104 protein-coding genes, 1 pseudogene and 1 riboswitch (1 of these 106 running past the window's edge) are annotated in these 115343 nt (G+C 67.4%); of the genes and pseudogenes, 48 read left to right on the forward strand and 57 right to left on the reverse strand.

From position 1 onward, the window contains the following. Positions 1-137: 137 nt before the first annotated feature. Positions 138-773 carry a glutathione S-transferase N-terminal domain-containing protein gene (locus AO398_RS02215; protein ID WP_058190358.1) on the forward strand — a complete coding sequence of 212 codons (636 nt, stop codon included), beginning with the start codon at positions 138-140 and terminating at the stop codon, positions 771-773. 3 nt (positions 774-776) lie between these two features. On the opposite strand, the gene AO398_RS02220 is transcribed toward AO398_RS02215, so the two are convergent. Next, positions 777-1241 carry a DUF2147 domain-containing protein gene (locus AO398_RS02220; RefSeq protein ID WP_058190359.1) on the reverse strand — a complete coding sequence of 155 codons (465 nt, stop codon included), beginning with the start codon at positions 1239-1241 and terminating at the stop codon, positions 777-779. Between the two features lie 270 nt (positions 1242-1511). Here AO398_RS02220 and ndk point away from each other — a divergent pair, with 270 nt between their 5' ends. Both ndk and AO398_RS02230 read left to right on the forward strand, forming a co-directional pair. Further along, positions 1512-1934 carry a nucleoside-diphosphate kinase gene (gene ndk / locus AO398_RS02225; protein WP_058190360.1) on the forward strand — a complete coding sequence of 141 codons (423 nt, stop codon included), beginning with the start codon at positions 1512-1514 and terminating at the stop codon, positions 1932-1934. A 169-nt stretch (positions 1935-2103) separates the two neighbouring features. Then, the gene (locus AO398_RS02230) at positions 2104-2469 is read left to right on the forward strand and encodes a hypothetical protein (protein WP_058190361.1); all 366 of its coding nucleotides are present in this window, start codon (positions 2104-2106) and stop codon (positions 2467-2469) included. Between the two features lie 59 nt (positions 2470-2528). On the opposite strand, the gene purN is transcribed toward AO398_RS02230, so the two are convergent. Both purN and purM read right to left on the reverse strand, forming a co-directional pair. Beyond that, a complete protein-coding gene (purN, locus tag AO398_RS02235) occupies positions 2529-3179 on the reverse strand; it encodes a phosphoribosylglycinamide formyltransferase (RefSeq protein ID WP_058190362.1) in 651 nt (216 codons plus the stop codon). Continuing rightward, positions 3179-4246, reverse strand: a complete 1068-nt coding sequence (gene purM / locus AO398_RS02240) for a phosphoribosylformylglycinamidine cyclo-ligase (RefSeq protein ID WP_058190363.1) — start codon at positions 4244-4246, stop codon at positions 3179-3181. The genes purN and purM overlap by 1 nt, the downstream gene beginning before the upstream one ends. A 147-nt stretch (positions 4247-4393) precedes the next feature. Between purM and AO398_RS02245 the strand changes: the two genes are divergently transcribed. The 4 genes from AO398_RS02245 (at position 4394) to ppx (ending at position 10786) form a co-directional block, all read left to right on the forward strand. Beyond that, on the forward strand, positions 4394-5524 hold the full coding sequence (locus tag AO398_RS02245) for an AI-2E family transporter (protein WP_058190364.1): 1131 nt from the start codon (positions 4394-4396) through the stop codon (positions 5522-5524). Positions 5525-5544: 20 nt separating this feature from the next. Next, complete coding sequence (locus tag AO398_RS02250; RefSeq protein ID WP_058190365.1) at positions 5545-6255, forward strand: hypothetical protein; 711 nt, start codon at positions 5545-5547, stop codon at positions 6253-6255. Between the two features lie 91 nt (positions 6256-6346). After that, positions 6347-8953, forward strand: coding sequence for an RNA degradosome polyphosphate kinase (locus AO398_RS02255; protein WP_244498637.1), 2607 nt, complete (start codon positions 6347-6349; stop codon positions 8951-8953). Positions 8954-9238: 285 nt separating this feature from the next. Beyond that, positions 9239-10786 (forward strand): exopolyphosphatase, encoded by a 1548-nt coding sequence (gene ppx, locus AO398_RS02260; protein WP_058190366.1) that lies wholly within the window; start codon positions 9239-9241, stop codon positions 10784-10786. A 98-nt stretch (positions 10787-10884) separates the two neighbouring features. Here ppx and AO398_RS02265 read toward each other — a convergent pair whose 3' ends face one another. Continuing rightward, positions 10885-13212 carry an NADP-dependent malic enzyme gene (locus tag AO398_RS02265; RefSeq protein WP_058190367.1) on the reverse strand — a complete coding sequence of 776 codons (2328 nt, stop codon included), beginning with the start codon at positions 13210-13212 and terminating at the stop codon, positions 10885-10887. Between the two features lie 78 nt (positions 13213-13290). Between AO398_RS02265 and AO398_RS02270 the strand changes: the two genes are divergently transcribed. Then, the gene (locus AO398_RS02270) at positions 13291-13908 is read left to right on the forward strand and encodes a CatB-related O-acetyltransferase (RefSeq protein ID WP_058190368.1); all 618 of its coding nucleotides are present in this window, start codon (positions 13291-13293) and stop codon (positions 13906-13908) included. A gap of 38 nt (positions 13909-13946) precedes the next feature. After that, the gene (locus tag AO398_RS02275; protein ID WP_058190369.1) at positions 13947-14201 is read left to right on the forward strand and encodes a DUF3297 family protein; all 255 of its coding nucleotides are present in this window, start codon (positions 13947-13949) and stop codon (positions 14199-14201) included. Positions 14202-14214: 13 nt separating this feature from the next. Here the strand turns inward: AO398_RS02275 and AO398_RS28030 are convergent, their stop codons facing one another. The 6 genes from AO398_RS28030 to aspS all read right to left on the reverse strand — a co-directional run bounded on the left by AO398_RS28030 (position 14215) and on the right by aspS (position 20141). Further along, positions 14215-14898 (reverse strand): hypothetical protein, encoded by a 684-nt coding sequence (locus tag AO398_RS28030; protein WP_152997371.1) that lies wholly within the window; start codon positions 14896-14898, stop codon positions 14215-14217. Next, positions 14895-15836, reverse strand: coding sequence for a hypothetical protein (locus AO398_RS27235; RefSeq protein ID WP_152997372.1), 942 nt, complete (start codon positions 15834-15836; stop codon positions 14895-14897). The genes AO398_RS28030 and AO398_RS27235 overlap by 4 nt, the downstream gene beginning before the upstream one ends. A gap of 169 nt (positions 15837-16005) precedes the next feature. Beyond that, positions 16006-16335 carry a hypothetical protein gene (locus AO398_RS02285; RefSeq protein WP_058190371.1) on the reverse strand — a complete coding sequence of 110 codons (330 nt, stop codon included), beginning with the start codon at positions 16333-16335 and terminating at the stop codon, positions 16006-16008. Then, a complete protein-coding gene (locus tag AO398_RS02290; RefSeq protein ID WP_058190372.1) occupies positions 16332-17408 on the reverse strand; it encodes an acyltransferase in 1077 nt (358 codons plus the stop codon). The genes AO398_RS02285 and AO398_RS02290 overlap by 4 nt, the downstream gene beginning before the upstream one ends. Then, positions 17408-18277, reverse strand: a complete 870-nt coding sequence (locus tag AO398_RS02295) for a glycosyltransferase family 2 protein (protein ID WP_058190373.1) — start codon at positions 18275-18277, stop codon at positions 17408-17410. The genes AO398_RS02290 and AO398_RS02295 overlap by 1 nt, the downstream gene beginning before the upstream one ends. Before the next feature lie 19 nt (positions 18278-18296). Continuing rightward, positions 18297-20141, reverse strand: a complete 1845-nt coding sequence (aspS, locus tag AO398_RS02300) for an aspartate--tRNA ligase (RefSeq protein WP_058190597.1) — start codon at positions 20139-20141, stop codon at positions 18297-18299. 133 nt (positions 20142-20274) lie between these two features. On the opposite strand from aspS, the pseudogene AO398_RS29275 reads away from it, so the two are divergent. The 6 genes and pseudogenes from AO398_RS29275 to xoxJ all read left to right on the forward strand — a co-directional run bounded on the left by AO398_RS29275 (position 20275) and on the right by xoxJ (position 27294). Beyond that, a pseudogene (locus tag AO398_RS29275) lies at positions 20275-20672 on the forward strand (hypothetical protein). Between the two features lie 100 nt (positions 20673-20772). Then, positions 20773-21960: a ribonuclease D gene (gene rnd, locus AO398_RS02305; RefSeq protein ID WP_058190374.1), complete on the forward strand. Its 1188-nt coding sequence runs from the start codon at positions 20773-20775 to the stop codon at positions 21958-21960. Positions 21961-22739: 779 nt separating this feature from the next. Beyond that, on the forward strand, positions 22740-23027 hold the full coding sequence (locus tag AO398_RS02310) for a hypothetical protein (protein WP_058190375.1): 288 nt from the start codon (positions 22740-22742) through the stop codon (positions 23025-23027). Positions 23028-23899: 872 nt separating this feature from the next. After that, entirely contained in the window at positions 23900-25705 is a 1806-nt protein-coding gene (xoxF1, locus tag AO398_RS02315) for a lanthanide-dependent methanol dehydrogenase XoxF1 (protein WP_058190376.1), read from the forward strand. A gap of 132 nt (positions 25706-25837) precedes the next feature. Beyond that, complete coding sequence (locus AO398_RS02320) at positions 25838-26449, forward strand: c-type cytochrome, methanol metabolism-related (protein WP_058190377.1); 612 nt, start codon at positions 25838-25840, stop codon at positions 26447-26449. Next, positions 26449-27294: a rare earth element methanol dehydrogenase accessory protein XoxJ gene (gene xoxJ / locus AO398_RS02325; protein WP_058190378.1), complete on the forward strand. Its 846-nt coding sequence runs from the start codon at positions 26449-26451 to the stop codon at positions 27292-27294. The genes AO398_RS02320 and xoxJ overlap by 1 nt, the downstream gene beginning before the upstream one ends. Before the next feature lie 121 nt (positions 27295-27415). Here xoxJ and folK read toward each other — a convergent pair whose 3' ends face one another. The 16 genes from folK to AO398_RS02405 all read right to left on the reverse strand — a co-directional run bounded on the left by folK (position 27416) and on the right by AO398_RS02405 (position 41042). After that, positions 27416-27886, reverse strand: a complete 471-nt coding sequence (gene folK / locus AO398_RS02330; protein WP_058190379.1) for a 2-amino-4-hydroxy-6-hydroxymethyldihydropteridine diphosphokinase — start codon at positions 27884-27886, stop codon at positions 27416-27418. Further along, positions 27883-28266, reverse strand: a complete 384-nt coding sequence (folB, locus tag AO398_RS02335) for a dihydroneopterin aldolase (RefSeq protein ID WP_058190380.1) — start codon at positions 28264-28266, stop codon at positions 27883-27885. Before folB ends, folK begins: the two co-directional genes overlap by 4 nt. Continuing rightward, positions 28263-29099: a dihydropteroate synthase gene (folP, locus tag AO398_RS02340; protein WP_058190381.1), complete on the reverse strand. Its 837-nt coding sequence runs from the start codon at positions 29097-29099 to the stop codon at positions 28263-28265. The genes folB and folP overlap by 4 nt, the downstream gene beginning before the upstream one ends. Before the next feature lie 88 nt (positions 29100-29187). Then, positions 29188-29550, reverse strand: a complete 363-nt coding sequence (locus tag AO398_RS02345; RefSeq protein WP_058190382.1) for a hypothetical protein — start codon at positions 29548-29550, stop codon at positions 29188-29190. Beyond that, positions 29531-30241 carry a hypothetical protein gene (locus AO398_RS02350; protein ID WP_082643093.1) on the reverse strand — a complete coding sequence of 237 codons (711 nt, stop codon included), beginning with the start codon at positions 30239-30241 and terminating at the stop codon, positions 29531-29533. Before AO398_RS02350 ends, AO398_RS02345 begins: the two co-directional genes overlap by 20 nt. After that, the gene (gene pqqE, locus AO398_RS02355) at positions 30238-31383 is read right to left on the reverse strand and encodes a pyrroloquinoline quinone biosynthesis protein PqqE (protein WP_058190383.1); all 1146 of its coding nucleotides are present in this window, start codon (positions 31381-31383) and stop codon (positions 30238-30240) included. Before pqqE ends, AO398_RS02350 begins: the two co-directional genes overlap by 4 nt. Next, positions 31380-32465 (reverse strand): pyrroloquinoline-quinone synthase PqqC, encoded by a 1086-nt coding sequence (gene pqqC / locus AO398_RS02360; protein ID WP_058190384.1) that lies wholly within the window; start codon positions 32463-32465, stop codon positions 31380-31382. Before pqqC ends, pqqE begins: the two co-directional genes overlap by 4 nt. Before the next feature lie 180 nt (positions 32466-32645). Further along, a complete protein-coding gene (gene pqqB / locus AO398_RS02365; protein ID WP_058190385.1) occupies positions 32646-33545 on the reverse strand; it encodes a pyrroloquinoline quinone biosynthesis protein PqqB in 900 nt (299 codons plus the stop codon). 34 nt (positions 33546-33579) lie between these two features. After that, the gene (gene pqqA, locus AO398_RS02370) at positions 33580-33669 is read right to left on the reverse strand and encodes a pyrroloquinoline quinone precursor peptide PqqA (RefSeq protein ID WP_007564431.1); all 90 of its coding nucleotides are present in this window, start codon (positions 33667-33669) and stop codon (positions 33580-33582) included. A gap of 222 nt (positions 33670-33891) precedes the next feature. Then, entirely contained in the window at positions 33892-34596 is a 705-nt protein-coding gene (locus AO398_RS02375) for a response regulator transcription factor (protein WP_058190386.1), read from the reverse strand. Further along, the gene (locus AO398_RS02380) at positions 34593-36227 is read right to left on the reverse strand and encodes an ATP-binding protein (protein ID WP_058190387.1); all 1635 of its coding nucleotides are present in this window, start codon (positions 36225-36227) and stop codon (positions 34593-34595) included. Before AO398_RS02380 ends, AO398_RS02375 begins: the two co-directional genes overlap by 4 nt. A gap of 46 nt (positions 36228-36273) precedes the next feature. After that, positions 36274-36480, reverse strand: coding sequence for a hypothetical protein (locus AO398_RS02385; RefSeq protein ID WP_058190388.1), 207 nt, complete (start codon positions 36478-36480; stop codon positions 36274-36276). 84 nt (positions 36481-36564) lie between these two features. After that, a complete protein-coding gene (locus AO398_RS02390; RefSeq protein WP_058190389.1) occupies positions 36565-37359 on the reverse strand; it encodes a formylmethanofuran dehydrogenase subunit C in 795 nt (264 codons plus the stop codon). Between the two features lie 3 nt (positions 37360-37362). Then, entirely contained in the window at positions 37363-38310 is a 948-nt protein-coding gene (gene fhcD, locus AO398_RS02395) for a formylmethanofuran--tetrahydromethanopterin N-formyltransferase (protein ID WP_058190390.1), read from the reverse strand. Positions 38311-38337: 27 nt separating this feature from the next. Next, the gene (locus tag AO398_RS02400) at positions 38338-39969 is read right to left on the reverse strand and encodes a formylmethanofuran dehydrogenase subunit A (RefSeq protein ID WP_058190391.1); all 1632 of its coding nucleotides are present in this window, start codon (positions 39967-39969) and stop codon (positions 38338-38340) included. Further along, complete coding sequence (locus tag AO398_RS02405) at positions 39963-41042, reverse strand: hypothetical protein (RefSeq protein ID WP_058190392.1); 1080 nt, start codon at positions 41040-41042, stop codon at positions 39963-39965. The genes AO398_RS02400 and AO398_RS02405 overlap by 7 nt, the downstream gene beginning before the upstream one ends. Before the next feature lie 292 nt (positions 41043-41334). On the opposite strand from AO398_RS02405, the gene AO398_RS02410 reads away from it, so the two are divergent. The 7 genes from AO398_RS02410 (at position 41335) to fae (ending at position 47996) form a co-directional block, all read left to right on the forward strand. After that, positions 41335-42321 (forward strand): beta-ribofuranosylaminobenzene 5'-phosphate synthase family protein, encoded by a 987-nt coding sequence (locus AO398_RS02410; RefSeq protein WP_058190393.1) that lies wholly within the window; start codon positions 41335-41337, stop codon positions 42319-42321. 92 nt (positions 42322-42413) lie between these two features. Continuing rightward, positions 42414-43307 carry an NAD(P)-dependent methylenetetrahydromethanopterin dehydrogenase gene (locus AO398_RS02415; protein ID WP_058190394.1) on the forward strand — a complete coding sequence of 298 codons (894 nt, stop codon included), beginning with the start codon at positions 42414-42416 and terminating at the stop codon, positions 43305-43307. A gap of 22 nt (positions 43308-43329) precedes the next feature. Beyond that, on the forward strand, positions 43330-44478 hold the full coding sequence (locus AO398_RS02420) for an ATP-grasp domain-containing protein (RefSeq protein ID WP_058190395.1): 1149 nt from the start codon (positions 43330-43332) through the stop codon (positions 44476-44478). Next, the gene (gene mch, locus AO398_RS02425) at positions 44478-45452 is read left to right on the forward strand and encodes a methenyltetrahydromethanopterin cyclohydrolase (RefSeq protein ID WP_058190396.1); all 975 of its coding nucleotides are present in this window, start codon (positions 44478-44480) and stop codon (positions 45450-45452) included. Before AO398_RS02420 ends, mch begins: the two co-directional genes overlap by 1 nt. Before the next feature lie 56 nt (positions 45453-45508). Continuing rightward, a complete protein-coding gene (locus tag AO398_RS02430; RefSeq protein ID WP_058190397.1) occupies positions 45509-46417 on the forward strand; it encodes a RimK family alpha-L-glutamate ligase in 909 nt (302 codons plus the stop codon). Further along, entirely contained in the window at positions 46414-47247 is an 834-nt protein-coding gene (locus tag AO398_RS02435) for a triphosphoribosyl-dephospho-CoA synthase (RefSeq protein WP_058190398.1), read from the forward strand. The genes AO398_RS02430 and AO398_RS02435 overlap by 4 nt, the downstream gene beginning before the upstream one ends. A gap of 239 nt (positions 47248-47486) precedes the next feature. Continuing rightward, entirely contained in the window at positions 47487-47996 is a 510-nt protein-coding gene (gene fae, locus AO398_RS02440; RefSeq protein WP_058190399.1) for a 5,6,7,8-tetrahydromethanopterin hydro-lyase, read from the forward strand. A 1029-nt stretch (positions 47997-49025) separates the two neighbouring features. Here fae and groL read toward each other — a convergent pair. Together groL and groES are read right to left on the reverse strand one after the other, a co-directional pair. Then, the gene (gene groL, locus AO398_RS02445) at positions 49026-50669 is read right to left on the reverse strand and encodes a chaperonin GroEL (RefSeq protein WP_058190400.1); all 1644 of its coding nucleotides are present in this window, start codon (positions 50667-50669) and stop codon (positions 49026-49028) included. 72 nt (positions 50670-50741) lie between these two features. Beyond that, positions 50742-51032 carry a co-chaperone GroES gene (gene groES / locus AO398_RS02450; protein ID WP_007567860.1) on the reverse strand — a complete coding sequence of 97 codons (291 nt, stop codon included), beginning with the start codon at positions 51030-51032 and terminating at the stop codon, positions 50742-50744. A gap of 209 nt (positions 51033-51241) precedes the next feature. Between groES and AO398_RS02455 the strand changes: the two genes are divergently transcribed. The 3 genes from AO398_RS02455 to AO398_RS02465 all read left to right on the forward strand — a co-directional run bounded on the left by AO398_RS02455 (position 51242) and on the right by AO398_RS02465 (position 54474). After that, the gene (locus tag AO398_RS02455; RefSeq protein ID WP_058190401.1) at positions 51242-52228 is read left to right on the forward strand and encodes a CorA family divalent cation transporter; all 987 of its coding nucleotides are present in this window, start codon (positions 51242-51244) and stop codon (positions 52226-52228) included. A gap of 197 nt (positions 52229-52425) precedes the next feature. Continuing rightward, positions 52426-53886: a PAS domain-containing methyl-accepting chemotaxis protein gene (locus AO398_RS02460; protein WP_058190402.1), complete on the forward strand. Its 1461-nt coding sequence runs from the start codon at positions 52426-52428 to the stop codon at positions 53884-53886. 207 nt (positions 53887-54093) lie between these two features. Then, positions 54094-54474 carry a DUF3455 domain-containing protein gene (locus tag AO398_RS02465; RefSeq protein ID WP_160329300.1) on the forward strand — a complete coding sequence of 127 codons (381 nt, stop codon included), beginning with the start codon at positions 54094-54096 and terminating at the stop codon, positions 54472-54474. Between the two features lie 74 nt (positions 54475-54548). Here AO398_RS02465 and pdeM read toward each other — a convergent pair whose 3' ends face one another. From pdeM to AO398_RS02480, 3 genes are read right to left on the reverse strand one after another with little or no spacing between them, the layout of a single operon-like run. After that, positions 54549-55262 (reverse strand): ligase-associated DNA damage response endonuclease PdeM, encoded by a 714-nt coding sequence (gene pdeM, locus AO398_RS02470; protein ID WP_058190404.1) that lies wholly within the window; start codon positions 55260-55262, stop codon positions 54549-54551. A 41-nt stretch (positions 55263-55303) separates the two neighbouring features. Then, positions 55304-57820 carry a ligase-associated DNA damage response DEXH box helicase gene (locus AO398_RS02475; RefSeq protein ID WP_058190405.1) on the reverse strand — a complete coding sequence of 839 codons (2517 nt, stop codon included), beginning with the start codon at positions 57818-57820 and terminating at the stop codon, positions 55304-55306. Continuing rightward, entirely contained in the window at positions 57817-58773 is a 957-nt protein-coding gene (locus tag AO398_RS02480; protein ID WP_058190406.1) for an alpha/beta hydrolase, read from the reverse strand. Before AO398_RS02480 ends, AO398_RS02475 begins: the two co-directional genes overlap by 4 nt. 202 nt (positions 58774-58975) lie before the next feature. On the opposite strand from AO398_RS02480, the gene AO398_RS02485 reads away from it, so the two are divergent. Beyond that, entirely contained in the window at positions 58976-59320 is a 345-nt protein-coding gene (locus tag AO398_RS02485) for a DUF6460 domain-containing protein (protein WP_058190599.1), read from the forward strand. Between the two features lie 17 nt (positions 59321-59337). Continuing rightward, positions 59338-60717: an MATE family efflux transporter gene (locus tag AO398_RS02490; RefSeq protein ID WP_058190407.1), complete on the forward strand. Its 1380-nt coding sequence runs from the start codon at positions 59338-59340 to the stop codon at positions 60715-60717. Positions 60718-60802: 85 nt separating this feature from the next. Here AO398_RS02490 and AO398_RS02495 read toward each other — a convergent pair whose 3' ends face one another. Continuing rightward, a complete protein-coding gene (locus AO398_RS02495; RefSeq protein ID WP_058190600.1) occupies positions 60803-61141 on the reverse strand; it encodes a hypothetical protein in 339 nt (112 codons plus the stop codon). 215 nt (positions 61142-61356) lie between these two features. Between AO398_RS02495 and AO398_RS02500 the strand changes: the two genes are divergently transcribed. Beyond that, complete coding sequence (locus AO398_RS02500; RefSeq protein ID WP_058190408.1) at positions 61357-62250, forward strand: CoA ester lyase; 894 nt, start codon at positions 61357-61359, stop codon at positions 62248-62250. 232 nt (positions 62251-62482) lie between these two features. Here the strand turns inward: AO398_RS02500 and AO398_RS02505 are convergent, their stop codons facing one another. Then, a complete protein-coding gene (locus AO398_RS02505) occupies positions 62483-62896 on the reverse strand; it encodes a VOC family protein (RefSeq protein WP_058190409.1) in 414 nt (137 codons plus the stop codon). 86 nt (positions 62897-62982) lie between these two features. Between AO398_RS02505 and AO398_RS02510 the strand changes: the two genes are divergently transcribed. Both AO398_RS02510 and AO398_RS02515 read left to right on the forward strand, forming a co-directional pair. Beyond that, positions 62983-63696: a YafY family protein gene (locus tag AO398_RS02510; RefSeq protein ID WP_058190410.1), complete on the forward strand. Its 714-nt coding sequence runs from the start codon at positions 62983-62985 to the stop codon at positions 63694-63696. Between the two features lie 1458 nt (positions 63697-65154). Beyond that, complete coding sequence (locus AO398_RS02515; protein ID WP_244498638.1) at positions 65155-65553, forward strand: glyoxalase/bleomycin resistance/extradiol dioxygenase family protein; 399 nt, start codon at positions 65155-65157, stop codon at positions 65551-65553. An 88-nt stretch (positions 65554-65641) separates the two neighbouring features. On the opposite strand, the gene AO398_RS02520 is transcribed toward AO398_RS02515, so the two are convergent. From AO398_RS02520 to AO398_RS02535, 4 genes are all read right to left on the reverse strand, one after another. Continuing rightward, the gene (locus AO398_RS02520; RefSeq protein WP_058190412.1) at positions 65642-65911 is read right to left on the reverse strand and encodes a hypothetical protein; all 270 of its coding nucleotides are present in this window, start codon (positions 65909-65911) and stop codon (positions 65642-65644) included. 5 nt (positions 65912-65916) lie between these two features. Continuing rightward, entirely contained in the window at positions 65917-68214 is a 2298-nt protein-coding gene (locus AO398_RS02525) for an FdhF/YdeP family oxidoreductase (RefSeq protein WP_058190413.1), read from the reverse strand. A gap of 266 nt (positions 68215-68480) precedes the next feature. Further along, positions 68481-69557 (reverse strand): quinone-dependent dihydroorotate dehydrogenase, encoded by a 1077-nt coding sequence (locus tag AO398_RS02530; RefSeq protein WP_058190414.1) that lies wholly within the window; start codon positions 69555-69557, stop codon positions 68481-68483. Next, on the reverse strand, positions 69554-69904 hold the full coding sequence (locus AO398_RS02535; RefSeq protein WP_058190415.1) for a DUF952 domain-containing protein: 351 nt from the start codon (positions 69902-69904) through the stop codon (positions 69554-69556). Before AO398_RS02535 ends, AO398_RS02530 begins: the two co-directional genes overlap by 4 nt. A gap of 569 nt (positions 69905-70473) precedes the next feature. On the opposite strand from AO398_RS02535, the gene AO398_RS02540 reads away from it, so the two are divergent. From AO398_RS02540 to AO398_RS02550, 3 genes are all read left to right on the forward strand, one after another. Continuing rightward, positions 70474-71106: a helix-turn-helix transcriptional regulator gene (locus AO398_RS02540; protein WP_007567824.1), complete on the forward strand. Its 633-nt coding sequence runs from the start codon at positions 70474-70476 to the stop codon at positions 71104-71106. Positions 71107-71237: 131 nt separating this feature from the next. Continuing rightward, the gene (locus AO398_RS02545) at positions 71238-72332 is read left to right on the forward strand and encodes an ATP-binding protein (RefSeq protein WP_058190416.1); all 1095 of its coding nucleotides are present in this window, start codon (positions 71238-71240) and stop codon (positions 72330-72332) included. 124 nt (positions 72333-72456) lie between these two features. After that, positions 72457-73425: a TIM44-like domain-containing protein gene (locus AO398_RS02550; protein WP_058190417.1), complete on the forward strand. Its 969-nt coding sequence runs from the start codon at positions 72457-72459 to the stop codon at positions 73423-73425. 42 nt (positions 73426-73467) lie between these two features. On the opposite strand, the gene rsmA is transcribed toward AO398_RS02550, so the two are convergent. The 5 genes from rsmA to lptF form a co-directional block, all read right to left on the reverse strand. Further along, positions 73468-74346, reverse strand: coding sequence for a 16S rRNA (adenine(1518)-N(6)/adenine(1519)-N(6))-dimethyltransferase RsmA (gene rsmA, locus AO398_RS02555; RefSeq protein ID WP_058190418.1), 879 nt, complete (start codon positions 74344-74346; stop codon positions 73468-73470). Next, entirely contained in the window at positions 74343-75461 is a 1119-nt protein-coding gene (gene pdxA / locus AO398_RS02560) for a 4-hydroxythreonine-4-phosphate dehydrogenase PdxA (protein ID WP_058190419.1), read from the reverse strand. Before pdxA ends, rsmA begins: the two co-directional genes overlap by 4 nt. A 77-nt stretch (positions 75462-75538) precedes the next feature. Further along, positions 75539-78118 (reverse strand): LPS-assembly protein LptD, encoded by a 2580-nt coding sequence (locus AO398_RS02565; protein WP_058190420.1) that lies wholly within the window; start codon positions 78116-78118, stop codon positions 75539-75541. A 78-nt stretch (positions 78119-78196) separates the two neighbouring features. Continuing rightward, the gene (gene lptG / locus AO398_RS02570; protein ID WP_058190421.1) at positions 78197-79285 is read right to left on the reverse strand and encodes an LPS export ABC transporter permease LptG; all 1089 of its coding nucleotides are present in this window, start codon (positions 79283-79285) and stop codon (positions 78197-78199) included. Positions 79286-79292: 7 nt separating this feature from the next. Continuing rightward, complete coding sequence (gene lptF, locus AO398_RS02575) at positions 79293-80453, reverse strand: LPS export ABC transporter permease LptF (RefSeq protein ID WP_058190422.1); 1161 nt, start codon at positions 80451-80453, stop codon at positions 79293-79295. Positions 80454-80636: 183 nt separating this feature from the next. Between lptF and AO398_RS02580 the strand changes: the two genes are divergently transcribed. The 4 genes from AO398_RS02580 (at position 80637) to msrP (ending at position 85821) form a co-directional block, all read left to right on the forward strand. Continuing rightward, positions 80637-82148 carry a leucyl aminopeptidase gene (locus AO398_RS02580; protein ID WP_058190423.1) on the forward strand — a complete coding sequence of 504 codons (1512 nt, stop codon included), beginning with the start codon at positions 80637-80639 and terminating at the stop codon, positions 82146-82148. Between the two features lie 6 nt (positions 82149-82154). Continuing rightward, positions 82155-82862, forward strand: coding sequence for a hypothetical protein (locus AO398_RS02585; RefSeq protein ID WP_058190424.1), 708 nt, complete (start codon positions 82155-82157; stop codon positions 82860-82862). Between the two features lie 102 nt (positions 82863-82964). Further along, positions 82965-84719, forward strand: coding sequence for an AMP-binding protein (locus AO398_RS02590; RefSeq protein ID WP_201025698.1), 1755 nt, complete (start codon positions 82965-82967; stop codon positions 84717-84719). Positions 84720-84867: 148 nt separating this feature from the next. After that, a complete protein-coding gene (msrP, locus tag AO398_RS02595) occupies positions 84868-85821 on the forward strand; it encodes a protein-methionine-sulfoxide reductase catalytic subunit MsrP (RefSeq protein WP_058190602.1) in 954 nt (317 codons plus the stop codon). Positions 85822-85977: 156 nt separating this feature from the next. Here msrP and AO398_RS02600 read toward each other — a convergent pair whose 3' ends face one another. From AO398_RS02600 to carB, 6 genes are all read right to left on the reverse strand, one after another. Next, positions 85978-86868: a LysR family transcriptional regulator gene (locus AO398_RS02600; RefSeq protein WP_058190603.1), complete on the reverse strand. Its 891-nt coding sequence runs from the start codon at positions 86866-86868 to the stop codon at positions 85978-85980. Positions 86869-87131: 263 nt separating this feature from the next. Further along, the gene (trxB, locus tag AO398_RS02605; protein ID WP_058190425.1) at positions 87132-88112 is read right to left on the reverse strand and encodes a thioredoxin-disulfide reductase; all 981 of its coding nucleotides are present in this window, start codon (positions 88110-88112) and stop codon (positions 87132-87134) included. A 21-nt stretch (positions 88113-88133) separates the two neighbouring features. After that, positions 88134-89174, reverse strand: a complete 1041-nt coding sequence (locus tag AO398_RS02610; RefSeq protein WP_058190426.1) for a mitochondrial fission ELM1 family protein — start codon at positions 89172-89174, stop codon at positions 88134-88136. Between the two features lie 33 nt (positions 89175-89207). Beyond that, positions 89208-89711, reverse strand: coding sequence for a hypothetical protein (locus AO398_RS02615; protein ID WP_058190427.1), 504 nt, complete (start codon positions 89709-89711; stop codon positions 89208-89210). A gap of 5 nt (positions 89712-89716) precedes the next feature. Next, entirely contained in the window at positions 89717-90193 is a 477-nt protein-coding gene (gene greA, locus AO398_RS02620; protein ID WP_201025701.1) for a transcription elongation factor GreA, read from the reverse strand. 90 nt (positions 90194-90283) lie between these two features. Further along, on the reverse strand, positions 90284-93757 hold the full coding sequence (gene carB, locus AO398_RS02625; protein WP_058190429.1) for a carbamoyl-phosphate synthase large subunit: 3474 nt from the start codon (positions 93755-93757) through the stop codon (positions 90284-90286). 332 nt (positions 93758-94089) lie between these two features. Between carB and AO398_RS02630 the strand changes: the two genes are divergently transcribed. Next, entirely contained in the window at positions 94090-94497 is a 408-nt protein-coding gene (locus AO398_RS02630) for a pseudoazurin (RefSeq protein ID WP_243959832.1), read from the forward strand. 29 nt (positions 94498-94526) lie between these two features. On the opposite strand, the gene AO398_RS02635 is transcribed toward AO398_RS02630, so the two are convergent. Together AO398_RS02635 and carA are read right to left on the reverse strand one after the other, a co-directional pair. Further along, on the reverse strand, positions 94527-94904 hold the full coding sequence (locus AO398_RS02635; RefSeq protein ID WP_058190431.1) for a hypothetical protein: 378 nt from the start codon (positions 94902-94904) through the stop codon (positions 94527-94529). Positions 94905-95026: 122 nt separating this feature from the next. After that, positions 95027-96259, reverse strand: a complete 1233-nt coding sequence (carA, locus tag AO398_RS02640; protein WP_058190432.1) for a glutamine-hydrolyzing carbamoyl-phosphate synthase small subunit — start codon at positions 96257-96259, stop codon at positions 95027-95029. 192 nt (positions 96260-96451) lie between these two features. On the opposite strand from carA, the gene AO398_RS02645 reads away from it, so the two are divergent. From AO398_RS02645 to AO398_RS02660, 4 genes are all read left to right on the forward strand, one after another. Beyond that, a complete protein-coding gene (locus tag AO398_RS02645; protein ID WP_058190433.1) occupies positions 96452-96913 on the forward strand; it encodes a GatB/YqeY domain-containing protein in 462 nt (153 codons plus the stop codon). Positions 96914-97033: 120 nt separating this feature from the next. Then, positions 97034-98938 (forward strand): DNA primase, encoded by a 1905-nt coding sequence (dnaG, locus tag AO398_RS02650; protein WP_058190434.1) that lies wholly within the window; start codon positions 97034-97036, stop codon positions 98936-98938. A gap of 200 nt (positions 98939-99138) precedes the next feature. Next, positions 99139-101139 carry an RNA polymerase sigma factor RpoD gene (rpoD, locus tag AO398_RS02655; RefSeq protein WP_058190435.1) on the forward strand — a complete coding sequence of 667 codons (2001 nt, stop codon included), beginning with the start codon at positions 99139-99141 and terminating at the stop codon, positions 101137-101139. A 76-nt stretch (positions 101140-101215) separates the two neighbouring features. Beyond that, positions 101216-102475, forward strand: a complete 1260-nt coding sequence (locus AO398_RS02660; RefSeq protein ID WP_058190604.1) for an adenylate/guanylate cyclase domain-containing protein — start codon at positions 101216-101218, stop codon at positions 102473-102475. A 181-nt stretch (positions 102476-102656) separates the two neighbouring features. On the opposite strand, the gene AO398_RS27245 is transcribed toward AO398_RS02660, so the two are convergent. Continuing rightward, positions 102657-103763 carry a glycosyltransferase gene (locus AO398_RS27245; protein WP_082643095.1) on the reverse strand — a complete coding sequence of 369 codons (1107 nt, stop codon included), beginning with the start codon at positions 103761-103763 and terminating at the stop codon, positions 102657-102659. Between the two features lie 452 nt (positions 103764-104215). Further along, positions 104216-104344, forward strand: a riboswitch (TPP riboswitch). 64 nt (positions 104345-104408) lie between these two features. On the opposite strand from AO398_RS27245, the gene thiO reads away from it, so the two are divergent. The 5 genes from thiO (at position 104409) to AO398_RS02685 (ending at position 109167) form a co-directional block, all read left to right on the forward strand. After that, a complete protein-coding gene (gene thiO / locus AO398_RS02665) occupies positions 104409-105632 on the forward strand; it encodes a glycine oxidase ThiO (RefSeq protein ID WP_058190436.1) in 1224 nt (407 codons plus the stop codon). Continuing rightward, positions 105629-105841: a sulfur carrier protein ThiS gene (gene thiS / locus AO398_RS02670; RefSeq protein WP_058190437.1), complete on the forward strand. Its 213-nt coding sequence runs from the start codon at positions 105629-105631 to the stop codon at positions 105839-105841. The genes thiO and thiS overlap by 4 nt, the downstream gene beginning before the upstream one ends. Before the next feature lie 2 nt (positions 105842-105843). Then, positions 105844-106647: a thiazole synthase gene (locus AO398_RS02675; RefSeq protein ID WP_058190438.1), complete on the forward strand. Its 804-nt coding sequence runs from the start codon at positions 105844-105846 to the stop codon at positions 106645-106647. Then, the gene (locus tag AO398_RS02680; protein WP_058190439.1) at positions 106644-107270 is read left to right on the forward strand and encodes a thiamine phosphate synthase; all 627 of its coding nucleotides are present in this window, start codon (positions 106644-106646) and stop codon (positions 107268-107270) included. Before AO398_RS02675 ends, AO398_RS02680 begins: the two co-directional genes overlap by 4 nt. Before the next feature lie 124 nt (positions 107271-107394). Next, complete coding sequence (locus tag AO398_RS02685) at positions 107395-109167, forward strand: ATP-binding cassette domain-containing protein (RefSeq protein WP_058190440.1); 1773 nt, start codon at positions 107395-107397, stop codon at positions 109165-109167. Here the strand turns inward: AO398_RS02685 and AO398_RS02690 are convergent. The 6 genes from AO398_RS02690 to map form a co-directional block, all read right to left on the reverse strand. Then, positions 109164-109919 (reverse strand): hypothetical protein, encoded by a 756-nt coding sequence (locus tag AO398_RS02690; RefSeq protein ID WP_058190441.1) that lies wholly within the window; start codon positions 109917-109919, stop codon positions 109164-109166. The two genes, AO398_RS02685 and AO398_RS02690, sit on opposite strands and share 4 nt — an antisense overlap. Before the next feature lie 63 nt (positions 109920-109982). After that, positions 109983-110810, reverse strand: coding sequence for a transglutaminase family protein (locus tag AO398_RS02695; RefSeq protein ID WP_058190442.1), 828 nt, complete (start codon positions 110808-110810; stop codon positions 109983-109985). A 22-nt stretch (positions 110811-110832) separates the two neighbouring features. Beyond that, positions 110833-111780 (reverse strand): alpha-E domain-containing protein, encoded by a 948-nt coding sequence (locus AO398_RS02700; protein ID WP_058190443.1) that lies wholly within the window; start codon positions 111778-111780, stop codon positions 110833-110835. A gap of 64 nt (positions 111781-111844) precedes the next feature. After that, positions 111845-113284, reverse strand: a complete 1440-nt coding sequence (locus tag AO398_RS02705; RefSeq protein ID WP_058190444.1) for a circularly permuted type 2 ATP-grasp protein — start codon at positions 113282-113284, stop codon at positions 111845-111847. Positions 113285-113379: 95 nt separating this feature from the next. Next, positions 113380-114066, reverse strand: coding sequence for a DNA repair protein RadC (gene radC, locus AO398_RS02710; RefSeq protein WP_058190445.1), 687 nt, complete (start codon positions 114064-114066; stop codon positions 113380-113382). Positions 114067-114117: 51 nt separating this feature from the next. After that, the gene (gene map, locus AO398_RS02715; protein WP_058190446.1) at positions 114118-114945 is read right to left on the reverse strand and encodes a type I methionyl aminopeptidase; all 828 of its coding nucleotides are present in this window, start codon (positions 114943-114945) and stop codon (positions 114118-114120) included. Between the two features lie 215 nt (positions 114946-115160). Here map and AO398_RS02720 point away from each other — a divergent pair, with 215 nt between their 5' ends. Then, positions 115161-115343, forward strand: partial view of a zinc-finger domain-containing protein gene (locus tag AO398_RS02720; RefSeq protein WP_058190447.1) — the 5' portion only. Its footprint extends 75 nt past the window's final position; the window shows 183 of its 258 coding nt (coding positions 1-183); the start codon lies at positions 115161-115163; the stop codon falls past the right edge of the window.

Below are 115343 nucleotides of genomic sequence, written 5' to 3' on the forward strand. Positions count from 1 at the left end.
TGCGATCTCGTAAACGTGAGCCACGCGTCAGCGATGCTCTTGAGCGCAGCCGGGAAATCGTCTTCATTGCCGCGAGTGTCCGAGATCGGCGGGGGAACGCCGCGCCGCCGTGCGATCGGTCGTGGAGCAGATCAATCATGGCAGCGGTGTCGGGACGGCCGATCGACCTCCATACCTGGAGCACGCCGAACGGCTGGAAGATTCCGATCATGCTCGAGGAATGCGGGCTCCCCTATCGTGTGATCCCGGTCAACATCGCGAAGAATGAGCAATTCGCTCCCGACTTCCTCGCGATCTCGCCCAACAACAAAATACCGGCAATCGTCGATCCGGACGGGCCAGGTGGGCAACCGATCACAGTGTTCGAGTCCGGCGCGATCCTTCAATATCTCGGCCGCAAGACGGGCCAGTTCTATCCGACGGACGAGCGGGCCCGGGTGGCCGTGGATGAGTGGTTGTTCTGGCAGGTGGCGGGGTTTGGACCCATGCTCGGCCAGACGCATCACTTCAAGATCTACGCATCCGAGAAAGTGCCCTACGCCATCGACCGGTTCACCGCGGAGGCAAACCGCCTCTACGGCGTCCTGGAGCGGCGGCTGACGGGCCGGGACTATCTGGCGGGCGATTATTCGATCGCCGACATCGCGACGGTGACTTGGGCCAAACTGAATTTCAAGCAAGGTGTCGAGATTGCCGGCCTGCCGAATGTCGCGCGCTGGCTCGAGACCGTTCTGGCGAGGCCGGCCGTACAGCGCGGCCTCGCGGCGATCTGAGCGTCAGTTCTTGTTGGCGGCCTGCTGGTTCACGTCCGGCACCCGGGTCCAGGTCTGCGAGCCGCACAGCACCTTGAGCATGCAGCCCGAGACACTGAGCTCGGCCTCGCTCTCGCGCTCGAGGCTGACGGTGTAAACCTTGCCCTCTTCGATGTTGTAGAGTTCGCCGGTGAACTTCTCGTCGTCCGGCTTCAGTCCGTCGATGAGCTGCAGCCCGATCACCGGACGGCTACGCTTCTTCGGATCGGGGTTCTTCGCATCGGTCCTTGCAGCGCCGTTCTCGGCGGTCGGCACCTTGAGCCAGACAACCTTGCCGCAGACGAGTTTCTGGCCGGGGCCGCATCGGTCGATCCGGATCTTCGCGCGGCCATCCCCGGTGAGCCAGGTGCCGGACGGATCCTTCCCGGTGTCAGCGGCGGCGGCGGAGAGGCCGCCGAGGAGGAGAGCAGTGCTGAGGGCGAGGCGCATGGTTCGTCTCCGAATATTGGGCACCGAAGGCGCCTTAGGGGGTGGACGAAATCGGCTTGGGTCGACAGAGCCGTCGCAATCAGGCGATTTTTCGGCGGTGTTGCGGCAGAGCCACGGCCACGCTTGTCCCATACCGCCGTCTAGGGCGGGTTGAGGCCGGGTATGGCGCCCGCTATAAGCCTGCCGCGGAAGCGAAATTTTCGCGCCTGCGATGCGCGCGTCAGCCCGGCGCGCACCCGCCGCCTTTTCCACAGACAGACCGGACAGACCATGGCCACCGAGCGCACCTTCTCGATCCTCAAGCCCGACGCCACCCGGCGCAACCTGACCGGCGCCGTGAATGCGGTGATCGAGGAGGCGGGCCTGCGCATCGTCGCTCAGCGCCGCATTCGCATGACCAAGGAGCAGGCGGAAAAGTTCTACGAGGTCCACAAGGAGCGGCCGTTCTTCGGGGAGCTCGTGAGCTTCATGACCTCCGGCCCTGTGGTGGTGCAGGTGCTCGAGGGCGAGAACGCCGTGGCGAAGTATCGCGAAGTCATGGGCGCCACGAACCCGGCCCAGGCCGCCGAGGGCACCATCCGCAAGCGGTTCGCCGAGTCGGTCGGCGAAAACACCGTGCACGGCTCGGACAGCGCCGAGAACGCCAACCTCGAAATCGCGCAGTTCTTCCAGGATTCCGATATCGCCGCCTGAGGCGGAAACCAGGGTGGCGGGTCGGGCACACCGGCGCGCCATCCGAGCGCGGCCCACCCGGCGGCGCGGCAAATGCCCCCCGGTGTGTCCGGACCGTCATTGACGGATCGAGGGTAGAAGGCGACCAACGGTCAAGGTTACCCAACCTCAGCTCTGGACCGCCAAGACCATGACGATGCGCCGCCTGCACTTGCTGATCGCGACCGGCCTGATCGCGATCGGCGCGACCGCCGCTTTCGCGGGCGGATCCCCGGCCCCGTTCCAACAGTACGAGCCGGATCCCGCGCTCAAGACCGCCACCAAGGCGAATCTCGAGGGCCGCGTACGCCACGCCTGCACAATCGTTCAGGCCCGGCTGACCAGCGCCCCTGAGGCCTCCCTAGAGCGTCCTTGCGGCTGCTACGCCAAGCAGACGCTGCGCAGCCTCGATGAGTCCGAGATCGAAGCCTACCGGGCCACCGGCTATTTCAACGACTCCGCCCGCGCCAAGGCTCTGTCGGCACTCGACAGCTGCAAGCTGCAGCGGCCGGTCTGATCATTCCCGGGGCGCTGCCCCGGACCCTGCCGAAGGGACTCGTCCCTTCGGGATCCCCATTACACGCTGAACAAGACGCCTTCAGGCGCAGTGTCGGCGATGACGACGCGATCACCTTCGAGGCGAGCGCGTCCGCCTGCTACCATAGCCAGAACCGCCGGGTAGAGCCGGCGCTCCTGAACGATCACCCGGTCGGCGAGGCTATCCGGATCGTCGCCCTCGCGCACCGGGATGGCAGCCTGCGCCACGATCGGCCCGGCATCGAGCTCCGGCACCACAAAGTGCACCGTGCAGCCGTGGAGCCGCACGCCGGCTTCGAGAGCTTGCGCGTGCGTATGCGTGCCCTTGAACAGGGGCAGCAGCGAGGGATGGATGTTGAGCATCCGCCCCGCCCAACCGGCCACGAAAGCCGGCGTGAAGATCCGCATAAAGCCTGCGAGGCACACGAGATCGACGTCGGCGGCGCGCAATTCGGCGTCGAGGGCAGCATCGAAGCTGGCGCGATCCGGAAAGGCCCTGTGGTCGACCGCCCGGGCCGGGATCCCGGCTTCGGCCGCCCGGCCCAGGCCGGCAGCGTCCGGCCGATTCGACAGCACCAGTACGATCTCGGCCGGGTAGGCCGGATCCTTCGCCGCCTCGATCAACGCGACCATGTTCGACCCGCGCCCCGAAATCAGGACCGCGACGCGGATCTTGCGGGGACTCGCCATCAAAGCGCGAGGCGTCCGCTGAAGGTCACGGGCTCGGGCCCGCGCGCGGTGATCCGGCCGAGGCGTACGGGCGCCTCGCCGGCTCGGGTGAGGGCCTCGTCGACATCGTCGACCGCCTCGGCGGCGGCAATCACCACCATGCCGATCCCGCAATTGAACGTCCGCAGCATCTCCGCCTCGGCGACACCGCCCTCGCGGGCGAGCCAGCCGAACACCGCCGGCGGGGTGATCGCATCAAGGTCGATGGCGATGCCGACGTCGTCCGGCAGCACCCGGGGCAGGTTGTCGGGGAAGCCGCCGCCGGTGATGTGGGCCAGCGCGCGGATGCCGTCTGTCGCCGCAAGCGCAGCGAGCAGCGGCTTCACGTAGATCCGGGTCGGCTCCAGCAGGGCATCGCCGAGGCTGCGCGACGGATCGAACGGCGCCGGAGCGTCCCAACCGAGGCCGGTCTTGGCGACGATCCGCCGGACGAGCGAGAAGCCGTTGGAATGGATCCCGGAGGAGGGCAGGCCGAGCACCACGTCGCCCGGCTTGATGCCCGCCTTCGGCAGGAGCGTGCCGCGCTCGGCCGCGCCGACCGAGAAGCCCGCGAGATCGTAATCCGAGCCGTCATAGAGTCCGGGCATCTCGGCGGTCTCGCCGCCGATCAGCGCGCAGCCTGCCTGCCGGCAGCCTTCGGCGATGCCGCGCACGATGTCGGCGCCGACACCTGGTACCAGCTTGCCCGTCGCGTAATAATCTAGAAAGAAGAGCGGCTCGGCGCCCTGGACCACGAGGTCGTTCACGCACATTGCCACGAGGTCGATGCCGATCGTGTCGTGCCGGCCGGTCTCGATGGCGATCTTGACCTTGGTGCCGACGCCGTCGTTGGCCGCCACCAGGATCGGATCGCGAAATCCCGCGGCCTTCAGATCGAACAGGCCGCCGAAGCCGCCGATCTCGGCATCCGCTCCCGGCCGTCGCGTCGAGCGCACCAGCGGCTTGATCGTCTCGACCATCGCGTTGCCGGCATCGATATCGACGCCCGCCTCCGCGTAGGTCAGTCCCTGTCCATCCTTGGCCGTCATGCCAGCGTCGTCCCGGTCAACATCGGCTTCGCTCTAGCGGCTTCCAGCGCGCCGCGCGAGTCGCCTGCGCCGAGGCTTGATCGGCGGAAGGCCGATGCCCACTCTGCGGCGGGGCGTAGTATGAGGCGTCGGGGGGAGGACGACATCATGCGCGCACGGGCTGTTATCGGGCTTGCGATACTCGTCGCACTCAGCATCCTCGTCTACCTACTGCGGGAGGTGATGCTGCCCTTCGTGGCAGGAATCGCTCTGGCGTATCTGCTCGATCCCCTGGCCGACCGGCTGGAACGCCTCGGGCTCGGTCGCCTGGCCGCGAGCCTGCTGATCCTGGCGCTGTTTGTGATCGCGCTGATCGTCTCGCTGCTGATCCTGATCCCGCTCACCGGAAGCCAAGTGGCCGCCCTGGTCAACGCACTGCCCGGCATGGTTTCGCGGCTCCAGGGGATCATCGCCGAACGTGCCGGTCCGCTGCTCGAGCGGGTCGGCGGCGACAACGTGCTGACCGAGCTCCAATCCTCCGTGGGCACCCTGGCGAGCCAGGGCGGTGCGTGGCTGCTCGCCTTCCTCAAGTCGATCTGGTCGGGCAGCCAGGCCCTGATCTCGATTGCCTCGCTGCTGGTGGTGACTCCGGTGGTTGCCTTCTACATTCTGGTCGACTGGGATCGGATGATGGCAGCCCTGGACAGCTGGGTGCCGCCCCGGCACCGGGCCACCGTGCGCGACCTCGCCCGCCAGATCGACGGCGCGATCACCGGCTTCGTGCGCGGGCAGACCCTGGTCTGCATGATCCTGGGCAGCTTCTACGCGGTCGGGCTCTGGCTGGTCGGGCTCAATTTTGGTGTGCTGATCGGCCTGATCGCCGGCTTTCTGACCTTCATCCCGTATGTCGGCACGCTGACCGGGTTCCTCATCTCAGTCGGCGTCGCGCTGGTGCAGTTCTGGCCGTCCTCCGACTGGCTGCATCTCGGGCTGACGATAGGCGTGTTCCTGATCGGCCAGTTCCTCGAAGGCAACGTCATCGCGCCGAAGCTCGTCGGCGAATCCACCGGCCTGCATCCGGTCTGGCTGATGTTCGCGCTGTTGGCCTTCGGGTCCTTGTTCGGCTTCGTCGGCCTGCTGCTCGCCGTGCCGGTGGCCGCTTCGATCGGCGTCCTCGTGCGTTTCGCCCTGGCGCGCTATCTTCAGAGTCGCCTCTACCACGCTGAACAACCGGTCCTGATCAACCTCAATGACGAGGGCGGTCGAACCTTAACCACCACCGGTGCGCGTTCGTCCTGAGCGCCCCAACCGAGCCCCCCATGCGCGAGAACGCCCCACCCCGGCAGTTGGCCTTCGATCTGCCGCTCGATCCCCGCTACGGCCGCGAGGATTTTTTGGTCGGGCCGGCAAACGAGGCGGCCTACCTGCTGATCGAGGCCTGGCCGGATTGGCCCGACAGCGTGCTCGTGCTCAACGGTCCGGCGGGCAGCGGCAAAAGCCATCTGGCGGCAATCTGGGCGGAGCGAGCCCATGCCTGGACGGTGACGGCGGCAGAGGTCGGGTCCGACGCGGTGCAGCACCTCGTGTCGAACGGTGCGTTGGTCATCGAGGATATCGACCGGGACGTCGGCCGGGACGAGGCGGCCCTGTTCCACCTGCTCAATCGGGCCCGGGAACTCGCCTGCCCGGTCCTGCTGACCAGCGCGGCGGGGATCGACGCGCTGGGACTCGCGACACCGGATCTGCGCTCCCGTCTTCGCCTCGCCCCCAGCATCGCCATCGAGGCGCCGGACGACGCCCTGCTGCGCGCCGTCCTAGTCAAGCTGTTCGTCGACCGGCAATTGGTGGTGGATCTCAGCGTGATCGACGCGCTGGCCTTGCGAATCGATCGCTCCCTCGGACGGGCCCGGGACTTGGTAGCGGAACTGGACCGCGACGCGCTCGGGCGTGGACGGCGGATCAGCCGGCCGCTGGCTCTGGCCGTGCTAAGACGCATGGGCTTTGAGGACGAGGCCGACGCGGAGGCGTAAAATCGGAACCCGGTGGCCGTCACGAAAGCGTCGTGAAAGCTAGGGGTGTAGAATGCTAAAGGCGCCGGCACCGGCAAGGACAGGAATCGGAATGGAATCGACGCAGAAGCCCATGGACCGCGACGCCGCCGACGAGGCCGCGGAGCCCCGTCGGCCCGACGCGACCAATCCGGCCCCCCGCCGCCCCGCCGTCAAGCGAGCGCCGGCCAGGAATACGGCTGCCCAGAGTGCGGCCGCGCCATCCACGGCAGCTCCGTCTGCCACTGCCCCGGGCGTGCCTTCGAAGACCACACCTGCCAAAGCAGCGACCGCTAGGACAGCTTCCGCTCGGAACGCGACCGCCCGGAACGCGGCCATCAACGGGACCACCATCGGCAGCACAACCGCCCCGGAAGCGGCCACGAAGATCGCGGCTCCGAGAAGCGTGCCGACGGACGCCGCAGGTGCGGCCCACGAACCGGCCCCCACACCGGTCGACACCACTGATGAGTGGCCTGCCGTCCCCACCGTGCCGGTGGAGCAGGCTGTGGGTGCTGCCCGCGAGCCCGTCGTCGAGGCCGGGCGCTCGCTGCGCCATTCCCCCGAGCGCTTCGTGAACCGCGAGCTGTCCTGGCTCCAGTTCAATCGTCGGGTCCTGGAGGAAGCCTCCAACCCGAACCATCCGCTGCTGGAGCGCCTGCGCTTCCTGTCGATCTCGGCGAACAACCTCGACGAGTTCTTCATGGTCCGCGTCGCTGGCCTGATCGATCAGGTCCGGGCCGGGCTCACCCTCCCGTCACAGGATGGCCTCACGCCGTCCGAGCAACTCAACCGAATCGGCATCGAGGTGGCGCGGCTTGCCGCCGATCAGCAGGCCCGCTGGCGCGAGCTGCGCGTGGAGCTGCAGGCCTCGGAGATCGAGATCGTCGAGCCGGCGGCCGTGACGGCCGAGCAGGCCGCCTGGTTAGAGGAGTACTTTCTCAACCACGTTTCTCCGGTTCTGACGCCGCTTGCGATCGACCCGGCGCACCCGTTCCCGTTCATCCCCAATCTCGGCACCACCATCGCGCTGATGCTGGTGCGGCCGCGCGACGGCCGGTTGCTGCGGGCCCTGATCCGCGTGCCGGGCGTCATCGATCGGTTCGTTCGCCTGCCCACCAGCGAGAGCGAGACCGCCGCGCGCCTGATCTCGATCGAGCAGGTGATCGGCATGTTCACCGGGCGGCTGTTCCCCGGCTACCTGGTGAAGAGCAGCGGCGCATTCCGGGTGGTGCGCGATTCGGATCTGGAGATCGAGGAGGAGGCCGAGGATCTCGTCCTGCATTTCGAGACCGCGCTGAAGCAGCGCCGCCGGGGCGTGGTGATCCGGCTCGAAGTCGAATCCGGCATGTCCGAGGAGCTGCGCAGCTTCGTCGCCGACGAGCTGGAGATCTCCGCCGACGCGATCTTCCTGATCGAGGGCATGCTGGCCCTGAACGAGCTGTCGCAGATCGTCGGGATCGACCGGCCGGATCTGAAGTTCAAGCCCTACAATCCGCGCTTCCCCGAGCGTATCCGCGAGAGCGGCGGCGACGTGTTCGCGGCGATCCGCCAGAAGGACTTCATCGTCCACCACCCCTACGAGTCGTTCGACTCGGTGGTGCAGTTCCTGGCGCAAGCCGCCCGGGACCCAAACGTGGTGGCGATCAAGCAGACGCTCTATCGGACCTCCTCGAACTCGCCGATCGTCGCGGCGCTCGCCGAAGCCGCCGAGCTCGGCAAGTCGGTCACTGCCCTCGTGGAGTTGAAAGCGCGGTTCGACGAGGAGGCCAATATCCGCTGGGCGCGCAACCTCGAGAAGGCCGGTGCCCAGGTGGTGTTCGGCTTTGTCGAGCTGAAGACTCACGCCAAGTTGTCGTTGGTCGTCCGGCGCGAGGGCGACAAGCTTGTCACCTACTGCCATGTCGGCACGGGCAACTACCACCCGATCACGGCGCGGGTTTACACGGACCTGTCGTTCTTCACCGCGGACCCGGCGATCGCCCGTGACGTCTCGCGGATCTTCAACTTCATCACCGGCTACGCCGAGCCCGCCGAGCTGGAGCGGATGTCGGTCTCACCGCTGACGCTGAAGAATCGTTTGCTGGAGAACATCGAGGCGGAGGTCGCCCACGCCAAGGCCGGGCGGCCGGCTGCGATCTGGATCAAGTGCAATTCGCTCGTCGATGCGCAGATCATCGACGCCTTGTACGATGCATCCTCCGCGGGGGTGCAGATCGATTGCGTCGTGCGCGGCATCTGCTGCTTGCGGCCGGGCATCCCGGGCCTGTCGGAGACGATCCGGGTCAAGTCGATTGTCGGGCGCTTCCTGGAGCACGGCCGAATCTACGCCTTCGGCAACGGCGTCGGGCTGCCCCACCCGAAGGCAACGATCTACATCTCGTCGGCTGATCTGATGAGCCGCAATCTCGACCGCCGGGTCGAGGCGCTGCTGCCGATCACGAATCCGACGGTGCACCAACAGGTGCTCGACCAGATCATGCTGGCCAATCTCCTGGACAATCGCCAGAGTTGGCGGCTGCTTGCCTCCGGCGGCTGCGAGCGGATTCAGCCTGCGGAGGGTGAAGAGCCGTTCAACGCGCACAAGTATTTCATGACGAACCCGAGTCTTTCCGGACGCGGTAAGGCGTCGAAGAAGTCGAGCCCACGTGCTTTGAGCCGTCGGGCCCAACGTGGCTAAGTGCGCCGACGGATGCGCAGACGACTCGACAGGTTTCGCAAACGGGTTGTGCAGCTCTGCGTGAGGACTCTGCGTTCCCCTGGAAAGCCTCACGGACGAAACGTTGCCCCGCCGGTGCGATTGGGCTTAGAGCAATCGCCGCCGCCAAGGCTATCGGTTCGGCCGCCAGGGATTCGTATCATCGACTTGGAGCCCAGTTCGGTCGCCGCACCGTCGAACACGGCTCTGGATTGCACGCGTGGCCCGCCGGTCCGGCCGGCCACAATCCATCAAGGACTCGGACGTTTGGGCAGCCCTCGCGCCAACCTCACCCTCGCGCATTCCGCCGACAGGCCCTCGCGTGACCTGCGGCCGCCGGTGGCAATCATCGATATCGGCTCAAACTCGGTGCGGCTTGTCGCCTATGACGGCCTGAGTCGCGCGCCGACGCCGCTCTACAACGAGAAAGTCCTGTGCGGCCTCGGCCGCAACGTCCTGACCACCGGCCGGCTCAACGAGGACGCGGTCAACCGTGCCCTGACCGCCCTGGGTCGTTTTCGCGTGCTGTGCGAGACGATGCGCGTCGGCCGGGTGTTCGTGCTGGCGACGGCGGCGGCCCGGGATGCCGAAAACGGTCCCGACTTCCTGCGCGCCGCCGAGGCGGCCTGCGGCCAGGAGATCCAGCTCCTGTCGGGCCGCCGGGAAGCGGAGCTGTCCGCAATGGGCGTGATCTCGGGCTTCCACGCGCCGAACGGCGTTGTCGGCGACATGGGCGGCGGCTCCCTTGAACTGGTGGATGTCCGCGGCACCGTGGTCGGGCAGGGGGTGACGATGCCCCTCGGCGGGCTGGCCCTGCAGGACCTCTCCGGCGGTTCGATCAAGAAGGCCGCCAAGATCGTGCGGGAGCACATGCGCAAGGCCGAGCCGCAGCTCGAGACCCTGCGCGGCCGGACGTTCTATGCGGTGGGCGGCACTTGGCGCGCGTTGGCACGGCTTCACCAGGCGGCCCGCGGCTACCCCGTCCACGTCATGCACGGCTACGCGGTCGAGCCGACCGACGAGATGAGCTTTCTGCAGATCGTCGAGCAGACCGACGTCGCGATGCTCCAGGATGTCGATACGATCTCGGAAGCGCGGCGCCCGCTGCTGGCCTACGGGGCCTTGGTCCTCGAGGAGATCATCCGCGTCGGGCGGCCGCGCGAGGTCGCGATCTCGGCCTCCGGGGTGCGGGAGGGGCTGCTGTTCGAGCAACTCGACCGCGACACGCGCCTGATCGATCCGCTTCTCGCCTCGGCTGCCGAATTCAACGGCCTGCGCGCGCGCTCGCCTCTCCATGGGGAGGAATTGATCGCCTGGACGGACCGGTTCGTGGCGACGCTGGATGGCCCCGAGACGGCAGACGAGCGTCGCCTGCGCCATGCGGGCTGCCTCCTGTCGGATGTCGGCTGGCGCGCGCATCCCGATTATCGCGATGAGCAGAGCATCGCAGCGATCCAGAACGCCGCCTTCGTCGGGGTGGACCATCCTGGGCGGGCTTATCTCGCCCTCTCGGTGTCGCTCCGCCACAGCGGCGTGGCCCCGGAAAAGGCCAACCCGATCCTCAGGACCATCGCTGGACCGCGCCTGTTCGAGCGGGCGCGCCTTCTCGGAGCCTTGCTGCGTGTCGCCTTTCCGATCTCAGCCGGAATGGATGGGGCACTCCCCCGCGCCCCGGTGGTCGTCGAGGACGGCCGCATCACGCTGCGGATGCCGCAGGATTGGGCTGCCCTCGCCAGTGATCGCCTGCTGAACCGCGTCCGCGGCCTCGGCCGTGTGGTCGGGCTAGATGGACGGATCGAGATCGGCGGCAACTGACTCGGGGCGGCCACCTCGTTCGCAGGCGTGTGGCCGGCCTCGACCGTTTGCTGCGAAGGACCCCGGCGGCAACCTTCGCCGGGGCCTTAGCAATCCCCTCACTCCGAGATCATGCCCGCGCCCGCCTCGCCGCGGGGCAGGGGAGCCGGCTCGGACTGCGCCTCGACCACGGCTGCGGCCGTGACGTTGACGATGCCGCGGGCCGTCACCGAAGGCGTCAGGATGTGGGCGGGCTTGGCCGGGCCGATCAGCAGCGGCCCCACGGGCAGCGCATCCGCCAGGACCTTGGCGAACTGGAACGCGATGTTGGCCGCGTCGAGATTCGGGAAGATCAGGACGTTGGCCGCCCCCTTGAGGCGCGAGCCCGGCAGCACCCGGTCGCGGACCAGCTCGGAGAGGGCCGAATCCGCCTGCATCTCGCCATCGACCATCAGATCCGGGTCGCGGGCCTGGAGCAGCGCCAATGCCTCCCGCATCTTCATCGCCGAGGGCGAATCCGACTGGCCGAAATCTGAGTGGCTCAGCAGGGCGATCTTGGGCGTCATGCCGAAGCGACTGACATGGCCGGCGCAGGCCTGGGCGACCTCGGCGATCTCCTCCGCCGTGGGGTTCTGGCGGACATGGGTGTCGGCCAGGAAGTAGGCGCCCTCGCTGGTTACGATCAGGCTCATGGCCGCGCATTGGGCGATGCCGGGCGCCAGGCCGATCACGTCGCGGATGATCCGCAGCCGGGTCTCGAACCGGCCCTCCAGGCCGCAGATCAGGGCGTCGGCCTCGCCGCGGCGGACGGCGATGGCGCCGATCACCGTGTTGCTGGTGCGCACCAGGGTGCGGGCCGCATCCGGAGTGATGCCGCGCCGGCCGGCGACGTCCAGATAGGTCTGGACGTAGGCGCGGTAGCGGGGATCGTCCTCGGGATCGATCAGCTCGAAATCGCGGCCCTCCTGGATCGAGAGGCCGAAGCGCTTGAGCCGCGACTCGACCACCCGCGGCCGGCCGACCAGGATTGGGAATGCGACCTTGTCCTCGACGATCGCCTGGACGGCGCGCAGCACGCGCTCGTCTTCGCCCTCGGCGTAGATCACGCGCTTCGGCTCGGCCTTCGCCTTCGAGAACAGCGGCTTCATGATCAGGCCGGACCGGTGCACGAACCGGTCGAGGCTCTCGACATAGGCGTCGAAATCCGCGAGCGGCCGCCCGGCCACGCCGGACTCCATCGCGGCCCTGGCCACTGCCGGGGCGATGCGCACGATCAGCCGCGGATCGAACGGGCTCGGGATCAGCGACTCCGGGCCGAACGGCCTTGCCTCGCCGCCATAGGCGCGAGCGACCACGTCGGAGGGCGTCTCGCGGGCGAGCGCGGCGATCGCCTTTACGGCGGCACGCTTCATCTCCTCATTGATGCTGGTCGCACCGACATCGAGCGCGCCCCGGAATATGTACGGGAAGCACAGGACGTTGTTGACCTGGTTCGGGAAGTCCGAGCGCCCGGTACAGATCATAGCGTCGGGGCGCTTCGCCTGAGCCAGGTCCGGCATGATCTCCGGATAGGGGTTGGCCAGCGCCATGATCAGCGGTTTTTCCGCCATCGTCTCCAGGAGCTCGGGCTTCAGGACGCCACCCGCCGAGAGGCCGATGAACACGTCCGCCCCCGGTATCACCTCGGCAAGCGTGCGCGCCTCGGTCTCCTGGGCGTAGACGTCCTTCCAGCGGTCCATCAACTCGGGGCGGCCCTTGTAGACGACGCCCTTGATGTCGGTGACCGTGATGTTCTCGCGGGTCGCGCCCAGGGATACGAGAAGGTTGAGGCAAGCGAGCGCCGCAGCGCCGGCCCCGGAGGTGACGATGCGGACGTCCGAAAGGTTCTTGCCGGCCAGCTCGAGGGCGTTGAGCACGGCGGCCGCCACGATGATCGCGGTGCCGTGCTGGTCGTCGTGAAAGACCGGGATGTTCATCCGGGCCCGGCACTGCTCTTCGACCTCGAAGCACTCGGGGGCCTTGATGTCTTCGAGATTGATGCCGCCGAAGGTCGGCTCAAGGGCGCAGACCACATCGACGAGCTTGGACACGTCGTTCTGGTCGACCTCGATGTCGAAGACGTCGATCCCGGCAAATTTCTTGAACAGGACCGCCTTGCCCTCCATCACGGGCTTGGAGGCGAGCGGGCCGATATTTCCCAGCCCCAGCACTGCCGTGCCGTTGGTGAGCACCGCCACCAAGTTCTGGCGGATCGTCAGTTCGGCGGCCTGCTGGGGGTCATCGTGGATCGCCATGCAGGCGACGCCGACGCCCGGCGTGTAGGCGAGCGCCAGGTCGCGCTGGTTGCCGAGCGGCTTGGTCGCCTGGATCTCCAGCTTTCCGGGCTGCGGCAGGCGGTGGTAGACGAGCGCCCCGGCCTTGAGGTCCTCGGACATGTTATCGGCCATCGCTCACCTTCCAACTCGCCTGCTTTCCCGGAGACGACGCGGTCGCAAACCGCGCCGGATCCCATCGTGAGGGGTCTGTTGCACCGGCTGCGCGGGGGGCGCAACCCGCACAACGAGACCCGGATCCATCTCGCCGCGCTGGCGAGGGCCTACGGTTTCTCCATAGGCTCTTATTCGTACGGGCGTCCAAAAGTGCGCTTCCCGGAGAGCGGCCGTCGCCTGACGATCGGCCGCTATTGTTCCATTGCCGACAAGGTCGAGATCCTGCTGGGCGGCGACCACCGGCTCGACTGGGCCTCGACCTACCCGTTCGCGGCGATGCGCGGCCTGTTCCCCGACGCATGTGCGCCGGAGGATTACCACGCGTCGCGGGGCGACGTGGTGATCGGGCACGATGTCTGGCTCGGGTCCGGCTGTGTGATCCTGTCCGGCGTCACGATCGGGCACGGGGCCGTGGTGGCGGCCCGGGCGGTGGTGACCCGCGACGTGCCGCCCTACGCGGTGGTGGCGGGCAATCCGGCGCGGGTGGTGCGGCACCGCTTCGACCCGGCGACCGTGGAGGCTCTTGTGGCGGCGGCGTGGTGGGACCTGCCGCACGCGACGGTGACGCGGCTCGTGCCGCTGCTGCAGAGCGGCGACGTGCCCGGCTTGATCGCGGCCCGGGGCGGCGTTGCAGGCGCGCAGGGGATTGCGTAATCCGCGGCCCATCCTCGCCCCGAACCCGGAGCTCGACCATGTCCGACCCTGCGCTGCCCGACCGCCTCTCGGTTAACCCGAACAGCCCGTATTACGACGCGGCCCTGCTGGAGCGCGGCATCGGCATCCGCTTCAAGGGCGTCGAGAAGACCAATGTCGAGGAGTATTGCGTGAGCGAGGGCTGGGTGCGCCTCTCGGCGGGCAAGACCCTGGACCGGGCCGGCAACCCGATGACGGTGAAGCTGAAGGGCTCGGTGGAGCCCTATCTGCGCGACGCGGCGGACGCGGACTGAGATTCTGGCGGGCTCATCGCTCCAGCGGGAATGGGGTGGGCTCCCAATAGGGCTCGAGTTCCGTCCCGCGAACGTTTGCGGCTTCCCAATCGTGCAGGATCTTGGCTAGCGCCGGACGATCGCCGGCCGTGAGCGGTTCCGCCACGGTGGCGAGTTGCATCTGCCAGCGATGCGCGCGCGATCCGGGCGGGAATAATTTACCGGCGCGCCGCGATTGCTGATGGTGCCAAATCGTTCGGGCGGCATCGAGATTGCCGGCCGCAATGTAGACGATCATGCGGTCTTCCAGGGGCTCGCTGTAGAAGCGCTGACTACCATCGAGTAAGCTGCTGTACCCCTCGATTGTGCCGTACAAACTCAGTTTCGGCAGCGCATAAGTTGTGATTACATCTATCGCATCGCAAATCGCGGTCGGATCGGACCACAGCCAACATGCTGTCGAAGACGGACTTGTTCTCGAAAGAGGCTCAGAATAAGTTCCTATTCTTATTTCGTTGCGAAAATTCGAGTAAAATAGCGCATTGGCAACTAAACTGGGCCAAAAACTGTCAGGATTTGAACTTCTTTCTATAAAAATACCGCACGATATATGGCGCACAGGCATTCTCAGCAGAAACCGTAGACGCATCTCCTTCCAGTTTTCATCACGCCTGGCGAAAGGCTTGAAGATTTCGCGAACTTGACGGGCGTTTGTCATTGGCCCGCCCTGATTTCAATGGCAATGAATGTTGTAGCATCAGGATAACGCTTTTGAGCGGCGCTGACCAAATCGACGGCTCGCCTCGACCTCAGGTAGCCTCTACCGGTCTTATGATCATACACACAAACCGTCGATGGCCTTGGATGCTCCAACGTATCCAGACGGAGCGATCCTTTAGTACCGTATATCACTTTGTCTCCGGTAATGGGATCGTATGATATTTCAGCATCAAAATTTGGATCTCTCATGGCCCGGATTATATCTGCAATCCCGACGTGGACTTTATTCCCGAAATCCTGCTCATCCATGTAATTGCCGGAGGCGCGTACATCGGCCGCTACCAAATCTGCAATGGCCTGTACCTCCCGATTACGCGGACATAGCTGATCGAGCTCGGTCTGCCCCACGGCACCGACCCACATGGCTCGATGGTCGTAAGCATCCCCCGGGATGTACTCGCTGGCAGGGGCGACGAAGATCGCCTTGCGATTTTTCGTGTTCTGCCCGGACAAAACCGAGAAGAGCGATCCCGCGGCCTCGAGCGCTCTCGCGAATCGCCGGGCCAAATCGTCGGAGGGGCGCGGCCGGCTTCGGGCCAGTTGGACGAAGGCCTCCGGTTCGGCTCCATCCTGGGTGAGTCGGCTGCGAGCCAGGATTTCGCCGCTGTCGCTATCGCGGATCGTCTGGGTGAGACCGGAAGTCTCGAAGACCGTGCGTGTCCCGTCTGGTCCGGTGACCGTGTGCTGCTCGTCCCAGTCCGTGTGCGGTTTGGCTCGGATCCGAATCGAAAGAACCCGCGATCCATCTTCCAGCACAGAATCTTCCGTTTGCGATTGAGCCTCGGAAGCGCCGTCTGTGCCCTCGGAAACCCAGCGGCCGCCATCGGACTGCCCGGCTGGCGCGCGCGGCTGGTCGGGTCGGTACTTGCGGCTCAAAACGTGATCGAGCCGGATCAGCTTAACTCCAACAGCGAGGCCAGCGAGCTCTGTCCGAAGGGCCGCAATCTCCTGGGCGTGACGATCGTTTGTGAGTCGCGACATTGGCCTTGCCCCCGCTTGGACAAAAAACCTATCGCACCATCGCTATTATGTCAATGTTTTCCTATTAAACGAATGGCCGCTCTTCGAGAATATGGCCCTTGCCTGCGCAAGCCGCGTAGTTCCGCTGGGCTGCCGCGATCAACGTTACAAGCTGATGGGGCCGCTTCGGCGTGGCCACGACCAGGCTGGTCACGACCTCGGGATGGGTCCGTCGCTGCCGGGGACGGCGGGCATGGTTGGACAGGCGAAGAGTTGCGTCCTGGCCCGGGAGCGCGAAGTAAAGGCTGTCGCCACGCTCGTTCCGTGCGACGATTATGAAGCCCTGCGCTTCCAGCAATTCCGCCGCCAGCGCCAGGGCTGCCGCGGGCGAGAGCAGCCTGTCGTGATCACTCACGGCCCGGCCGGCTCGATCGTCCCGATGCGCCGCCGCCCGAGCGCCCGCGCCTTCAGCGCTAGGGCCGGCCGCTCGATGCCGTACCAGGACAGGACGGCCACCGGCAGGGTCAGCGCGAGGGCGGGGGCGAGCAGGGCGAAGCCGGAGGGTTCGGGCCAGAGGGCGTGCAGGCTCTGCTGGATCGGCCAGCCGTAGAGATAGATCCCGTAGGACAGGTCGGCCTTAGGATCGAAGAGGCGGCGGGCCATCGGTCCGAGCGCCAGCCACACGGCCCCATAGGCCTCGGCCAGGAACAGCAGGGCCGGGTAGGCCGGCGTTTTGGCAAGGATTACGGCCGCCACGACGAGGCAGGCGAGGGCGCCACCCGAGACGCGCAGGCGGTCCCGCCAGAGATACAGGCCTGCGCCGGCGGAAAAAATCAGCGGCAGCCGCAACGCCGTCTCCAGCCCCTTGGGCAGGTCGGGGCCGCGCAGGGCAATGGCTGCCGTCAGCGCGACAGCGAGCGCAGCAACGATCAGCAGCGCCGGGATCCACCGCCGGAGGAGGCCGCAGAGGGCGGCGACCAGAACCCCGAGGTAGCACAGCACCTCGTATTTCAATGTCCAGATCGTGCCGAGCGGCGCTCGGTAGGGATTGGCCTCGAAGACGCCGGGCAGGGCGGCGTTGCTCTTGAACGTCGTCAGGGTGCCGCGCAGGAACGACCAGAGGCCGGGATCGCGCAGGTACTCGGCCAGCGGCAGGCGGGTCATGGCGGCCCCGAGACCCAGGGAAACCAACAAAGTTGCGGCGACGAAGCCCGGAAGGATCCGCAGTGTCCGGGCGAGGGCGTAGTCGCGGATGCCCCGCCGGTCGCAGCTCATGGTGACCAGGAAACCCGAGACCGCGAAGAAGCCGTTCACCGCGTGCTCGCCCAGCGTGTAGCCGGTGAGCCGCGCCAGCGGCTCGTCGCCGGCCGCCCCTGTGGCGACGCTGAAGGCGTGCGAGACGACCACCGCCAGGGCCAAAGCCAAGCGCAGGCCGGTGAAACCGTTGCGCCTCCGCTCCAGGGCGGCCGCGACCGTGGGTCCGGCCATCAGCGCAGCCCCTCGCGCGCCAGGGCGTCCTGGCCGCGCAGGAAGGCGAGGGCGCCGGACGCGGAACCGCCGTAGCGTTCCAGCCCTGACCGGCGCAGGGCCAGGGCCGAGAGCGCGGCCTTCGGCAGGTTGGACATGAGGTGGGATATGCTCGGGTCCGGCAGGCCGTATTTGCGGCTGACATAGGCCCGGGACCAGGCCTGGGGCCAGCGCGACCGGAACACGCGCCCCGGCTCCGGGGTCGATGAGCGGCCGCGGCCGTGCAGCGCCTCGGCGCCGTGGACATGGACGAGGGCGCGGCCCGCATCGGCCACCCGCCGGCACAGGTCGTCGTCCTCGTAGAACAGGAAGATGTTGTCGTCGAAGCCGCCGAGGTCGAGGAACAGGGCGCGCTCGATCATCAGGCAGGCCCCGGACAGGAACGGCGCGCAGGCATCGCCCTCGGGTAGCGTCAGACGGCCGCCGGGATTGGTGAGATAGGGCGCCAGCAGGGAGCGCGCCTGAAAGAAGAAGCGCCCGTCCGGCTCGACCAGCCGCGGCGCCAGGAGGCCTGCATCCGGCCAAGCCCGGGCGGCGGCGAGGAGGGCGTCGACCGCCCCCAGGCGCAGAACCACGTCCGGATTGACGATCAGGACCCGGTCGGCGGTCTCGGCCGCGGCCACGCCGCGATTGTTGGCGCGGCCGTAGCCCTCGTTGCGGGCGTTGCGGATCACCCGCGCCACAACGGCCTCGGCGACCGCGACGGAGGCGTCGCGGCTGGCATTGTCGACGACGATCGCCGGCACGTGCTGCCGGGCCAAGGCCGCGAGGCAGGCCGGCAGCACGGCGGCGCTGTCATGGGCGACGACGATCGCGACGAGGCCGACCATAGGCCGGCCCGTCCGGGCGTTACGCCTTCTTCTCGGGGAGGTTCAGGCGGATATGCAGCTCGCGCAGCTGCTTGGGCGTCGCCTCGGAGGGCGCGCCCATCATCAGGTCCTCGGCGCGCTGGTTCATCGGGAACAGCACCACCTCGCGGATGTTCGGCTCGTTGCACAGGAGCATGACGATGCGGTCGACTCCCGGGGCGATGCCGCCGTGCGGCGGGGCGCCCATGCGCAGGGCGTTCAGCATGCCGCCGAACTTCTGCTCCAGCACCTCGCGGCCGTAGCCCGCGATGGCGAAGGCCTTCTCCATCACGTCGGGGCGATGGTTCCGGATCGCGCCGGAGGACAGCTCGATGCCGTTGCAGACGATGTCGTACTGGAACGCCTTGATTCCCAAAATCTTTTTGGTGACCGGGCCGTTCTCGTTCTCGGACGCCAGCGCATCGAGGTCGAACTTCAAAAAATCCTCGCGGTCGATGTTCGGCATCGAGAACGGGTTGTGGGAGAAGTCGATCCGCTTCTCCTCCTCGCTCCACTCGTACATCGGGAAGTCGGTGATCCAGCAGAACGCGTACTGGTCCTTGTCGCACAGGCCCAATTCGTCGCCGATGCGGATGCGGGCCTTGCCGGCGAGCGCCGCCGCCTTGGCTTCGGTGCCGGCAGAGAAGAACACCGCGTCGCCGGCCTTTACGCCGGTCTTCTGCGCGATCAGGGCCTGGACCTCGGCCGGGATGAACTTGGCGATCGGCCCCTTGCCGGTGAGCTGACCGCCGTCTTCCTCGAACACGACGTAGCCAAGCCCGGGCGCCCCTTCGGAGCGGGCCCAGTCGTTGAGCTTGTCGAAGAACGAGCGCGGCTGCGACCCGGCCCCGGTCGCCGGGATCGCCCGGACCACGCCCCCGGCGGCGATGACGCCCTTGAACGCCTTGAACGCGACGTCGTCCCGGGCGAACTCGTCGGTGACGTCGGCGATGATGAGGGGATTGCGAAGGTCCGGCTTGTCGACGCCGTATTTCAGCATCGAATCTGCGAAGGTGATGCGCGGGAAGTCCTTGGTGACGCGCTTGCCGTCCGCGAACTCTTCGAAGACCCCGCGCAGAACCGGCTCCACCGCCTGGAACACGTCCTCCTGCGTGACGAAGCTCATCTCGATGTCGAGCTGGTAAAATTCACCGGGCGAGCGGTCGGCCCGGGCGTCCTCGTCGCGGAAGCAGGGCGCGATCTGGAAGTAGCGGTCGAAGCCCGCGATCATCGTCAGCTGCTTGAACTGCTGCGGCGCCTGCGGGAGCGCATAGAACTTGCCGGGATGGACACGCGACGGCACGAGGTAGTCGCGGGCCCCCTCCGGCGAGGACGCGGTCAGGATCGGGGTCTGGAACTCGAAGAAGCCACCGTCGCGCATCCGGCGGCGCAGCGCGTCGATGATCGCGCCGCGCTTCATGATGTTGGCGTGGAGCTTGTCCCGGCGCAGGTCGAGGAAGCGGTACCGCAGCCGCGTCTCCTCCGGATATTCGAGGTCGCCGAAGACCGGCAGCGGCAATTCGCCCGCCGGGCCCAGCACTTCCAGGTCATCGATATAGACCTCGACCGCTCCGGTCGGCAGTTCGGCGTTCCGGGGCCCGGCGGGGCGGGTGCGCACGCGGCCGTCGATCCGCACCACCCATTCCGAACGCGCCACCTCGGCCGCCTTGAAAGCCGGCGAGTCGGAATCGATCACGCATTGCGTCAGCCCGTAATGGTCGCGCAGGTCGATGAACAGCACGCCGCCATGGTCGCGGATGCGGTGGCACCAGCCTGAGAGCCGGACGGTCTGTCCGACGTCGGACGGGCGGAGCGCCCCGCAGGTGTGCGAACGGTAACGGTGCATGACGGGCTTCTTCTCTGGGAAGGCCGGCACCATTCACGCAAGCCCCCCCAAGTCAAGCAGGGGCGGCCGGAATCCAGTGCCACGTCGGGCCGCCGACCTACCGGATCGGACGGCCGATCCCCATATGATGTCCATGATCGAAAACGCTTTTTCCGATCCCAAGGGCCGCCCCGGCCGGCCCGTCGAAACCCCGCCCAGCCCCTGGCGCACGCTGCCCCTCAATGGCCGTTTCGACCTCGTCTACGAGGATGCGACCGGCACGTGGAGCAGCCGATCGATGTCGGCGCGCGAGCTGAAGCTGGGGCCTGGGCGCACCTTGCTGGGCAGCATCGACACGCGCAGTGGAAGCTATCGTGGCTTTCGGGTCGATCGGATCCGCCGGCTCACCGACGGGGGACGGGGGAGCGCATCGAGACCGGCATCCTGGACCGGCTGCTTGGGCGCGCCGAGGCCCAGCGCCGGGCCGATGCGATGCGGACGCGCCGAAAGGCGAACGCGGGCCGGCGCGCGATCCTCTCCCGCTCTGCGTAGCTTCCGCGGTGTCGCCGCCCCTGCGAAACATCATGTGAAATATGGGGACCTTCTCGCAGGCGGCTCCCCATGACGCTGTCGGTTGCGTATAGCCGGATTCATGGACCTGATTACGACCACCGCCGCGCTGCACGACGTTTGCACGCGTCTCGCCCAGCAACCCTTCGTGACCGTCGACACGGAGTTCATGCGCGAGACGACATACTACCCGAAGCTGTGCCTGATCCAGATCGCGGCGCCGGATGGGACGGGTGTCTTGGTCGATCCACAGGCGACGGGCATCGACCTGCAGCCGTTCATCGACCTGATGGCGGATGAGCGGACCGTGAAGGTTTTCCATTCCGCCCGTCAGGACCTTGAGATCATCTGGCTGATGGGCGGGATCCTGCCCCAGCCGTTCTTCGACACCCAGGTCGCTGCCATGGTCTGCGGCTACGGCGACTCCGTGTCGTATGAGCAGCTCGTCAACGACGTGGCCAAGGCCAAGATCGACAAGTCTTCGCGATTCACCGACTGGTCGCGCCGTCCGCTCTCGGAGGCTCAGCTGAGCTACGCCCTGTCGGACGTCACCCATCTGGTGAAGGTCTACGAGGTCCTCGTCGCCGAGCTGCTGCGCACGGATCGCGGCGCCTGGCTTGACGAGGAGATGGCGGTTCTCACCTCTCCCGAAACCTATCGGGCGGACCCTGCCCAAGCCTGGCGGCGCTTGTCCGGTCGGATGCGCAAGCCCCGCGAGATCGCAGTCCTCATGGAGGTGGCTGCGTGGCGCGAGAGCGAAGCTCAGACGCGCAACGTCCCCCGCGGGCGCGTGCTGAAGGATGAGGCGGTGATCGACGTCGCTTCAGCGGCTCCGCGCAATGCCGAAGCCCTGGGCCGGCTGCGTACGATCCCGGCCGGTTTCGAGCGCTCGCGTACGGGGGCCGACATCTTGGCAGCCGTGGAGCGCGGCTTGACCCGGGACACCGGCGATATCCGAATGCCCGAGCGGATGCGGCGCAGCGGCGGAAACGGGGCGATCGTCGAACTCCTGAAGGTGCTGCTGAAGGCAGTGTGTGAATCCGAAGCCGTCGCGCCGAAGATCATCGCCACGGTGGACGATCTCGAGGCTATCGCGGACGATGACACCGCTGAGGTCCCGGCGCTGCAGGGCTGGCGCCGGAGCCTGTTCGGCGACAAAGCACTCGCTTTGAAGCAGGGTCGTCTGGCGCTCTCGGTGGAGAGCGGGCGCATCGTGGTCCGCGACTTGGAGCCGACGAATCCGGCCGATCGAGCGGGGATCGACGGTTAGCGTGGTCCAATTGCGTCCGTTTAGGTTCAGGTGACCTTTCCATTTGCGTCTGCCGTCTCACGAACGGTCCGTCGGCGAGGCACGATCGAGTTTCGGGGGAATTGGGACAGGGGCGGGATGGCATCGACGATAACGCCCTGGATCGACGTGGGGGCCGTCCGCCGCAAAAGCCCGATCCCGAGTGTTCAGCGACCGCTTATTGGTACGCGATGACGGTTCGAAGCTGGCTCAGCCCCCGCCCGTTCGCGGCGCCCAAAGTCACGAAGGCCTACATCCGGAACGGTGCTGGGCCGAGGCGAAATCGTTTCTTGCTGACGGCTCCGAACGGCATGGTGCTGATCTGAAGCTGATCCCGCGGAAACTTTCCTCGACAGCCGATCTCCGCTCACAGCGAGAGACACAGGACAGGCTACAACAGGTGTGTCGGTATCATCACCTAAACCGTCGCCTATAGAAGTGATTGATCCGCGCTCGCAGATGCGATGGCTGATGAGGGACCAACCACTTAAAACAATACCCCCCCACTCACGTCCGGACCGCACGCAGCGAGGCCTACGACGGAATTCGAGCGGTATCAGGCGGAGATGCGCGTCAGTCGCTCTACGGCACCGGTTGACTGATCTGCCAACGATGCTTGCCCCGACGGCATAGGAAATCGCGCCACGTCTATACCGAGGCGGGATTGTATGACCGCACGGTCACGCGGGCGTGACACGCTGAAGAACCAGGATTAAGTGGCAACGACGCTTGCCACTTAATCCTGCTGACTCATCCGGCGTATGTTCGAACCGAACGAAATCCTGACGACGCTGACCGGACGCGGCCTCGTTACGGCCCAAGGATGCGAAGCCGTGCGGGTCCGCTACCGCGTCGTGGTCGAGCGTCGGCAAGGGGGGGTCTATGCCTACGGCGATCTCCACGGGAGCCATGCTGGATTGCGTCCGATTTGGCTGGAGCCTGACGCGCAGCTTCGACTCAAGACCGGTCGCCGACTCGACATCTCCTTGACCGACCTCGTCGGTGACGCAGCGGAATTTGAGAGCACGGGCGACATCGGCGCACTCTGACCGTTGCCTCTCCGATCCGGCATTTTCCCGGATTGCTGAACCCGCGCCGTCGCCGCTCGGCCCGAATCGTTCAGCTCATGAACGCCAGAGAGGCACTGTCGTCGTCGCCGTCCCACGCCACCGGCATCCGCAAGCCGGATATCGCCAGAGCATCTCTGTGAGACGCCTTAGCGATGACAGCCATCACACAAACGCCATGGGTCCTTCTCCCGGCCGAGCACTGCGCATCCGGCCTTGGGCACCGGGACGTTTCGGCAATCACAGGCTCGCGAGGCCGCACAGAAAGTTCGCACGCACCGGCGCGTTCGCAACCCATGCGGCGAGAAAGCGCACAGGACTCAACGCGCGATTAGGCGCGTTTCTCCGCTTCGGAAACATTCCGCAGCGCAATCGAGAGGTAACGATTCGCGAGTTCCGAATACGCATCACCGCAAGCTCCCTACGCCGCAAATGCATGATGATGCGGTTTGCTGGGAAGGTGCGTGCAAGTGTTGCATGACCGCGCCTCACGGTCGCGTGAGCTTATGGAAAACACCTCCTGCAACGCTTGTGCAGCGCAACATTTCCTTTCGCATGGCAATGACATTCGAATGCGGTTTGTCATGCGAAAAGAAGCTTTCACCGTGTCCCCAGGACCGCAGAACAGTGAGTTGACGGCGCTCAAAAATCTCTTAAGGTCCGTTCAAGCTTCGGTTTCGAGGGGGCCGCCTCAGGGATGGCGGCTCCTGGCGAGGGGATCTTCTGGTCTCCTCAAGTCCGCTACGCCCGCTACCGAAGCGTCCATCCCTGTCGCAAACAGTCAGGTCGGGGTCCGAGGGACGCCATTCTCTCAGTGCGTCTAAACGACTCTTAAAGACTTGTCGGAGGAACCCATGAGAGCGGTACATCTCCTCGCGCTCGGCGCAGGTGTCGCGGCTATCGCCGCGCCGGCGCTGGCCAACGAAAGCGTTCTGAAGAGCATCGCCAACCCGGCGGAGCAAGCACTTCAGACGGTCGACTACGCCAACACCCGCTATTCCAAGCTCGATCAGATCACCTCGGCGAACGTGAAGAACCTCCAGGTTGCCTGGACCTTCTCGACCGGCGTGCTGCGCGGCCACGAGGGCTCGCCGCTCGTGATCGGCAACATGATGTACGTGCACACGCCGTTCCCGAACATCGTGTACGCCCTCGACCTCGACCACGAGGCCAAGATCGTCTGGAAGTACGAGCCTAAGCAGGATCCGTCCGTGATCCCGGTCATGTGCTGTGACACGGTCAACCGCGGCCTCGCCTACGCCGACGGCGCCATCCTGCTGCACCAGGCCGACACCACCCTCGTGTCGCTCGACGCCAAGACCGGCAAGGTGAACTGGTCGGTCGTCAACGGCGATCCGAAGAAGGGCGAGACCAACACCGCCACGGTTCTGCCCGTGAAGGACAAGGTCATCGTCGGTATCTCGGGCGGCGAGTTCGGCGTGCAGTGCCACGTCACCGCCTACGACCTGAAGACCGGCAAGAAGGTGTGGCGCGGCTACTCGGTCGGCCCGGACGACCAGATGCTGGTCGACCCGGAGAAGACCACCTCGCTCGGCAAGCCGGTCGGCAAGGATTCCTCGCTGAAGACCTGGGAAGGCGATCAGTGGAAGACCGGCGGCGGCTGCACCTGGGGCTGGTTCTCGTACGACCCGAAGCTCGACCTGATGTACTACGGCTCGGGCAACCCCTCGACCTGGAACCCCAAGCAGCGTCCGGGCGACAACAAGTGGTCGATGACCATCTGGGCGCGTAACCCGGATACCGGCGTCGCCAAGTGGGTCTACCAGATGACCCCGCACGACGAGTGGGACTACGACGGCATCAACGAGATGATCCTCACGGATCAGAAGATCGATGGCAAGGAGCAGCCGCTCCTGACCCACTTCGACCGTAACGGCTTCGGTTACACGCTGAACCGCGAGACCGGCGCCCTCCTGGTCGCTGAAAAGTTCGATCCGGCCGTCAACTGGGCGACCAAGGTCGACATGGACAAGGGTTCGAAGAACTACGGCCGGCCGCTGGTCATGTCGAAGTACTCGACCGAGCAGAACGGTGAGGACACCAACTCCAAGGGTATCTGCCCGGCGGCCCTCGGCACCAAGGATCAGCAGCCTGCTGCCTTCTCGCCGAAGACCAACCTGTTCTACGTGCCCACCAACCACGTCTGCATGGACTACGAGCCGTTCCGGGTGACCTACACCCCGGGCCAGCCCTACGTCGGTGCGACCCTGTCGATGTACCCGGCCCCGAACTCGCATGGCGGCATGGGTAACTTCATCGCCTGGGATGGCGTGAACGGGAAGATCAAGTGGTCCAATGCCGAGCAGTTCTCGGTGTGGTCCGGTGCTCTCGCCACCGCCGGTGACGTGGTGTTCTACGGAACCCTCGAGGGTTACCTGAAGGCTGTCGACGACAAGACCGGCAAGGAGCTGTTCAAGTTCAAGACGCCGTCGGGCATCATCGGCAACGTGATGACCTACCAGCTCAAGGGCAAGCAGTACGTGGGCGTCCTGTCGGGCGTCGGCGGTTGGGCCGGCATCGGCCTCGCGGCTGGCCTGACCGACCCGAACGCCGGCCTCGGCGCGGTGGGTGGCTATGCGGCTCTGTCGCAGTACACCAACCTCGGCGGTCAGCTGACCGTCTTCGCTCTGCCGAACTAATCGGCCGCAGGGTCTCGGTAGCGAAATGGTGCCGGCGCGGGTTTCCGCGCCGGCATCCTTGTGATTAGAATTTGTCGTAAGAGGCTGCGGCTCAAGGCGAGACGAAGGGCCTCGCTCTAGGGAGACTACACGTTGCACAACCTCAGCAACATCGTAACGCGGCCGCTTCTGGCCGCCCTCGCCCTAGCGACCGTTTCCGCGGTTGCCGTACATGCTGAGGATGCCAAGCCTGCCGATCCGGCGCTCGCCAATTCGCTGAATGCGAACGACAAGACCGCCGAGCAGGACCCCGCGCTGCTCAAGAAGAATGCTGCAGTGAAGGTCGAGGACGGCAAGTATATCGATGCCGACGGCCATCCGACGTACCACATCACGGACGACGGCAAGAAGCTCGACTGGTACACCTACTCGGGCTACCGGCGCTATCACGCCGAGTGCCACGTCTGCCACGGCCCGGATGGCATGGGCTCGACCTACGCGCCTGCCTTGAAGGATTCGCTGAAGCACCTCTCCTACGAGGAGTTCATCGGCATCCTCGTCGGCGGCAAGCAGGATGTGAGCGCCTCCGAGCAGAAGGTCATGCCGGCCTTCGGCGACAACAAGAACGTCATGTGCTACTCGGACGATCTCTACACCTACCTCAAGGCACGGGCAGACGGCGCGATCGGTCGCGTCCGCCCCTCCGAGCACGAGGACAAGCCGGATACGGCCCGGAAGGCCGAGAAGGAGTGCATGGGCAGCTAATGGCGCCCTTGCTCCGTACGTTCGCCCTCTGCGCCCTGTCGATGACGGTGGCGCAGGGGGCTGCCGCGCAACACCTGCCGGACACGGTTACGACCGACGTTCTACGGGTCTGCGGTGATCCCGGCAACATGCCGTTCTCCGAGCGCAAGGATGACGGCTTCGAGAACAAGATCGCGGCGATCATCGCCGACGAACTGAAGGTGAAGCTCCGCTATTACTGGCTGACCCAGGGCCCGGGCTTCGTGCGCAACACGCTCGGCACAGGCCTCTGCGATCTGATCATCGGACAGGCCTTCGGCAGCGACCTCGTCCAGACCACCAATCCCTATTACCGCTCGTCCTACACGCTGGTCACGCGCACGGGTGAGCTCGATGGCATCACGGCCCTCGACGACCCGCGGCTGAAAGGCAAAGCCATCGGCGTCATTGCCGGCACACCACCGGTGAACCGGATGGGTGATCTTGGCCTGGTCTCGACCATGAAGGCCTATGCGCCGTACCAACTCGATCCGGCTCGCAAATATCAGACGGTCGGCGCGGAGATCATCGGGGCGCTTGCTGCCAAGGAGATCGACGCCGCCGTGCTCTGGGGGCCCGCTGCAGGCTGGCTCGCCAAGCAATCCGGGACGCCGATGACCGTGGTTCCTTTGCTCAAGGAGCCGGAACGGCCACCCATGGCCTACCGGATCGCCATGGGCGTGCGGTTGGGTGAGAACGATTGGAAGCGCTCGCTGAACACCGTGCTGCGCAAGCGCAAGGCCGACCTCGACAAGGTGCTGCGCGATTACGACGTCCCCCTCCTCGATGACGAGGAGAATAAGCTCACCGATCCCAGCGACCACTGAGCGCGAATTTGGGGCTTCGTGAAGCCTAAGCTCTTTAATGGGCTTCTCGGCAGGAAGCGGCAAAATCCACGGAGTCCACCTCGGACCGCGCAAAAGGTTTCCGGCCTTCGGAACCGAGGATTCAGACGCGCTCGATGCCGCTTTGATCGAGCTTCGCCAAGGCATCGGTGACACGCTCCACACCGATGACGAGGTCGGGGGCGATCTCGGCCAGCGGCACCAGCACGAAGGCACGTTCGCGGACGTGGCGATGCGGGAGCACCAGACGCTCGTCGTCCACCGCAGCGCCCTCATAAGCCAGCACATCGATATCGATGACCCGTGGCCCCCAGCGCTCCGCGCGTAGCCGACCGAGCTCGAGCTCGACGGAGAGGCACGCGTCGAGCAGCGCGTGCGGATCGAGATCGGTATCGACCGCGACCGCCCCGTTCAGGAACCAGGGCTGATCCGTCTTGCCCCAGGGCGGGGTCCGATAATCAGCCGACCGCGCAACCACCACGATGCCGGGGGTCGCAGCCAATCCGGCAACGGCGCGGTCCAGCATCTGGGCCATATCGCCGATATTGCTGCCGATGCCGAGATAAGCTCTCATGCGTCAACTCCGCGATGCCGGGTGATCTCGATGCTGACTCCGTCCAGAATCGCCGGCACCGGCGCGCTCGGTTTGTCGACCCGTACAGTGATCGCCTCCACCGGCGCGAAGCGGTCGAGGATCGTGGCGGCGATGGTCTCCGCCAGTGCCTCAATCAGCTTGAACCGTCTTTCGGTGGCAATCTCAACGGCGATCTGGGTCAGGTCAGCATAGCTGACGGTGTGGGCGACATCGTCCGAACGCCCGGCGGGCGCGAGGTCGAGCCGGGCCTCGAGCGAGATATAGAAGCGCTGGCCCAGCACCGCCTCTTCGGGCAGGACGCCGTGGCGCCCGAAGACGGCGATGCGCGTGACTCCGATACGGTCCAGTGAGCCGCTCATCGGGCCTCCGGCCGCATGACGGCGTCCACGACTCGCATGGCATCGACATGGGCGGCCACGTCGTGGACGCGCACGATGTCGGCGCCCAGCGTCGCTGCGAGGGCATGGGCAGCGAGTGAGCCATGAAGGCGATCAGCTGGCTTGGTCTCACGGTCGTGCAGGCGGCCGAGCAGCGACTTGCGCGAGACGCCGACCAGCACGGGAAAGCCGAGGGCCCGGATTTCGGGCAGGCGCCGCAGCGCCTCCAGATGTTGTGACCAGGTCTTGCCGAAGCCGACTCCCGGATCGAGTACGATGTCGCCGTCTGGAATGCCGGCGCGACGGGCAATATGGAGCGAGCGCTCGAAGAAGGCCCGCATGTCGGCAACGATGTCGATGTTCGGATCGATCGTCTCGCGATTGTGCATGATCACCACCGGGGCGCCATGCGCGGCTGCGACCGCGGCAATGTCGGGCTCGCGTTGCAGGCCCCAGACGTCGTTGACGATGTGGGCTCCGGCTTCGAGGGCGAGGCGGGCCGTGGACGCCTTGTAGGTGTCGATTGAAATAGGCACCGAAAGGCGGGGCGCCAGCGCTCGGATCACAGGCAGAACGCGGGATTGCTCCTCCTCGGCCGGGACTGGAACATGGCCGGGCCGGGTCGATTCACCACCGATATCGAGGATCGCGGCACCCTCGGCCCCCAACCGCTCGGCCTGAGACAAGGCCTCGGCCTCGCCGGCGAACAAGCCGCCATCGGAAAAGGAATCCGGGGTGACGTTCAGGATGCCCATAACCAGCGTGCGGGCGCCGAGGCCGGGCAGCAGGTCGGACAGGCGGGGGGAGGGGGGCACGGATCGGGTCCCGTTCGCAGGTGCGGTTCGGGACCCGGTGTGATCGAAACAACTGGCCAGCGCAACGCTGGCCGTCATTGTCTGTTCATCAGCCGCGATAGCAGCGGATTTCGGCCTCGGCCTGGGCGCGGCGCAGATCCGCGACCTTGTCGTCGAAGATCTTGGTCGACTTGAACTCGTTCGCCCGGTTGCCAATGCCCTGACGCATGGACAGGACCGTGCTCGCCTGGACGTACTTGTCATAGGGCAGGATCGCGGCGAGCTGGTCGAGAGAGCAGGAGCACCGCTGCATGCTCTCGCGGGTCTGGCCGTTGGCCGCCATGCAGCCGAAGACGTAATCGACCCGCGCGTCGGTGGGATAGTCGTTCTCGTCGGCTGCCCAGCCGGCCATACCCGAGACGGTAAGGGCCAGGGCTGCCAGTGCGCCGCGTTCAGCCAGCTTTCTGATCATAGCTCAGCTTCTCCTCAAGCAACTCACCACCCTCGGCGTTCTTCGCCGACGCTTCGATGGAGACGATCTGGCCGGGAACTTCCGGGGAGGTGACGAAAGTGTAGGTCATCTTATCCATGCCGCGCATGCGCTGTTCCATGGCATCCTTCGCGAAGGGCTGGATCTCGACCCGCCAGCCATTCACTTCACGGCCACCCACCTCAACCTTGGTCGGCGTCACGGAAGCGCCTTCACGCAGTCCTTTGCGGATCGCAAGCTTCAGGTAGCGCGGATTTGCCTCCAGCACCTTCGCCAGCGAACGAAGATGGTTTTCCAGAAAGAGCGACACCACCGGATTGCCGCTCATGTCCTCGAAGGGGCCCGCTGGCATGCGGTTCATCCCGGAAAACATCACCACGCTGATGTCGCGGGCCTCCGGGCTCTTCCCCGGCTCCAACTTCAGCGTGATAGTATCCGACAACGGTGGTCCAAATGGCCCTTTCGAGATACCCGATCGGCGCATGTAGTCGTACGTGATCGTCGTACCCGGCGCCGCGTTCTTCATATTCGGCTGGTCGAACAGCAGATCCGCAGCAGTCGGCGGCGCCGCCGCGTTGACCTGAGTGACCGTGCCGGGCTTCGGCGCATCCTCAGCAAGCGCCGGCATCGCGGCCAGCACCAGCGCGACGGCTGTCGTGGCGAGAAGCTTCACGAGTTGACGTCCTCCTTGAACGGCGACCGAACGTTGCTGCCGATCGTCCGATAAATGTAATCTGGCGGTGTCTCAGCCGCCTCTTCGACGGCAAGCGCCCGTACTTTGGCGTGAAGTGGCGATAGCGAGCAGGCCGGGTCAGTAGCAGCGGCATCACCGGCCAGCGCAAGGGCCTGGCAGCGGCAGCCACCCCAATCCTTCTCGCGCCGGTCGCAGGAGCGGCAGGGCTCCTGCATCCAGTCGGTGCCGCGATAGGCCGTAAAAGCCGGCGAATCGCGCCAGATCTCGCCCAGCGAGTGCTCCGTGACGTGCCAGAATTCGAGGCCCGGAATTGTCTCAGCCGCGTGGCAGGGCAGCACCTTGCCTTGAGGCGTGACGTTCATGAGCTTGCGGCCCCAGCCACCCGCGCAGGCCTTCGGATATTTAGCGTAATAATCCGGCACGACGAGATCGATGACGAGCTGACCCTTGAAGCGCTCGCGGGCCGCCTCGACAATCCGGATCGAGGCGTCGACCTGCGTCTTGTCGGGCATCAGGGCGGCGCGGTTCACGTACGCCCAACCATAATACTGCGTGTGCGCCACCTCGAGCCGCTTGGCGCCCATCCTCACCGCCAGGTCGATGAAGCCTTCGACCTCGTGGATATTGCCACGGTGGATCACCGAATTCAGGGTCAGCGGTAGCCCGAGCTCCACAACCTTGGCGGCGAACTCGAATTTCTGCGGCTGCGCATTCTTCAGGCCGCCGATCCTCTCAGCGTTCTGAGCGTCAACGCCTTGTACCGAGAGTTGCACGTGGTCGAGCCCGACATCGTACAACGCTTGGAGCTTCGACAGCGCACCGCCAACCCCGGAGGTGATCAGGTTCGAGTAGAGGCCGAGATCCGCACAGGTCTTGGTGATCTCGACGATGTCATTGCGCGCCGTCGGCTCACCGCCCGACAGGTGGACGTGGAGCACGCCGAGGCCGGACGCTTCGGTGAGGACACGCTGCCACGTCGCCGTGTCCAGCTCGCCGGACCGGCGGTCCAGCTCGAGCGGATTCGAGCAGTACGGACAGCGCAACGGGCAGCGATGAGTCAGCTCGGCGAGCAGGCCCACCGGCGCCGGCACGTCCGGCCGATTCGGCGTCAGTGCGTTCATCGCTCCAGGACCCGTTTCTCTGCCAGGCCGTCCAGCATCACAAGGATGTCGGCCTCGATGGCCCGCGGGTCGGCCGCATAGGTCCGGCCCAGCTCGTCCGCGATCGCCGCGACGCTCCGGTCACCATCGACGAGCTTGAGCACCGCCACGGCGTTGTCGTCGAGATCGAAGGTCCGCTCGGGGGCGAGCAGGACGTACTTGCCGCGGGTCTCGTCATGGCGCAGACGCACGCCGCGTGGCAGGCGCGGCCTGTCATCGGCCACCATCTTGCGCACGCCGGCACCCGCCTGAGGGACCAGCGCTTCAGCGACGAGGCCGGTCCCCGGCGTCCAGGCATCCGGGGGGATCATCCCGGGGGCGACATAGGCGAAGTACAGAGCGTCGAGCTGCGTCCAGAGGACGTTGCACTTGAAGGTCAGCGCGTCCATGGCCTGACGCTGCAGCTCGGGCGTCGTCGCGTGCGTCTTCACATAGTCGAGGGCGAAGTCGGCATCGCGCGGCGCTTGGGTTAGACGCTTGTCGAAATAGGCTAGCGTGTCCTTGGTGATGAAGTCGTAGTTCTTCAGCATTCCGGCAACACGCTCGGAAATGATGGTCGGCGAGAACATCTCCGTCAACGACGACGCGATCGCTTCCAACAAGCTCTTTTCTGCGACGAAGTGGACATAGGCTTCCACTGAGAACTTGGTCGCCGAGAGGATGCCACGGGTCGACAACACGTAGTCGCGTTCAAAGCCAACCCCCTCGGCAAGCTTCAGCCAGCGCTCGATACCGCCGTCGCCCGGATGGTTCCCGTCGTGGTCGACGATGCGCTGGCGCCAGATCCGCCGAAGGGACGCATCGGTCATCCGGGCAAGGACGGCAGAGTCCTTCACCGGGATCATGGCTTGATAATAGTAGCGGTTGAGAGCCCAGGCCCGAACCTGATCCTTCGACAGCTTGCCATCGTGGAGGAGGCGGTGGAACGGATGCAGGATGTGGTACCGGCGCGCGCCGATATCGCGAAGCGCAGCCTCGAGCTCATCCGGGCTCAGGAGGCGTCGGCTGTCAGCGGCGGCGGGGGGCGGGAAGACTGCGTTCATGGCGTTTCCGGAATTCGTTCTCGGGTCGCGTTTCCTGTACTCCGACCTCGCCCTCATTGAGAGCCGCGTCGGGTAAGCCGAGGACTCACTTTCAGGACGCGACCCCGCGGGGCGAATGTCCGGGCTCGGGATCGATATAGTGCCGGCTTGGTCGGTGCCCAACCACCGGTCGAACGTGTCTCAGAGGGCGAGGCTCAACCCATCGTGCGCCACACGCCAGCCGGCCGCCTCGACATCGGCCCGTTCCGGTGAACCCTCGATCAAGACCGGATTGGTGTTGTTGATGTGGACGAAGACCCGTTGACCGATAGCGACGTCGGCGAGCGCATCAATCGACCCATTCGCGCCTCGCATCGGGACGTGCCCCATACGCCAGCCGGTTTTCGTGCCGACACCGGCCCGGATCATGTCGTCATCGAGCAGAACGGTTCCATCGAACAAGAGTGCGTCCACGCCGGCGATCCGTTCGCGGAGGCCATCCGTCACCCGGGCGCATCCCGGAACATACGCAAGCCGTCGTCCACCCGCTTCGATCAGGGCGCCGACGGTGGTCTCAGTCTCGGCGCCGATCTCCATCGTTTCGTCCTCGAGCCACAAGGGCACCTTGCCGGGGACTGGAAACAGCGTCACGGCCAAGCCGGGAAGCGGCTCGAAACGCAACTCCATGGCGATGGGCTGACGGGCAACGACACTTTCGGCCATGACGTCGAACACGCGATTGGCGTTGACCGACTCCAGGATGCCACGGGTGGCGTAGAGCGTGTAGGGCTGGCCCTCGCGGAGGGTCAAAAGCCCCGCCACATGATCGACGTCTCCGTTGGTCAGAAGCACGGATCGGATCGGCGAGTGCCGCAGCCCTTCGCGGGGGTGCATCTGAGGATTGTCGAAGAGCTGTTGCCGTATATCCGGCGAGGCGTTGATCAGGAGCCAATCGGCCCCGTCCGCCGAAACCGCGATGCTCGACTGGGTCCGCGGGCGAACCCGGTCGGGCTCAGATCGCGCCATGGTGCAGATGGGGCAGCGGCAATTCCACTGGGGCAAGCCGCCGCCGGCCGCGGAGCCGAGAATCACGATGCGCATGGTGCGGCTCCCGCGATCCCCGGCCCCTGGAAACTCAGTTGAAGGTGTCGATCTCGGCCGACTCGTAGCTCGTCACTTCCATGCCGACGCAGATCTCGGACACAACAGGGGCAGCCCACTTCATGGTGTTTCTCCTTGGCGGTATCCTCACCAAGCGTCACGGGTTCCTAAGAGACCCCTAAGACACTGATGGCGCTTTGGTTTCCGGCGCGCTTTGGATATCGGCGATTCAGCAGCGGTCTTCAAGCACTAACTTGCCGGATCCTCCCAAATTTTTCGTGAGACCCGACCTAAATGCCCAGATACACGGGGGAAACGTTACCCAGTTCGACTTAAGTATAAGCTTCTACTGGCGGAAGTCCGGACCTCGTAGCTCCAGCATGAAGCCCTTTCCCCGGACGGTGACCAATCCCGGGCCGCCGTAGCGGACGAAGTCGGCCATCTTCGAGCGCAGGTATCCGATATAGACGTCGACCACGTTGAGCGAGAGGCCGCCCTGGCTGGCCCAAAGCCGATCGAAGATATCGGCCCGGGAGACCGGTTTGCCGATGCTCTCCATCAGCATCGCGAGCAGGTCGGCTTCGCGCGGCGTGAGACGGGCGCTGGCCTCCCCGCAACTCGCCTGGCGGGTGTCGAGATCGAGCAGAAGCCGGCCGGCAGCGAGGCGCGAGCGCGGCGCCTCGGCCTGCTCCCGCCGCATCAGATGCGTGCGCAGGCGCGCAACGAGTTCGTCGAACACGAAGGGCTTGATGATGTAATCGTCGGCTCCGAGCGCCAGACCTTCGGCCCGGTCGCGAATCTCGTCACGCGCGGACAGGAACAGGATCGCCCCCGGGAAACCGCCTTCGCGGAGTGACCGGCAGACATCGTGGCCGGACCCGTCGGGCAGGTTGATATCCAGGAGGACGGCGCCGGGCGCCGGGTCGTGGGCGGCCTTCAACGCCTCGTCCACGCAAGCCGCGGTGCCGACCTCGAACCCCTCGGCTTCCAGGCCGCGGGCCAACAGGCCCCGGATATCGATATCGTCCTCGACGATCAGGATCCGCGTCATGCGGCCGACTCCCTCACCTGCGCGCCGCCGGCCGTATCCCCGGCCGTGCCCGTTCCCCATGCCGGATCGAGCGCCGGGATGTCCAGGCTGACCCGGGCTCCGCGTCCCCCCGGCCCGGCACCGAGGCGGATCGTGCCGCCATGCTGCTCGACGATCCAGCGGGCGAGCGCCAGCCCGATACCGAACCCGGTCTCGTCCGGACTCGGCCCCGCGCCGCGGCGGAAGCGTTCGAACAGCTCGGCCTCCGAGGCGCCGAAGCCCGGCCCGTCATCGGTCACCGTGATCCGGCCGAGGGCGCCCGGCTCGGCCAACAGCGCGACCTCGACGCGGCTCAGCCCCTTCGCGTGGCGCAGGGCGTTGTCCACGAGGCTCTCGACGGTCTGACGGATCCATTCCCGGTCGGCCAGGCATTCCACGTCCTGAGTGCCTGGCTCTAGGTTCAGGGCGACCCGCCGGCGCGCGGCCTCCGACGCCATGTTGTCGACCGCCTCGGCCAGGACCGAGGCGAGTCCGAGGGGGCGCTTGTCGAACTCGATCTCGCCCGATTCGGAGCGGGCCACGCGGAGCAAATCCTCCACCCGCAGCTTCAGCCGCTGCGCCCGCTTGCGGATCGTCGCGAAGACCGGTCCCGGATCGCCGCCCCGGGACGCGCCGCGCAACGCCAGGTCGCATTCGCCCAGGATTACGGTCAGCGGGGTGCGCAGCTCGTGGCTGACATCGGCGAAGAAGCGCCGGCGCGACCGGTCGACGGCTTCGAGCCGGGCGTTGGCGTCGCGCAGATCGGCGGTGCGGGTCGCGACCGTATCCTCCAGCGCCGCCCGGTCGGCCGCGACCCGCGATTCCCGTCGGGCGAGCCGTGCGGCCATGCGGTTGACGTTGGTCATCAGGAGACCGAGCTCGTCCCGGGTTGCCACCGAGAGCCGCCCGTCGAGGGCGCCATGGCCGATGGCGCTCGCCGCACGCCGGACTTCCTCGATCCGCGCCAGGGTCGGGCGGGTGACACCGCGGTACAGCACGGCAAGCAGCACCAGGGCAGCCGCGACCGCCGCCGCAGCGGCTACGCGCAGGCGCGCCGACAGGGCCCGAGCCTCCTCGGAACCCAGCGCCATGCTGCGCCGCTCGGCCTCGATCAGGAACGAGAGCGGCTGGCCGGTCATCGCTCCGAAGCCGTTGAGCGCGCCCTTGATCGCGTCCTGACGCTTCTCGGGCTCGGTTTGACGGCTGATCTGCGCCACCTGCCGGTCGAGCACGACCCGGGCGGCGCGCAGCTGCGCCATCGGGCGCGTCCGGGCAGCATATTGCATGCGGTCGGCGGGATCGTCGCTCGGCGGGAAGCTCTGGGCCAGGGCCGCATCGACCGTGGTCAGCGCCCGATCAGCATTGTCGCGGGCAATCGCCATGGCTTCGGGCTGGCCGTCCGGATTGCCCACGGTCTCGACCGCCGCCATGCCGAACTGCGTGAGCCGGCCCGACAGTTCGGCAAGTAGTTCCAGGCGCCGCTGCGCCTCCAGGGTGCGGTCGACCGTGCGCTCGGCGGCGGCGATCGATGCCAGTGCGGCGACGGCGGCCAGCATCACCACGACGGCGGTACCGCCGAGAAGCAACGCGAAACGAAGTTTCAGCGAACGCATCGGGTACGACCGGCCGTGAACCTCTGCCGGCAGTTGCGGGACGGGGTCACAGGTTCTTCGGCAGGCTGCCCCGCGCGGCGCAGCGCCAGCGCTCGACATGCCAGTCCGGGTGGGAGGCCTGCCAGGTCGCCAAGGCGCTCTGCGAATGGCGCAGGCAGATGAAAGGGTTCGAGCCCTCGTAGGACATCTCGATCCGATCCTCGCGACAGGTCGAGGGCTGGGCGACGAGGCAAATCGACAGAAGCAGGAGCATGGGCGTCTCCCCACAGTGCCGGCCTTGAGTCGGCCGGCTTGGGCAGAGCATATGCCGCGCACGGCCGCTCTGCCCAGGGCGGCGTCAGGACGCGACCCAGATCTCACCCTTGGCGATGGTGGCAAGGTCGCCAGAATAGCGCCGCAGCGGCCGGTCGAGCAGCGCGGCATGCTCGGCACTGAGGTCCTTCAGCGATTTTGCCAGGAGCTTTAGAAAAACGAGATCGTGGGTCCCAGTCTCCACGAAGGTCGGCGACAACCGACCATGCGAACCCACCAGAAGGGTGCCACGGCGCATCCCGTAGCCGGGATGGTCACCAACCGCGAGCGCCGCCAGGGTCCCGGCGATCATGCGGGAGCCGGCATACGCCCCGGCCCGGCCGGCCAGGATGATTCCGCGCCGCATCCGATCGCCGAGATGGGCGCCGGCCGTCCCACGGATGATCAGGGTCGCGCCGTCGAGACCGGTCTTGGCGGCGTAGACGGCACCGCCGGCATGGTCACCGGCGTCGCCGTCGATGGTGATGGTGCCGCCGGTGGCTCCGGCGCCGGCATAGGGCCCGGCATGGCCGGCCACGGTCAGGCTTCCACCCGCCATGCCCTCGCCAAGGCGCTGGCCGACATCGCCGGTGACGCGGATCTTGCCCTCGGACAGGGAAGCGCCGACCCGGTCGAGGCGCTCATGGCCGCCTTCGATTGTCAGGGTGTCGGTGCCGTCCAGCGCGACCGAGAAGCAGTCGCCAAGACGGACGCCGGTGCGGGTCGTCCCGACCTCCAGGCGCTCGGCCTCGGCCTGCGACAGGCGGCTCAGGGCCAGTGGGTTGATGTTCAAGAAGTCGAGCCGCTCGGGCGGGGCCGCGCGCAGGGTGAGGGTGCTCAAGGCTCAGCCCTCCTTCTTGGCATCGTCCCGCGCGAGCAGGTCGCGCAGGTGATAGTGGTGGCGGCCAAGATTGCCGCCGTAATTGCCCGCCGTGACGGCGATCAGCCCGTGCCTGCCGCCGATCTCGGTGGCGGCATGGAGTCCGGCCCGCATCGAATCGGACACGCCCTGCGAGGTCAGCGCATCGATCACAATCTCCAGCACGACGCCGCACTCGGCGGGCAGCGCCGAGCCAGCCCGGCCCTTCAGGGTCGGACAATAGGCGTCGTTGGTGGAGGCCATCATGCCCTTGGTCCGGCCGCCGACCTTCGAGCCCGAGCGGACGATGCCGCCCGGAAACGGCAGGATCGCGCCGGGCACCGCCTTGGCGGCTTCCACGGCCGCCTCGGCGACGATCAGTGTTTCCGCATGGGTCCGCCCGAGGAACAGCAAATTGCCGCCGCCGACCGCGCCATCCACGGCCCGGACTGAATCCTCGCAGAGGAACTCGCCATCCATGACCGGGATGCGCCAGTAGCGCCGTTCCTTGCCAGTGGCGTCGGGCAGGCGCTTGGCGATGGCGAAGCCGTCACCGAAATACCGGATCGCACCGCCGAGCTTGATCTTGTTCGGTCCATCGACGCCCGCGAAGCAGGCCGTGCCCGGGCAGGTCAGGATGCACTGGCCAACCCGCTTGATCAGCTGTTCCTTCAGGCCGTTCGGCTCGAAGCCGAACAGCAAGATGCGCACCCCGGGTCGGCCGTCCGGAGTCTCCTCCGGCGACAGCACGGCATCGATGCCGGCCTCAGCGCCGCAGCCGATCACCGACGTGGCGAAGCCCGTCATGGTGGTGGCCGCAATCATGGCCCACTTGGCGGTGTCGTTGGTGACGACGATGGCGGTCCCGGCCACGTCAAACGCCTCCGCGAAGGTGTCGACGATCGGGATGCCGTTGAGGCTGAGCTCAGACATGGTTCTTTCCGCCACTCGCCCCGCTGATCACGCCCGGCATGGCACCGCCTCGAAGGTGTCCGCATCCGCGTCGAACGCCGCATCCGGTACCGCGAAGCTGTCGAGCCCCGCGCCGAACCGATCCGACAGGTAGGCATCGGCGCGCTTGGCCATGGCCGGATCGGACTCGACCGCGAGCGACAGGGTCCGCCCGGTGCGCCACTCGACCACCTCGCCATCCTCGACGATCGGCACGCCGTCCTTGAGGACGAGCTTTGCGTCGGTGAACATCGCCGTCCGGTTGGTATCGTCGCGATAGACCGCGACGTCGGCGCAGGCGCCCGGCCGCAGATGGCCACGGTCGGCAAGCCCCAGGAGCTTGGCCGGGCCGGACCTGGTCAGCTGGACGATTTCCGAGAGGGTGTATTCCCGCTCCAGGCCCGGAAGGCCGGACCGCTCGCCGACGATGCCGGGGAGGGTCGCGATCTCGCGATCGCGCTCGGACTTGTCCATCAGCAGGTGAATGATCCGCGGATACTGCGTGAACGGGCCGCCATTGGGGTGGTCGGTGGTCAGGATCGTGCGCTCCGGATCGGTGGAGAGCAGCATGATCTCGAGGCCGATCGCCCATTGCAGCGAGCTGGTCGGACCGCGCGGCCGATAAAGGAACGGCACGACGCCGCCGCCTTCGGCATCGCCGGCATTCAGCACCCACTTCTTCGGGTTGGCGCCCTTCCGGCCTGCGAATTGGCGCAGGATGTCGAGCGACACGGTCACGGTCTGACCGAAGACCACCTGCCCGATATCGAGGGTCGCGTTCGGATTGTCGGCGATCGCTCGGGCAATCCGCTCGGCGGCGGAGCGGAAGCCGCCGCCCTCGGTGGCGCCGTAGGCGTAGAACTGCGCGTGGGCGAAGTGGATGCGCCGGCCCTCCGCCGCCTCCAGGGTCTCGACGAACGAATCGTCCGCTCCGGGCAGGCCGAGATTGTTGCAGTGAACGTGCAGCGGGTGGGGCACGCCGATGTCCTCGACCGCGTCGAGGAGCGAGCCCATGATCTGACGGGTCGAGAGACCGTAGACCGGGATCTCGTCGTCCAGCGACAGGCGCAGAGCTCCGTCCTTGAAGGCGGAGGCGCCGCCGGCATTGATGCATTTCACGCCCAGGCCGCGCGAAGTGGCGACCGAGAGCGCCACGAGATCGCGCACGGCGTTACCACCCTGGCGCTCGCGCAGCAGCTGCAGCAGCTGGTCGTCGTTGCCCATCACGGTGAGCGCACCGCGGTCGAGCAGCGGGATGTCGGCGAGTTCCAGCTGGGTCGCCAGCGCATGGGTCGGCGGCATCGCCGGCTCGACCGCGGTGGTGTAGCCCATCCGCGCATAGGTCGAGCCGATCCAGCCTGCGGCCCCGCCCGCATGGGCGAAGGGGTGGCCGTCAGGCGCCGTCTCGCTCACGTAGAGATCAGGCAGGAGCAGGCGCGACGTGATCACGTTGCCGCCGGCGATGTGCGAATGCACCTCGACGCCACCGGCCATCACGACGCAACCGGAGGCGTCGATCACCCGATCGGGCTGCCGGCCCGCCGGATCGACGATGCGGCCGTCTTCGAACCAGACATCGCCGACGGCATCGCGGGACGCGGTCGGATCGACGACGCGCCCGCCCCGAATCACGCTCAGCATGCGGGCTCACTCCTCGACGCGGCGCCAACTTCGGCCAAGCGGTCCTTCAAAGCGCCCAGCACCGACGCGGCGGACGGCAGATCCGTCGGCGCCGTGGCCGGCCAGTAGGTCAGCGCGGCGCGCTGCTCATTCCAAAAGACGCCGCCCAGATCCTGGCCCGGTCGGCCGACCGCGATCACCACGTCGGCGAAAGAGGCCTGGGCCTCGGTGACCAGCCCAACACTCGGCACGGCAGCCAACCAATCGGGACGCGGTACCGGCAGGGCGGCCAGCCAGATGGCGGCGTCGAACTCGCCGGCCGCGACCTGCCGGGCGACATCGAAGCGCCAGGGATCGTGTTCGGGGACGCGACGGCCAAAGCCGCTGCGCGGCGCCTGCCCAGTCGTCCAGGCAGCCACCGGCACGACGGCGCGATCCTGGTCCGCACCCGACACCGCCAGGGTGAAGCAGCGTGTGGTCTCGTTCAGCTCCATGGCGAAGGCCTGGAGCATCTCCACGCCGAGCTCGCCGAGTTCGGCCGGATCGTACAGCAGGACGACGTATTGCGCGGCCGTGAGCTGCGCCAGGAGCTTGGCCTGCGGCGTGTCACCGGCGAGATGACCTTTCGCGTAGGCGCGCAATTCCGCAACCGACTCGGCCAAACCGCCCTCGGCCGGTTGGAATAAGGTTGCCTTGGAGCCATCGGCTCCGGCCCCAAGCGCCAGGAGCGCGCGATCCGATCCGGCGGCACGCCCGCGCGTCGGCTTCGTCTCCGACAGGCGTTTCATCAGCGGCGTGCGCCCCGGCGCAGCGCCGACGACGAGCACCGCATCGGCCCGGCCCACCGGCTCGGCGGGCGTCGAGGTCATGGCGCCCACACGGCTCAGCGCCCCGAGTTCGGCATAAGTGCCGACCGCGCCGGCTGTGTCGATGGAGGCGCCGATGCGCCCTGCGAGATCGTAGGCCGCGCGGATCGCGGCGACGTCGGCGCTGAGGCCGGCAATCACCGGCGCGCGCGCCTTGGCAAGCAAGGATACGGCCGCCTCGATGGCGGTGCCCGCGTCCGTCGCGCCACCCTTCACCCAGGCTGCCATGCTCCCTCACGCGACGTTCTTGTTTGGCTTCGGAGCGGGCGACGGCCGTAAGACCGGACGAAGCGGGTTCACTCCCAAAGGAAGGTCCCGCCGGATCGGAATGGCTCGCCCGCCCGATGGATCCGGGCAGGCGGCAACTCGGCGCGCCGTCGCTGTCCTAGGTTTGCATTCATCTGCGTGCCGCGGCAAGGGGGGTCGCAGCGTGGTTCGGCCGATCGCCCGCAAGATCCCGTTGCTTCGGCCGCACGCCGCATGGGAAAAGCGCGCCAGTTCGGTGGTGGTTTTCGAAGGGATGGGCGTGGGCGAGGTTCCCCAGCGGAACGAGGCGGCCGCTTCGAGCAGCACGGTCCGAGTCGAAGCGCCGGCGCGGCTGCATTTCGGGTTTCTCGATCTGCACGGCGGCCTGGGCCGACGCTTCGGCAGCATCGGGCTCGCCATCGACGAGCCGTCCCTGGCGCTGACTGCCCGTCGCGCCGGACATTTGTCCGTTACTGGCTCAGAAGCCGAGCGGGTCGAGGGCTATGCCCTGGCCGCCGCAAGCCATCTCAAGGGCTCGGACAAGGTGGCGATTGCGGTCGAGCGGACCATTCCCGCGCATGCCGGCTTCGGATCCGGCACCCAGCTCGCCCTTGCTGTGGCAGCGGCCGTCGCCCGTCTCAATGGGGCTGTGTTTTCGGCCCAATCCTTCTCCACCAGCCTTGATCGGGGCAACCGCTCAGGCGTCGGCCTGTGCGCTTTCACGGAGGGCGGCCTGATCGTGGATGGCGGCCGCGGGGCCGATGGCGCACCGCCACCAGTCACGGCGCGGCTCCCCTATCCAGAATCGTGGCGGATCGTGCTCATCCTCGATCGAAGCATGGCCGGCGTGCACGGCACGCGGGAAGTCGAGGCATTTCGCGACCTGCCGCGTTTCCCCGAAGCGCAGGCGGCGGAGATCTGCCGAATCGTTCTGATGCAGGTCCTGCCTGCGGCGGCACTCTGTGAGCCACAGGGCTTCGGATCCGGCATCACGCGCATTCAGGATCTCATCGGAGATCATTTCGCCCCCCATCAGGGCGGCCGCTACGCCAGCACCGCGGTGGCGCAGGCCCTGGCCGCTGCGGCAGCGCTGGGCGTACCCGGTTACGGCCAGTCGTCCTGGGGGCCGACCGGCTTCGTGCTGATGCCGTCCGAGGCCGAAGCCCGAACCCTGGTGTCCAAGCTGGATCGCGGCGGGCCACTTCGCTTCGTGATTGCCCGGGGCCGCAACACAGGCGCCACAATCACGGCCGCAGGATGAACCGGGCCGCCCGGGCTTGACCGCGACCCCCGTGGTGGGTTTTGGACGCTCAACAGGCGCGATTTGACGCGCTCAGCACGGGATAGAACGTCATGGCCCGCTCGATCCTCCACATGCTGACGCCGCTCCGTCACATGAGCCCGTTCGACGTGAACATGGCCATCGATGCCGGCTTCGAAACGGTGGTGACCTATACCGAGGTCAGCCTTGCGGACGTCGTCTCGCTGACCCAAGATTCGATCTTCTCGCGTGCGCCGGCCGACGGGACTCGCACGGGCATTTTCATCGGCGGCAAGAATGCCGAGGACGCCCTGGACATGGTCGACCGCGCCAAGAAGGCGTTCGTACCGCCGTTCGTGAACCATGTTTTCGCCGATCCCGCCGGCTCGTTCACCACCGGCGCCGCCATGGTGGCGCAGGTCTCCCGAGCGCTGCGGCAGAAATTCGGCACCGATCTCACCGGCAAGCGCATCGTGATCTTCGGCGGTGCCGGCGTCGTCGCCTACGTGGCCGCCGTGATCGGCGCACTGCAGGGCGCGCAGACCGTTTTGGTCGGCCATGATGGCGAGGAGCGCGTCTCAAAGATCGCCTTTACGATGAAGTGGCGCTTCGGAATTGAGGTCGGCGCCGTCGACGGGACCACCCCCGAGGATCGCCGCCGCGCTATCCAGGATGCCGACGTGATCCTGTCGGCCGGCCCCGCCGGCATCCCGATCCTCTCGGCCGAAGACCTCAAATCCGCCCCGAAGCTCTTGGTCGCCTCCGACGTGAACGCCGTGCCGCCGGCGGGCATCGCCGGGATCGACGTCAACGCCGTCGACGTGGCCCTGCCGACCGGCAAGGGCGTCGGCATCGGCGCCCTGGCAGTGGGCAACGTGAAGTACCAGACGCAGCGCCGCCTGTTCGACCGGATGCTCGCCTCCGAAACACCGCTCTGCCTCGATTTCCGCGACGCCTACACCCTGGCGGTCGAGATCGCGGGCTGAGCCGGTTCCGGCACAGTCCGGTATGGCCCCGGCGATCCTGATCGCCGCGCAGGCTGGGCGCGCCCTCGCTCAGGCTGCCCGGCGGGCTGGTCTGCGCCCTTACGTGGCCGACCTATTCGGCGATTCCGACACCCTGGCGCTCAGCGAAGCCTACCGCCCGCTCCCGGGCCGTTTCGGCAGCCGGATCGCCGCCCGCGCGACCCTGGCGGCGATCGACGAACTGGCCGCCTCCGCGGGTTCGCCCATGGGCATCGTCCTGGGCAGCGGGTTCGAGGACGCGCCCGGTCTCGTCTCCCGTATCGCGGAACAACATCGGCTGATCGGCGCCAATGTCGATGCCATCGCGGCCCTCAAGGATCCGTTCGGATTCGCAGCGCTCTGCGCGCGGCTCGGCGTGCCGCATCCGGCTGTCACGGTCGATCCGCTCTCCGACCCCTCTGGCTGGCTGATCAAGCGGATCGGCGGCAGCGGCGGCAGCCATATCCGCCCGGCAACGCGCGGTACGGCGCCGGACCGGCACTACCTTCAGGCGCGCGTCTCCGGTCGGCCCCACGCTCTAAACTTCCTCGCCGATGCGCGCACGATCCAGGTGCTTGCGTGCACCGAGCAATGGCACGCACCGTCGCCGATCCGACCCTTTCGGTACGGCGGCGCCTTGGCCCCCGGCGCGGCGGAAGCGCCGCTTCTCCCCGACGCTCTGCTCGCCACGATCGCGGGGGCGGCAGAAAAAATCGTTGCCGCGACTGGGCTGCGCGGGCTCGCCAGCGCCGATTTCCTGGTCGATGAGTTCGGCTGGTGGCTGACCGAGATCAATCCGCGACCGGGCGCGACCCTCGATATCTTGGACCGAAGAAGCACACCGTTGATGGCCGCCCATATCGAGGCCAGCCTTGACGGCATGCCGACGCTCGGTGAGCAACCGGCGGATGCGGCGGCTGCACAGATCTGTTACGCGGAGCGGGAGCACGCGCCTGTCCGGGATTTTTCCTGGTCGGATCATGTGCGCGACCGCCCGCGCCCCGGCACGGTGGTCCGCCGCGACGCGCCCCTTTGCACGGTGCTTGCCCTTGGGGCCGACCGGCAGGCGGCGCGCGACAGTTTGAAAACGCGGACGGCGCGGCTCCAAGCCGATCTGGCCGCACAGAAAACGCACCCCGAGGAAGCCCTGTGATGAGTGCCAGCCAATCCTATCCCAGCGTCAACGCGCTCACGGCGCCGCTGATCGAGCGGTTCGTGTCCGACGCCGCGACCCTGCGCCTGTCGGTCTCGCAGGCGGCCGGCGGGGCCCGGATGGTCGATGCCGGCGCTCAGGCGCGGGGCTCGATCGAAGCCGGACGGCGCATCGCCGAGATCTGCCTCGGCGGCCTCGGCACCGTCACCATCGCCCCGAGCGGCCCGATCGCCTCCTGGCCGTATTCCGTGATCGTCCACGCCGCCGATCCCGTGCTGGCCTGCCTCGGCAGCCAGTATGCCGGCTGGAGCCTCGCCGACGAGGCCGGGGATTCCGGCTTCTTCGCCCTCGGCTCGGGCCCCGGCCGCGCGGTCGCGGCGGTCGAGGACCTGTATCAGGAGCTGGGCTACCGGGATTCGGCCACGAAGACCGCCCTGGTGCTCGAAGCGGCCGGGGGACCGCCCGAGAGTGTCGTCGCCAAGGTCGCCGAGGCCGCCGGCCTGCGGCCCGAGGATCTGACCTTCATCTTCGCCCCGACCCAGAGCCTCGCCGGCTCGACCCAGGTGGTCGCCCGGGTGCTGGAGGTAGCCCTGCACAAGGCGCACACGGTCGGCTTCGACCTGCACGCCATCGTGGACGGTATCGGCTCGGCGCCGCTCTCGCCCCCGCACCCGGATTTCATCAAGGCCATGGGCCGGACCAACGACGCGATCATCTACGGGGGCCGGGTCCAGCTGTTCGTCGACGCCGACGATGCCGACGCCAAGCAGCTCGCCGAGCAGATCCCGTCCACCACGTCGAGTGATCACGGCGCCCCGTTCGCCGAGATCTTTTCGCGGGTGAACGGTGATTTCTACAAGATCGATGGTGCCCTGTTCTCGCCGGCCGAGGCGATCGTCACGTCGGTGCGCACCGGCGCCACCTATCGCGGCGGCCGCCTGGAACCGACGCTGGTGGATGCCTCCTTCGCGTAGCCGTATCGATCCCCTCCCCGTGACCGGGGGGGACTGTTGTCCAGAGTCTCGAATCCATGCGCATCGCCCTGGCGGCCGATAACGGCAATTGGCACAAGGCCCGGCTATTGGCTGCCCTGAGGGCGCAGGGCGTCGAGCCGGTTCTGTTTTCCCTGGCCGACGTGATCGTGGCGACCGGCAGTGGCGAGCCCCTGCGTGTCCCGGGGTTTTCCGGCGAATTGCCCGACGGCGTGCTGCTGCGGACCATCGCGGGCGGTACCTTCGAGGCGACCACCATGCGGCTCGGCGTGCTGCACGCCCTCATTTCGGCCGGCGTCACCGTGCGGAACGCCCCCACCGCCATCGAGCGATCGGTCGACAAGGCGGCCACTTCGTTGCTCGTCGCTCGGGCCGGTCTGCCGACCCCGGAAACCTGGGTGGTTTCCAAGCGCGAGGCTGCCGCCGAGATTGTGCTGCGCGAGGGGCGCCCTGGCGCGCCGCTGGTCTTGAAGCCGCTGTTCGGCTCGCAGGGGGAGGGGCTCGCGCTGATCGAGCGGCCAGAGGATCTACCCGACGAGGACGCGGTGGCCCGGGTCTATTATCTTCAGCGCTACGTGCCACGGCAGGACGGCCTGTGGCGCGACTATCGTGTATTCGTCTGCGATGGCCGGGCAATCGCCGGCATGATCCGCGAGGGCGACGGCTGGATCACCAACGTGCATCGCGGCGGCCGGCCGCTGCCCTGGGTGATGCCGCTGGCCGCTGCCGAGATGGCCGAGGCCGCCGCCGCCGCGGTCGGTGTCGATTATTCCGGCGTCGACCTGGTCGAAGACGGGGAGGGCGGTTTCTCGATTCTCGAAGTCAATTCCATGCCGGCCTGGTCGGGCCTTCAGACCGTGTGCGAGACCGACATCGCAGCCGCCGTGGTGCGGGGCTTCCTGGCCGCCGTCCGGGGCGCCACCCTGCCACGGCTCGTGGTGGCATGAGCGCCCTCGACGCAGGGCTGATCGGCACGCTCTATCGCGCGGCCTGCCTGGCGGAACTAGATGCGTTAAAGCCCGGCAACGTCCACGCTTACGCAGACGGACACCGCATGGTGGTGGCGGATTTTGTCACCAGCGCCGATGTCTCCGCCCCGGAATTGGCCCGGTCCGGCGCGGGGGTCGGCGAGCGGGTCCGGGCAGGAATCGCCGCGACCCTGGCGGCTGTCGCCCAGAATACGAATCTCGGGATTCTTCTGCTCTGCGCTCCCCTCGCCGTAGCCGCCGAACGGGCCCGGCCCGTCGGCGCGGTGCTGGACGATCTCGACGCTGCGGATTCGGCGGCGGTGTTCGCGGCGATCCGTCTTGCCAACCCGGGTGGTCTCGGCCGGGCCACGAAGCACGATGTCGCCGCCGAGGCTCCCGCCTCCTTGCGTGCCGCGATGGCGGAGGCGGCCGACCGGGACCGCATTGCCCGGGCCTACATAACCAGCTTCTCGGATATCGCCACGATCGGCCTTCCGGCGCTCGTTGAAGCGCGCGCCCAGGGCCTCGATCCGTCCTGGTGCACCACGGCCATCCAACTTGCCTATCTCCGCTCCGTCCCGGACAGCCACATCGCCCGCAAGGCAGGCGCCGAGGCAGCCGAGGGCGTTCGCCTGGAGGCGGAGGCCGTCTTGTCCGGGCTCGATCTCGCCAGCCGCCCGGTGGCCCCCCTGCTCAGTCTCGACACGTCGCTCAAGGCCCGTGGGCTCAACCCCGGCACAAGCGCCGATTTCACGGTGGCGACCGTGTTCTGGGATGCCCTCGCATCGGCTGGCGCTGCCTTGGCGTGAAACACCAAAAAGTTCCCGCCGTCCGAGCCCCGCGTCCAAAGAAATTCCTCACCTTCAGGGCCTTGCGCGGGTTGTGAGCCGCAGGGTCGCGCTGTAGGGTCCGGCGCGCTGTCCGGCCCAACCGGCTCGGCCCGTCTGGCTCGGCCGGAGGGTCGGGCGCCGATAACAAGGATGGCTTCCCGGCCGCAGGCATCGCCCGGCGCCGCGGCACATTTTCGGAATCCAGGGAGAGACACCGAATGGCGAAGATCACCAAGGTTCAGGTTGGCGAAGCCCTCGTCGGCGACGGCAACGAAGTCGCTCACATCGACCTGATCATCGGACCGCGCGGCTCGCCCGCCGAGACGGCTTTCTGCAACGGCCTCGTGAACAACAAGCACGGCTTCACCAGCCTGCTGGCGGTCATCGCGCCGAACCTGCCCTGCAAGCCGAACACCCTGATGTTCAACAAGGTCACCATCAACGACGCCCGTCAGGCCGTCCAGATGTTCGGCCCGGCCCAGCACGGCGTTGCCAAGGCCGTCCAGGACGCCGTTGCCGAAGGCATCATCCCGGCTGATGAGGCCGACGACCTGTTCATCCTGGTCGGCGTGTTCATCCACTGGGAAGCGGCCGACGACGCCAAGATCCAGAAGTACAACTACGAGGCCACCAAGCTCTCGATCCAGCGCGCTGTGAACGGCGAGCCGAAGGCTTCGGTCGTCACCGAGCAGCGCAACTCGGCCCAGCATCCGTTCGCCGCCAATTAGATTGGGGACGGTCCTGGGCAGAGTGAGCCTCCGCCCGCACCGCGGGGCCTGCTCCAGCGACTGGCCTCGATCTTTTTAGGTCGATAAGAACAACCATCGACGGGACGGCGAAAGCCGTCCCGTTTTTCGTGTTCCGAAGAGATTTCCGGAGCTTAGCGGAGAGACTGCCGGGCCGGATCCGATCGCTCTTCCTTCAAGTTTCGACCCTCGCCATGATCCCAATGATCGGCGCTCGCCCCACCCGACACGCGTCATCGTCCCCACCCGCCGTAAGGCGCCGGGGGCATGGCCCAAGAAGACCCAGCACGAGGGACGCGGGACGCCGCGGGGACCCAGGTGTCGGCCAGATACGCGCGGGATCCGATCCCCGCGGCGACCCGCGGCACCGGCCGGGCATCACCCCCCGCCGCTGCCGTCTTTCTCGTCGCGATGTCTTGTCAGCGCCCCGATCCTGCGACTCCAATGCCAGCGGTCACTGCCCATGGCGCCCAAGCTGCACGGCCAAGCCGCTTCGCAGCCGAGACGCCCCCGGAACCCGCATTCACCGCCGTGGTCTCTCACCCGACCTCCGCCTCGTAGTGGGCGGGTCCGCAAGTTGCTCAGGGTCAGCCCAGACCCGGGTCGCCGCGGGAGCATTTTTCCGCCCCCGCCGGGCAAACTGCCGCCCGACCTCACGCCCGCATCCGAGACACGCCCCGCATCGGTTCGCCGCCCGGGGCGATGGCGGCTGAGAGCCACCGACGCGGGCACCGCCCCATCCCCCGAGCCCGCCGGTCAGCCCCCGGACGGACCCCCGAAGCGTGCTCCGGGATCGCGCCCGAAGCACCGAGGGACAGGTGACGGCTAATGAGCACAAAATAGGAACATTGTCAAGGGATGGGGGCGTGCCTGGAAGGGCGATCTAGCTGTCGCGGCAGGCATCCCTCGCTCTTCGCGGTTGGTGCGGATCGCCGTTGATGGCCATCGACACAAAAGAAAAGGGGCCGCCTTGCGGCGACCCCCTTCCTCATTCCGTCGGGTGGCTTGGACTTAGAAGTCCATGCCGCCCATGCCGCCGCCGCCCGGCATCGCGGGGGCGCCGCCATCCTTCTTCGGAGCGTCGGCGACCATGGCCTCGGTGGTCACCAGCAGGCCGGCCACGGAGGCCGCGTCCTGCAGGGCGGTGCGCACGACCTTGGCCGGGTCGACGATGCCGGCCTGGATCATGTCGACATACTCCTCGGTCTGGGCGTTAAAGCCGTAGGTCTCCGAGGAGGTGTTGTCGGTGATCTTGCCGACGACGATGGAGCCCTCGACGCCCGCGTTCTGGGCGATCTGACGGATCGGGGCTTCGAGCGCCTTCAGCACGATCTTGATGCCGGCCTGGACGTCCGGAACGTCGGACTTCAGCTCGGCGACCGCCTTCTTGGCGCGCAGCAGCGCCGTGCCGCCGCCGGGGACGATGCCTTCCTCGACCGCCGCGCGGGTGGGGTTGCTGGCGTCGTCGACGCGGTCCTTCTTCTCCTTGACCTCGACCTCGGTCGCGCCGCCGACGCGGATCACCGCGACGCCGCCCGCGAGCTTGGCCAGGCGCTCCTGCAGCTTCTCGCGGTCGTAGTCCGAGGTGGTCTCCTCGATCTGCGCCTTGATCTGGCTGATCCGACCCTCGATGTCCGACTTCTCGCCGACGCCGTCGATGATCGTGGTGTTCTCCTTCTCGATCCGCACGCGCTTGGCGCGGCCGAGCATCGGGAGCGTGACGTTCTCGAGCTTGATCCCGAGATCCTCGGCGATCATCTGGCCCTTCGTGAGGATCGCAATGTCCTCGAGCATCGCCTTGCGGCGATCGCCGAAGCCGGGCGCCTTCACGGCCGCGACCTTCAGGCCGCCGCGCAGCTTGTTCACCACGAGGGTGGCCAGGGCTTCGCCCTCGATGTCCTCGGCGATGATCAGCAGCGGCTTGCCTGTCTGAACCACGGCCTCGAGCACCGGCAGCATCGCCTGCAGCGACGACAGCTTCTTCTCGTGGATGAGGATGTAGGGATCCTCGAGTTCGGCGACCATCTTCTCCGCATTGGTGATGAAGTACGGGGAGAGGTAGCCGCGGTCGAACTGCATGCCCTCGACGACGTCGAGCTCGGTCTCGGCGGTCTTGGCCTCCTCGACGGTGATCACGCCCTCGTTGCCGACCTTCTGCATGGCGTGGGCGATCATCTCGCCGATCTCCTTGTCGCCGTTGGCGGAGATCGTGCCGACCTGGGCGACCTCGTCGGAGGTCGAGACCTTCTTGGCGCGGGCGATGATGTCCTTCACCGCGGCGGCGGTAGCGAGGTCGATGCCGCGCTTCAGGTCCATCGGGTTGATGCCGGCGGCGACGTACTTGGCGCCTTCGCGGACGATCGCCTGGGCCAGAACGGTGGCCGTGGTGGTACCGTCACCCGCGATGTCGTTGGTCTTCGAGGCCACTTCGCGCACCATCTGGGCGCCCATGTTCTCGAACTTGTCGGCGAGCTCGATCTCCTTGGCGACGGTGACGCCGTCCTTGGTGATGCGCGGGGCGCCAAAGCTCTTCTCGATCACGACGTTGCGGCCCTTCGGACCCAGCGTCACCTTCACCGCATCGGCGAGGATGTCGACGCCGCGCAGCATCTTATCGCGGGCGTCGGCGGAGAAACGAACGTCTTTCGCTGCCATGGTTTGCCTCTTGTGGTTGGGTTGAACCCCAAGGCCTCAGACGGCCTCAAAGGGCTGGAACAGAAGAACCGATCAGAGGGCGACGACGCCCATGATGTCGGATTCCTTCATGATCAGGAGGTCCTGACCGTCGATCTTGACCTCGGTGCCGGACCACTTGCCGAACAGGACGCGGTCGCCGGCCTTGACGTCGAGCGCGTTGACGCGGCCCTGCTCGTCGCGTGCGCCGGGCCCGACGGCGACGATCTCGCCCTCCTGCGGCTTCTCCTTGGCGGTATCCGGAATGATGATGCCGCCCTTGGTCTTCTCCTCGCTCTCGATGCGACGGACGACCACGCGGTCGTGCAGCGGACGGAACTTCATGAGCTGCCCTCTTGCTTCAAGTCTGCAGTTGGCGTTGATGCGGCCGGCAAGGCCGCGTCGCAGCCGGACTGTTAGCACTCTGTCTTGGCGAGTGCCAATGACGGCGGCGAGATAGCCCTCGCGCGGTTTCGAGTCAATGCTGTCGCACCCTCGCGCGACGGTGCGATGACCTGAAAACGACCTCCCTTCCCCATGGATGATGCGCTCTCATGCTGAGCCTGCACGGACCCGAGGGCGCGGTGACGCTCGACCCGGAGGGTCCGATTCCACGCAACGCCGTCTGGCTCGACCTCAACGATCCGACCTCCGAGGAGGCTGCTGCCGTCGAAGCGGCCACCGGTCTGCGCGTGCCGTCCCGGGCTGCCCTGTCGGAAGTCGAATCCTCCAGCCGGCTGCGGCGCGTCAAGGGTGGGCTTTCGCTCTCGACGCCGATGATCACCTTCGAGAGCAGCGAATCGCAGCTGAAGCCACTCGGCTTTCTTTTGTCGAAGGACCACCTCGTCACCATCCGGTTTCACAACCTGCGGGCCGTGGATTCCGCAGAGAAGCGTGTCGCTGACGGCGATGGTAGCGTGACGCCGAGCGAGATCTTTCTGGTGATCCTGGAGGAGCTCGTCGACAGCCTCGCCGACGCCCTGGAGGACATGGCCTCCGAGCTTGACCAGCTCTCGACGCGGATCTTCGACTTCGACGTGCGCGGCGCCAATCGGCAGCGGCTGGAAAGCCCTCCGCCGCGCCGGCGCGACCTGGCGCTACGTCGCATCCTGCGGGGTATCAGCAACCGCGGAAAGGTGCTGGGTAAGATCCGTGCCAGCCTGCTCGGCCTGGAACGGATCGTCCCCTTCGTTTCGGCCGCCTGCGACGGGTTGGGCCTGCCCGAGGAGGGCCGCTTCGAAACGATCCGGCGGGACATCGAATCGCTCGACGAATTCGAAACCCGGCTTGCGGAAAACGTGCAATTCCTCTTGGACGCAACCCTCGGCCTGATCAACATCGAGCAGAACAACGTCTTCCGCGTGCTCACCGTCGTGTCGGTGGTGGGCGTACCGCCGACGCTGATCGCCTCGATGTACGGCATGAACTTCAAACACATGCCGGAGCTGGACTGGGCCTACGGCTATCCCTATGCCCTCGGCCTGATCCTATTCAGCGCGTTAGCACCAATTGTCTACTTCCGGATACGCGGATGGTTCTGATATTCGACCACAAGCCGAATAGTGATCAGCCACGCCGCGTCTTCTGAAAAGGCGCGTATCCATCGAATGATACGCCACGCGGAATAAGTTCCGGTCTGTGAGCGTCCTGTTTCTGGGTTCCATTTGAAACCCCCGAAATTAGATAAAATTTAACGCAATACGGGTTACGTGCTCACCCAAGAAGCGCGAGCACTGACATGTTCAAGAAATCTGCTTACAGCGATTCACAAGCCAAGCTGGACGCTTTAAACCGGTCGCTGGCCATCATCGAATTTTCCATGGACGGCCAAGTTCTTGACGCCAATCAGAATTTTCTGAATTTGATGAACTACACCCTGGCGGACGTCCAGAACAAGCATCATCGCATGTTCGTCGATAAGGCGTATGCCGGCAGTGCAGAATATGCCGAATTCTGGACGAGGCTGAAGGATGGCCAGTACGTCACCGGAGAGTTCTTGCGCCTCGGCAAGGATGGTGCGGAGGTCTGGCTGGAGGCGACCTACAATCCCGTCCTCGACGCTCGCGGGCGGCCTGTAAAGGTCGTCAAGTTCGCCGCTGATATTTCCATCAAGAAGAACCAGATCGATCGCCTGATGTCGATGATCGACAACATGCCGGTCGCCGTGATGACCGCCGATCCGCGCAATGAATTCAAGATCAACTATCTGAACGCCACATCGCGCAAGACCCTTGGGCCGCTGGAACAATACCTGCCGATCAAGGTCGACGAGATGCTCGACCATTCGTTCGACGTGTTCCACAAGAACCCGCATCATCAGCGCAACATGTTGGCCGATTCGAGCCGGTTGCCGCATCGGACCAAGATCAGGGTGGGTCCGGAGACGCTCGACCTGCAGGTCACGGCTGTCAACGACCGGAAGGGCAACTACATCGGGCCGATGCTCACTTGGGCCGTGGTCTCTGCCCAGGTCAACATGGCGACCGACGTGAGCCGTGTGGTCGACGCGGTCGGATCGGCGATCCGAGAGATGCAGCACTCGGCCGAGGGGCTGACTCAATCGGCTGATGCCGCCCGGCACAAGGCGTCGTCGGTCGCGGTGAATTCGGAGCAAATGAATAGCGCTATCCAGGAGATCTCCGGCCAGGTCGGGCGGGTCTCGGAGCGCGCCCGGCAGATCGCGATCCAGGCCGAGACCACGGATGCCACCATGCGCCGACTGGCCGAAAACGCGCGCGAGGTCGACGCGGTCGTTGGCATGATCAAGTCGATTGCCGGGCAGACCAACCTGCTCGCGCTGAACGCCACGATCGAGGCGGCCCGGGCCGGTGCCGCCGGACGGGGCTTCGCGGTCGTCGCCAGCGAGGTCAAAGCCTTGGCCGAGCAGACCGCCAAGGCGACCGGCGACATCACCCAACAGGTCGCAGCGATCCAGAGCGCGACCGGCGAGGCGGTGGGAGCGATCGAGATGATTACCGCCGCCGTCGCCGAACTCTCGAATCTGACCCTGGCGATGGCCAGCGCCGTCGAGGAGCAGGCGGTCTCGACCCACGAGATGTCGGGCAATATCGGCGGCGTCTCCCAGGCCGCCAATGCCACCGGTCAACTGGCCGAAGCCGTTCTGGGAGTCGCCGAGAGCCTGGCCGTCCACTCTTCGGATCTGTCCGAGAGCGTCACGCGGTTCATGAAGTCAGCCTGATCCGGATCAGGGGAGAACCGCAGCGTGAAACCGGCATGCGGTTTCCCCCGTATGGGGGGTTGAACCCATCCGGATGGAGCTGAGCCGATCCCCTACGTCCTGAACAGAACCTGGAAAGCATTCCTAGTGGCGCTTGCGGGGTCGATCCCGGCTTTCGCCCTCGCCGAACCAGCGCGGCTAGCACCACCGCCCGGAAGCCTGCCGATCGTGACCCTCGCCGCGCGCGGCGTGCAAATCTATGCCTGCATCGCCGGGGAGGGGGGTCCCGTCTGGAGCTCGGCCAAACCCAACGCCGAACTCGTTCAGGCAGACGGGCGCACGATCGGGCGGCACTTCGAGGGTCCGACCTGGGAGGCACAGGACGGCTCGCGGGTGGTCGGAACGGTCATCGGCCAGGCGCAGGCGCCACAAGCCCACGCGGTTGCCTGGTTGCTGCTTGCCGGCCGGGCAACGGGATCCGGCCTGCTCGCCGGGACACGCTATGTGCTGCGCAGCGATACGGCCGCCGGGGAGAAGCCACCGGGCGACTGCGCGATGGGTCAAACGGTGCGCGTGCCCTACCGCGCGACCTACACCTTCTATCGCTGAACGACGTCGCGCGTCAGGCGCAACGCAGCGCCCGCGCGCAACGACGATATCCAGCCACTCGATACGCGTCGCCGTCAGTCCCGGGCGAGCTGTGCTCGACCGATGGTAAAGACCCGTCCATCCCCGAGCAGGTGGGCAGTGAATCCGTTCGGGAACAGGCCCTCGATCGCCCGATCGCGGACGTTGAGGCCGCCCGCATAGGCGCCGAAGGCCGGCATCACCAAGCGGCTGCCGTCGGTGACGAAGCAGCGCCGGCGCACCGCCCGGGCGCGCATCGCGACCTTGCCGCAGGGATGGAGATGGCCGGCGATCTCGCCGGAAACCGGTTCGGCGCTGGGCTCGTGGCGCAGGATCAGGCCGCCGAGGGTCAGCGCGTCGGCGTAGCGACCACCGACGCCCTCGCTTACCGCCGCATCGTGGTTGCCGGCGATCCAGACCCAGTCCCGGCCCTCCTGCAAGGCCGCCACCATGGCCCGATCGCCCGGCTCCATCCGCTCCGGTCCACGGGCGTCATGGAAGGAATCGCCCAGCGCGACCACTCGCGCCGGATCATGGCGGGTCACGGCCTCGTGCAGGCAGGCCAGGGTCTCGCGGGTATCATAGGGCGGCAGGAACTGGCCGGTGCGGACGGCGTAGGACGAGCCCTTCTCCAGGTGAAGATCGGAGACGATCAGCGTTCGATGCTCCGGCAGCCACACGCCGCCGCAGAGATCGAGCATCAGGGTCTCGCCTCCGAGCTGCAGGGTCGGGTGCTTGTGAGTCTTCTCGAGTCGCAGGCCGGCCGCCAAGATCGCATCCTCGGTCTCAATGGGGGAGGGCGGATCGCCGGTCAGGACAGAGCTTCCTGAAGAAGCTCGGCCTCTGCCTCGGCCAGGATTTCGTCGGCACCTTCGCCGTAGACCCGCTCGCGCCCGATCTCGAGCATGACGGATACGGAGAGCGGCGAGACCCGATCGAGAGCCTTGTGAATGATTCGCCCCTGGATCCGCTCTAGCATCATGCCGAGGCGCCTCACGTCGAGGAGTCCGGTTGCCGCATCCTGCCGCGCGGCCCTGAGCAGGAGGTGGTCCGGTTGGTGCTTGCGCAGCACGTCGTAGATCAGATCGGTCGAGATGGTGACCTGCCGGCCCGACTTCTTCAGGCCCGGATGATGCCGCTCGATCAAGCCGGCGATCACCGCGCATTGCCGGAAGGTGCGCTTCATCATCGCCGACTCATCGAGCCAGGCTTCGAGGTCGTCGCCCAGCATGTCGACGGCGAACAGGTCGCCGATGAAGTCAGGGTCCAGCGCGGCTCGCTCCGAAACGTCGCGGGTGGTCCAGATCGCGATCCCGTAATCGTTCGCCGCGAAGCCGAGAGGGCGCAGCCCGTCGCGCTCCAACCGGCGGGTGAGCAGCATGCCGAGCGTCTGGTGGGCGAGTCGACCCTCGAACGGGAAGGCCGTCAGATAGTGGCGCTTACCCCGCGGGAAGGTTTCGACAAGCAAATCGCGTTCGCCCGGCAGGACCGAGCGGCGGCGCTGCTGCTGCAGGTACTCGCCGATCTGCGTCGGCAGGCGATCCCATTCGAACGGGTCGGCGATGATCGCCCGGACCCGTTCGGCCAGAAACGTCGAGAGGGGAAATTTAGCGCCCGCATAGGAGGGGATTGCCGGATCGGTGCCGAGCGGCGCGCGTGTCACGAGGGCCTCGTCCTCGGCCAAACCCTCGAACCGAAGAGTCTCTCCGGCGAACAGGAAGGTGTCCCCGACGGTCAACGTGTCGGCGAACTCGTCCTCGATCTCGCCGAGCACCCGGCCGCCCTTCGGTAGGACTGTGCCGGGCTTGCTGCGCAGCGTCCGGCCGAGCCGCACCCGCACCCGCGCCGCCTCGACGATCGTACCGACATTCATCCGGTAGGCCTGAGCCGTGCGGGCATCGCGGACCCGCCACAACCCGTCGGGACCACGCAGAATCTTGGCGAAGCGCTCGTAGGCGCGCAGAGCGTAGCCGCCGGTCGCTACGTAATCGACGACCTGTTCGAACGACTCCCAGGTTAGCCCTGCATAAGGCGAGGCGGAAATGATCTCCTCGTAGAGGCTGAGCGGATCGAAGGCGTCGGCGCAGGCCATGCCGAGCACGTGCTGAGCCAGCACATCGAGCGCGCCGAGCCTTGCGTCGGGGGTATCCTGCGCGGCCTCCTCGACGGCGTCGAGCGCAGCTTGGCACTCCAGCATCTCGAAGCGGTTGCCGGGTACCAGATAGGCCTTCGACGGCTCGTCCATGCGGTGGTTGGCGCGGCCGATCCGCTGCATGATCCGGCTCGCGCCCTTGGGCGCCCCGACATTGACCACGAGATCGACATCGCCCCAGTCGATGCCGAGATCGAGCGTGGCGGTGCAGACGATCGCCCGCAGCTGGCCCTCCGCCATGGCGGCCTCGACCCGCCGGCGCTGCTGCGCGTCAAGCGAGCCGTGATGTATCGCGATCGGCAGCGCATCGTCGTTGAGCTGCCACAGCTCTTGGAATGTGTACTCGGCTTGCAGCCTCGTGTTGACGAAGACCAGCGTCGTGCGGTGTTCGCGGATCAGGTCGTAGATCGCCGGCATCGAGTGCCAAGCGGTGTGCCCCGAGATCGGCAGCGACCGCCCGAGATCGAGCATACGCAGATCGGCCCTGGCCCCGCCCTGAACGGTGACGAGGTCGGCCATGGCGGGAGCGGGAGCCTGCACCTGTGGCACCAGATACTTCCGTAGCTCGTCCGGCTCGCGCACGGTGGCAGACAGGCCGATCGCCGCCAGGTCCGGGCTCAGGCGGTGCAGCCGAGCGAGCGCGAGGGACAGCAGATCGCCCCGCTTCGAGGTGACGAGGGCGTGCAGTTCGTCGAGGATGACGCAGCGCAGTCCGGAGAAAAACTCGGCAGCGTCGCGATGAGCAATCAGCAGAGCCAGCTGCTCGGGCGTCGTCAGCAGGATGTCGGGCGGGCGGCTGATCTGGCGGGTGCGTTTGTGCGCGGGGGTGTCGCCTGTCCGGGTCTCGACCCGCACGGGGAGCGCCATCTGGGCGATCGGCGCATCGAGGTTGCGGGCGATATCGACCGCGAGGGCCTTCAGCGGCGAGACATAGAGCGTGTGCAGCCCCTTCGTCGTTTTTGGCGACGCCTTCGAGGCTGCCCGCTCCGACAGCGAGATCAGGCTTGGCAGGAACCCCGCCAGCGTCTTGCCGGCTCCCGTCGGTGCAACCAACAGGGCGGACTGGCCGGCGTTTACGATCCGCAGCAGGTCGAGCTGGTGCGGCCGGGGTGTCCAGCCACGCGCTGCGAACCATGCCTGAAAGGCCGCCGGCAGGAGTTCTGACGGTTTGCTCAGGCCAAAGCCATCAGGAAGCGGTCAATCAGTTCCAGGGCACGCTCACTCATCGGGCTCGGATAGCGGGCGAACACATGGCAGCCGCCGGGATAGATCGCCGTGTGGCCGCCATTGCCGGCCGCCGCCCAGCGCGCGGACATATAGAGCGTGTCATCCAGCAACGGATCGGCGGTGCCGATGGTGAAGAGAGCCGGTGGCAGACCCTTCAGCTCGGCATAGATCGGCGACACGTCGGGACGGCGGCGGTCGATTCCCTCGCGGACGTAGCCGTCGGCAAACTTCGTGAGGTCGCGGGTATTCACGACGAGGCGCTCGTCGCCCCAGTTGCGGACCGAGGGCGTCAAGCCCAGGTCGTAGAAGCCGGCGTTGAGGTTGGCGCCCCGAAACGCCCGCGGCTGGTTGTGCCGGTCTCGGAGGCGTAGCAGCACCATCACGGCGAGGTGGGCCCCGACCGATTCACCGCCGATCGTCAGGGCGTGGATGCCGAACTCGGTCCGGCCCTGTCCGGCGAGCCAGAGTGCTGCAGCCTCGCAGTCCATGAGGGCGGCGGGGTAGGGATGCTCGGGGGCGAGCCGATACTCCACCGACAGCACCACGAAACCGCAGGCATCGGCGATGCGCTCGAGCCACGGATCCTGCTCGTCGGCCGCGCCCCAGACCCAGCCACCGCGGTGGATGTGCAGATAAGCGCCACGGAGCTTCGCGGCGGCCTTGGGGCGGACCACCCGGAGCTTCAGCGGGCCGCCGGGGCCCTCGATCGTCAGCCATTCGGCCCGAGCGCTGTGAGGCATCGCCGGCGCGGCCTTGGTCCCGGCGCGGCGGCGGGCACGCACCTCCTCGATCGGCAGCGACCAGGGATCGGGCAGGGCGGCCGCCGGGGCGACGATCTCGGCATTGAGCCGAAGCGTCTCGGGATCGATCGTCGCCGGGTCGAACAAGGCGTGGTCGATCATGCTGGGTCTCGTCCCCGTCGGCGCTGTCCCGCGGCCATTCCCGGCATCTTGGCGGGACGGGTCTCGCTTGCCATCTCGGGTCCGTGGGTGAAACCCGCTAACGTTTGATCCGAGATCCGGTTTCGGCGCGGTGTGGTGCTCCGGCCACGGTTCTGCCCGTTTCATCGCCGATCCGGACACCCTCTGGTTTCATGAGGACGCGATGCTCGTCGATCACGACCGGCGCCGGCACGGCGCCCCACCGCCGACTGGCGCCTACGGTGTGGAGGCCTACCCACCACGCGCCTCGGCGCTGCGTCGATTCTTGGGCGGCTCGCCCGCCGGCGTGTTCCTGCGTCTGCTGTTCCTGTCCGTCCTAGTCGGCGCCTTCATGTCGATGCTCGGCCTCACACCGGGCCGGCTGTTCTGGCACATCTATGATTCCGCTCGCGCACTCCTGGAAATCGGCCTCGCTTCGCTGCACGATTTCGGCGGCTGGATCGTCGCGGGTGCGGTCGTGGTCATCCCGCTCTGGCTGATCTCGCGCCTGTTCGCCGCCTCACGCTGAGTGGGGAAGGCTGCGGCATGACGCATCCGCCTGCCGCCGCCCCGGTCCTGCCGACGCATCGCCGCGTGCTGGCCTTGGCCCTCCCGATGACGTTGGCCAACGTCACGACGCCCATGCTCGGCTTCGTCGGCGCGGCGGTGATCGGCCGGCTCGGCGACGCGGCCCTGCTCGGCGCGGTGGCGCTGGGGGCCGTGATCTTCGACGCGATCTTCTGGTCCTTCGGGGCGCTCCGGATGGCTACCGCCGGCATGACCGCTCAGGCGGTCGGCGCCCGAGATGCGGCGGAGGTCGACCGCGTGCTGGCCCGGGCCCTGGCAGCGGGCGCCGTGATCGGCCTGAGCCTCGTGGCGCTGCAAGGGCCGATCGCTCAGTTCGCCTTCGCGGTAAGCGGCGCCAGCACGGCGGTGATCGCAGGCATCGCGACCTATTTCCACATCCGTATCCTGTCCGCCCCGTTCGTGCTGGCGAGCTACGGCGTGCTCGGCTCGGTTCTGGGCCGCGGACGGACCGATCTCGGTCTGCTGCTGCAGGTGGCGATCAATCTGGTGAACATCGGCCTGACGCTGGCCTTCGTGCTCGGCCTCGGCCTGGGGCTCGCCGGGGCGGCGCTGGCCGCGCTCTGCGCGGAAGCGGCCGGGCTCGGCCTCGGCCTGCTCGTGCTGGCGCGGCTCGGCGCGCGTCCGTTCCGGGTGCCCCTGCGGGAGTTGCGGGATGCCGCGGCTCTGCGCCGGACGGTCAGCGTCAATGTCGACTTCATCCTGCGCACCCTCGCCCTGATCACCGCCATCGTGCTGTTCTCCGCGCTGGGCGCCCGGCAGGGTGACGTGGTGCTGGCGGCCAATTCCGTCCTATGGAATCTGTTCCTGATCGGCGGGTTCTTCCTCGACGGCTTCGCCACGGCTGCAGAAACGCTGTGCGGACAGGCGGTTGGCGCCCGCGACGCGGAGGCGTTCCGGCGGGCATCGACTCTGAGCCTGCTCTGGTGCCTCGGCTTCGGGATCGGCGTCAGCCTGCTGGCCTTGGGCGGTGGAGCCGCCTTCATCGATGGCGTCACCACCAGCGCGGCGGTGCGGGAGACCGCAAGAGCCTATCTGCCGCTGGCCGCCCTGGCGCCGCTCGTTGCGGCGGCACCGTTCGCCTATGACGGGATCTATATCGGCGCCACTTGGACCCGGGCGATGCGCAACCTGATGCTGGGCGCGCTGACCATCTACGGCGTCGTCCTGGCGGTGGTGCAGAGCCTGAACCTCGGCAATACCGGGCTGTGGCTAGCGTTCGTGGCCTTCCTGGGGGCGCGGGGCCTGTTCCAGGCCTTCGCGTTTCCGGGCCTGGCCCGCGCGACGTTCGGGACCTCTTCGGCGAAACCGATCCGGAAAACGGCGTCCGACTTCGCATAGCCTTCGCAGGCTGCAGGTTTGCACGGCCCCGCTGCCAATTCTTCGACGCGCGACGACCTATATCTTAGGTTGCGCGGCGATGCGATCAGTGCGGGTCCTTCCAGGCCGTGGCGGCCGGCGGTGCGGTCCGGGCGACGGTCCCGGTGGCGCGCGCGAGCTGCGCCTCGGCCCGGCGCTGCGGCGCCCGGTGGAGGCTGCTGGTATGCCGGCGCCGGCGGACATGGCGGCGGCCGCGCTCCGTCGAGTTGCCGACGAACCCGCCGACCACGGCGCCCGCCACCGCCCCGATCGGGCCGGCCACCAGGGCGCCCGCCACCGCACCGGAGCCGACCCCCAGCGTCGTCCGGCTCTGGGCCCGGGCGGAGTCAGGGGATCCGGCCAGGATTAAGCCGGCCAGGACGAAGACGGACGAGAACGAGCGCATGGTATCGGATCCCGGGATCCAGGGATTGGATTTGACGGCCTTTAGCCGTTCGAAGATGACCAAAGCGGGGCCGGAGACTGCACGACCGCGGCCGGTATCAAACGTCGCACGGTCTCACCGATCCCATTCCCGCAGGTGTGGCCAGGCCGATCCCGTGCTTTAGGGTGCGGCGCAACGAAGACCGGCCGCGATGCGGCTCTGCGAGGGAGATGCCCATGGCCACGACGACCGACCTGCGCCTGCGCCGGAGCGTGCTCTACATGCCCGGCTCGAACCAGCGGGCGCTCGACAAGGCCAAGACCCTGCCGGTGGACAGCATCATCCTCGACCTGGAGGATGCGGTCGGCCCGGAAGAGAAGGAGATCGCCCGGGAGCAGGTCTGCGCCGCGGTCAAGAGCGGTGCCTATGGCAGCCGCGAGCTGGTGATCCGGGTCAACGCCCCCCAGACACCCTGGGGCGAGGCCGATCTCCACGCCGCGATCGAGGCCAAGCCCGACGCGATCCTGATGCCCAAGGTGTCGTCCTCGGCGGTGCTGGAGAGCATCGCCGACCGGCTCGAATCCCTCGACGCACCGGAGGGCATCGCCGTCTGGGCGATGATCGAGACCCCGGCCTCGATCCTCAACATCCAGGAGATCGCCCGGGCCAAGCGCGACCCGCGCAAACGCCTGACCTGCCTGGTGCTCGGCACCAACGACCTGGCCAAGGACACCTGGGCCAAAATCGTGCCCGGCCGGGTGCCGATGCTGCCCTGGATGATGATGGCGCTCGCCGCCGCCCGGGCCGAGGGCCTGGCGATCCTCGACGGCGTCTACAACGACATCGCCGATACGGAGGGCTGCCGCGATGAATGCCGCCAGGCGCGCGACCTGGGCTTCGACGGCAAGACCCTGATCCATCCGACCCAGCTGGAGCCGGCCAACGCCTCTTTCGCGCCCACCGAGGAGGAGGTGCGCCGGGCCAAGCTGGTGATCGAAGCGTTCGAGCGCCCGGAATACGCCAAGCGCGGCGCGATCAAGCTCGAAGGCCGGCTCTACGAGCGCCAGCACCTCGGCGTGAACCGCCGCGCCGTGACCTGGTCCGAGGCGATCAAGGCGAAGGGGTTCTGAGAGCAAGAGCCGCTCCCGGCCGCATTGAAATCGGGAGCGGTGCCGAGCCCGTCATCTGCCGAGCGCTGACGCGGAACCGGTCTTCGCATCGGCGGCGATCGCTCAAGGATCTAGACCCGATCGGCTTTTGCGCGTCGGGTGGTTCCTTGCGCCCCGACGTCGTCGCCGCCACCCCAGCTACGATGGCGGATAGCGGACGCACGTTCGATCATCCGCCAAGGGGCATGACTGATTAGGCGACCATCACGTCCATGACCCAGGTCACACCGAACCGATCCGTCAGCATCCCGTAGAGCGGGGACCACGCCGAAACACCGAGTGGCTGTCGAACCGCCGCACCCGCGTGAAGCTTCTCCCAATACGCGGTGACCTCCTCTGCCGAGTTGCCGCGGACCGAGACGTAGAACGCGTTCTCGCCAGGATTCCACGGCTTCTCCGGCTGCACGTCGTAGGCCATGATCCGGAAGCCGTGATCGGAGACCACCTGGCCCCACATCACCTTCTCGGCCTGCGCAGCGTCCTGGGTCGCCCCGAGGTCCCCATAGGTGACGATGGTTTGTTCGCCGCCGAACACGGACCGGTAGAAGTCGAGTGCCTCGCGGGCCTGCCCACGGAAGTTAAGGTGGGTCGTCGTCTGAACATTCATGGCGGGCTCCGATACGGGGGGCATGTTGCCGTGCCCCACGATCCGGATGTACCACCCCCCACCTGACATAAACTGGCAGTAGCGTGATGGCCCGGAGCGACCGCCTGTTCCGTCTCCTGCAGGCGATGCGCACCTTGCCCGCACCCGTGACGGCCGCAAGGCTGGCGGAGGAGACCGGCGTCTCGGTGCGCTCGCTATACCGAGACATCGACAGCTTGCGGGCGGCAGGGGCGCGCATCGACGGCGAGCGCGGCTACGGCTACCGACTGACCGAGGATTACGCGCTGCCGCCGCAGACTTTGGACCGCCTGGAGATTGAGGCGTTGGCGCTCGGCATGGCGGAAGTGCGCGGCATGGGCGATCCGGACCTCGCGGCGGCCGCGGCCTCGGTCTTGGCCAAGGTCGCCGCGACCCTGCCGGACGACCGTGAACAGAACCTGTTCCACGCCGTGTCGAAGGTCTACCGCCCCGACGCACGCTATCCACACGTGCAAGACCTGAGGCTGATCCGGCAGGCGTGCTGGCGGGAGGACGCGCTTGCCATCCGTTACACGGACGAACACGGCTCGGCCACGCAACGTACGATCCTGCCTCTGGCGCTCGTCTACACGGAGCGACGGCTGGTCGTCCTGGCATGGTGCCGTCTGCGCGCGGCGTTCCGAATGTTTAGGGTCGACCGCATCGTCGAAGCCCATGCGGAGGGCGGCAGCTTCCGGCCGGGACGGGCGTCGCTGCTACGCGCCTATCTGGAGGCGTTGGAGAATGAGGACGCGGCCGGGGCGGAGCGCCCCCATGGCTGACAACGGCGCGGGACAGCCCAAGCTTCGATCGTCTGCCGCACCGCCCGCCGTATCCGCCAGCGGACAATTACTAGACCACCCGCACCAGTCTTTGATCGCAGTTCGATCGACCCGCTTGCGCGTAGACGGTTATGGCTTCCACGTCAGGTCGACGACCAGCCCCTCGTTGCTCGTCACAGCTTCGGCCCAAAATTGCCGAGCAGGCCTAACTGATGTGAGAGGCCTATATATTGTCTCGCGCGGCTTGTTCGGAGCAAGCTTTTGCGACTTCTGAAATCGGCAGGTTCGTGTGGCCGGCCGTTTTCGAGGTTTCGTCGAGACAAGAGCGTACACGTTCGCGGGACGCATCTCCGCCGTTCACCGCATCCAATTTGCGCAATAATGTGTCCTTGTCCGTTGACGATGCTCCCGCCCAAGCTTGCATCGTATCCCCTGCATTCAAGGCAAGAGCAGATGTTGCCATAACGACGAGAGCGAATACACCAGCGGGAAGACAGCGCATTGTGATAGCCTCGAACAATAGGGAATCGGCAGTCGCTTGCGGGGTTCGTTGAGACGGTGGCCGCACGGGAAGATCTGCACGCACGGATTTTCAGCCAGCAAACAAACGGACACGCGGACTGAATTAGCTCGGAAAGCGCCGTCGCGGATTGCCGATCCCTTGGGGCAAAAACGCACGGTTCCCCTCCGCCATCGTGGCGTTCAGCGCGTGCGCGCCGGGGCAGAGGCACCGCGTCAACGTCCTGACCCTGTGCGTGCGCAGGAGGGGCCCGGGGTCGAGAAGGCGTGCCCGTCCGGAGAGCCTATGTCCTAGGCGCGGTGGCATCGTTCCGTGATCAGGTTGCGGTCGCCGTCCGCTTCGAGGGCTCGGCGCCTCGCAAGCGGGCCGTCCCAATTCCATCCTGGTCGGACATAACCTGGGCCATGGTGATGGAATTCAGACCCTGAGAACGGGGGGATCATGCTCGCCAGAGGATGCTTCCGCAGTGCGGCTCGCGACGAGGCGCGCTGAGCCGTTTCAGGAGACGCTTTGCCAGCACGCCATTTGCCGGTGGATCGTCGGGGCCGGCACGGCGTGGCACCCAGCGCTCCACGGGTGGCTTGGACACCACGCATCCAGCAAGGAAGCCGCGCGGCCGGCTGGGGGAGCGGTCGGTGATGATCACCAGCACTTCCGGATGGCTTAATTAACGCCGGCGGACGCGCAACCCAGTCCAGACTGAGCTTCGCAAATCCGGCCCAACTTTCATACTAGGCTGAGACGAATGCGCCTGCGTCTCCGGCAAGTCCAACGCCCGCACATCCCGCAAAACAGGCGCATATTTCAATATTCACGGCCATCTAGACCGATCGATCCTCCTATGTCACACTATTGGATCGGCGGCGCCGATTGATTCCTTAAATCGCGGCGCAAGACCGCAATCGGGGAACGCCAGAATGAGCAGCGGAAATCCTGAGATGCCGGTTCCGGCCCCGGTGAAGGGCGGGCTCGTGGCCTACCTGACGGTGGACGGCGCCCTGAAAGCCGCCGAGTTCTACGTCCGTGCCTTCGGGGCTGAGATCGTCACAGCCATGCCGGCCGACGAGCACGGGCGGACCATGCATGTGCATCTCCATGTGAACGGCTCGTCGCTGATGCTGAGCGACGCTTTCCCGGAACACGGCCATCCGCTGCTTGCGCCCCAGGGCTTCACCTTGATGCTGATGGTCGAGGGCATCGACGCCCGCTACGTCCAGGCCGTCGCGGCGGGGGCCACCGCCCTGATGGAGCCGGCCGAGATGTTCTGGGGCGACCGCTACGGCCAGCTGCGCGATCCATTCGGGATCGTCTGGGCGATGAACCAGGGCAGGCGCTAAGGGCTGCCACGCTCGCGGCGGCTTGCGATGCCGCAGATGACCGGGCCCGGACCGGGAGGGGACGTCCTCGAACGGAGCGCCGCGCCGATCAGCGCGCCGCCGCTTCGTAGCGCGTCCGCTGCGTGCGTGCATCGCGCGCTGTCACCGTGACGTGGCCCGCCTCCTCCAACGCCGAGAGCGCACGCAGTACCAGGGCGTGCTCCACCCCGAAGCTGCGGGCGAAGGCGCGGCTGTCGCCGGGCAGGCCGAGGTCGAGGGCCGCCAGCAGTCCCGCCTCCAGTGAATCGATACCGGGACGGGCCGCGGTGATACGGTCGAGGGCGACAACGAACGCCGCCTCGTTGAGCTCGCGATCCATGCGGCCTACGCCGCCGCCCGAGCTTCCAGGGTCACGAGCACCGATTTGGAGGTCGGCGTGTCGCTCTTCTCGCCAAAGGTTGAGAGCGGCACCAGCACGTTGAGCTCCGGGTAATAGCCGGCGACCGCGCCCCGGGGCATGTCGAAGGGCACCAGCCGGAAATCCTCGGCCCGCCTTGTCACGCCGTCGGCATGGAGGCCGACGATGTCGACCCGCTCACCGAGCCGGTCGCGGATCGCCACCAGGTCGTCCGGATGGGCGAACAGCACCTTCCGCTCGCCGTAGACGCCGCGGTAGCGATCGTCGAGGCCGTAGATCGTGGTGTTGTACTGGTCGTGGCTGCGGAAGGTCTGCAGCACGTAGGTGTCCCGGGATTTCGTGGCGATCTGGTGCTCGGTCTCGACCGGAAGCGGGTCCGCCGAGAAGTTGGCCAAACCGGTCGCGGTCTCGAACACCCGCTCGGCGGCGAGGTTGCGCAGCATGAAGCCGCGGGGCTTGCGCACCCGGGTGTTGTACTCGGAAAAGCCCGGGATCGTGGCGGCGATGGCGTCGCGGATCCGGTCGTAATCGGCCGAGAGCCCGGCCCAATCGATGGCGGCCGAGCCGACGGTGGCCTGGGCGATGCCGGCGATGATCGCGATCTCGGAGCGCAGCTCCTTCGAGGCCGGCTTGTTGATGCCCCCCGAGCCGTGGACCATGCTCATCGAATCCTCGACGGTCACGATCTGGGTCTTGCCCGCCGCGTTCCGGTCGATCTCGGTGCGGCCCATGCAGGGCAGCAGGTAACCGATGGCGCCCGGCACGAGGTGGGCGTGGTTGAGCTTGGTCGCGATGTGGACCGTCAGGCGGCAGGAGGCCAGGGCCTGCGCCACCACCGGGGTATCCGGCGTCGCGCGCAGGAAGTTGCCGCCCAGGCCGATGAAGGCCTTCGACGTGCCGTCGCGCATGGCCCGGATCGCCGCCAGGACGTTGTGACCGTGCCGGCGGGGCATGGCGAGGCCGAAATGCCGCTCCAGCGACTCGAGGAAGGCCACGGACGGGCGCTCGTTGATGCCGACCGTGCGGTCGCCCTGCACGTTGGAATGGCCCCGCACCGGGCACAGGCCCGCGCCCGGCCGGCCGATATGGCCGCGCAGGAACAGCAGGTTGGCGATCTCCCGCACGGTCGCCACCGAATGGCGGTGCTGGGTCACGCCCATGGCCCAGGTGGCGATCACCCGCTGGGCGCCGAGATAGACATCCGCCATGGCGGAGATGTCGTCGAAGGTCAGGCCCGACTGGTCGAGGATCGCGTTCCAGCTCGTCGCGTCAACGGCGGCCCGGTAGGCGTCGAGCCCGGCGGTGTGGTGCTCGAGGAACGCCCGGTCGAGGAGCGAGGGCCGGCCGGAGGCGAGCGCCTCGGCATCGCGGGCGAACACGATCTTGGCGATGCCCCGGAAGGCGGCCATGTCGCCGCCGGAGCGCGGCTGGAGATAGTGGCTCGCGATGGCGCCGCTGGCGCCGCGCAGCATCTCCACGGTGTTCTGCGGGTCGGCGAAGCGCTCGAGACCGCGCTCGCGCACGGGGTTCAGCACCACGACCTTGGCGCCGCGCTCGGCCGCCCGGCGCAGGTCGCCGAGCATGCGCGGATGGTTGGTGCCGGGATTCTGGCCGACGCAGAAGATCGCGTCCGCCTTCTCGAAATCCTCCAACAGGACCGTGCCCTTGCCGATGCCGATGGCGTCGATCAGCGCGACGCCGCTAGCCTCGTGACACATGTTCGAGCAGTCGGGGAAGTTGTTGGTCCCGTAGGCGCGGGCAAACAACTGGTAGAGGTACGCGGCCTCGTTCGAGGCCCGGCCGGAGGTGTAGAACTCGGCCTGGTCGGGATGGTCGAGGCCGCGGAGCGTCGCGCCGATCTCGGCGAAAGCCTCGTCCCAGCTCACCGGCCGGTAGCGGTCGCTCGCCGAATCGTAGCGCATCGGGTGCGTCAGGCGGCCCTCGCCCTCCAGGGCGTAATCGCTCCAGCCCCGCAGCTCGGTGAGCGTGTGGCGGGCGAAGAAGGACGGCGGCGTGCGCTTGTCGGTGGCCTCCCAGGAGACCGCCTTCACGCCGTTCTCGCAGAACTCGAAGGACGAGCCATGCTCCGGGTCACCCCAGGCGCAGCCCGGGCAATCGAACCCGTCCGGCTGGTTCGCCTTCAGCAGGGCGCGGGCGCCCGACAGCGGGGCGCGCGAGCCGAGCAGGTGCTTGCCGCAACTCTTCAGAGCGCCCCAGCCGCCGGCGGCGGATGAGCGCTTGGGAGCCCCGTCAGGCTGGGCCATGGATTGTCCTGGATGTTCTCGGGAGGCGAGCCGGGCTCGCCCAATCGCTACCGCGAGATAAGCGGCTTGGGACACCGCTCACAATGGCAGGCGCGCGCAGGCCCCTCATGCGCGGGACACAGGCTAAGTCCCCGCTTGGCAAAGCCTTTCTAAACTGGCGGGTCGGACGCTCTGCGGCCGGTCGATCCCGCTCCGTTATGACGCGCGCAGCGAACCAATTCAGGGCAGCGCGCGAGCCCCGGTTGGGAAGCGGGATCGAACGGCGCTCACGCCGCGCGGGCCAGCTCCTCCGCGCCCCGGCCGACGACCTGACTCAGCGCGGTGACGCCCTCCGCCGCCATGCGCTCCAGGAGGCCGGCCTTGATGCGATCCACCAGCCCTGGCCCGTCATAGATCAGCGCCGAGTAGAGCTGGATGAGGCTCGCCCCGGCCCGAATCTTCGTCCAGGCGGCTTCGGCGGAATCGACGCCGCCGACCCCGATGAGCGGCAGCCGGTCCCCGACCCGGAGCCGGGTCTGCGCCAGCATCCGGGTCGCCGGTCCGAACAGCGGGCGGCCGGAAAGGCCACCGGTCTCGCGGGCGAGGTTTTTCTCCCGGAGGCTCTCGGGCCGGGCCACCGTGGTGTTCGAGACCACCAGCGCCTGGACGCCGCGCTTCAGCGCCGTGGCGCAGATCGCGTCAAGGGCGTCCAGCGCCATGTCGGGGGCGATCTTCAGGAGCACCGCCGCCCTGGCGCCGGCCGTATCCCGGGCCTCGACCGTCCGGGCGAGCAGCTCGTCGAGGAAGGCCTCGCCCTGGAGGTCGCGCAGGCCCGGCGTGTTGGGCGACGAGACGTTGACGGTGACGAAATCGACCAGCGGGGCGAGGGTCGCGGTGCAGGCGACGTAATCGGCGAGGCGGTCTGTAGATTCCTTATTGGCTCCGATATTGACCCCGACGATGCCCGGACGGCCGGCCCGGGCCCGGAGCCGCCCGGCCACCACGTCCAGCCCCTCGCTGTTGAGGCCATAGCGGTTGATCACCGCCCGGGCGGCGGGAAGGCGGAACGCCCGCGGCTGCGGGTTGCCGGGCTGCGGCCGCGGCACCACGCCGCCGACCTCCACGAAGCCGAAGCCGAGGCCGAGCATCGCGTCCGGCACCCGGGCGCCCTTGTCGAAGCCGGCGGCGAGGCCGACCGGATTGGAGAACCGGCGCCCCAGCAGGTCCACGGCCAGCCGCGGGTCGTCCGCGGCCGGCTTCCCCGGCGGCAGCAGCGACAGGGCGCGGAGGGTCAGATCATGCGCGCGCTCGGCGTCGAGCCGGTGCAGCAGCGGGCGGATCAGCGGGAAGACGGCGGCGATCATGTGCGCGGGATTCCCGCCGGCAGGGCATGCTGCCCGTCCTCGCCAAGCGGCAACTCCGCCACAGACACGACCGCGGAGAGCGGCAGGTCGCCGTAGAGGTGCGGGAACAAGGCTCCACCGCGCGACGGCTCGTAGACCAGGGCCGCGCCCAGGCTCTCGGCCTCGACGGCGATCAGCAGCAGGTCGGCTTGGCCGGCGAAGTGGCGGGACGCCGTCTCGGCGGTCTGCTCGGCGGTCGAGAAATGAATGAAGCCATCCGCCTGATCGACGGGCGCACCGGTGAACCGGCCCGCCGCCTCGGCCTCGCGCCAGAGCGCGCGCGGACAGATCTTGTAGATGAGCGGCATCGGTGTTCCTTGGGCGTCGGAGGGTCCATAGCTCATCACTCCGGGCATCGGAACCGTGGCCGACTGACGGGGGAAGGGCGATCGGGCCTACGGGCTGGGGGCCTGGCAGCAGCCGGAAGCACTGATCCACCCCCCCGTCATCCTCAGGTGGCGGAGCGAGCGGCCCCCTCGACGACGCTATCGCCGCATCGCTGAGGTTCCCGGAGTTCGCGTTCAGGGCGGCTTCGCAATACCTCAGGATGAAAGGACTGGGTGGAGGGGCATCGATCTAAGCGACACCCGAGGAGCAATGCCGTCGATCGGCAGCGTCGGGATACCAAATCGATTCCCAGGGCGATTGCATTCTGCAGGTTGTAGTTCTACTTTCCTATGACTAGGCTGAGCGTCACAGACCCGCGCCTGAAACGGGAGACGCGGGCCGGCTCGTGACGGTCTTCAGTATTCCGCGCATCTCCGGCGGGTTCGGTCCGCATCCTCCGGGGAAACTGCCGCCGTGCCCCCGAGGCAGCCGGGTGCCGGCTGGCGAGACGGGGGCGCCGACCCGCCGAGCTTGAGCCGCCGAGCCCGACATGCTGTCTCACGAGCAGATCTGGAACGCCATCGACCGCCTGGCGGAGCGTCACGGCTATTCCGCGTCCGGGCTCGCCCGGCGTGCGGGCCTCGATGCGACCAGCTTCAACCGTTCCAAACGCATCGGCGCGGACGGTCGCAAGCGCTGGCCCTCGACGGAATCCGTCTCGAAGGTCCTGGCCGCCACCGGCGCCAGCCTGGACGAGTTCCTGCGGCTGATCGAGGCCCGGGAGATCCCCGCCCGCACCATGGTCCCGCTGATCGGCCTCACCCAGGCCGGGGCGGGGCGTTTGTTCACCGACGAGGGCATGCCCACCGGAGGCGCCGGCTGGGAGGAGATCGAGTTCCCCGATCTCGGCGAGGAGCGTGCCTTCGCGCTGGAGATTCAGGGCGATTCCATGCAGCCGCTGTTCCGCGACGGCGATGTGCTGATCGTCTCGCCGACCGCCAGCGTCCGCAAGGGCGACCGCGTCGTGGTGCGCCTCCACGGCGGCGAGGTCCTCGCCAAGGAATTGAAGCGGCGCACCGCCCGGACCGTGGAGCTGGTCTCGCTCAACCCGGAACACGAGGACCGCGTCCTCAATATCGGCGAGGTTGCCTGGATGGCCCGGGTAATGTGGGTCCGGCAATAGCCACCGCGCTCCGAGATCAAACTCCGCCCACTTGGACCGCCCACTCGGGCCGCCCACTTGGCCCGGCCGCTATTCGTCGCTATCGCGGGCCTTCTCGCGGGTTTCCCGCACCCGCTTAGCTCGGACGCAGCATGACGCAGCCCGGGATGGATCACGGCGTGGAGGGCGGTCCGTTGACGGGGCAGGCCCGCGCGCTCCTCGACGCGCTGCCGACGCCGAGCTTCTTGATCGATGCGCAGGGTCGCATCCGGCAGGCCAACCCGGCCTTCGAGCGCCTGACCGGTCATCCGGCCTCAGCCCTGGCGGAGCGCGGCCTTGACCTGATCCTGGCGAGCCGCGGTTCGCCCCCCGACCTGTCCGCCGACGGGCCGCTGGAATTCCTGGCCCTGCGGTCGGACGGGACCAGCTTCTGGGCGAGTCTGGCCGCCGGGCCGCTTCCCGGCGCCGACGAGAAGATCTGTCAGATCCTCGACGTCACGGCACGGCGGGAGGCCGAGGGCGCCTTGGCGCTGTCGCGGCAGCGCGAGGCCCTGGGGCTGCTGACCAACAGCGTCGCCCACGAGTTCAACAACTTCCTGCAAATCCTGATCGGCTACATCGATGGCCTGAAGCGACGGCTGGGCGACCGGCCGGAGCCGTTCATCCAGCGGGCGCTCGTCCGCTCGGCCGACGCCACCGAGCGGGCCGCGATCCTGACCCGCCAGCTCCTGGCCTATTCGCGCCGGATCGCCCCGGACGTGCGACCCGTCGATCTCGACGCGATCGTGGCGGCGGTGGCCGAGCGCTTGGCGCCGGATTTCCCCCCCGGGATCCACCTGGTCGTGAACCCGACGCCGGGCCTGCCGCGGGCGATCAGCAACCCGACCCAGATCGAGTTCGCCTTGCGGCATCTGGTCGCCAATGCCTGCGAGGCGATGCCGTCGGGGGGCACAGTGACGCTGTCGACCTTTCGGGTCGATCCCAACGATCGCGCCATGCACCAGCCCGGGCCGGGCACGGTGGGCATCCAGGTGGGCGATACCGGGACGGGCCTATCGCCCGAAATGCTGGCCCGGGCCCTGGCGCCGTTCCAGACCAGCCGCGAGGCGGGACGGGGCGCGGGGCTCGCGATCGTCCATGGGCTGATGAAGCGGCAGAACGGAACGATCACCCTGGACAGCCGGGCCGGGGAGGGGACGCAGGTCCGCCTGGCCTTCCCGGCCGCGCCGGACCGGACGCTGCACTGAGGCTACGGCCGGCGACAAACGTCATCACGTCGTCGAGAGCCGCGGACTAAAACCCGCGCTAAGCCGTCACCATATAGTCGTCGGCGGCTTCCGCCACTCGGTTCTCGTCCTCAGAGGCGCGTACATGCTCACCCAATTCTCGCGTCGTCGGCGCACGGCCGCCTACCTGGCGCTGGCCGCTGCCCTGACCGTCGCGGCCCCCATCGCCGAAGCCCGTCCGGGCGGCGGCGGATCCTTCGGTTCGCGCGGCTCGCGCACCTACACGGCGCCATCGGCCACGCCGCCGGCGCCGGGCGGCGGCATGACCATGCAGCGGTCCCAGACCGCACCGTCCCCCGGCATGTCCAATCCGGGGATGCAGGCGCCGGCCGCCCAGGGTCGTCGCTTCGGCGGCGGTTTCTTCGCGGGTCTGCTCGGCGCCGGCCTGCTGGGCGCCCTGCTCGGCGGCGGTTTCTTCGGCGGCCTCGGCGGCCTCGCCTCGATGATCGGCCTGCTGTTCCAGGTCGGCCTCGTGGTGCTGGTGGTGATGCTGGCGGTGCGGTTCTTCCGCCGCCGCAACCAGCCAGCCGGTGCCGGCGCGCCCTACGCCCGCTCGACGCTGGATGGCGGCCCGAACCCGGGTGGCCCGATGGGCGGCCCGGCCCCGGCGGCGGGCGCCGCGTTCGGCGGCGCGCGCCCGGTGCAGACCCGCAAGGTCGAGATCGGCCCTTCCGATTACCAGGCGTTCGAGCGGCTGCTGGGCGACATCCAGGATGCCTACACCCGCGAGGACCGGGTGACGCTCGGCAATCTGGCGACGCCCGAGATGGCCGGCTACTTCGACGAGGAGCTGCGCAACAACGCTGCTCAGGGGGTGGTCAACAAGATCACCGACGTGAAGCTGCTGCAGGGTGACCTCGCGGAAGCCTGGGGCGAGGATCGCACCGACTACGCCACCGTTGCGATGCGCTACGCGCTCAAGGACGTCATGGTCGACCGCGCCAGTGGCCGGGTCGTGAAGACCGAGCCGGCCCCGGAGGCCACGGAGCTCTGGACCTTCCAGCGCCAGCCCGGCCGCGGCTGGGTGCTCTCGGCGATCCAGCAGACTCGCTAATTTGGGATTTGACGTCCCGGCCGCTCAGGCCGGGACGCTCCTTCAAGCCGGTGCCGTTTCTGCGGCGCCGGCTTTTTTGTGCGCGTCCCACAGGTTCGCCAGGGTAACGAACCCGGCCACCGGCACCTCCTCGGCCCGGGCCGTCTCCAGGATACCAGCTGCCGCCAACAGGGCGCCGGGCTCGGGCGTCAGCGCCTTCAGACTCTGGCGCAGCATCTTGCGGCGCTGGCCGAACGCCGCACGGGTGACGGCCTCAAGTGCGCCGGCCCGGCAGGGCAGGGGCTGCGCCCGGGGCACAAGCCGGACGACGCTGGATGTGACCTTGGGCGGCGGCACGAAAGCCGAGGGGCTGACGTCGAACAGGATGTCGGCTTCCGTGCGCCAGCCGCACAGCACGCCGAGCCGGCCGTAATCGGCCCGGGTCTCCGGCCCGGCGACGATCCGCTCGGCGACCTCGCGCTGGAACATCAGCACCGCCTGATCCCACCAGGGCGGCCAAGCCTCGCCGTCGAGCCATCCGGTGAGAAGCGCAGTGCCGACATTGTAGGGCAGGTTCGCCACGATCCGGGCCGGGCCGTCGCCGATCAGCGGCCGGGGATCGAAGGCCAGCGCATCGGCGTCCACCACCTCCAGCCGGCCTGGATAATGCGCGGCGATGTCGGCCAAAGCCGGTAGGGCGCGGGGATCGCGCTCGATCGCCACGACCCGGGCCGCGCCTTCCGCGAGCAGCGCCCGGGTCAGGCCACCGGGACCGGGGCCGACCTCCACGACGGTCACGCCCTCCAGCGGTCCCGCCGCCCGGGCGATCCGGCCAGTGAGATTGAGATCGTACAGAAAGTTCTGGCCGAGAGCTTTTTTCGGTTCCAACCCGTGCCGGGCGACGACTTCGCGCAGGGGCGGCAGCCCGTCTCCGTCGCTCACAGCTCGTCCTCGGCGTCGAAATGCTGGGCGCCGGATGCGCGCGGCCGTCCGGCATAGATGCTGAACGGGATGATGTCGGCGACGGCAGGCCCCGGTCCGGCGCGTGCCGCCTCGGTGTCGGCGAGCCGCCGCGCCAGCCGCAGGGCGGCGATCAGGCTGTCGGGCCGCGCGACGCCGGTCCCGGCGATGTCGAAGGCCGTGCCATGGTCGGGGGAGGTCCGCACGAAGGGCAGCCCGAGGGTGACGTTAACCCCGTCGTCAAACGCGATGGTCTTGATCGGAATCAGCGCCTGATCGTGGGTCGGCGCGAGGGCCACGTCGTAGGTCGCCCGGGCGCGGGCGTGGAACAGCGTGTCGGCGGGGAGCGGCCCACGGATGTCGATGCCGGCGGCGCGCAGCCGCGCCACCGCGGGGGCGAGCACGTCGCGATCCTCGTGGCCGATGGTCCCGGCCTCGCCCGCATGCGGATTGAGCCCGGCGAGCACCAGTCGGGGCTCCGGCAGGCCGAACCGGTCGCGCAGGTCCCGGGCGACGATCCGGGCGGTCTCCTCCACCAGCTCCTGGGTGAGCAGGCCGGGCACGTCCTTGAGCGGCACATGGATCGTCACCGGCACGACCGCGAGGTCGTCGCTCCAGATCATCATCACCGGGCGGGGCGGCGTGCGACCCGGCGCGACCGAGAGGGCGGCCAGGAACTCGGTATGGCCGGGATGGGCGAAGCCGGCCCGGGTCAGCACGAACTTGGCGATCGGGTTGGTCACCACCGCGCTGGCGCGCTTGGCCGCCACGAAGGCGACGGCAGCCGTGATCGACTCGATCACCGCGCCGGCATTGGCGGAATCCGGTGCGCCCGGCTCGACGGAGATTGTCGCGCCGCTCGGCAGCGGCACGACCGGCAACGCCCGGGGAAACACTTCGACGGCGGTCTCCGGATCGACCTCGGCGATTGGCACCAGCCGGTGCAGGCGGTTGGCCAGACGCTCGATGAAGTCCGGATCGGCCACCAGGAAGAACGGCGGCAGCGGGTCCGGGCCGCCGCGGGCGAGCCAGGCGCTGAGTGCCAGCTCCGGGCCGATCCCGGCCGGGTCTCCGAGGGTGAGGGCGAGCGGCAGCATCCGGGGTCTATAGCGCCGGTGGGGGCGGGGCGCATCTCTTTGGGGTGACGCGATGGTGCTTCACCGCGTCCCGACCATCACCGCACGGTGGCGATGCCGTCCGCGGTGGTGGCGGTGCCGACGTTCTGGCGGAGATCGGCCTCGCCCAGGGTCTTCAGCTCGAGGCGGAGCAGCACGGTCTGATTGCGCTCGCGCACGCCGGTCGCGGTGGCGATCGGCGAGTTGATGTAGTTGAGCGAGATGGTCGTGCACTCGTCCTGGTAGCCGCCGCCGAAGCTCGCGCCCGACAGGTAGAACCGGCCCGGGTTCTGGTACGTCGGCACCGTCCCGATCGGGTTCGACAGGTAGGCCGACAGGGCGTCGGTGTAGGTGTTGCGCACGTCGAGGTAGTGGGTGAGATCCACCAGCAGCGAGCCCGAGACGAACCAGTTCGGCGTGATGTTGTAGGTGGCCGAGGCGGTCACGCCCTCGCGGTAGTGGCTGTAGCCGAGCAGCGGCTGCGCCTCGTAATACGAATAGAAGGCCGAGACCGTGAGCGGCAGGAACGGTGCGAACCGCGCCGTGGCGCCGGTTTCGAGCCGGGCGACGTGGAAATCCGCCTGGTTGAAGCGCGCCCGGGTGATGAAGGTGATGTTCTGGTTCGGCGAGACCTGGAACCGACCCACGAAGTCGGAGCGCTGCGTCTCCAGCCCGGAATCCAGCCCGACATTGGCGATGTCGCCCCGGCGGAACGAGTTGACGCCCGCGAGCTGGATGGACTCGCCGAACATGACGTTGGTGTACCAGCCGGACGGCGTGACCACGGAATACTGGCCGCCGAGATTGGTTCGGACGCCGCCCTCCACCCGGTCGTAGCCCGAGAACTTGTCCCATTCGAACAGCGACGTGTCGTCGAACACCAGGCTCTGTGCATCCTCGTTCGGCAGGCGGCCGATCCGGGTCTCGGACGGGCGCGCGATGACCTGGCCGATCGGCTCCAGTGTGTGGACGCCGAGCGCGCCGAAATTGGCGACGAACGGGTAGCGGTAATCGAGCCCGATCGCCGGCATCACCCGGCCGGCGAAGCCGTCGTCGATCTTGGCGACCTGGGGAGCCAGGTCGTTCTGGTAGCCGGAGAAGCTCGGATTGGTGAAGAACGCGTCGGTGCGCAGATACGCGAACGGCGTGAACTTCTGGCCCCAATCGTCGATGAAGCTGCGCCGCCAGGACAGTTCGGCCGAGGCGCGCGTGTTGGTGCCGGCGAGCCCGTCGATCGCGCACAGGCCGCGCTGGAAGTAGGTGCAGGTCTGGTAGAGCGGGAAGCTGATCCCGTTCACGCTCGGCGAGAACAGGTAGCTCGACGTGCGGGGCAGGCCCTGGAACTGCGTCGTCTCGCGGGTCAGGCTGGTGATGTTGGCCTGGAACCGGACCTCGCCGCCGATCTCGGACGGCCCGTTGACCCGCTTGTCGTAGTCGATCACCGGGGCGACGATGGGCTGCTGCTTCTGCCAGTCGAAGCTCGACAAGCCCTTGAAGTAGTAGCCCCGCGCCTCGAACCACGACCGGTCGCCCTGGCCGACGAGGTAGGCCGTCGATGTCGCCTCACGGAAATAATCCGTGGTGATGTTCTGGTTGCGGATCCGGTAATTGTCGAGGAACCACTTGTCGGTGACGCCGACGAGGTCCCAGCCGGTCCGCCAGCGGTCGTTGATGTAGAACCGCCCCTGCGATTCCACCGAGCCGCGGAAGTCGCGCTCGCCCGCCCCGAGCGGGCTCGGCAGGAAGGCCGACGGCGTCGTCTGCGAGATGCCCGAGAGGCGGATGTTGTAGAAGCCGTTGTCGATGCGCTGGCGGAACTCGGCCTGGCCGAGCAGGCCCTGGCGGCTGAGCAAAGTCGGCGTGATCGTCAGATCATAGGTCGGCGCGAGGTTGATGAAGTACGGCAGCGACACGCCCCGGCCCAGCGCCGTGGTCGAGATGAAGCGCGGCGTCAGGAAGCCGGTCTTGCGCTTCACCGTCGGGTCCGCGGCCTCGAAATAGGGCAGGTAGGCGACCGGGATCCCGGCGATCTCCAGAGTGGAATCGTCGAAGTAGATCGTGTGTGTCTCGTTGTCGTGGATGATCTTCTTGGCGCGGATCTGCCAGAGCGGCGGCGTCTCCGGATTGTCCTTGCACGGCTCGCAGGCGGTGTAGCTGCCGGCCTCGAAGCTGGTCTGCTCGCCGTTCAGGCGCTCGGCCCGGGGCGCGGAGAAGCGCGTCCGCACCGTCTCGGTGCGCCGTTCCACCGTCTGCTGGCCGCGGAACGCGTCGATGAAGCCGGTCTTGAAGTCGTCGCTCAGCTCCATGCGTTCGCCGGTCACGACGCCGCCATCGGCCTCGGTGAGGCGGACGTTGCCCTGGGCGAAGACCCGGCCGGTCGCCCGGTCGTAGCGCACGCTGTCGGCCTGGAGCGTCCGGGGGCCGAAATGCAGCTCGGCGTTGCCCCGGGCGGTCACCGTGTTGTGGTCGTTGTCGTAGATCAGCTCGCCGGCCTCGACGAGCAGCTTGTCGCCCGGCTTGCCGACCTTGGGCGCGGCCATCCCCTGGGCATGCGCCGAGACGCCCCCGGCCAGCGGCGCGGCGAGCGCCAGCGCAGCCAGAAGGGCCGTCTTCCGCAGGATGTGGGCAACCTTACGCAACGCGCGACCCAACCCCTGTGACGTGATCCGCCACGAACCTCACACACCCGTCTCCCGTCCCGCGATGGATCGCGGGCGTCAGCCGTCTTCCTGGTACAGAAGCGTAAGCGTACCGAGAAGACTGCCTACCACGGCCGGGAACCAGGCCGCCACCGGTGCGGCGACGAGTCCGGACGCGCCGAGCCCCTCCATGACCTGTCGGACCACGTAGAGGGCGAAGCCTGCCGCCACGCCTCCGAGGACGAGTTTACCGACCCCACCAAAGCGGAAGAACCGTAAGGAAACGGTTGCAGCGACGATCACCATCGCCAGGAACAGGACCGGCCGCGCCCACAGGACATCGTACTGGAGACGGTACCGCGTGGCGTCGAGACCGGCCCGCTCGGTCCGCGCGATGGTTGTGGGAAGTTGCCAGAAAGGCACAGATTCCGGGGGTGTGAAGCGCTGCCGGACCTGCCCCGGGTCGAGGTTCGAGGCGATCAGGTAGGTGTCGAACGACTCAGGCGGCGCGTCGGGCGCCAGCAGGCGCGTGTCCGAGAGCTCCCAGTAGCCGTCATGAAGCGTCGCACGGGCGGCCATGATCTGCTCGGCGAACTTGCCGGCCGCGTCGAAGGTGAAGACTGAGACGCCGGCCAGCGTGGTGGTACCCTCGATGGCGGTCTCGGCCCGGATGATCGCCTCACCGTCCAGCCCGCGCTGGCGGATCCACAGGTCCTTGCCGGAGGACGCCTTGGTCGATTTCGCGAAGATCTTCGCCTCGATCTCGGTGGACCGCTGCTTCAGCAGGGCCGAGACCGGGTTGTAGATCCCGACCGCCACCGCCCCCAGCCCGAGGGCCACGAAGAAGCCGGGCTGCAGGAACTGCCAGGCCGAGATCCCGGCCGCCCGGGCCACCACCAGCTCCAGCTTGCGCGAGAGCTGGAGCAGGGCGGCCATCGAGCCAAACAGGACCGCGAAGGGCAGCACGCCCTCGGCCACCGCCGGGGTGCGGTAGAGCGAGAGCAGCGCCATCAGCCCCGTGGAGGCCCCCTCGGCTTCGCCGGCGCGGCGCAGCAGCTCGACGAAGTCGAGGGTGTAGACCAACGCGAACACGGTGACGAAAACACCGAGCACCGTGCGGGCGAACCGGGCGGCGAAATAGCGCCCGAGGGTCGGACCGATCAGCATCCGAGGCTCAGCGGGCTGGCGCGAGACGCGGAGCGCGGAACAGGGCACGCACGGCCCCCGCCAGCGCGGCGTTGAAGGCGCGCACGCGCGGCCCGAAGAAGATCAGCAGGCAGGAGAGGGCGATCGCCAGGATCGGCACGCCGGCGATCGCTGCCACCGCCCCGGCGCTGCGCGCGGCGGCGCTCACCGCGGCGAAGCCCGCGATCCGCAGGGCCACCACCGCCAGGATCGCGCCGGCGACCGCGAGCCCCCGACCCTGTCGGGTGGTGCGGGGATCGCCAAGCGCCGCGAAGGCGATGAAGACCAGGGCCAGCGGGTACAGGCAGGCCGAGAGCCGGTCATGGAGCTCGGCCCGGAATCGACCCTTCTGCAGCTTGTAGTAGCCCTCGGTCTGGTCGGGGAACAGCAGTTGCGACGTCGAGCGCTCGCGCGGCTTGTAGATCGTATCGGAATCCGGCGGCGCGAAGGCCGCGAGGTCGATCGTGTAGCGCTCGAAGGTCAGGATCGAGGAATCGCGGGAGTCCTTCTGCTGCTGGTGGACGCTGCCGTTTTCCAGGATCAGGAAGCTCTGCCCGTCGATGTCGGCCGCGGTACCGCGATCCGCCAGGTAGACCTTGGTCTTGCCGGCCTCCCGCCGGTCCTGGATGAACAGGCCCTTGAGGACCCCGCCGGGCCCGCGCTCGCGGAAATGGAAGGTGATGCCGTTGTCGAGCTGGGTGAACTGCCCCTCCTTGACGACGTTCGCGATGAAGTCGCCCCGGACCCGGGTGATCACGTCGCGCAGTTCCTGGAAGCTTGCCGGCATCACCACCAGCACCAGGAAGCCCACCAGGAAGCTCACGAACAGCGCGAGCGTCAGGAACGGCCGCAGCAGCGCGCGCGGCGGCATGCCGGCCGCCGACATCACGATCAGCTCGGAATCGCCGTTAAGCTTGTTCAGCGCATAGACGGTGCCGATGAACAGCGCGACGGGCGCGATCACCACCACCAACGTCGGCAGCGACAGGCCGGTGACGAACAGGAATACCAGGAGCGTCTGCCCCTTGGCGGTCACGAGATCGAGCTCGCGCAAGGCCTGCGTCAGCCAGATCGTGCCGGTGAGGCCGATCAGGCAGGCGAGGCTCGCGCCCAGGGCGATCCGAAAGATGTAGCGCTCGATCTGCCTCATTGGCCCGGCAGTTCCGCCCGTGCTCTCGCGCCCTCGACGGCCAGGGACCCGACAAAAGGGGCGATTCCAGGGCTGCTGCGCCGCGTTGCGTTTGCCGCCTCAGCGGCTACACAGAGCGGATTGCGCTCAGCGTGACCGCGCGGGTGCGTCGAAAACTGCGGAACGACGGGCAGGGCGACGGGTATGGCGGACGGTATCGAGATCGGTTTCGGCCCCCTTGAGCAGAGCGGCCAGGGCCCGGGGGGATCGGGCGATCTCGTGGTGTTCGTCGGCGACGACCTCGCCCTCGGATCCGCGGCCCGGGCCGCACTCGGCGCCGCGGGCACAGACCTCGTGGCGAAGGCGGCGGCCTCGGAGAAGTTCAAGGGCCGCTCGCTCAGCGCCCTGACCCTTCCGGCGCCGGCGGGCGTCAATGCCGACCGGCTGGTGGTCATCGGGCTGGGTTTGGAGAAGGACCGGGCCAAAACCGATTGGCCGGCGCTCGGCGGCTTCACCGCCGGCAAAGTCTCGGGCCGCGCGGCCCGGGTCGTGCTCGATTGGCCGGGTACGACGGTGAGCGCTGCGCAGGCCGGCGAGTTCGCGCTCGGCGCACGCCTGCGGACCTACACGTTCGACCGCTACAAGACCACGAAGAAGCCGGATGCCGAGGACAAGAGCGGCACCACGCTCACCCTCCTGCTCGCCGAGCATGGCACGGCCTCTCGCGAGGGTGAGGGCGCCCGGACCCTGTCCGAGGGTGTCATCCTGGCGCGCGATCTCGTAAACGAGCCGCCGAACGTTCTCTTCCCCGAAGAATTCGCCCGGCGCGCTGCGGACTTGTCGAAGCTCGGCGTCGAGATCGAGGTTCTGGAGCCGGCGCGAATGCGCGAGCTCGGCATGGGCGCGCTGCTCGCCGTGGCGCAGGGCTCGGTCCGCGAACCGCGGATCGTGATCATGCGCTGGAACGGCGGCCCGGCCGGCGAGGCGCCCGTCGCCTTCATCGGCAAGGGCGTGGTGTTCGATTCCGGCGGCATCTCGATCAAGCCGGGCGGCGGCATGGAAGACATGAAGGGCGACATGGGCGGCGCGGCCGCGGTCGTCGGCGCACTCCACGCGCTGGCCAGCCGCAAGGCCCGTTGCAACGTCGTCGGGGCCATCGGCATCGTCGAGAACATGCCGGACGGCGGCTCCTACCGCCCGTCCGACATCATCACGTCGATGTCGGGCCAGACCATCGAGGTGATCAACACCGACGCGGAGGGCCGGCTCGTGCTCGCCGACGTGATCACCCACGTGGTCCGCAGTGCCAAGCCGAAGGCCATGGTCGATCTCGCGACCCTGACCGGGGCGATCATCGTGGCGCTGGGCCAGGACATCGCCGGCATGTTCTCCAACGACGACGCGCTCGCGGCCAACATCAACGCCGCCGGCGAGGCTACGGGCGAGAAGGTCTGGCGGATGCCGCTGATCCCCGCCTACGACAAAGCCATCGACTCCAAGTTCGCCGACATGAAGAACACCGGCGGCCGTCACGGCGGCGCCGCCACGGCGGCCTCGTTCATGCAGCGCTACGTCGAGGAGGTGCCGTGGGCCCATCTCGACATCGCGGGCGTGGCGATGTCGTCGAACGCCAGCGAGATCAACCGCAGCTGGGGCGCCGGCTGGGGCGTGCGTCTGCTCGACCGGCTCGTGCGGGACCATTACGAGGCGCGGTAACGGCCCATGGCTCAAGGATCGGGCGCGGCCCGGACAGCGCGCGGACACGCGCTCCCGATCGCCGCGATCCCGATCCCGATCCTGGCCATGCTCGCGGCGCTGGTGCTGGTGGCCGTCACAGGCCTCAGCCAGCGCTCGAGCGTGCCGGAGGCGGTCGAGCCCTGGATCTACGGCTACTTCATCACTCGCTATCCGCTCTTCGCCTTCGCACTCGTCTACGGCATCGCGCATCTCGCGGTGGTTGCGGCCGGGCCGGGTCCGGCCTCCGCACTCCGTCGAATCCTGTTCGCCACCATCGGCACCGCCGCCCTCGTGCTGGCCGGGCTCTACCCGACCGTCGGCGGCCTGATCCTGCGCGGCGGCTTCGCCACCGGCGGAATGGCGTTCCTGACCCATCAGCCCCTGTGGCTGGCCTACGGGTTCGGCGCCGGGGTCGCGGCGGCGATCTTCGGTGGGATCCTCGGCGTGTTCGCGATCGCGGCCAACCGGCCGCTGCGCCCGAGCCTCCGGCGAATCGGCGCTGGCCTGCTGGCCTTCCTGGCCCTCTGGTTCGGCGCCTGCGTGATCGGGCTTGCCGGCGACTTCGGCCTCGGACCTTGGCCGCGCCGGGCCTTCAGCCCCTCCGAGGCGGTCGTTGCCGCGCTGCTGCTCGTCATTGCCGCCCTGCCGCACGCAGCACTCACGACATTGAGCTGGCTCCGTCGGAGAGCCTGAGGTCGCCGCCTTGCTAGTGGCCGCCCGTTCGCCCACAGTCGGGCTGTTCTGCGTAGGGACGGGATGCGACCATCGAGAGCCGTGCCCGTGGGAGACGACGCGATGCGCGAGGCCAGCTTAATCGAGCAGGGCACGACGGCACGCCGGCCCGGATCCGAGCCGGCCTACGCCTTCGCCGATCTGTCGCCGCGCCCGTGGCTCTCCTCCTACCCGCCCGGCGTCCCGGCCGAGATCGATGTCGAGTCTCTCGGCACCCTGGCCGACCTCTTCGAGACCAGCGTGGCCGCCTTTGCCGACCGCCCGGCGATCCTGTGCTTCGGCTCGACCATGACCTATGCGAGCCTCGGCAAACAGGCGCGGGCGCTCGCGGCCTGGCTGCGGGCGCAGGGATTGGCCAAGGGTGACCGCGTCGCGATCATGCTGCCGAATGTGCCGGCCTACGCGGTGGCCCTGTTCGGCGTGCTCTCGGCCGGTGGGACCGTGGTCAACGTCAACCCGCTCTACACGCCCCGGGAATTCGGGCAGCAGATCAGCGACTCGGGCGCCCGGTTCCTGATCGTGCTGGAGAATTTCGGTCCGACCGTCGCGGGGGCGCTCGCGGATGTCGCGCTGGAGCGCGTCCTCCTGGTCGGCCCGGGCGACGGGCTCGGACTGAAAGGCCATGTCATCAACCTCGCCAGCCGGCACGTGCGCAAGGCCGTACCGCCGTTCCAGTTACCCGAGGGGCTGGCGCTGCCGTTCACGACGGCTCTGCGCCGGGGCAGCGGCATGCCGCACGCCTCCGTACCGGTCGATCCCGAGGATCTGGCCTTCCTGCAATATACCGGCGGCACCACGGGCATCGCCAAGGCGGCGATGCTGACCCACCGCAACGTCATGGCCAATGTCGAGCAGTCGCAGCTGTTCTTCAATTCGAAGGATCCGAGCATCCTCCGCTGCGCCGTCACGGCCCTGCCGCTCTACCACATCTTCGCGCTGACGGCCTGCTTCTTCCAGTTCATGCGCAACGGCGGATCGTGCCTGCTGATCCCCAATCCGCGCGACTGCGATGGCATGGTGAGGACCTTGAGCCGCAACCGCTTCACGCACCTGATGGGCGTGAACACGCTGTTCAACGTGCTGATCAACCACCCGAAGATCCACACGGTCGACTTCTCCCATCTCGACTTCGTCGTCGGCGGCGGGACGGCGGTGCAGCGGCCGGTGGCGGAGCGCTGGAAGGCGCTCACCGGCAACACGATCCTCGAAGGCTACGGCCTGTCGGAAACCTCGCCGGTGGTGAGCGCCAACCCGCCCGGGATCAAGGCGTTTTCGGGAACGATCGGCTACCCGTTCCCCTCCACCGAGGTCTCGATCCGCGACGCCGCCGGCAAGCCGGTGCCCGGGGGCCAGCCGGGCGAGATCTGCGTGCGCGGCCCGCAGGTGATGCGCGGATACTGGAATCGCCCCGAGGAAACTGAGCGGGCCATGACGCCGGACGGATTCTTCCGCACCGGGGACGTCGCCGTGATGGAGCCAGACGGCCAGATCAAGATCGTGGACCGGATGAAGGACATGATCCTAGTCTCCGGATTCAACGTCTACCCGAACGAGGTCGAGGAGGTGCTGGCCGCCCATCCCGGCGTGCTGGAATGCGCGGTGGTCGGTGCCCCCAGCGAGGAGACCGGCGAGATGGTCGTCGCCCACGTGGTGATGAAGGACCCGGCCGTCTCGACCGACGCCCTGCGGGCCCACGCCCGCACCCAGCTCACCGGCTACAAGGTACCCCGCCGGGTGATCCTGCACGATGCGCTGCCCAAGACCAATGTCGGCAAGGTGCTCCGCCGGGTCCTGCGCGACGAGACCCCACTGGGCTGATACCCCGTATTGCCCGCGGCGGATCGCCGTCGCCTCCGCACGTAACCGCCTGTCCGTGATCGCCGAATGGTGAGGCTGCGGCGCTTGCACCCCTGTCGGCCCACGCCGATCTGTGGGTTGTACGTGCCGGACAGGTGAGGAGATGGCGATGGTGATCCGGAGCAGGCGCGGGTGGGAGATCCCGGAGAATCAGGCCACGCCCGAGGCGGTCTTCCTCAACCGGCGTGCGCTGCTCGCCGCGGCGGCGGGGCTCGCGGCAGGCTCCGCGCTCGGCGGTCGGAGCGCCATCGCGGCTGCCGGTGACGCAGCGCTCTATCCGGCCCCGCGCAACCCTGCCTACACCCTGGACCGGCCGATCACGGCGGAACGCTTCAGCGGCGCCTACAACAACTTCTACGAGTTCGGCACGTCCAAGACCGTGCTGCCAGCCGCAAACGCGCTCAAGACGCAGCCCTGGACCCTGAAGATCGACGGCTTGGTTGAAAAACCCTTCGAGATCGGCGTCGACGATCTGATCCGGAAGATCGGCCTGGAGGAGCGGCTCTATCGCCATCGCTGCGTCGAGGCCTGGTCCATGTCGGTGCCATGGACCGGCTTCCCTCTGTCGAAGCTCGTGGCCCTCGCCAAGCCGACCTCGGGCGCGAAGTACATCCGCTTCGAGACGTTCATGGACAAGGCGATGGCGCCCGGCCAGCGCGCCTTCTACTACCCCTGGCCCTACACTGAAGGATTGACCCTGGCCGAGGCCGGCAACGATCTCGCCTTCGTGGTCACGGGCGTCTACGGCAAGCCGCTGCCGAACCAGTTCGGCGCGCCGATCCGCATCGCGGTGCCGTGGAAATACGGGTTCAAGTCGGCGAAGTCGCTGGTGAAGGTGTCGTTCACCGCCGACCGCCCCAAGACCTTCTGGGAAGGGCTGCAAGCGTCCGAGTACGGCTTCTGGGCCAATGTGAACCCGGCCGTACCGCACCCACGCTGGAGCCAAGCGTCGGAGCGGGTGCTGGGCACCGACGAGCGGGTGCCGACCGTGATCTACAACGGCTACGGCGACCAGGTCGCCGACCTGTACAAGGGACTGGAGGGCGAGCGGCTGTTCGTGTGACGGCCGCCGCGACTTCAAACCAGGAAATCCCCCAAGGGCATCCCGCCCTTGGGCGGGACTCGGGGGCGGAGCGAACGGGCGATCTGCCGGGCTTCGCCCTGCACACGCAGAGGGGTGGGGAGCCTCTCAACCCGACCGTTCGGGGGCAGCGATCGGTCAGTAAGTCCAGCGCTGCGCCTTCGACACCAGGAAGTCGCGAAACGCCTGGACTCGAGCGACCGAGCGCATCTCCTCGGCATAGACGAGATAGCTCTCGAGGCTCGGCATTTCGGTGTCGCGCAGGACCTGGGTGAGCTGCTGGTCACCATCCACCGCGTAGTCCGGCAGGATGCCGATGCCGGCGCCCGCCTCCATGGCCTTCTGCAGCGCGCCGATATTGTTCACCGTCAGGTGGACGCTGCGGCGGTCGCGGCCCTCGCGCCCGGCATCGGCCAGCCAATGGGCCGCCAGCAGGTAGGACGGCTCGTTGCCGCCGAACGAGACGAGGCGGTGATTGTCGAGTTCCTCGATGGTCTTGGGCTCGCCGAAGCGCTTGACGTAATCGACGCTCGCGAAGGCGTGGTAGTGAACGGTGAACAACCGGCGTTGGATCAGGTCCGGCTGGGCCGGACGGCGCATGCGGATGGCTACATCAGCCTCGCGCATCGCGAGATCGAGTTCCTCGTTGGTCAGGATCAGCTCGATGCGGACGTCGGGATACAGATCAAGGAACTCACCGACTCGCTGCGCCAGCCACGATGTGCCCAGACCCACGGTGGTGGTAACCTTGAGATCGCCGGTCGGCCGCTCGGAGGTTTCGACGAGACGGGCCCGGGTGTTCTCCAGGCGCAGCTTCATGTCCCGAGCGGCGCGGAACAGCAGGTCGCCCTGTTCGGTGAGGATCAGGCCGCGGGCATGACGGTGGAACAAAGGTGCCTTCAGTTCGCGCTCCAGGGCGCTGATCTGGCGGCTCACCGCGGACTGGCTGAGGCCGATATCGTCGCCCGCCTTGGTGAAGCTGCCCGCCTCTGCGACGTTCAGGAAGATCCGGATCTTGTCCCAATCCAAGGCGAGAACCCCCACCGACGCCAATCCGCACCCGATGCCCGGCTCGGACCGAGCCGCACCTGCGTCGGGCGATTGACCGGGCGAAGCGCGTATCGCCGACGCCAAGCTGGCGCGGCCGGCGCTGCAGGGGCATGCATCGATTGCAGCCCTGCCCGGTCAGAACCCCTATGCGCCCGGCGCATGGTCGGACGCAAGGGTTCACATCGCGATCTTGTTGACAGGACTTTGGTCCAACAGCGCGGTGCTGCCCGCACTGCGTGGTCTCACTCGGCCGCGGCGGCCTGAACCGGCGTCTCGCCGATCTCCAAGTTCGCCAGGAATTTCTCCGCTTCGAGCGCAGCCATGCAGCCCATACCGGCGGCGGTGATCGCCTGCCGGTAGACGTCGTCGGTGACGTCGCCCGCAGCGAACACACCCGGAATCTTCGTTTCGGTGGTGCCGGGCTTCACCGACAAGTAGCCGCCGTGACGCATCGGCAGCTGGCCCTCGAAGATCGCGGTGGCCGGCTGGTGGCCGATCGCCACGAAGATGCCGTCGGCCGGCACTTCGCTGATCTCCCCCGAGCGCGGGTCCTTCAGCCGGATATGGGTAACCCCCGGCGCCGGCTTCTGGACGCCGCAGATCTCCGCAACCTCCCGGTGCCACAGCACCTCGACGTTCGGGTGCTTGAACAGCCGCTCCTGCAGAATCCGCTCGGCCCGGAAGCTGTCCCGGCGATGTACGACCGTGACCTTCTTGGCGATATTGGCGAGGTACAACGCCTCCTCGACGGCGGTGTTGCCGCCGCCGACCACCACGACTTCCTTACCGCGGAAGAAAAAGCCGTCGCAGGTGGCGCAGGCCGAGACGCCGCCGCCCTGGAACGCCGCCTCGGAGGGCAGACCGAGCCACTTCGCCTGGGCGCCGGTGGCGATGATGAGCGCGTCGCAGGAATAGGTCTCGCCCGAATCCGCTTCCAGCCGGAACGGCCGCTGCTTGAGATCGACCGCCGTGATGTATTCCGAGACGATCTTCGTCCCGACATGCTCGGCCTGCAGACGCATCTGTTCCATGAGCCATGGCCCCTGGATCGCCTCGGCGAATCCCGGATAATTCTCGACATCGGTGGTGATCATGAGCTGACCGCCGGGCTGGAAGCCGGAGATTAGCAATGGCTCCACCATGGCGCGGGCCGCGTAGATCGCCGCCGTGTAGCCGGCGGGACCGGAGCCGACGATCACGAGCTTGGCGTGGGTGTGGGCCATCTCTCGGTTCCTTCAGGTCGGTCAGGCCGCGCGATGCGCGGCGTAAGCCTTGGCCAGCGCCTCGGCTATCACCGGGGTCGCGTCGATCGGCTTGTACGGCAGATCGATCAAACGACCCGTGAACGGCCGCAGCGCACCGGCGATCGCCAGACCGGCGAACATCCGCCGATGCCGGATATAGGTGCGGGGCAGGTCGAACAGCAGGACGGGGGCGCCGGTCGCCACGGCTTCGCTGACCATGTTGGCGGAATCCGAGGTCACCACGATCGCCTCGGCCAGCGCCAGCATGGCGACGTAGGGATTGCCGCCGGTGCCATCCCAGAGGAAGCCACCGGTCTCGGCGGTCAGCGTCTTGACCGCATCGCGCAGCGGATTGGGGGTGCGGCGGGAGATCGTCACCATCAGGCGGCAGCCCTGGTCGATCAGACCGCGCAGTTCCCCCACGAGGCGCTGCATATCGGTCTTGCGGTAGCTCAGGTGCCGGCTGTCGCCGCCGACCAGCACGGCCACCCGCGGGCCATCGAGGCTGGCGAGCCGCGGATCCGGATGGGCCCGAGCCTCAGCCAGCCGGGCGGCTGTGACGAGGTGCGGCGCCGTCAGGGTGGTGAACACGTTGGGGCCGCGCAAATCGTCGTAATCCGGCACCCAGATGAAATCAGCGCTGTCCGCACCGGTGCGCGGATCCTTGAGAAACGCCGTGAAGGGCCGGCCGCCGGTCGCGTTCCGCAATTTTCGAAGATATGGCACCGCCCGGCGGCCCGAGGCGATCAGCAGATCCGGATAGGGTCCCGACAGGGCGCCGTTGCGGCGGCGCGGGCTCTCGCGCGGATCGATCGGCCCCCAGGGTGCGATCCAGCCGAACGGGCCGGCAGCCGGGACCTGGCGGATCTCGAACGCAACACCGAGCGTCTCGGCGATGCCGACGCACTGGTTCTCGTCGCCGGCCTTGCCGTCGGTGATGATCCAGGCGCGGGCCTGAGACAGGTCGGGAAGGGGCTCGCGCCGCACGGATGTCTGGGCCGCGGTGGCGGGCTTCGCCTCCGGCACGTCGATGCTTCTCATCGGAAACGCCTTACACCGCAGGCCGAGCTTGGGCTAATCCCGCGGCAGGTCGCGGGCGAGCCACTGGGCGTAGATGTCGGCGATGGCCGCCAGACGGCGCGCCTCGAAGTCCGGGGCGTACCAGGCGCCCCCATAGCTCGACGGCGTCGCGGTCATCTGCGGATGACGGCCGAGCACCTGCCCGTTGCGCCCCACGAGCAGCGCCTCGCCCTCCAGGTAGTCGGTCTCGAAATTGCCGCCCCGGCCGCGGAGCGCGCCGCCGCCGACATAGGGCCGCAGCGACAGCGCGGTCACGACCACCACCAGCCGCGGCCCGGCACCGCCGATCCGTCCGGCGAAAGTCTTGCGCAAGGCCGCATTCAGGTCGGCGGCGAGCGCATCGGCCTGGAGGCCGGCGCCCTTGTCCCGGAGCGGCCGCACGTCGACGCGGATGTCGGAGAAGATCGCCGTCGGCGGAAAATCGCCGGCCGCCATCGCGGATGCGAGCCCGCACAGCAGGAAAAGGCCGGCGAGCCAGCTGCGGCTCAGCGCGATCATCGCGCTCAACCGCCGTACTGGACGCCGACGACCTCGTAGGACTTGCCGCCGCCGGGCGTCGTCACCTCGACGGTGTCGCCGACACCCTTGCCGATGAGCGCGCGGGCGATCGGCGACGTGATCGAGACGCGCCCGGCATGCACGTCCGCCTCGGGCTCGCCGACGATCTGGTAAGTCTTCTCTTCCTCGGTGTCCTCGTCCACGAGCTTCACGGTGGCGCCGAACTTGATCTTGTTGCCCGAGAGCTTCGACACGTCGATGATCTCGGCGCGCGCAATCATGCTCTCGAGCTCCATCACGCGTCCCTCGTTGTGGGACTGCGCCTCCTTGGCGGCGTGATACTCGGCATTCTCGGACAGGTCTCCGTGCGCGCGGGCCTCAGCGATCGCCGCGACGATGCGCTGACGCTCGACCTGCTGACGGTGCTTCAGCTCCTCCTCGAGAGCCGCGAAACCGCGTACCGTAATCGGAACCTTGTCTATCGTCATCGTCTCGCGCCACAATGAAGAGGCCCGGCCGAGAGTGTAGCACTCTCCCCGGGCCACGAAGTTAAGTCAGCGGGACCCTGAGGCTCAGGCCGCGAAGTATTCTTGCAAGGCACGAACCTGGAGATCGCCTTCTAGATAGGCCTTGATCCCTTCGGCCGCCGCCATCGCGCCGGCTAGAGTGGTGTAATACGGCACCTTATGCAAGAGGGCCGCACGCCGGAGCGAGCGCGAGTCCGAGAGTGCGCCAGCCCCCTCCGTGGTGTTGAGCACGAGCTGGATGTCGCCGTTCTTGATCGAGTCGACCACATGCGGCCGGCCCTCGAGGACCTTGTTCACACGCTCGGCCGGCACACTGTTCTCGACCAGAAATTTCTGGGTCCCGCCGGTGGCGAGGATCGAGAAGCCGAGATCGGACAGAAGCTTCACGCTCGGCAGGATCCGCGCCTTGTCGGCGTCGCGCACCGAGACGAACACGGTGCCGGAACGCGGGACCTGCGTGCCCGAGCCGAGCTGGCTCTTGGCGAAGGCCACGCCGAAGCTGGCATCGAGCCCGATCACCTCGCCGGTGGACCGCATCTCCGGCCCGAGCAGGACATCGACGCCGGGGAAGCGGGCGAACGGGAACACCGCCTCCTTGACGGCGATATGGGCCAGCTCCTTGCGCTTCAGGGCGAAGGTCGCGAGCTTCTCGCCGGCCATGACCCGGGCGGCGATCTTGGCGATCGGCTCACCGATCACCTTGGCGACGAACGGCACGGTCCGGGAGGCGCGCGGGTTCACCTCCAGCACGTAGATGTCGCCGTCCTTGATCGCGTACTGGACGTTCATCAGGCCGCCGACCTTGAGCGCCAGCGCCATCGCGGTGGTCTGCCGCTCCAGCTCGGCAATGGTCTCCGGTGAGAGCGAGCGCGGCGGCAAAGAGCAGGCAGAATCGCCGGAATGGATCCCGGCCTCCTCGATGTGCTCCATGATGCCGGCGATGAACACGTCCTGCCCGTCGCAGACCGCATCCACGTCGATCTCCACCGCGTCCGACAGGTAGCGGTCGAACAGCAGCGGATTTTTGCCCAGCACCGTGTTGATCTGCCCGGTCTTGTCGTTCGGGTAGCGGGCGACGACGTCGGACGGGATCAGGCTCGGGAGCGTGCCGAGCAGGTAATCGGCGAACTGGCTCTCGTCGCGGATGATCGCCATGGCCCGGCCGCCCAGCACGTAGCTCGGGCGTACCACGAAGGGCAGGCCGAGCTCGGAGGCAATGAGCCGGCTCTGCTCGACCGAATAGGCGATGCCGTTCTTCGGCTGCTTCATCCCGAGCTTGTCGAGGAGCCGCTTGAACTGGTCGCGGTCTTCGGCGAGGTCGATCGCGTCCGGGGAGGTGCCCAGGATCGGCACGCCGGCCGCCTCGAGGGCACGGGCGAGCTTCAGGGGCGTCTGCCCGCCGAACTGCACGATGACGCCGTGCAGGGTGCCGGCCTGCCGCTCGGTCTCGATGATCTCCAGCACGTCCTCGGCGGTCAGCGGCTCGAAATAGAGGCGGTCCGAGGTGTCGTAGTCGGTCGAAACCGTCTCCGGGTTGCAGTTGACCATGATGGTCTCGTAGCCGGCAGCCGACAGTGCGTAGCAGGCGTGGCAGCAGCAATAGTCGAACTCGATGCCCTGGCCGATCCGGTTCGGGCCGCCGCCCAGGATGATGATTTTTTTGGCGTCCGTGGGCTGTGCCTCGTCGACGACAGTGCCGGCGAACGGGGCCACGTACGTTGAGTACATGTAGGCGGTCGGTGCCTTGAACTCGGCCGCGCAGGTGTCGATGCGCTTGAACACGGGGCGCACGCCGAGCGAGCGGCGCAGGGTACGCACGTCCGCCTCCTCGGTCTTCGCCAACACGGCCAGGCGCGCATCGGAAAAACCGGCGGCCTTGAGCTGGCGGAACGCCCCGGGGGTGCCGGGCAGGCCGTGCGCCTTCACCCGGTTCTCCAGGTCCACGATCGCCTGGATCTGCTCCAGGAACCACGGATCGACCTTGCAGGAGGCGTGGACCTCCGCGTGGCTGACGCCCAGCCGCAGGGCCTGGGCGATCTTGAGGAGCCGGTCCGGCGTCGGCACCCCGAGCGCCGCCTTGATGGCGTTATGGTCGTCGCCGCGACCCAGGCCCTCGATCTCGATCTCGTCGAGGCCGGTGAGCCCGGTCTCCAGCGAGCGCAGGGCCTTCTGCAGCGATTCCGCGAAGCAGCGGCCGATCGCCATCGCCTCGCCCACCGACTTCATGGCGGTGGTCAGCGTCGGCTCGGCGCCGGGGAACTTCTCGAAGGCGAAGCGCGGAATCTTGGTGACGACGTAGTCGATCGTCGGCTCGAACGAGGCGGGAGTCGCGCCGCCGGTGATGTCGTTGGCGATCTCGTCCAGGGTGTAGCCCACTGCGAGCTTCGCCGCGACCTTGGCGATCGGGAAGCCGGTGGCCTTCGAGGCGAGCGCCGAAGAGCGTGAGACCCGCGGGTTCATCTCGATCACGATCATCCGCCCGTTCTCGGGGTTGATCGCGAACTGCACGTTGGAGCCGCCGGTCTCGACACCGATCTCGCGCAGCACCGCCAGGGATGCGTCGCGCATCACCTGGTATTCCTTATCGGTCAGCGTGAGGGCCGGGGCGACGGTGATCGAGTCGCCCGTATGCACGCCCATCGGGTCGATGTTCTCGATGGAGCAGACGATGATGCAGTTGTCCGCCTTATCGCGGACGACCTCCATCTCGTATTCCTTCCAGCCGAGGACGCTCTCCTCGATCAGGACCTCGTTGGTCGGAGAGGCGTCGATGCCGCGCTCGACGATGTCGAGGAATTCCTCGCGGTTGTAGGCGATGCCGCCGCCGGTGCCACCCATGGTGAAGGACGGGCGGATGATCGCAGGCAGGCCGACCTCGGCGAGCGCGATCAGGGCCTGGCCCAGGGCGTGCTCGCCGTAGCGCTTGCGCCGCTCGGATTCCCCGGACTGCCACTTGCGTTCGAAGGCGGCGACCGCCGCGGCGCGCGCCTGTTGGTCGGGATTGGCCGCCTCGATCTTGGCGATCTCGGCGAGGTACTTTTCCCGGTCGGCCTTCTTGGCCGCGGAGGCGTTGGCGAGGGCCGATTTCGGGGTGTCGAGCCCGATCTTGGTCATGGCATCCCGGAACAGGCTCCGGTCCTCGGCCTTGTCGATCGCCTCGGCGGTAGCGCCGATCATCTGCACGCCGTACTTGGCGAGCACGCCCATCTTCTGAAGCGACAGGGCACAGTTGAGCGCCGTCTGGCCGCCCATCGTCGGCAGGATCGCGTCAGGGCGTTCCTTCTCGATGATCTTGGCGACGATCTCCGGGGTGATCGGCTCGACATAGGTCGCGTCCGCCATGTCCGGGTCGGTCATGATCGTCGCCGGGTTCGAATTCACCAGGACGATCCGGTAGCCCTCCTCGCGAAGCGCCTTGCAGGCCTGCGTCCCGGAATAATCGAACTCGCAGGCCTGCCCGATAATGATCGGCCCCGCACCGACGATGAGGATCGAGGAGATATCGGTGCGCTTGGGCATCTGCGGCCTTTTCAGGCCAAGCGCGCCCGGTCGGGCACGGCTCGGATCGGCCCTGCTCCCGGACGCGCGTGGCGGGCATGTCGTTGAACGCCGCGTTTACACGGGGGATCGGCGCATTGGAAGGCCGTGCCCGACCGCCGGTTGCGCCGGGCATCGCGGACGCGCCGGCCGGCCCGGCCCAAACTTCAAATAATTCTCAAGTATTGACCCGAGCACGAACGGCATTGCCGAGTCTCGGCCGGAACCATAAAACTCGTCCGATCGACGGGTCCGTCGATTATAACGATACCAATTCGAGATAGACGATGATCAGGGAAACGTTCGGCGCGGCAATGCTTCTGTTCGGCGCAACCGCTGGGGCGCAGGCCACGGAAGTCTCCATCAAGACTCTCAACAGCGGCCCAGGCGGCATGATGGTCTTCGATCCGGCTTTCGTGAAGATCCAGCCCGGGGATACAGTCCGGTTCGTGCCGACGGACAAAGGTCACAACGCCGAGCTCATCAAAGGCATGGCGCCGGAGGGCGCACCGACCTTCAAGACCGTGGTCAGCAGGGAGGAGACCGTGACCTTCGACAAGCCCGGCCTGTACGGCTTCAAGTGCTCGCCGCACTACATCATGGGGATGGTCGGCCTGATCGAGGTCGGCGACAAGCCGGAGAATCTGGAGGCCGCGAAGGCGGTCCAGCACGGCAAGCTGGCCGCCAAGCGCTTCGAGCCGCTGTTCGCAAACGTGCAGTAGGGTCGGCGGGGGCGGCCCGCCGCCCCCGCTCAGAAGCTGGTGTGGAGCGCGGCGAGCGCCCGGTCGATGGACAGATAAAAAATCCCGAAGGCGACCACGGCCGCGGCGGCGAATTCCAGCGCGACGTTCGAGAGCGTCTGCGCCCGGCGCAGCATCTCGCGGCCAAAATACAGGGACACCCAGGCGAGCACGAGTACCGCCGGCATGGCGAACAGGTAGGAGACCGTGCTCTCGACCCGGTCGAGGCCCGCCGCCGGATCGATCAGTGCCCGGATGTTGCGCACCCACGGCGCGTAGACCGCAGCGTAGAGGGCCGTGGCCCAGGCGAGGCCGGACGCGATACCGAGATGGACCATGAAGGTGCGGTGCAGGCGGGAGAAGTCGTCGCGTGCCTCGTCGATGGTCATCCGGCAATCCCCTCGGACGGAACCGCCATGCGCGGTCCGTCGATGGGCCGATAAGGCCGCCGGAATTCGCGGATTTTGTGACCTCGGCGCGGCCTGAATGGGACCGCGCCGATCGTTGCCCGTCAGGCGTCGGCGGCCTTCTCCGGCTCGCCGGAGCGCATCAGCGTGACGAAGCGTTCGAACAGGTAGTGGCTGTCCCGCGGGCCCGGCGAGGCCTCCGGGTGGTGCTGCACCGAGAAGGCCGGCCTGTCGGTGAGGGTCAGGCCGCAATTCGAGCCGTCGAACAGGGAGACATGGGTCTCCACCGCGCTGGCCGGCAGGCTCGCGGGATCCACCGCGAAGCCGTGGTTCATCGACACGATCTCGACCTTGCCAGTGGTCTTGTCCTTCACCGGGTGATTCGCCCCGTGATGGCCCTGGCCCATCTTCACGGTCCGGCCGCCGAGCGCGAGGCCCATGAGTTGGTGCCCGAGGCAGATGCCGAAGGTCGGCATTTTCTCGTCGAGCAGCTTGCGGATCACAGGCACGGCATAGGCGCCGGTCGCGGCCGGATCGCCGGGGCCATTGGACAGGAACACGCCGTCGGGCTTCAGCGCCAGGATGTCCTCCGCGCTGGTGGTGGCCGGCACCACGGTCACGTCGCAGCCGGCCTGGGCCAGCAGCCGCAGGATGTTGCGCTTCACACCATAATCGATCGCCACGACCTTCAAGCCCTGGCCGGGCGCACGCATGCCGTAGCCGTCGCCGAGCGCCCAGATGGTCTCCGACCATTCGGAGTTCGCGCGGCTGGTCACCGGCGGCACGAGGTCAAGGCCCTCCATGGGGGCCAGGGCCGCGGCGCGCGCCTTCAGAACCTCGCGGTCGAAACGGCCCTCGGGATCGTTGGCGATCACGGCGTTGGGCATGCCTTGGTCGCGGATACGGGCGGTTAGCGCCCGGGTGTCGATTCCGGTGATGCCGACGATACCGCGGGCGTCGAGCCAACCGTCGAGATGCGACGAGGAGCGCCAGCTCGACGGCTTGGTGACCGCCGAGGCGATCACGGTGCCGCGCACGCCGGAGGCCGGGGCCGCCTCGAGGCTCTCCAGATCCTCGTCGTTGGTGCCGACATTGCCGATATGCGGGAAGGTGAAGGTGACGATCTGCCCGGCATAGGACGGGTCGGTCAGGATCTCCTGGTAGCCGGTCATCGCCGTGTTGAAGCAGACCTCGCCGTCGGCGATGCCGGTCCGGCCGATGCCGAAGCCCTCAAGGATGGTCCCGTCCGCCAGCACCAGCAGGGCCGTCGCCACGGGTTCGGCCCAGGGCTCCGGGGCAGCGGGTTTGGAGGCCTGCGCGGCGGCGTCTTGCAGCATCGGGTCGGTCTCGCTTATGTCCGGCCGAAGGCAGGCACCGCGTTGCGGCGCGCTCGGCTGGCGGCATGATCGTGTGCGGCGCTCTTAACGAGCGGCCCGCGATGGGGTCAATGTGGCCCTGTAGCTGAAGCCGCTCAACACCCGCAAAGTGCAGGCCAGCCCCCCGTTTCTCCCGTCGGAAGGTTTATCGAGATGCTGCGCGCCCGCCTCACCACCGAGATGAAGGACGCCATGAAGGCCGGCGACAAGGACAAGCTCGCCACCGTGCGGATGATCCAGGCCGCCCTCAAGGACAAGGATATCGAGGCGCGCGGCCTCGGCAAGGAGCCGGCCTCCGACGAGGAGATCCTGTCGCTGCTCCAGAAGATGATCAAGCAGCGGACCGAATCCGCGTCCGTCTACGACCAGGGCGGCCGCCCGGAACTCGCCGCCAACGAGCGCGCCGAGATCGCGATCATCGAGGCGTTCCTGCCCAAGCAGATGGACGAGGCGGAGATGCGGGCGGCGGTCGACGCCGCGATTCTCGAGACCGGCGCTGCGGGCCAGAAGGACATGGGCCGGGTCATCGCCGCCCTGAAGGGCACCTTCGCGGGGCGGATGGATTTCGGCAAGGCGAGCGGGTTGGTGAAGGCTGCGCTGGCAGCGAAGGGCTGAGGTTCGGACCCCCAACGCTCCCCGCAATCCCCCGCCTGATCGAAGCTCGGTCGACCGGGCGGCGCGCGAGGCGCCCCGGCGCGCTATATCCGGCGGTCAGGCAGTCGATCCGCAGGCCCCGTGCGCTATCCGCCCCACATCCTTGAAGAGATCCGAGCCCGGCTGCCGGCCTCCTCCGTGGTCGGGCGGCGGGTGCAATTGAAGAAGGCCGGGCGCGAATGGCGTGGCCTGTCGCCGTTCAACGCCGAGAAGACACCGTCCTTCTACGTGAACGACCAGAAGCAGTTCTATCACTGTTTCTCCTCCTCCAAGCACGGCGACATCTTCACCTTCCTCATGGAGACGGAGGGCCTGAGCTTCCCCGAGGCGGTGGAGCGGCTCGCGAGCGAGGCCGGCGTCAGCCTGCCGGCGCCGACGGAAGACACCCGCGTCGCCGAGAAGCAGCGCGCCGGGGCGATCGAAGTCATGGAGATGGCCGCCCGGTGGTTCGAGGAGCGGCTGCGCGCGGGGCAGGGGAGCGAGGCCCGGGCCTATCTCGAGCGCCGGGCCCTCAGGGAGGAGACGCAGCGCGCCTTCCGGCTCGGCTATGCGCCGAACGAACGCTACGCCCTGCGCGACCACCTCGCCGGGCAGGGGGTCGACAAGGATCTGATGGTCGAGCTCGGCCTCCTCGCCGGCGGCGAGGATGTCTCAGTCCCGTACGATTATTTCCGCGACCGCGTGATGTTCCCGATCACCGACACCCGCGGCCGGGTCGTCGCCTTCGGGGGGCGCGCGCTCTCCAAGGAGGTGCGCGCCAAGTATCTGAACTCGCCGGAGACGCCGCTCTTCCACAAGGGCCGGACGCTCTACAACCTCCACGGCGCCCGCAAGGCGGCGCACGAGCGCAGCTCGATCATCGCGGTCGAGGGCTATGTCGACGTCATTGCGATGACGCTGGCAGGCCATCCCGAGACGGTGGCGCCGCTGGGTACCGCACTCACCGAGGAGCAATTGGCCCTGCTCTGGCGCCACGCCGACGAGCCGATCCTGTGCTTTGATGGCGACAAGGCCGGGCAGCGGGCGGCCTTCCGGGCCCTCGACATCGCCCTGCCGGCCCTGGAGCCCGGCCGTTCACTGCGGATTGCCCTGCTGCCGGGCGGTCAGGATCCGGACGATCTGCTGCGTTCGGGTGGTCCGGGCGCCATCGACCAAGTGCTGCAGGCCGCTCTGCCCCTGTCCGAACTGCTCTGGCGCCGGGCGCTTGAATCCGGGCCGGCCGACACGCCCGAGCGGCGGGCGGGCCTCACCCAGACGTTGCGCACCACCGTCGCCACCATTCGTGACGAGACGGTCAAGCGCTACTACCGGGACGACATCGAGGAGCGGCTGCGCAGCCTGTCGCCGCGCAGCGCGCGTTCCGCCGGACCCGGGCCCGGGCCGAAAGGGCAGGGGCAAGGCCGGCGGTTCGTTCGTCCGGGCGAGCCGGTCTCGGCGCGCATCACCGGCAGCCCCAGCGCCTCGATGACCGCTTCGGCGGGCTTCTCCGGCGCGGCGCCCGTGCGCGAGGCGGTGATCGCAGGCACGCTGCTGGTCCACCCGGAAATGCTGACCGAATTCGGCGACGAGGTCTCGGAACTCGATTTCGAGGATCCCGACTCCCGGGCTCTTCTGTCGGTCCTGGTCGCATCTGCCGCAGAGGACGGGCAAACGAATGCCGACCTGTTGCAAAGCCGCATCACACGGGCAGGTCTCGCAGAGGCGGCGGAGCGGATTCTCGCGCTCGCCCGCTCCCGCGACCGGATTACATTGTCTCCGCACGCCGATCCGCAGCAGCGCGGGGACGCTCTCCGGCAGGCGATGATCTTGCACCGGCAGGCAGGAGCGCTACATAGCGAACTTCGCGAAGCACGGCAGGCGTTTGAGGACGATCCAACCGATGCCGGGTGGGCATGGCTCTGCGAAGTCAAGGCGAGGCTTGAGACCGTCCTCGCCGCCGAGGCTGAAGCCGACAAGCCGGTGTCGAACGACTCGACCGCCGCATGACGGCCGTGCGATGGCGGTGGCGGCGGGCACAACCCTGCCATAGTTAACAATCGGTCAAGCCTCGGGCTTGCATACGGAACCCGACGACTCAAGGCCTCCGGAGCAATCCGGGGCCACTCGCAAGTATCGCGGCGCCGACGGCGTGGAGCGGCCTTCTACAGGCCTCCGCAGCGCACCGCACCCGAAACAATAGGCTGATCATGGCGACGAAGGCAACGGAACGGGACGAGACGGACGCTGCCCCCGAGCAGCAGACCGACGGGCCGCTCCTCGACCTGACGGATGCTTCGGTCAAGCGGATGGTCAAGCTCGCCAAGAAGCGCGGCTACGTGACCTACGAAGAGGTCAACGAGGTTCTCCCCGAAGGCCAGTCCGATCCCGACCAGCTCGAGGACGTGCTGTCGCAGCTGTCCGAGATGGGCATCAACGTGGTCGAGGCGGAGGAGACCGACGAGGCGGCCGCCACCGAGAAGACCGCGAACGGGGCCGACAGCGAAGAGGAAGAATCCGAGGGCGGTGAGGTTGCTGAGGTCGCGCCGACGCGCGCCGTGGCCGTCACCACGACCACCAAGGAGCCGACCGACCGCACCGACGATCCGGTGCGGATGTACCTGCGCGAGATGGGCTCGGTCGAGCTGCTGTCCCGCGAAGGCGAGATCGCGATCGCCAAGCGCATCGAGGCCGGCCGCGAGGCGATGATTGCGGGCCTCTGCGAGAGTCCGCTGACCTTCCAGGCGATCATCATCTGGCGCGACGAGCTCGTCGAGGGCAAGGTGCTCCTGCGCGACATCATCGATCTCGAAGCGACCTATGCCGGTCCGGACGGCAAGAACGCGCCGCAGATCGCCGAGGGCGAAGGCGAGGACGGCGCCGACGAGGCCGAGCCGCCGGCCCCCCCGGAGGGCGGCGACGACGAGGACGATCTCGAGAACAACGTGTCCCTCGCCGCGATGGAAGCGGAGATCAAGCCGCGGGTCCTCGAGACCTTCGACGCGATCGCCGCGAACTACCGCAAGTTGCGCAAGTTCCAGACCGAGGGCGCCGAGCGCAAGGCCGCGGGCGAGAAGAACAGCCCGGCCCAGAATCAGAAGCAGATCGAGCTGAAGGACAGCGTCGTCGCCGACGTGAAGTCGCTGTCGCTCAACAACAACCGCATCGAAGCGCTGGTCGGCCAGCTCTACTCGATCAACAAGCAGCTGATCGGCCACGAGGGCCGGCTGATGCGCTATGCCGAGAGCCACGGCGTGGCCCGGGACGAGTTCCTGCGCCACTACCAGGGCTACGAGCTCGACCCCAACTGGATGGAGCGTGTCGGCACCCTGGGCGGCAAGGGCTGGAAGAATCTGGTCGAGCGCGGCTCGAAGCAGGTGACCGAGCTGCGCGCCCAGATCCTCGATCTCGCCTCCGAAACCGGCCTTGAGATCGGCGAGTACCGCCGCATCGTCAACATGGTCCAGAAGGGCGAGCGCGAGGCCCGGCAGGCCAAGAAGGAGATGATCGAGGCCAACCTGCGCCTCGTGATCTCGATCGCCAAGAAGTACACGAATCGTGGTCTTCAGTTCTTGGACCTGATCCAGGAGGGCAACATCGGCCTGATGAAGGCGGTGGACAAGTTCGAGTACCGGCGCGGCTACAAGTTCTCGACCTACGCCACGTGGTGGATCCGGCAGGCGATCACCCGCTCGATCGCCGATCAGGCCCGGACCATCCGCATCCCGGTGCACATGATCGAGACGATCAACAAGATCGTCCGGACCTCGCGCCAGATGCTGCACGAGATCGGCCGCGAGCCGACCCCGGAGGAACTGGCCGAGAAGCTGGCCATGCCTCTGGAGAAGGTGCGGAAGGTCCTGAAGATCGCCAAGGAGCCGATCTCCCTCGAGACGCCGATCGGCGACGAGGAAGACAGCCACCTGGGCGACTTCATCGAGGACAAGAACGTCGTCCTGCCGATCGACGCGGCAATCCAGTCGAACCTCCGCGAGACCACGACCCGGGTCCTGGCGTCGTTGACCCCGCGCGAGGAACGCGTGCTGCGCATGCGCTTCGGCATCGGCATGAACACCGACCACACCCTCGAAGAGGTCGGCCAGCAATTCTCGGTCACCCGCGAACGCATCCGGCAGATCGAGGCCAAGGCCCTGCGCAAGCTGAAGCACCCCTCGCGCAGCCGGAAGCTCCGGAGCTTCCTGGACAACTGAGCCCCCGTCGCGGATTCCGCGGCGCCTCTCCTCCGACCGCGTTGCCATGGGGCTGCGCGGCCCCCACTTTGGCGCCATGCTCGAACGCCGCCCGCCAACGCCCGGTTTGCCCACGGCCTTCGCGGACGGGTCGGAAGCCGATGACGTGCCCTTCGGCGCGCTCCAGCCCTCGGTGGGCATCCGTGATTGGTTGCTGGGTGAGGGTGCGCGGCTGCAGAAGGCCGAGGACATGCTCTCCGGCCTCGCGGAGCGGCTGATCGCGGTCGGCGTGCCGGTGGATCGGGCTTCCACGGCGATCGACACCCTGCACTCGGAATATGCCGGCGTCGGGCGGGTCTGGACCCGGGACGGCGGCACCAGCGTGCGCCTGTTCCCGCACGGGGGCCGATCGCGGGAGGCCTATCTCAACAGTCCGTTCCACACGGTCCACGAGACCGGCGAATGGCTGATCCTCGACATCTCCGAGACCCCGGACGATGCCTACGCGATCATCCCCGACCTGAAGGCCGGCGGCTACACCCACTACGTCGTTGCGCCGCTATTCTTCACCAACGGCACCAAGAACGGCATCACCTTCGCCACCCGGGCCCCGGAGGGCTTTCGCGATGAGGACATCGCGATCCTGCGCTTTGTCATGCCCGCGCTCGCCGCCGTCGTGGAGATGCGCGTCCTCAACAAGCAGCTCGATCACGTGCTAAGGCTCTATGTCGGCGACGAGCCGCACCGGGCGATCCTGGCGGGCGACATCCGTCGCGGGCAGGTGACGCGGATCCGGTCGGCGATCCTGTTCGCAGACATGCGCGACTACACCCGCACCTCCGCCGACATGACCCCCGAGGAGGCCGTCGGGCTGCTCAACGTCTTCTTTGATTGCCTGGTGCCACCGATCGAGCGCGAAGGTGGCGAAGTCCTGAAATATCTGGGCGATGGCTTGCTGGCGATCTTTCGAGAATCCGGTGACGATCTCGGGGGGGCAGCCAAGGGCGCACTCACCGCCGCCCAGCACGCGCTCGCGGCCCTCGACGAGGCCAATGCCCTGCATCAGTTCTCCGTACCGGTTGCGGCCGGAATCGCGCTCCATCACGGCGAAGCCGCCTACGGCAATGTCGGCTCGGGCTCCCGGCTGGATTTCACGGTCATCGGCCGAGACGTGAACCTCGCCAGTCGGCTCGCCCGACTGAACCGCCTGCTCGGCGAGCCGTTGCTGATGTCGAAGCCCTTCGTTGATTTTCTCTGGGGGGATCCGATTTCACTCGGCGAGCATGTTCTCGACGGTTTCCGCGAGCCCATGGCGGTGTTCCGACCGAAATTTCTGCGCCCGCGCAAACCGAGCTGACCGTCTCGCGCAAAATGCTCCCGCTACCTTGGCGCCGTCATCAACACGCAGATGCCCGGCGGGCATCAGGCCTATAGTACTCAGGTACTGTGATTGGCGGCGCTGATAATCGTTCGCGCTTACACTCCGAGGCTATCTCTGCTGGAATGGGTGACGAACATCGTGAGAATTACGCCATACGTTAGGCGGGTTCGGCTATTTTAACGAGGGCCAAGCGAGCCAAATCAGCAGTTCGTGAAAGAACCTCATTGGGAACGCCCGACAGATCAAGTATCTTCAGGCACGCAGCCCCGCAGTCGCGATACTGCCCTGTATGATAGGCGTGAATAGAGAATTCCTCCAGCAACCCGAATTCGTAGATCCACGGCATTATCGCAATACCCTCTTTTGGCGCCGCCAGGGAGAGCCCTGCTTCTGCGTAGCGATAGCCTGCCGTAAAATTTTTCATCCGGCGGCAGTATTGACTGGCACTGTGGCGTGCTTCCGCTCGGCCCGGACAGATTGGGATTACGCGGTCGTACAGCTTCAGGACCTCGTGTTCGGGGTTGCCAAATTTTTCCATTAGCCAAGCTGCATTCAATAGACTGATATATATTTCTTCTTTCCAATACCCGAGATCGCCTCTCTTAAGATAATACTCCAGCGCCTTCAAATCGTCGCCGACATCGCGATAAGATCGCGCAATGTAAAACGTGTATCGTGCGACCATGAAGGGGTCTTTCTCGATGGCCAGTGCCTTTTCCAGCACGGCCAAATCGCGTCGCTCCGAAAGCTCATCGCGATGACGCGCGCCATCATTGCCGCGATGCATTGCGAGCGGAAGCGTGGGCGTTGGCGGATCCTTTCGACACTCCAGGAATTCGTGTAGAACACCGCGATATCGCCAGTCTTTGTTATTTTTCACCAATTGAATACGCCAATATTTAGTATGATCATCCAGGATCGTAAACATATACCCGGCCGCATTTAGCTTGGGCAGAGCAAATCCTTCCGGGATAATTAATCGATCGTCGGCATCGATGATCAAGGAATACTGCGCATGTGGACGCGAGAGCCGCAAGGCCTCGGTTCGGTTGAAGGCGAAGTCGACCCAGGGGCGCTCGACGAGCGTGCCCGGCACATCTGCCATCACCGCGCGAACGACATCCTGGGTGCCATCCGTCGAACCGGTGTCGACAATGATCCAGTGATCAATAATTGGCCTCACAGAATCGAGACATCGACGAATGACATGCGCCTCGTTCTTCACAATCATTGAGAGACATATTTTCTGCCCGAAACTACTCATGTTCTCAAATCCGAATCGATGCCTTCCCGCGGCTTGAACGAGCCTGCATTGCAACCTGATATCCTAACGTTCGTTGAAACAAGTTCGCTATCTTCATTTCTCGCAAGGAATTCCTGCTGATATTACACGGCAAATTTGTAAAATTTTAGTCTTTGGATTACAATATACCAGCCTATGAGACATCAATATTCCCATAAATACCAATAATATCAACAATTAAGATCGGGAAGAAACAATGATCTAATGAGATTTCTAATTTGCTTGCAGGGTTGGGAACGAAACCGCTCCGCGGCCGAGCTTGCCGCATGGCGACCCCGATATGGCGATACTCGTTCAAGCGGGTTCGTCCCGATTGGAATGCGATCCATGGCTGCGACGCAGGCAAACTCTCCGGTGCCGGCTGGACCGGCGATGTCGGGGTTGACCGTCGCCGCGCCAGGTACCAAATCGGATGCTGTTCCAGGGAGATCCCCGGCAAGGGGCTGAGAAACCGCTGGCACGTCCTCACGGACCTGCGGCGCGGAAATCCTTCGAACCTGATCCGGCTCATACCGGCGTAGGGATTGGACCGCGGCCATCCGAAAGGTAGGCTACAGCTTCTTATCGAAGCCGACGGCCCGATCTCCCCAACGGAATCCCGCGGAGATGATTTTGGCCTTTGACCGCCCCGCTTCACCGATCGGACACCGCCGCAATCCGGTCGGCCTCGCCGCGCAAGCGGCCTTGCCTCCGCGGGCTGACGTGGCCATCGTTGGCGGCGGGCTGATCGGGCTGTCGATCGCGTGGCGTCTGGCCCGGGCTGGCCGCTCGGTCGTGGTTGTCGAGCGCGACACGATCGGGGCCGGAGCGAGCTTGGCCGCCACCGGCATGCTAGCCCCGGCCGCCGAGCACGAGCCCGGTTCGGATCCCCTTCTGCCCCTTGCCCTGGAATCTCTCCGGCTCTGGCCGGCCTTTCGTGACGCACTCGAGGCCGAGACCGGTCTGCCGATCGATTACCGGCCGGACGGCACCGTCGTGGTGGCCATCGGCCGCGATGAGGTCGAGCGCCTGCGGTTCCGCTTCGACCTGCAGCGCCGCTCCGGCCTCGACGCTGCATGGCTGGCGGGTACCGAGGTGCGGCGCCTGGAGCCGGGCTTACGCCCTTCCGTCACCGCGGGGGTCCATTGCCCGCTGGATCATCAGGTGGATCCGCGCCTGGTCATGGCAGCACTGGCCGACGTCTGCCGGCGTGCCGGTGTGATTTTGGTGGAACACACCGCCGTCACGGCCCTCGACTGGTCCGGCGGAACGGTCACCGGTATTCGCGTCGGCGATCAGGGCGTGACGGCCGGCACCGTCGTCCTGGCCTCGGGCGCCTGGAGCGGGGAGGGCGGTCTGTTGCCCGAGACCCTGGCCCTTCCGGTGCGGCCGCTCAAGGGCCAGTCGCTGGCCCTGCGCACCACCGCCCGCACCGGCACCCTCGGCCGGATGATCTGGACCGAGCAGGTCCACATGGCGCCGAAGAGCGACGGCCAACTGATCGTCGGTGCCACCGTGGAGGATTGCGGGTTCCGCCCCGGTGTCACCGCCGGCGGCCTGTACGCGCTGTTGGAGGGCGCCCGCCGGGTGCTGCCCGGCATCGAGGAGATGGAAGTCGAAGCCATGTGGAGCGGCTACCGCCCGACCTCGGACGACGACGCACCGATCATCGACACCCTGGCGCCGGGCCTCGTCGCCGCAACCGGCCATCACCGCAACGGCTATCTACTCGCCCCGATCACGGCCGACGCGGTCGCTGCGCTGGTGACGAATGGCGCGCTCCCCGAGATCGCCAAGCCGTTCACCCGGGCGCGCTTCGATCAACCCGAACCCCGGAGGGCCTCGGCATGAGGCTCCTCGTGAACGGCGAGCCGCGCGAGCACGCTGTCGAGACCATCGCGGCCCTGTTCCGGATCGAGGCTGAGGAAACCGGTATCGAAAGCCCGCAGGGCGTCGCCATCGCGTTGAACGGGCGCGTGCTGCGCCATCGGGATTGGGACACGACCCCGGTCGCCGAGGGCGACCGCGTCGAGATCGTCCGCGCCATGCAGGGAGGTTGACCATGGACCAGACTGTCACGCCGCTGCGCCCCGACGCCGAGGCGGATCGCTTCACCCTTGCCGGTGTGGAGCTGTCCTCACGGCTGTTCATCGGAACCGCTGGCTACCCGACCCAGGCGATCATGCGCGACGCCGTCGCGGTCTCAGGAGCCGAGGTGGTGACCGCTTCGATCCGTCGGGTGTCGCTCCAGGGTCATGGCTCCGACACGGTGCGGATCCTCAAGGGCAAACGCTTCCTGCCCAACACGGCCGGCTGCGAGACCGCCCGCGACGCGATCATGACTGCGGAACTCGCCCGCGAGGCGTTGGAGACAAACTGGATCAAGGTCGAGGTGATCGGCGACCGCGAGACCCTCTACCCGGACGTGGCCGAGCTGATCGAGGCCTGCCGCCACCTGGTGGACGCGGGCTTCGTGGTCCTGCCCTATTGCAACGACGACCCGGTGGTCTGCCAGCGGCTGGAGGATCTCGGTTGCGCCGCGATCATGCCGATGGGGTCGCTGATCGGCTCCGGCATGGGCGTCGCCAACCCGGCGAATATCGAGCTGATCTGCCGCCGCGCGCAGGTGCCGGTGATCGTGGATGCCGGCATCGGCACGGCCTCCGACGCGGTGATCGCCATGGAACTCGGCGCCGCCGCCTGCCTGATCAACACCGCCATCGCCAAGTCCGACGATCCGGTGCGGATGGCCCGTGCCATGGGCCGCGCCGTCGAGGCCGGGCGCGACGCCTTTTGCGCCGGCCGGATCCCGCGCCGCGGCCGGGCCGATCCGTCGAGCCCGCAACTCGGTCTCGTCGGCTCGTGAGAACGCTGCCGTCGCCGCTCCTGGCGGTAACGGATCGACACGGGCTGTTCCGTCCCCTGGCCGACATTGTCCAGGCGGTTCTCGACGGCGGCGCACGCTGGATCTGGTTCCGCGATCGCGATCTGGAGCCAGAAGTACGGCAGCAGCTCGGCGCGGACATCGCCGCACGGACGCGTGCGGCCGGCGCCTTTCTGACGGTCGGCGGCGATGTCGCGCTGGCCCGGGCGCTCGGCGCAGACGGCGTGCATCTCGGTGGCGGGAGCGAACTGGAGACAATCGCGGCGGCGCGCAAGATTCTGGGACCCGGCGCTCTGATCGGCGTCTCGACCCACACATCCGCCGAGGTACAGAAGGTCGCCACCGCCGGCGCCGACTACGTCACGCTGAGCCCGATCTATCCCACCGCCAGCAAGCCCGGCTACGGCCCTGCCCTCGGCCCGGAGGGCATCGCCGCTTCCCTGCGCGCCGGCCTGCCCGTGGTAGCCCTGGGCGGTGTCACGGTCGACCGCATTCCCGAGTGCCGGGACGCGGGGGCCGCCTGCATCGCCGTGATGGGTGGCCTGATGCGCGCTGCCGACCCCGCCACCGCCGCCCGTGCTTTCCTGACCGCTTGCGCCGCGTGATCGAGGCCGGTCTCGGCCTGGCCGAACGGCCAAGACTCGATCGATCTCGGTGAGCCCCGAACCCGCCTTGGAGCGGGTCGTCAGGGCCAAGAATGTATGCCTCAATCCGCCCCCGATTCGGGGGGTGACGTTGCGGACAGACCAATCGTCCTTTGGCTGGCGCTGGCTCGGCCGTTCCCTCGCGTTGCGCCGGCGACAGGTCGTCCGGCTGCTGCTCGCCATTGCGGCCAGCTACGGCGTCGGGCTGGTCTTCCCGGTGGCGACCCAGCGGATCGTCGACGCGATCGTGGCCGGGCGGGCCGACCTGCCCCTGCTCGGTTTGGCAGTCCTCGCCATCCTGTCGATCGGCGCGGAGGTATTGCTCACCGCCTTCCGCGGTCGCCTGATCATCGCGCTCGCAATCTTCCTCGACCGCCGGATGTCGCGCCGGGTCTTCGCGCACTTTCTGCGGGTGCGGATCGACGGCGCCGGCTTCAAGTCCGGTGACGTCCTGAACCACTTCCAACAGATCACGAAAATCCGGGACTTCGTTTTGCATCAGGTGCCGAACACGGTGATCGACGCCGGCGGCGCCCTCGTCGCGTTCGGCCTCGTCTTCCACTACGACGTGGTCGTCGGGACCGTCCTCGTCCTCGCGGCGCCCATCATCATCGTGGTTGCCAGCAACCAGATCAGCGGCATCTGGAAATCAGCGAAAGCTTTTTACACGGCGTTGGGCGTCCGCGACGGCACCCTCGCGGAGAGCGTGACCGGCCTGCCCACGGTGAAGGCGCTCGCGCTGGAGGCCGGGCGCATGCGGCGCTGGAATGCGGTGACGGACACCACGCTCAGCGAATTGAGCAGTGTGATGGACCTGCAACGCCGATACGGGCTCCGGTCGCAGGCGGTCTCCCGGGCCATGACGCTGCTGGTGATCGGCGTCGGCTGCTGGCGCATCTATGGAGGGCACCTGACAGTCGGCGAGTTCCTGGCGATCCAAGTGGTGTCGGCCCGGATCACTGGGCCGCTCCTGAGCAGCGCCGACATCCTGCGCATGACCCAGGAGGTGAACGTCGCGCTCCGGGAGATCGGCCGCTTCCTCGACCTGCCTCGCGAGCGGGCGAACCGCCATCCGCCCGTGCGCCGGATTGGCCCAGGCGGGATCCGGCTCGATCGCGTCTCGCTGACCTATCCGGGCACCACGCGGCCGGCCCTGCAGAATCTCAGCGTCACCCTGCCGGAGCGCGGGATCGTCGCCATCGTCGGTCGCAACGGCTCGGGCAAGTCGACGCTACTGCGGATCCTGCTCGGCCTGCAGCGGGACTATACCGGCCGGGTCGAGATCGGCGGCGCGGATCTGCGCGACTACGATCCCCGCTGGCTGCGGGGCCAGATCGGCACCGTGGACCAGGATACGGTGCTGTTCTCCGGGAGCGTGCGCGAGAATCTCGCCGGCCAGCACACGGACTCCGCAGCGCTCGATGCAGCGCTGGACTTCGCCGGCGTGCGGGCGCTGGTGGAAAGCCTGCCCGGCGGCCTCGATACGCCCCTCGGCGAGGGTGGCCGGACCCTGTCCGGCGGTCAGCGCCAGCGTCTGTTTATCGCCCGGGCGGTGATCCGCAACCCGCCGGTAGCGCTCCTCGACGAACTGACCGCCTTCCTAGATCCGGAAGCCGCCCTGGCGATGGAGCGGAACCTCACCGTCTGGGGTCGTGAGCGGCTGCTGATCCTGGTCACGCACCACTTGGCCGCCGCACGCCGAGCCGACCGGATTCTCGTCCTCGATGCCGGCCGCCTACTCGGCGAGGGCCGGCACAAGGATCTGCTCCAAACGGTTCCGCTCTACGCTGCACTCTGGGAGGATTACACCCGCTCCATGGGCCGCGCCGCCGCGAGCGAACTCGACCCGGCAATCTAGCCCTGTTTCGCGGCCGGCCCGTAGGGTGGGCGCGGGATCGCCCGATGCGCAGCCCGGAGCGCCGCCGACCAGCGCTCGCGCAGATCGTGGAAATAGCCTTCGCCGGCCTCGATCCGGTGGTTCACTTCCAAGTCGAGGGCACCCCGGCGAGCCACTGCGATGTCGATCGGCAGGCCGACGCCGAGATTCGACCGCATGGTCGAATCCATCGAGACGAGGCTGACCTTCAGGGCGTCGTAGAGGTCGCTCTCGAACTTCACCGCGCGGTCGAGGATCGGCTTGCCGTATTTGTGCTCGCCAATCTGCAGGAACGGCGCATCGGTACTGCACTCGATGAAGTTGCCGGCCGAGTAGATGAGGAACAGCCGCATGTCCTCGCCGGCGATCTGGCCGCCGAACAGCAGGGAGATCGAGAACCGGATGCTGGCCGCTTCGAATCCGTCCTTCTCGATCGCCCGGACCCGCCGGATGGCGCGGCCGATGAGCTGCGCCGCCTGGAACATCGTCGGCGCTTCGATGAGCTTCTCGGCCGGCTCGCCCTCGTCGCCGGGTACGCCTTCCTGCAACAGGCTCAGGACAGACTGGGTGATCGACAGGTTGCCGGCCGAGGCCAGCATCATCACCCGCTCACCCGGAACGTTGAAATGGTGGAGCTTTCGGTAGGTAGAGATGTCGTCGAGCCCCGCATTGGTACGGGTGTCGGCGACCATCACGAGCCCCTCCTCGACGAGGACACCGACGCAGTAGGTCATGGCTTTCGGGCTCTCGCGAATGGCCTCCGGCTGTCGTCCAGCCGGCGGCCCGTCTTTCAGGAATCAGGATTGAGCGGCGCCCCTGCCTTGCTCGACGCGGAGCTTGACGTCCAGTGTCTCGGTGCCGCCGCCGGTACGACTGCCGCGTATCGGCGCCGCGCCCAGATAGTCCAGGCCCGTGGCGACACGGATGTATCCATCCGACGGTGCGTTCTCGTAGCACGGATCGAACGCCACCCAGCCGAGATCCGGCACCAGGGCTTCGGCCCAACCATGCGGAGCCTCGACATCGGCCTCGCCGTCGTCGCGGGCACGATAACCGGCGACGTAGCGGGCCGGAATTCCAAGATGGCGGGCGGCGGCGATGAAGACGTGCGTCAGATCCTGGCAGACGCCTTTGCCGGCGGCGAACGCCTTGTTGGCGGGCACGGCGTTGGCGGCTGGCCCGGCCTCGTAGGCCACCGCCTCCGGCACAGCGCCGCGCAGGCGATGCAGCACCGCGAGCGGCGTGCCGTCCCCATCGGTCGCGACCCGCTCGGCGAAGATCTGCAGGTCGGCGCTGGTTGCGCACAGATCCGTGTCCCGCAGATAGAACGCGTCCGGCAGGCGCTCGACCGTCCCGCGAACCACCCCGTGGGTGTCCTCGGTATCGACCGACCCGGTGACCCGGATGGTCAACGCATCCGCCGGCGCGTCCGGGGTGAACCAGTGGACGATGTTGCCGAAGCCGTCCTCGCGGGCGGTGAGTCGCCCATCGATGGAGGTGTCGATCCGCCAGGTGCGGACATATTGCCCGTCATGGTCCCGCGGCGTCAGGCGCATGACCTGCACGAGCCCGCGGGCCGGCTGCTCGTAGGTGTAGATGGTCTCGTGGACCACGCGGATGCGCATGCGCCGGGCCTGTCCGTCCTGTTCAGCCGACCAGATACTGCTTGGCGATGGCTTCGCCCACCCTGTTGTTCTCCGCGATGAACGCCTCGACGAACTCGTGGAGCCCCGAGTTGAACACGCGGTCGATATCCTCGCTGTCGAGCTTGGCCAGCATGTTGCCGGCCAGGCGCTGGCTCGGGCCGCGCCTTCCATAGGCATCGGCGATGAGGTCGAGATACTCGACGATCACGCCGTAGCAATTGGCAAACGAGCGCGGCATCTGCTTGTTGAGCATCAGGAGGTCGGCCACCAGCAGCGGCTTGACGCTCTCGCGATAGACCCAGTGATAGGCGTTGAAGGCCGAGACCTCGCGCAGGATCGTGGTCCATTGGAAATAATCGAGGCTGCCCCCCACCGTCTCGTTCTGCGGCAGCAGGATCTGGTACTTCACGTCGAGGATGCGGGCGGTGTTGTCGGCGCGCTCGATCGCCGTCCCGAGGCGGGTGAACCAGAAGGCGTCGTTGCGCAGCATCGTCCGGAAGGCCGAGCCGTCGAAGGTCAGCGAGACGGTCTTCACCCAGTCGAGGAACCGGCCAAACTCGTCACGGCTGAGTTCCTTGCCGGCGTAGTTGCGCAGCTCCAGCCAGGCCCCGTTGATCGCGTCCCACATCTCGGTGGTGAGCGCGGTGCGGACCGAGCGGGCATTCTCGCGGGCCGACTCGATGCAGGAGCGGATCGACGAGGGATTGTGCGGGCTGAACGCCAGGAAATCGCAGACCGTGTCGGCGTTGACCACGCTGTAATGCGGCTTGAACAGGTCCGGGTCGCCGGCCGAGGCGAGGGCGGATTCCCACTCGTTGGTCTCGCCGCCGCCATAGCTCGTGGGCAGCGAGGCCAGCCGGTGCGCCGCGTCGAGGATGCGCGCGACGAAGTCGGCGCGCTCCACGTAGCGCGAGAGCCAGAAGAGGTTGTCGGCAGTCCTGGACAGCATGGTTTGCGACTCGGATGGGCTCGGCGGCAGGCGGCGCGTCTGATGGCAGGGAGCGGCAGCTCCCTCAGGCGTCGAGCACCCAGGTATCCTTCGTACCACCGCCCTGGCTGGAATTGACGACCAAAGACCCTTCCTTCAGCGCGACCCGGGTCAGCCCGCCGGGCACGATGCGGATCTGGTCGGCGCCGCACAGCACGAAGGGCCGCAGGTCGACGTGGCGCGGGGCGACCCCGGAGGCCACGAAGGTCGGGCAGGTCGAGAGCGACAGGGTCGGCTGGGCGATGAAGCCGTCCGGGGCGTGCTTCAGCTTCTTCGCGAAATCCTCGATCTCGCGCTTGCTGGCATGCGGCCCGACCAGCATGCCGTAGCCGCCCGACCCGTTGACCTCCTTCACCACCAGCTCGGACAGGTTGTCCATGACGTAGGCGAAGGACTCCTTCTCGCGGCAGCGATAGGTCGGCACGTTGTGCAGGATCGGCTCCTCGCCGGTGAAGAATTTCACGATTTCCGGCATGTAGCTGTAGACCGCCTTGTCGTCGGAGATGCCGGTCCCGACCGCGTTGGCCAGTGTCACGGAGCCGCGCTCGTAGGCGTTCATCAGGCCCGGTACGCCGAGCACCGAATCCGGCCGGAAGACGAGGGGATCCAGGAAATCGTCGTCGAGGCGTCGGTAGATCACGTCGACCCGGCGCGGGCCCTCGGTGGTGCGCATGTACACCACGTCGTCCTTGGTGAAGAGGTCCGAGGCCTCCACCAGCTCGACGCCGAGCTTGTCGGCCAGGAACGAGTGCTCGTAGAAGGCGGAATTGTAGCGGCCGGGGGTCAGCAGCACCACGGTCGGGTCGCGAGTGGCCGAGCCCGGAGCGAGGCTGCGCAGGGTGGCGAGCAGGGCGTCGGGATAGTTCTCGACCGGGGCGACCCGGTGCTTGGAGAACAGGTCCGGGAACAGGCGCAGCATCACCTCCCGGTTCTCCAGCATGTAGGAGACCCCGGACGGGATCCGGGCATTGTCCTCGAGGACGAAGAAGTCCTTCTCGCCGGTGCGGACGATATCGATCCCGGCCACGTGGACGTAGAGGTCGTGGGGCACCCGGAACGAGCGCATCTCCATCCGGTAATGGGCGTTCCTGTAGACGAGATCGGCCGGGATGATGCCGGCCTTGATGCATTCCTGGGCGCCGTAGACGTCCTTCAGGAACAGGTTGATCGCGGTCACCCGCTGCTTGAGCCCGCGCTCGAGGAAATCCCATTCCGGCTTGGTGATCACCCGGGGGATGATGTCGAACGGGATCAGCCGCTCGGTCGATTCGTTGTCGCCGTAGACCGCGAAGGTGATGCCGATCCGGCGGAACAGCAGCTCGGCCTGGCTGCGGCGGGTGTTGAAATGCTCGGGCGGGGTGGTCTCGAGCCAGTTCTTCAGCTTGCCGTAGGCGTCTCGGACGGCGGCCGGATCGGCGGCGCCGTTGCCGATCCCGTTCATCTCGTCGAAGGCCGTCAACGCCATTCCGATTCTCCCTCACGCTCCTGCTCTTCAGGCAAGAGGCGCGCCAGCCACCAGGGCTATACCCGTGGTCGACAACGCTCAAGATCACAGGAAGATCAGAACAGCTTGAGGCCTTTCAGGCTGGCATGTCCGTTTCGACCCAGGATGACATGGTCGTGCACCACAATTTTGAGTGGTGCCAGCACCGAAACGATCTCGCGGGTCATCGCAACGTCGGCTGCTGATGGATTGGGATCGCCCGACGGGTGGTTGTGAGCCAGGATGATCGCGGTGGCCGAAAGCTCCAGGGCCCGGCGGGCGACCTCCCGGGGATAGACCGGTGTATGATCCACGGTGCCGCGCCCCTGCACCTCATCGGCGATGAGCTGGTTGCGCTTGTCCAGGAACAGGACGCGGAATTCCTCGCGCGGCGCGAACGCCATCGTGGCGCGCAGATAGTCGTGGAGCGCGCTCCAGGAATTGAGCAGATCGCGCTCGCGGATCGCGCCTCGGGCGAGCCGCCGCCCGGCGGCCTCGATCACCTTGAGGTCGGCGGCGACCCCGGCGCTCACGCCCTCGACCTCCATCAGCCGGGCCGGCGCGGCGCTCAACACCTCGGCAAAGCTGCCGAAGCGGGCGACCAGCGCCTTGGCCAGGGGCTTCACGTCCCGCCGGGGAATCGCCCGGAACAGGACCAGCTCCAGCAGCTCGTAATCCGGCAGGGCATCGCCAACCGCCGCGAATTTCTCCCGCAGGCGATCGCGATGACCGTGATAATGCGGCGCCTCCTTGGCGGACGGCATGGCACTCTCGGAGAAAAACCCCGCCGCGCCGTCCTCCCGAGCCACGGCCGGTCAGGCCGCCGGATTGATGGGCTGGTGCAGGCCCTTGGGCGAGATCGTGAAGATCTCGACGCCGGTCTCGGTCACCGCCACCGTATGCTCGAACTGGGCGGAGAGCGACCGGTCGCGGGTCACGGCCGTCCAACCGTCGCCCAGCACCTTCACGGCCGGGCGGCCGAGATTGATCATCGGCTCGATGGTGAAGAACTGGCCTGGCTTCAACGGCACGTCGTAGCTCGCCTCGACGTAGTGCAGGATGGTCGGCGCGTCATGGTAGATCCGCCCGAGGCCGTGGCCACAGAAGTCGCGCACCACCGAGCAGCGCTCGCTCTCGGCGAAGGTCTGGATCGCCCGGCCGATATCGTTGGTCGAGCCGCCGGGCTTCACCGCCGCGACGCCGCGCATCAGCGCCTCGTAGGTGATCTCGCACAGGCGCTGCGCCTTGCGGGGAACCTCGCCGACATAGGCCATCCGGCTCGAATCGCCGTGCCAGCCGTCAAGGATCAGGCAGCAATCCAGATTGATGATGTCGCCCTCACGCAGGGGCTTGTCGTTCGGGATGCCGTGGCAGACCACGTGGTTGATCGAGGTGCAGATTGATTTCGGATAGCCGCGATACAGCAGCGAGGCCGGATAGGCGCCGTGATCCATGGCGAATTCGTAGGCGAGCTTGTCGAGCTCCTCGGTGGTGACGCCGGGCTGGGTCGCCTCCATCAGGACGTCCAAAGCCTCGGCGGTCAGGCGCCCGGCCCGGCGCATGCCCTCGAATCCCTCGGGGCCGTGGATCGGCGGCTCCGGCGCGCGGCGCGTGCCCTGCGCAGTGGCCTGTTCCTGTTGCATCGTCGAGACTTTTTGCGGCGTCGTAAATCGGGTGCTCGACCTATGTACGGTGCGGGGCGCGGCAGGCCAAGCCGCGTGCGGCGGACGGAGCGCGGGTGCGCGGCGGGGGAGGCTTGCGCCGGCCGCGGGGCTGGCGGCATAAGCGGCCGCGAGGTGCCCCGGAGCGCCCGGGCAGATTCGCCCGCGCGGATGGGTGCGGGTCAGGCGAGGGCCGTATGGCAGGCAAGGCGGTACCGCACTTCCACAACGAGCCGGGCGTGCCGGTGATCGCGGTCGGGGTGAGGGAATTCATGTGCATCGGCGCGCTGCCGCCCTTCGATCACCCGCACGTCTTCCTCGACATGGGCGCCGACACCGAGATCATCTGCCAGTACTGCTCGACGCTCTATCGCTACCGC

The organism is Methylobacterium sp. GXS13, assembly GCF_001455965.1.
In the GTDB taxonomy this organism is placed as follows: Bacteria; Pseudomonadota; Alphaproteobacteria; order Rhizobiales; family Beijerinckiaceae; genus Methylobacterium.

Coding starts and splice junctions, on each gene's coding strand:
- AO398_RS28030 (WP_152997371.1), bottom strand. CDS start 14,898: ATGACAAACGCCCGTCAAGTTCGCGAAATCTTCAAGCCTTTCGCCAGG.
- AO398_RS02505 (WP_058190409.1), bottom strand. CDS start 62,896: ATGAATGTTCAGACGACGACCCACCTTAACTTCCGTGGGCAGGCCCGC.
- AO398_RS02255 (WP_244498637.1), top strand. CDS start 6,347: ATGGAATCGACGCAGAAGCCCATGGACCGCGACGCCGCCGACGAGGCC.
- AO398_RS02700 (WP_058190443.1), bottom strand. CDS start 111,780: ATGCTGTCCAGGACTGCCGACAACCTCTTCTGGCTCTCGCGCTACGTG.
- AO398_RS02420 (WP_058190395.1), top strand. CDS start 43,330: ATGGCCCCGGCGATCCTGATCGCCGCGCAGGCTGGGCGCGCCCTCGCT.
- AO398_RS02645 (WP_058190433.1), top strand. CDS start 96,452: ATGCTGCGCGCCCGCCTCACCACCGAGATGAAGGACGCCATGAAGGCC.
- AO398_RS02220 (WP_058190359.1), bottom strand. CDS start 1,241: ATGCGCCTCGCCCTCAGCACTGCTCTCCTCCTCGGCGGCCTCTCCGCC.
- AO398_RS02375 (WP_058190386.1), bottom strand. CDS start 34,596: ATGACGCGGATCCTGATCGTCGAGGACGATATCGATATCCGGGGCCTG.
- fae (WP_058190399.1), top strand. CDS start 47,487: ATGGCGAAGATCACCAAGGTTCAGGTTGGCGAAGCCCTCGTCGGCGAC.
- AO398_RS02410 (WP_058190393.1), top strand. CDS start 41,335: ATGGGCGTGGGCGAGGTTCCCCAGCGGAACGAGGCGGCCGCTTCGAGC.
- AO398_RS02675 (WP_058190438.1), top strand. CDS start 105,844: ATGGACCAGACTGTCACGCCGCTGCGCCCCGACGCCGAGGCGGATCGC.
- AO398_RS02380 (WP_058190387.1), bottom strand. CDS start 36,227: ATGCGTTCGCTGAAACTTCGTTTCGCGTTGCTTCTCGGCGGTACCGCC.
- AO398_RS02545 (WP_058190416.1), top strand. CDS start 71,238: ATGACGCAGCCCGGGATGGATCACGGCGTGGAGGGCGGTCCGTTGACG.
- lptG (WP_058190421.1), bottom strand. CDS start 79,285: ATGCTGATCGGTCCGACCCTCGGGCGCTATTTCGCCGCCCGGTTCGCC.
- mch (WP_058190396.1), top strand. CDS start 44,478: ATGAGTGCCAGCCAATCCTATCCCAGCGTCAACGCGCTCACGGCGCCG.
- fhcD (WP_058190390.1), bottom strand. CDS start 38,310: ATGTCTGAGCTCAGCCTCAACGGCATCCCGATCGTCGACACCTTCGCG.
- AO398_RS02585 (WP_058190424.1), top strand. CDS start 82,155: ATGGCTCAAGGATCGGGCGCGGCCCGGACAGCGCGCGGACACGCGCTC.
- AO398_RS02520 (WP_058190412.1), bottom strand. CDS start 65,911: ATGGATCGCGAGCTCAACGAGGCGGCGTTCGTTGTCGCCCTCGACCGT.
- pqqC (WP_058190384.1), bottom strand. CDS start 32,465: ATGAACGCAGTCTTCCCGCCCCCCGCCGCCGCTGACAGCCGACGCCTC.
- AO398_RS02690 (WP_058190441.1), bottom strand. CDS start 109,919: ATGACCTACTGCGTCGGTGTCCTCGTCGAGGAGGGGCTCGTGATGGTC.
- AO398_RS02525 (WP_058190413.1), bottom strand. CDS start 68,214: ATGGCCCAGCCTGACGGGGCTCCCAAGCGCTCATCCGCCGCCGGCGGC.
- AO398_RS02610 (WP_058190426.1), bottom strand. CDS start 89,174: ATGAGAAGCATCGACGTGCCGGAGGCGAAGCCCGCCACCGCGGCCCAG.
- AO398_RS02590 (WP_201025698.1), top strand. CDS start 82,965: ATGCGCGAGGCCAGCTTAATCGAGCAGGGCACGACGGCACGCCGGCCC.
- AO398_RS02630 (WP_243959832.1), top strand. CDS start 94,090: ATGCTTCTGTTCGGCGCAACCGCTGGGGCGCAGGCCACGGAAGTCTCC.
- pqqE (WP_058190383.1), bottom strand. CDS start 31,383: ATGAACGCACTGACGCCGAATCGGCCGGACGTGCCGGCGCCGGTGGGC.
- AO398_RS02510 (WP_058190410.1), top strand. CDS start 62,983: ATGGCCCGGAGCGACCGCCTGTTCCGTCTCCTGCAGGCGATGCGCACC.
- lptF (WP_058190422.1), bottom strand. CDS start 80,453: ATGAGGCAGATCGAGCGCTACATCTTTCGGATCGCCCTGGGCGCGAGC.
- pqqA (WP_007564431.1), bottom strand. CDS start 33,669: ATGAAGTGGGCTGCCCCTGTTGTGTCCGAGATCTGCGTCGGCATGGAA.
- AO398_RS02290 (WP_058190372.1), bottom strand. CDS start 17,408: ATGGCCGGACCCACGGTCGCGGCCGCCCTGGAGCGGAGGCGCAACGGT.
- AO398_RS02695 (WP_058190442.1), bottom strand. CDS start 110,810: ATGCGCATCCGCGTGGTCCACGAGACCATCTACACCTACGAGCAGCCG.
- AO398_RS02250 (WP_058190365.1), top strand. CDS start 5,545: ATGCGCGAGAACGCCCCACCCCGGCAGTTGGCCTTCGATCTGCCGCTC.
- AO398_RS02660 (WP_058190604.1), top strand. CDS start 101,216: ATGCTCGAACGCCGCCCGCCAACGCCCGGTTTGCCCACGGCCTTCGCG.
- AO398_RS02430 (WP_058190397.1), top strand. CDS start 45,509: ATGCGCATCGCCCTGGCGGCCGATAACGGCAATTGGCACAAGGCCCGG.
- AO398_RS02500 (WP_058190408.1), top strand. CDS start 61,357: ATGGCCACGACGACCGACCTGCGCCTGCGCCGGAGCGTGCTCTACATG.
- radC (WP_058190445.1), bottom strand. CDS start 114,066: ATGCCGTCCGCCAAGGAGGCGCCGCATTATCACGGTCATCGCGATCGC.
- AO398_RS02490 (WP_058190407.1), top strand. CDS start 59,338: ATGACGCATCCGCCTGCCGCCGCCCCGGTCCTGCCGACGCATCGCCGC.
- AO398_RS02415 (WP_058190394.1), top strand. CDS start 42,414: ATGGCCCGCTCGATCCTCCACATGCTGACGCCGCTCCGTCACATGAGC.
- rpoD (WP_058190435.1), top strand. CDS start 99,139: ATGGCGACGAAGGCAACGGAACGGGACGAGACGGACGCTGCCCCCGAG.
- xoxF1 (WP_058190376.1), top strand. CDS start 23,900: ATGAGAGCGGTACATCTCCTCGCGCTCGGCGCAGGTGTCGCGGCTATC.
- purN (WP_058190362.1), bottom strand. CDS start 3,179: ATGGCGAGTCCCCGCAAGATCCGCGTCGCGGTCCTGATTTCGGGGCGC.
- xoxJ (WP_058190378.1), top strand. CDS start 26,449: ATGGCGCCCTTGCTCCGTACGTTCGCCCTCTGCGCCCTGTCGATGACG.
- AO398_RS02530 (WP_058190414.1), bottom strand. CDS start 69,557: ATGATCGCCGCCGTCTTCCCGCTGATCCGCCCGCTGCTGCACCGGCTC.
- AO398_RS02460 (WP_058190402.1), top strand. CDS start 52,426: ATGTTCAAGAAATCTGCTTACAGCGATTCACAAGCCAAGCTGGACGCT.
- AO398_RS02400 (WP_058190391.1), bottom strand. CDS start 39,969: ATGCTGAGCGTGATTCGGGGCGGGCGCGTCGTCGATCCGACCGCGTCC.
- AO398_RS02540 (WP_007567824.1), top strand. CDS start 70,474: ATGCTGTCTCACGAGCAGATCTGGAACGCCATCGACCGCCTGGCGGAG.
- AO398_RS02310 (WP_058190375.1), top strand. CDS start 22,740: ATGTTCGAACCGAACGAAATCCTGACGACGCTGACCGGACGCGGCCTC.
- pqqB (WP_058190385.1), bottom strand. CDS start 33,545: ATGCGCATCGTGATTCTCGGCTCCGCGGCCGGCGGCGGCTTGCCCCAG.
- AO398_RS02230 (WP_058190361.1), top strand. CDS start 2,104: ATGACGATGCGCCGCCTGCACTTGCTGATCGCGACCGGCCTGATCGCG.
- AO398_RS02275 (WP_058190369.1), top strand. CDS start 13,947: ATGTCCGACCCTGCGCTGCCCGACCGCCTCTCGGTTAACCCGAACAGC.
- map (WP_058190446.1), bottom strand. CDS start 114,945: ATGCAACAGGAACAGGCCACTGCGCAGGGCACGCGCCGCGCGCCGGAG.
- AO398_RS02385 (WP_058190388.1), bottom strand. CDS start 36,480: ATGCTCCTGCTTCTGTCGATTTGCCTCGTCGCCCAGCCCTCGACCTGT.
- folB (WP_058190380.1), bottom strand. CDS start 28,266: ATGAGCGGCTCACTGGACCGTATCGGAGTCACGCGCATCGCCGTCTTC.
- AO398_RS02580 (WP_058190423.1), top strand. CDS start 80,637: ATGGCGGACGGTATCGAGATCGGTTTCGGCCCCCTTGAGCAGAGCGGC.
- AO398_RS02705 (WP_058190444.1), bottom strand. CDS start 113,284: ATGGCGTTGACGGCCTTCGACGAGATGAACGGGATCGGCAACGGCGCC.
- AO398_RS02405 (WP_058190392.1), bottom strand. CDS start 41,042: ATGGCAGCCTGGGTGAAGGGTGGCGCGACGGACGCGGGCACCGCCATC.
- rnd (WP_058190374.1), top strand. CDS start 20,773: ATGGACCTGATTACGACCACCGCCGCGCTGCACGACGTTTGCACGCGT.
- trxB (WP_058190425.1), bottom strand. CDS start 88,112: ATGGCCCACACCCACGCCAAGCTCGTGATCGTCGGCTCCGGTCCCGCC.
- folK (WP_058190379.1), bottom strand. CDS start 27,886: ATGAGAGCTTATCTCGGCATCGGCAGCAATATCGGCGATATGGCCCAG.
- carB (WP_058190429.1), bottom strand. CDS start 93,757: ATGCCCAAGCGCACCGATATCTCCTCGATCCTCATCGTCGGTGCGGGG.
- msrP (WP_058190602.1), top strand. CDS start 84,868: ATGGTGATCCGGAGCAGGCGCGGGTGGGAGATCCCGGAGAATCAGGCC.
- carA (WP_058190432.1), bottom strand. CDS start 96,259: ATGCTGCAAGACGCCGCCGCGCAGGCCTCCAAACCCGCTGCCCCGGAG.
- AO398_RS02295 (WP_058190373.1), bottom strand. CDS start 18,277: ATGGTCGGCCTCGTCGCGATCGTCGTCGCCCATGACAGCGCCGCCGTG.
- AO398_RS02535 (WP_058190415.1), bottom strand. CDS start 69,904: ATGCCGCTCATCTACAAGATCTGTCCGCGCGCGCTCTGGCGCGAGGCC.
- AO398_RS02495 (WP_058190600.1), bottom strand. CDS start 61,141: ATGCGCTCGTTCTCGTCCGTCTTCGTCCTGGCCGGCTTAATCCTGGCC.
- AO398_RS02615 (WP_058190427.1), bottom strand. CDS start 89,711: ATGATCGCGCTGAGCCGCAGCTGGCTCGCCGGCCTTTTCCTGCTGTGC.
- AO398_RS02265 (WP_058190367.1), bottom strand. CDS start 13,212: ATGGCCGATAACATGTCCGAGGACCTCAAGGCCGGGGCGCTCGTCTAC.
- aspS (WP_058190597.1), bottom strand. CDS start 20,141: ATGCACCGTTACCGTTCGCACACCTGCGGGGCGCTCCGCCCGTCCGAC.
- thiO (WP_058190436.1), top strand. CDS start 104,409: ATGATTTTGGCCTTTGACCGCCCCGCTTCACCGATCGGACACCGCCGC.
- AO398_RS02485 (WP_058190599.1), top strand. CDS start 58,976: ATGCTCGTCGATCACGACCGGCGCCGGCACGGCGCCCCACCGCCGACT.
- purM (WP_058190363.1), bottom strand. CDS start 4,246: ATGACGGCCAAGGATGGACAGGGACTGACCTACGCGGAGGCGGGCGTC.
- AO398_RS02550 (WP_058190417.1), top strand. CDS start 72,457: ATGCTCACCCAATTCTCGCGTCGTCGGCGCACGGCCGCCTACCTGGCG.
- AO398_RS02345 (WP_058190382.1), bottom strand. CDS start 29,550: ATGATCAGAAAGCTGGCTGAACGCGGCGCACTGGCAGCCCTGGCCCTT.
- AO398_RS02215 (WP_058190358.1), top strand. CDS start 138: ATGGCAGCGGTGTCGGGACGGCCGATCGACCTCCATACCTGGAGCACG.
- ndk (WP_058190360.1), top strand. CDS start 1,512: ATGGCCACCGAGCGCACCTTCTCGATCCTCAAGCCCGACGCCACCCGG.
- AO398_RS02455 (WP_058190401.1), top strand. CDS start 51,242: ATGCTGAGCCTGCACGGACCCGAGGGCGCGGTGACGCTCGACCCGGAG.
- AO398_RS27245 (WP_082643095.1), bottom strand. CDS start 103,763: ATGAGTAGTTTCGGGCAGAAAATATGTCTCTCAATGATTGTGAAGAAC.
- groES (WP_007567860.1), bottom strand. CDS start 51,032: ATGAAGTTCCGTCCGCTGCACGACCGCGTGGTCGTCCGTCGCATCGAG.
- pdxA (WP_058190419.1), bottom strand. CDS start 75,461: ATGCTGCCGCTCGCCCTCACCCTCGGAGACCCGGCCGGGATCGGCCCG.
- groL (WP_058190400.1), bottom strand. CDS start 50,669: ATGGCAGCGAAAGACGTTCGTTTCTCCGCCGACGCCCGCGATAAGATG.
- AO398_RS02480 (WP_058190406.1), bottom strand. CDS start 58,773: ATGATCGACCACGCCTTGTTCGACCCGGCGACGATCGATCCCGAGACG.
- AO398_RS02245 (WP_058190364.1), top strand. CDS start 4,394: ATGCGCGCACGGGCTGTTATCGGGCTTGCGATACTCGTCGCACTCAGC.
- thiS (WP_058190437.1), top strand. CDS start 105,629: ATGAGGCTCCTCGTGAACGGCGAGCCGCGCGAGCACGCTGTCGAGACC.
- AO398_RS02435 (WP_058190398.1), top strand. CDS start 46,414: ATGAGCGCCCTCGACGCAGGGCTGATCGGCACGCTCTATCGCGCGGCC.
- AO398_RS02515 (WP_244498638.1), top strand. CDS start 65,155: ATGCCGGTTCCGGCCCCGGTGAAGGGCGGGCTCGTGGCCTACCTGACG.
- AO398_RS02635 (WP_058190431.1), bottom strand. CDS start 94,904: ATGACCATCGACGAGGCACGCGACGACTTCTCCCGCCTGCACCGCACC.